Raw genomic sequence first — 114,623 nt, 5'->3', positions numbered from 1 at the left:
CGCCGCCGCCGCTCCCGTGCCGCACGAGAGGGTCTCGCCGCTGCCCCGCTCGTGCACGCGCATGCGGATGTGGCCGATGCCGTCGACCACCAGGGGGTCGGCCGGGACGACGAACTCGACGTTCGCGCCCTCGACGGGTGCGGGGTCGAGGACGGGGAGGTACGAGAGGTCGAGCGCGTCGAGCTCGTCGTCGGTCGCCAGCGCGACGACGACGTGCGGATTGCCGACGGACAGCGACAGACCGGGGCGGGCCGCATGCAGCTCTCGAGCCCGCACCGTCGGCGACTCGTCGGAGAGCGACCAGAGGCCGAGATCGACCTGGAAGCCCGTCATACTGCGCTGGACGTGGCGCACCCCCGCCCGCGTGCCGATCGCCAGGGTGCCGCCCGGCTCGAGCGTCGCGAGGCCGCGGTCGGTCAGGTAGCGGACGAAGACCCGGATGCCGTTGCCGCACATCTCGGCCGCACTGCCGTCGGCGTTGTGGTAATCCATGAACCACTCGGCGGCCGGGTCTTCGGCCAGGGCGTTCCGGCCGTCGGGGAGGTGCTCGGACCGGACCGCACGGATCACGCCATCGCCGCCCACGCCGAAGTGGCGATCGGTCAACGCCCGGATCGCCACGGGGTCGAGGGGGAACTCGCCGTCGGGGTCGGAGAACAGCACGAAGTCGTTGCCCGTGCCCTGGCCCTTGGTGAACTGGAGAGTGGTGGTCACGCGTCGAGTGTATCGAGGGCCGCCTCGACGCCCCCGGGGTCGCCGGACCGCACCCAGCGGACGTCGGCGTATCGACGGAACCAGCTCACCTGACGACGCGCGTAGCGGCGGGTCAGAGCCGCACTGGTCTCGATGGCGTCGGACTCCGTCAGTTCGCCGCGCAGCTGGGCGGCCGCCTGCGCGTAGCCGATCGCTCGACTCGCCGTGACGCCGCGCTCGAGACCGTGCGCGAGGAGACCGCGGACCTCGTCGACGAGGCCGTCGCCCCACATCCGCTCGACCCGGGCGTCGAGTCGCTCGACGAGGGCCTCTCGATCGTCGTGCACGCCGACGATGGCCGAGGGGCGCCAGCGGGCCGCCTCGTCGGGCAGGCGGGCCGAGAACGGCTCGCCGGTCAGCTCGCCGACCTCGAGGGCACGGACGAGACGGCGGATGTTCGTCGAGCCGATCTTCTGGGCGGCCAGCGGATCCCGGTCGCGCAGCAGGCGGAAGAGCGCACCCGGCCCCTGGGCCTCGCCGACGGCCTCGTAGCGCGCACGGATGGCCGGGTCGGTGCCCGGGAACCGGAGGTCGAACAGCACACTCGACACGTAGAGCCCCGAGCCGCCCACGAGCACCGCCACCGCACCCCGCCCCTGGACCTCGTCGATGACCGTCCGGGCGCGCCGCTGGTACCACTCGACGCTCGCCTCGTCGGTCACATCGAGCTCGTCCAGGAGGTGGTGCGGTATGCCGCGCCTCTCGGAGACCGACAGCTTCGCGGTTCCGATGTCCATGCCCCGGTAGAGCTGCATCGCGTCGGCGTTGACGATCTCCGCCGGGCGACCGCTCGACCGGAGCCGCTCGGCCAGGTCGAGGGACAGCGCGGACTTGCCGGTGCCCGTGGCACCGACCAGGGCGATCAGCATCTCTCGTCGACCCCGCGGACTCAGCGGAGACCGTCGGCGGCGTCGTAGATGGGCGTCGTCGACACGCGCAGGGTCGGCAGACCCAACGACACCCTCGGTGCCCCGGAGGCGCCGGTCGAGCCGGTCGCGGACGCCGGCACCCCGCACGAGTCGGCCTGGGCGCGGTCGTAGGCGTCGCCTGCCCGCGTGCGTCGCACGTCGAAGACGGAGCCGATCGACGACTCGGCGAGGAGATGGAAGGGAGCCGCCCCGGTCACGTCGACCGTCACGACATCGCCCGGTCGAGGCGCCTCGACTCCGTCGGGGACGTCGAGGTGGACGAGACGGCTGTCTTCGGCCCGACCGGACAGCCGGTGGGTCTCGGCGTCCTTCCGACCCTCGGTCGCCGAGATGAGCACTTCGACCCTTCGGCCGACGAGAGCGCGGTTCTCGTCGAAGGAGATCCGGTCTTGGAGGGCCGTCAGCCGCTCGTAGCGTTCTTGGACGATCTCTTTGGGGATCTGATCGGCCATCTCCCCCGCGGGCGTGCCGGGTCGGACGGAGTACTGGAAGGTGAAAGCCGAGGCGAAACGCGCCTCCTCGACCACTCGGAGCGTGTCGACGAAGTCGGCTTCGGTCTCACCCGGGAAGCCCACGATGATGTCCGTCGAGATCGCCGCGTCGGGCATCGCGGCCCGGACCCGGTCGATGATGCCCAGGAACTTCGCGCTGCGATAGCTGCGTCGCATCGATCGGAGGATCGCATCGGACCCCGACTGGAGGGGCATGTGCAGCTGCGGCATCACCGCAGGGGTCTCGGCCATGGCGTCGATGACGTCGTCGGTGAAGGCGGCCGGGTGCGGGCTGGTGAAACGGACGCGCTCGAGGCCGTCGATGGCGCCGACGGCACGGAGGAGCTTGCCGAAAGCGAGGCGGTCGCCGAACTCGACCCCGTAGGAGTTGACGTTCTGACCGAGCAGGGTCACCTCGATGGCGCCGTCGTCGACGAGGGAGCGGACCTCGGCGAGGATGTCGCCCGGGCGCCGATCGCGCTCTTTGCCGCGCAGCGTCGGCACGATGCAGAAGGTGCAGGTGTTGTTGCAGCCGACCGAGATGGAGACCCAGCCGGAGCTGACCGAGTCGCGCTTGGCCGGCAGGGTCGAGGGGAACACGTCGAGCGATTCGAGGATCTCGACCTGCGCCTCGTCGTTATGACGAGAACGCTCGAGGAGCGTCGGCAGCGCCCCGACGTTGTGGGTGCCGAAGACGACGTCGACCCAGGGCGCGCGCTCGAGGACGGCCTCTTTGTCTTTCTGCGCGAGGCATCCGCCCACGGCGATCTGCATGCCCTCCCGCCGCCGCTTGACGCCCGCCAGCCGCCCCAATGTGCCGTAGAGCTTGTTGTCGGCGTTCTCTCGGACGGCGCAGGTGTTGATGACGACGACATCCGCTTCACCGTCGACGGCCGGCTCGTAGCCGGCGGCCTCGAGGGATCCGCTCAGACGCTCGCTGTCGTGCACGTTCATCTGGCACCCGAACGTCCGCACCTCGTAGGTGCGACGCGCGGGAGCCGCGAGGCCGTCTGCTCGGGCTTCGGAGACCGGGGCGGGGAGAACCGTCGACATAGTCGGAGAGTCTACGGCCGCGGCCCCGGTCGACCGATCATCGGAAGCGGACGCCGCCCCGACCGCGAGGAAGAGCCTTCTCCACCGCCCGACGGATCGTCTCGGACCGATAGCCGCGGCGCATCAGGTACCCGTTCAGACGCCGCTCCGCGGTCGCCTGATCGAGCCCCTGCAACGACGTGGCGCGCTTCAGCGCCCACTCGTCGGCGCGTGACTGCTCGTCGTCGTCGTCGATCTCGGACATCGCCTGCTCGATGAGCTCGGGCGCGATGCCGCGACTGCGGAGCTCGCTCGTGACAGCGCCGCGACCGAGGCCCTTGCGCTCATGCTTGCTGCGCACCAGGTTCTCCGCGAGCTCCCGGTCGTTGAGCAGACCGACACCCTCGAGTCGTTCGACCTCGTCGCTGACGACCTGCTCGTCGAGGTCACGGGCTGCCAGAAGAGAGGCCATCTCAGCGGAGGAAACCCCTCGGCGCGCGAGGGCATGCATGCTGATGTTCTCGGCTCGGCTCCGCTGCGCGTCGAGCCCCTCGGGCTCTGGTTCGGGCTCGTCGTCTTCGTCGACCGGGTCGAGCGTGTCGACCGCTCTCGGCCCGGACCAGTGATCGGTGATCGCGGCCAGGGCGGCCGCAGTCGACCGGACAGCGTCAGACTCGGCCGGGACCGAAGCCGTCTTGCGCTTCGAAGCTCGAGCCGAGGCCGACTCGTGGCCCGACTGGGGCTCCGGCTCCGGCTCCGGCTCCGAACGGGCGCTTGCGAATCGGGAGACGTCGTCTACGCTGTGACTCGTCGACTCGGCGGCGACATCATCTGCGGTCGACTCATGGCCGACCTCGTCGTCACTCGGCGCCGCATCGGCCCACTCGTCTTGAGGAGCACTGCCGCCGGCAGCGGGCTTCGACGCCCCTCGGCGACCGAACAGCGGCGTGACCGGAGCCAAGTCGACCGTCGAGTCGCCGTCGCCGGACGTGGTCATGCGCCCTTCCGTGCGGCGATCTTGGTCTCGATCGATGCGACGGGTTCTTCGACGGCCTTGGCACCACCGACACCGAGCTTGGCGAGGATCTTGTGCTCGATCTCGTCGGCGATGGCCTTGTTGTTGAGGAGGAAGTTGCGCGAGTTCTCTTTGCCCTGGCCGAGCTGGTCGCCCTCGTAGGTGTACCAGGCGCCGGACTTGCGGACGATGCCGTGCTCGACGCCGAAGTCGATCAGGCTGCCCTCTCGGGAGATGCCGACACCGTAGAGGATGTCGAACTCGGCCTGCTTGAAGGGCGGCGCCATCTTGTTCTTGACGACCTTGACCCTTGTGCGGTTGCCGACTGCGTCGGTGCCGTCTTTGAGGGTCTCGATGCGGCGGATGTCGAGACGCACCGAGGCGTAGAACTTGAGGGCCTTACCACCGGCTGTCGTCTCGGGGCTACCGAAGAACACGCCGATCTTCTCGCGCAGCTGGTTGATGAAGATCATCGTGGTACCGGTCTGGCTCAGACCACCCGTCAGCTTGCGGAGCGCCTGAGACATGAGTCGCGCCTGGAGCCCGACGTGCGAATCGCCCATCTCGCCCTCGATCTCGGCCCGCGGCACCAGAGCCGCTACGGAGTCGATGACGATGAGGTCGATGGAGCCGGACCGGACGAGCATGTCGGCGATCTCGAGGGCCTGCTCACCCGTGTCGGGCTGCGAGACGAGGAGCGCGTCGATGTCGACGCCGAGCTTTCTCGCGTATTCGGGGTCGAGTGCGTGCTCGGCGTCGATGAAGGCCGCGATGCCGCCGTTGCGCTGCGCGTTGGCGATCGCGTGCAGGGTCAGCGTGGTCTTACCGGACGACTCGGGGCCATAGATCTCGACGATGCGGCCACGGGGGATGCCCCCGATTCCGAGCGCGACGTCGAGCGCGATCGAGCCGGTGGGGATGACGGCCACGGGAGCACGCTCGTCGCTGCCGAGACGCATGACCGCGCCTTTGCCGAACTGGCGGTCGATCTGGGCGAGTGCGGTCTCGAGGGCCTTCTCGCGGTTCTCTGCTGAGGGCATGATGTTCTCCTTCGTGGTGGTCGTCCGTGCGCCTGTAGGCTGTCGCGTCGCCGCCGACCGGTGGGACAAGGTCTTCGTCGCTACGACAAGGCTGGTGCCGCCGGTCACTCCGGCGGCGGGAACGTCGATACGAGAACGCTACGGACGACCACCGACATCGGAGTCGACGCCGGCCACCGAAGTGGAGTTCTCGGACCGATCAGGTCCTGGGGAGGACGCTATCACCGGTACGAACACATGTTCGACTTCCATGGCGCGGCGTGTCGAACATCCGCACGATCACGGGCAGACGGGCGGAGGTGCGACGTCGAGCCTCAACGACGAGGCGCGGGTAGACCGACACCATGCCGTCTCGACTCCGGTACGCCCTCGGCGTCGCAGAGCGCGAGCCAGACGTCTCTCGGCGGGACGCCCTGCACGAGAGCCTGCTCGGCGGTGAGCTCGCCCACGGCCGACATCACGAGATCGCGCATCAGGATGCGCCCGTACGCCTCGCCGAACTGGTCGACGACGGCTCGATGGAACTCGCTCTTGCGCATCAGTGGAGGGTACCTCTCTGTCGACGGGGCGGCGTGCTCAGCTGCGCCGCGCCTCCGGAGGGGCTCAGGAGACGACGAACGCCCCCGTCGGAGGACCGGGGGCGTTCGTGACGGGGTGGGGACTCAGCGCACCGCGAGATCGGTGTCGAACTCGGCGACGAGCTCGTCGGGGAGCGTGTCGGGGATGGGATTGAGACCCTCGATGACGGCCATGCGGTCGCCGACCTCGCGCATGATGACCGAGATGGGAGTCTCGAGCGCATCGGCGACGGAGGCGAGGATCTCGGAGCTGGCCTCTTTCTGACCGCGCTCGACCTCGCTGAGGTACCCGAGGGCCACGCTCGCCTTGCTCGCGACCTGACGAAGGGTGCGGCCCTTCTGCAGCCGGAAGTCGCGCAGGACGTCTCCGATTTCTTGACGAACCAGAACCATGGGACCCTCCTCCGAACGGACGCCCACCCTGACGGACTGTCGGGGGGTGGGATGGTGATACTAAAGCGCAGTTGGCTGTAACTGTAACCAGCGGGGACTGTGCGACCCTTGTGAACCTGCCAGATGTAACGAGACCGAAACGCGGTCTATTCCCTCGCGTCGACCAACCACGAGTGCAGAGCCGTGAGTGATTCGGAGACGGTGCCCCGTCGGATGGCCTCGCGGTCTCCCGTCAGGTCGAGGGCCACCACCCGCGTCTCGTCTCCCCAGGCGACACCGACGAAGACGACACCGGGATCGTGGCCGCCCTGCGGACCGGGGCCGGCGACACCGGTGGTCGCGAGGCCGATGTCGGTGGGGGTGCCGCCGGTCTCGACCACCCCGCGGACTCCCGCGGCCATGGCCTCGGCCACGTCGGGGTCGACGGGCCCGCGGTCGGCGAGCAGTCGGGCGTCGACGCCGAGCAGGGTGTGCTTCAACTCCGTCTGGTAGGCGACGACACCGCCGCGGACGACCGCGGATGCTCCGGGCACGGCGATCAGCTCGGCGATCAGCAGGCCGCCGGTGAGCGACTCGGCCACGCCGATCGTGAGCCGTCGACGGGTGAGCTCGGCGACGACGTCGCCGGCGAGCGTCATGACGGTCGACCGTGCTTCGCCGCCACCCTCAGGTAGTCGAGCCCGGAGACCAGGGTCGCCACGACCGCGGCCGTCATGAGGACTCCGTTGACCCAGTGCATGCCCGACCCGAGGAGGTTCCAGAGCGGGAAGAGCGCGAGGGTCACGGCGACGGCCTGCAGGACGGTCTTGAGCTTGCCGCCCCGGGACGCGGGGATGACCCGATCACGGATGACGGCGAATCGGAACACGGTGATGCCGATCTCGCGGACGAGGATGAGAGCCGTCACCCACCACGGGAGCTCGCCGACGATCGAGAGGGAGACGAGGGCCCCGCCGATGAGGACCTTGTCGGCGATCGGGTCGACGATCTTGCCGAAGTCGGTGACGAGGTCGAGACCCCGGGCGAGCATGCCGTCGAGGCTGTCGGTGAGGATGGCGACCACGAACAGCGCGGCCGCGGCGATGCGCAACGAGCCGTCGGCGCCATCGTCGATGAGGAGCCACGCCATGAACAGCGGCGCCATGAGGATGCGCACCACGGTGATGATGTTGGCGATGTTGGCTGTGCTCGCCGGGCCGGGGCCTCGGCGGGCCACCCGGCCTCGGAAGGGGAAGGTCGCGCCGCGGGGGGCGCCGTCGCTGCGGTCGCTGTCGGTCACGTCAGTCTCTCCCGGTGAGGTTCCAGGCGTCTTCCGACCCCTCGTCGTCGTCGACCTCGGCGTAACCCCGCGTCATCGCCTCGACGGGGTCGTCGTCGATGGCCGCCCCGGCTCCGCCTCGACCGGGCTGCGCCGGACCGGCATCGCCGCCGCCGCGGATCTTCGTCAGGACACCCGATAGCTGCTCGGTCGTCACGAGGACGTCGCGGGCCTTCGACCCCTCGGAAGGACCCACGATGTCGCGGGACTCCATGAGGTCCATCAGGCGCCCCGCCTTGGCGAAGCCCACCCGCAGCTTCCGCTGCAGCATCGAGGTCGATCCGAACTGCGTGCTGACCACCAGTTCGACGGCGGCGAGCAGCAGCTCGAGGTCGTCGCCGATGTCGCCGTCGATCTCCTTCTTCTCGACGACGGCCGCGACGTCCGGTCGGTAGTCGGGACGAGCCTGACGGGTCACGTGCGCGACGACCTGGGCGATCTCGCTCTCTTGCACCCAGGCGCCCTGGACACGCATCGCCTTGGAGGCGCCCATCGGGAGGAACAGACCGTCACCCTGGCCGATGAGCTTGTCGGCGCCGGGCTGGTCGAGGATGACGCGGGAGTCAGTGACGCTCGAGACGGCGAACGCGAACCGCGAGGGGACGTTGGCCTTGATCAGGCCCGTCACGACGTCGACCGACGGACGCTGGGTCGCGAGCACCAGGTGGATGCCGGAGGCGCGGGCCAGCTGGGTGATGCGCACGATGCTGTCTTCGACGTCGCGCGGCGCGACCATCATGAGGTCGGCCAGCTCGTCGACGACGACGAGGAGATAGGGGTAGGGCTTCAGCGTGCGAGCGCTGCCCGCAGGCAGCACGATCTCGTCGTTGACCACGGCGCGGTTGAAGTCGTCGATGTGCCTGAACCCGAAGCTGGCCAGGTCGTCGTAACGCATGTCCATCTCTTTGACGACCCACTGCAGCGCCTCGGCCGCCTTCTTCGGGTTCGTGATGATGGGGGTGATGAGATGCGGCACGCCGGCGTAGATCGAGAGCTCGACGCGCTTCGGGTCGATGAGCACCATGCGGACGTCGGCCGGCTTGGCGCGCATCAGCAGCGAGGTGATCATCGAGTTGACGAAGCTCGACTTGCCCGAGCCGGTGGCACCCGCGACCAGGAGGTGCGGCATCTTCGCGAGGTTCGCGACGACGTAACCGCCCTCGACGTCCTTGCCCACGCCGATGGTCATGGGGTGGGTGCTCTTGGCGGCGGCCGACGACCGGAGCACGTCGCCGAGGGCGACGATCTCCTTGTCGGTGTTCGGGATCTCCACCCCGATGGCGCTCTTGCCCGGGATGGGCGACAGGATGCGCACCTCGTTCGAGGCGACGGCGTACGCGAGGTTCTTGGTGAGCGCTGTCACTCGCTCGACCTTGACGCCGGGACCCAGTTCGATCTCGTAGCGGGTGACCGTGGGGCCGCGCTTCAGACCGGTCACCTTGGCGTCGACGTTGAACTGGTCGAGCACAGAGGTGATCGAGGCGACGATAGCGTCATTGGCCTCGCTGCGGGCCTTCGCGGGCTCGCCGACGGCGAGGGTCGTCACGGCCGGTAGACGATAGGGCACGTCGTCGGCGGACGGGTCGACGGACTCGAGCGACGGAGGCGCCGGCTCGTCGAGGTCGGGGGCGAGGAACGCGGAGGCGGCGTCGCTCTCGCCCTCGGCGGGGATGGCCTCGGGGACGGGGACGGGGAGCACGGTCGTCGCCGCGGTGGGCTCGGGGTGCAGGGGGATGTCGATGCCCTGGGCGCGGACGGCGTCTTCGGCCCGGTCGAGATCGGCCAGGAGGTCGGAGGAGAAGACGTCGGTCTCGGCCGTGGCGGGAGACGCCTGGGGAACGGGCGGTGCGGCCGGGGTCGTGTCGAGCTCTTCGAACGCCGGTCGGCGCTTCTTGCGGCGGCCGATCACCTCGGTCGGAGCGGTCGCGGCGGCGGGCCGGACGAGCGGGGTGTCGTACGCCGGGTCGTCTTCGCGCTGCCCGGGGTTGCGTCGCCACCAGGGCAACGACTCCGGCTCGCCGTCCGCGTCGGCGGACTCGGCGGCGGCCGCCGCCGCAGCCGCCCGGTCGTCGACGGTCTCGCCGAAGAGGTACGAGTAGAGCTCGCCGAGTCGACGACCGATGCGGTTCGGCGGCGTCTTGGTGATGATCAGGATCGAGAAGGCGAGCAGGACGACGACCAGCGGGACCGCCACCCACTCGGTGGCCAGGGCGACGAGCCAGGATGCGACGACCCAGCCGAGGACCCCTCCCCCGGTGGCGAGGGCCGGCATGCCGTCGGAGGCCTCGGGCTGACCGCCGAAGATGTGGCAGAGAGCGCTGATCGACACGAGCGACAGACCCAGCCCGATGCCGATGCGCGTGTTGTCGTGGACCGAGGAGGGATGCCGGAAGAGCCACCCCGCGAAGAGGATCATGATGACCGGCAGGGCGTAGGCCACCCGGCCGAAGAGACCGCCGAACGTGTACGCGTCGAAGCCGATCGCGAGGGGACTGGTCGGGTTCAGCCACTCGACGACACCCCCGGCGATCGCCAGGAGCACGAGGAAGAACGGCACGCCGTCTCGACGCTCGCTCTTGTCGAGCGTCTCGCGGCCCAGCAGCCGGAATGCGGCGCCGGTCATGTGCGCCAGCCCCATCCAGGCCGCCGCGAGCGGGTTCGGCCCCTCTCGGGCGGGCGCGGGCGCCGGCGTGGTGGGCAGCTTCTTGGTGGCCTTGGTCGCGTCACGCGCCGAGGACGCACGCGAGCCCGAGCGGGAGCGCGGGGTCGACTTCGTGGGCGTGGCCATGGGCTCCACGGTACCGCCCACCACCGACGCCGGTCGGATCCGGTCGCGTGTGTCCGGGTGCCCGACCGGGAGGCGACCTCAGACGGCGATGACGACCGGCACGATCATCGGTCGGCGCCGGTGCTTCGTGTTGACCCAGCGACCCACCGTCCGTCGCACGACCTGACTGAAGGCGTGGGTGTCGCGCACGCCGTTCTCAGCCGCCTCGGCGAGGGCCGCGACGATCTTCGGGGCGACGTCGTCGAAGACCCGGTCGTCTTCGGCGAACCCTCGCGACTGGATCTCGGGGCCGACGACGACCCGGCCGGTGGACGCGTCGATGGCGACGAAGACCGAGATGAAGCCCTCTTCGGACAGGATGCGTCGGTCTTTCAGATCGGCGTCGGTTATCTCGCCCACGGTCGAGCCGTCGACGTAGACGAAGCCCAGGTCGAGCTGCCCGACGACTCGGGCGATCCCGTCGCGGAGGTCGACGACGACGCCGTCCTGGCCGAGGATCGTGTTGCCGGGCGCCACACCCGTTCGTTGAGCCAGGGCGGCGTTGGCGTACAGGTGGCGGTGCTCCCCGTGCACGGGCAGGACGTTCTTCGGCCGGAGCACGTTGTAGCAGTACAGCAGCTCGCCCGCCGAGGCGTGCCCTGACACGTGCACCTTCGCGTTGCCCTTGTGGACGACCTTCGCCCCGAGCTTCGTCAGCCCGTCGATCACGCGGTACACCGCGTTCTCGTTGCCCGGGATGAGGCTCGACGCGAGGATGATCGTGTCGTCGGCGCCGATCTCGATCTGGTGCTCGAGGTTGGCCATGCGGGCCAGCACGGCCATCGGCTCGCCCTGCGATCCCGTGCTCATGTAGACGATGCGGTCGTCGGGCAGGTCTCGCGCCTTCTTCGCGTCGATCAGCACCCCGTCGGGCACCGTCAGGTACCCGAGGTCGGCCGCGATGCCCATGTTGCGGACCATCGACCGACCCATGAACGCGACCCGGCGACCGTTGGCGTGGGCCGCGTCGAGCACCTGCTGCACGCGGTGCACGTGACTGGAGAAGCTCGCCACGACCACGCGCCGGGGAGCCCGCCGGATGACGTCGTCGAGCACCGGTCCGATGTCGCGCTCGAGAGCGGTGAAACCGGGCACGTCGGCGTTCGTCGAGTCGGGGAGGAAGAGATCGACCCCCTCTTCGCCGAGCCGGGCGAAGGCGCGCAGGTCGGTGATCCGCCCGTCGAGGGGCAGCTGGTCCATCTTGAAGTCGCCGGTGTGCAGCACCAGACCGGCGGAGGTGCGGATGGCGACGGCGAGGGCGTCGGGGATCGAGTGGTTGACCGCCACGAACTCGAGCTCGAACGGCCCGAGCGTCTCGCGTCCGCCCTCGGCGACCGTGAGGGTGTACGGGCTGATGCGATGCTCCTTGAGCTTCGCCTCGATCAACGCGAGCGTCAGCTGCGAGCCGATCAGCGGGATGTCGGCCCGCAGCCGCAGAAGATACGGCACGGCGCCGATGTGGTCTTCGTGACCATGCGTCAGCACCACGGCCAGGATGTCGTCGAGCCGGTCGCGGATCGGCGCGAAGTCGGGGAGGATCAGATCGACGCCCGGCTGGTGCTCTTCGGGGAAGAGCACCCCGCAGTCGACCACGAGCAGCTTGCCGTCGATCTCGTAGACGGTCATGTTGCGACCGATCTCGCCCAGACCGCCCACCGGGATGACGCGGAGCGTGCCGTCTTCGAGCGGCGGCGGGGTCTGGATCGTGACGGGCATGAGGTCCTTCGGGAGTGGTGGGGCTCGAGCCCCGGGATGTCGCGGCGACCGAGGAGGCGCGGCTCAGCGGGTCGTGCCGTGCACCTTGGGCAGGGCGCCACCCGCCGCGGCGTTGCGATCGGGTCGGAACCGGCTGAGGTCGAGCCCCGGGATGGCGCCGACGTGCGCGAGCTCGTCTTCGATGAGGGCGGCCTCGCTGTCTTCGGGGCCGACGAGGGGCAGTCGGACGCGCGGGCTCGAGATGCGACCCAGCCCGTGCAGGATGTACTTGGCCGCGACCGTGCCGGGCACGTGCGTCATGACCGCGCGGACGAGCGGTTCGAGCATCTGGTGGGCCTGGGTCGCCGTGTGCAGGTCGCCAGCGTTGACCGCGTCGATGATGGTGCGGTACGGGGCCGCGGCGATGTTGGCCGTGACGCCGATGAGGCCCGAGGCGCCGATGGCCAGGTGCGGCAGCACGTTGGCGTCGTCGCCGGAGAAGTAGAGCAGGTCGGTCTGGTTCAGCACCCGGCTGACCTCGGAGAAGTCGCCCTTCGCGTCTTTGACCGCGACGATGTTCGGGTGCTTGGCCGCGCGGAGGATCGTCTCGTACTTGATCGGGATGCCGGTGCGACCGGGGATGTCGTAGAGGATGACGGGCAGGTCGGTCGCGTCGGCGATCATGCGGAAGTGCGTGAGCACACCGGCCTGCGTCGGCTTGTTGTAGTACGGGGTGACGATCATGACGCCGTCGGCGCCGGCCTTCTCGCTGGCCTTGTAGAGCTGGATCGCGTGGGCGGTCTCGTTCGACCCGCCGCCCGTGATGATCTTGGCGCGCCCAGCCGAGACGGACTTGCCGACCTCGACGAGACGGAGCTTCTCGGGGTCGGTCAGGGTGCTGGTCTCGCCCGTGGTGCCGGTGACCACGATGCCGTCCGCCCCGGCGGTGATGCAGTCGTCGATGTGCTTCTCGACGGCCGGCCAGTCGACCTCCCCGTCTGCGGTGAAGGGGGTGACGAGGGCCACGAGGACCTGACCGAAGGGGTTGATGATGTTCGACACGGAACCAGCGTACTTGCTCTCGTCGGCGGCGAGGCGGGGACGGGCCGGAGCGCCGTCCCCGCCTCTCGGCGCTCAGGGCGCGACGCGACCGTTCGTGCCGAACGCGGCGTACGTGAGCGGCATGAGCTCCGCCCAGATGTCTTCCATCTTCTCGGCGCACATCTCGATCTCGCGCTGAGGGAACGACGGGAAGTGCGTGCCCTCGCGCTTGGTCCGCAGGCTGAGGAAGTTCATCAGCGACCGCGCGTTGACCGTGACGTACATCGACGAGTAGATGTTCAGCGGCAGGACGATGCGGGCGACCTCGCGGGCGACCCCGGCGTCGAGCATGCGCTTGTACGAGGCGTACGCCTCGCGCGAGGTGCGCTCGGTCTCGGCGCGCACGAGCTCGCTCTGCTCGGGGGTGCCGGGCAGGAAGTCGTAGGCGCCGGGCTTGCCGACCTGCTGCAGGTTGCGCTGCGCGGAGGGGACGTAGAAGACCGGGTTCAGCTCGCGGTAGCGGCCGCTCTCTTCGTTATGTAGTCGTGAGGCGCCTCTCCCACTTCCGAGAGCGGTGCGACCTCTTAGTATAGCAGTTTTTACATGTTGCGCAACAATATCCGAGACCGTTAGGTTCGATGATCTACTGAGGCGGAGGCTGGGCATGCAACTAAGACACCCCAGAGCACGGCTGACTCCGGCCGGCCTCGCGACGCAGCTTCTCAACACACGAGAGTGCCGAAGTGTGCTCGAGCTTGATGACCTAGCTTCCTACCTAGGCCGTCGGGATACGAGGCAAGCGATCGACGGGATGCCTTTCGCCATCAATGGGGACGGCACCTACAACTCTGACCTCAACCTCTTTCTGCGCGGACTTCCTGACGGCATCACGTGGGAGGGAACGTCCACCGCAGGAGCAACCAGCTCTGAGAACAGCTGGAAGGCGATCGCGACAGACATCTACATGTTCCTCGACTGGTGCGAAGCCCTCGATCCTCCTGTCGAGATCCCTCGGATTACGTGGCGAGATCTGAAGATCTACAAAAACGCACGACTCGACCATCCGGCATCACGCATAAGTCCACGGACTTGGGCACGCCAGCACAGCAGCCTCAAGCGATTCTTCGACTATCTCGTTTTGGCGGGGCGGATAGCTCAGAATCCGCTGGCCCCTTCTGGCGAGGCGATTCTGAAGACGAAATCCAGCAGGAGGTCTCGTACTCGGTTCGTGACCCTAGCCGAGTACGACGACTGGATCGACGTAGGCGTTCTTGGACTTGAGACAGACGGACGGGAGCCTAAGTACCCGAGTCGCGTGCAGGCATACAGCGACCTCCTCTTACGAACAGGCATGCGCAAGACCGAGGCCGCCAGCCTGTTGGCCAAAGAGATCGAGAATGCCCAGGGGTTCACTCGTCATCCAGGGACCGTGGACAAATACGAGAAGGCCGACCTCACTCTTCCCACGAGCATCACGAAGGGAGCCGTTGAAAGGAACGTGCCCCTCTACTACGCCGCCATCCGGGACATCAGGGCTCTTTTGGACACGCGTGATCTAGCTACCGCCCGAGGGCTGGAGGAGCAGCCGGCACATGTGATTGACCGCTACCAAATTCTCGCCCTGGAAAATTGGACACTCTTCTCAGCTAAGGAGCGCCTGTCCTCCCTTCTGCGTTCGGCAAACGGAGGCCTGTCGTCGCCCCTTCTATTCGTACAGCCGAACGGGCTGCCTCTCCAGGTGGCCGCATGGGAATCCTCGATTTGGCGTGCAAACCAGAGGTGCCGGGAAAAAGGCTTGGCGGTATCAATCTCGGCTAGAACACTTCGGGCTACGTTCGCCGTGAACACGTTGTCTTTGCTCTTAGAGGGGACGCTGGACGAGGTAAAATCGCTTGTTGAGCGCGGAGCAACAATGCACTCGTCACGCTTGGCCAAACTAACCCTCGACCCAATTAATCGCTTACGCCTGCTACTGGGCCACGCAAACTACGCGACAACCATTGAGAACTACCTTCCTTACGTTGCGCAAGCGACCGAAGTTACAGACAGCGCCTTAAGACGCTGGCAGAGCACCCTCGGCCAGGAGGCTTCGAGGTGATGGCGCGCCTTATTCCGCACCGAACGAGAAGGCGAATTACACCAACCGCGAGAGCGCATGGGGCTAGAGAGCCGTCCGACCTGACGAGCTTCGAGAACGCTGGCTTTGTCTACCAACCGGAATTCGCGCCCCGAGCAATGCGGACGGCAGCCGGCCGCGCTCTCCTGCGCCGCCTCCACACACTTCAGCAGCAGAAGAGCCTGAGTCATTCATCGGTTTATGTCTACGGTCGGGCCATCGCAAACCTGCTCAGGGCGATCAGCCAGGATCAGCTCAACGTTGACCCGGATACGGAACTTAACATGCTTCCGGCAGACACCTTCAGGCGTGGACAAGCCCTTGCAGCAGCCTCCACGACAGGCGACCAAGCCGCAGCTCAACGCCTCTACTTTGACAAGATTAAAAACCTTCTCAAGCTTGACGAGCCTCTAGCGCCCGTCGACCTGCGACAAGTTCAGCTGTTTGAAACGGCCACCGGGTCATTGCTCGAGGGGCCTCTCATCAAGCGACCCGGTGGCGTCAGCGATGCCTACTCCGATGAGCAGGCGCATGCAATGGAAGTGCAATGCGAAGAAGAAATCAATGCTCTCCTTCGTTCGAGCAGTCAAGACATCTCAGACCGTTGTCGCGAACTGTTCGATCGTTGCCAGACCTACCCGCAACGGGTGGAAGACCTGTCAAACATGGACAAAAAGTTACTCCGCGGGGCGGGCCATTCGCTGCAGCAATTGCAGTCCGTGATTTACAGCACGCTGACGCAGCTAATTCCCTTTTTTGTCTTGATCGCGCTTCGCACTGGCCTGGAGCCAGAATGCATTTCCGGGCTGAGGAGAGACTGCTTGAGCAATCGAGCTGGCGGGAAGGTCACGGTCGAATACGTGAAGAACCGCTCCCCCGGTTCCGAGGTGAAGCGATTGCAGGTCGACGACAACGGGCACATGTCTGCTGGGTGGCTCCTACGGGAGGTTTTGAAACGCACAGAGGCAGCCCATAAGCATCTCCCAGTTGATTATTTGTGGATCGTCTACTCCCCCAAGGGGCCATCTCCTACGCAGAGGCCCTCCTCGAGCGACGGATTAGTTCGAGTTCCTCGATTTGGCAGCACTGGACCAACCAAGTACGACGCAGGCGCGAAGCTCGTGCTGAGGGCCACAGAACGATCGGGGATACCGATATTTGCCTTCGACACCCGTCGGCTACGAAAAACCGCCAAGCGGGCTTCATACCGCACCGTGGCTGGCGACATGGATGACTTCACTGTCAATCACAACGTACAGACCGCTGCCAAGTTCTACGCTGACCTGCCTTCAAACCTGCCCCTCCACGACGAGGCAATTTACCTCGGGCTCACGGCAGGCTACGAAGACGCGATTCGAGAGCCGACGGTCCTCACCGGTGATCCATCAGACCACTCGGTGGGCACACCACGACGGGGCACGCGCAAAATGCTCTGGACGAACGACTGTGCAGATTTTGAGAACTCCCCGTTCGGGGTGCCAGGCGAAGACTGCACGGCGATGAATGGACAATGCCTGACCTGCCCAAATGCCGTAGTGACCCGAGACCATCTGCCGAACATCCATCGCTTCGTCGACACTGCACGCGAGCAAGCAGGCGTGCTGCCGTATCGCGATTGGTCCCCAATTTTCGGTTTGGCCGTTGCGGTGGCCGAAGAAAAGATCTTCCCGCGCTTCTCCAAGCGAGAAGTCGCCGCAGCGAGACAGATAACGAACGCCGGGCAGGCGGCGATCTACCTGCCACCAACAGGAGCAACTGGAAGCGAGCTGACGTGATGACCGCGGTTGAAAAGACGAGCAGTTTCCACATGCTGTCCCATTCGGCCTTGTCTGATGCCGATCCTGTTATCAGATCTCGCGTCACGGGGCCTGAACCACAGAACCCTCCACGTGTCGGCGACGACATATGGAACCTGAGAGCGTACGTACAGCGGTCCAACGTGCAACCCACTCAATGCATCGCTGACTTCAACACCATTCCCGAGGGTGCCCTTCGCGTAGCCGCGAAGGCGTTCATACACGAGAAACTGAACCAGCCCCGCACATCCCGGAACGGACTACTGACGTCCCTCAGGCCGGCGGGCGTCCATCAGGAATTCCGCCGCGTACGCCTCTTCTTCGAACACCTTCAAGGTCGAGGCCATACGTCCCTGCAGATCTTCACCCAAGAAGATGTCGTCGCGTATGCAGTAGCTTTGGCTAAGCACTGCAAAGTGACCCGAGAATCACGCGGGGTGTTGATCTCGACCCAGGCCTGGAAGCTGGACATAGTTCGCTTGCTCGGCCAAAGTAAAACGCAGTGGCGTCCCGACGAATGGCCCAGCCCATGGCCAGGGCAAAGCGGGAGGGAAGTCATGGGCGCGCTGGTGGCCCGCAGTCGGCCCCGTGATCCAACAACCAAGAGAATTCCAAGAGAAATATTGGGACCACTCCTACAGCAAGCCATGCTGTACGTGGACGTCGCATCCCACGACATCGCCAAAGGCGCTGCTGAATGGGCCGCTTTAAAGGACACTCGCTCACGCAAAGGTTCTTCCTTGGCCAATTTCGAGGAATGGCTCTCGTGGCGCCAAGCCCGCGGACGCGGCCTCCCCGCGGCTTCAAACAGGTCACGCTCCCCCAGTGAGCCGGAACACCGAACTGGAGGGCCACTCAGCTCAGTCAACCTAAACCTCATCATCACCATGGCCGGGCTGCCGACTGGCTCTTTTCACAAGCGAATGCGGTTGAAAGAGCGCTTGGAACGCGCCATCAACGAGATGCCCCTTGAGCCGGGAGGCCTTGAGACTCAACCCTCGGTCGACCCTGCGACTGGATTACCGTGGGCGGAGGGTTTAGCTCCCTCTGACATGCTCCCTCTGCAAAAGCATCTAATGACGGCCTGCTACATCGTCACGGCGTACCTGTCGGGAATGCGTGACAGTGAAGTCCGATCAATTCGGCGTGACGCCGTCCGGAGGCATCGGTCGGGAACTGGCGCTGAGCGCTTAGTCATCAGCTCCACGGCGTTCAAGAACGAGGATGAAGAGGGGGCAGCAGCCGACTGGGTCGTGATTGAACCAGTTGCTCGCGCCATCGCGGTGTTGGAGCACCTGCACGACGGTGACCTACTCTTCGGTTGGTCGCCCATGGGCAGGGGCGCGACGCGTTTGGACGAGCCGATCATTGGCATAAACGACGCCCTAAACGAATTCGTCACGCACGTAAACCGCTTTACTCCGGGAGGACGGAAGCCCATCCCTGATTGGGATGACGGGCCGTGGCACCTGCAAACCCGGCAGTTTCGAAAAACGATGGCGTGGCACATAGCGAATCAGCCCTTCGGCATGATCGGTCTGCAACTTCAATACCGCCACCTGCGCATCGCCACGAGTCTTGGCTATGCAGGAACACCTGACTCGGGAGTCCCTACAGAGATCGCGAACGAGGAGTTCCTAAAACGGGAAGAAGATCTCCTCGACCGCTTCCGGCGACGTGTCGATTTGGGAGAGACATCGACTGGTCGAGGTGGACCAGCAATGGATCGACAGCTTGACAAGATCGCGTCATTGGCAGATAAAAGGGCGGCCGCTGCCGCGCTTGAGATCGAGGGTCCGACGATAGCTCGTGACGATGTCGTCCGGGCTCTACTACGCGACTCAGCACGTCTGCTATTCCCAGGGCCGCTAGCGGACTGTTCTTTCCGTCCGGAGATTGCGGTATGCCTGAGAGGTCAGCCAGAGAACAAGCGAGACAAGCCCATTCTCGCTCTCTGCAGACCGGAGGAGTGCACCAATGCCTCATTGAGCGTCGCTCACCGCCAGGCTTGGGCCGGCACCGCTGATCGAACCGCGCTGCTCCTGACCGTCAAGGGCCAAAGCGACGATCAGCGGGCGGTTCTCCGACTGCAGCAGAGTCGAGCACGCCGACTTGCTGATGGAGCTTAGGTGGTCAAGCCTGAGAATCATGAGGCCCTCATGTCGGTCCTTGAGTCTTACGTCCATCGTCGTCGAGACGACCCTGCTACCCGGCTTCCGCCCAAAATAGCCCTCGCCGCTGAAGTCGGCCTCAGCAGGGCAACCTACGGCAGGGACGAGGTCTTCAAGGAGGCATACGCGGAGGCGTCCCATCGAGGGAGTCGCCAATTAGAAAGCGCGACAGCTGAAGAACTAAGCCCGCACGCCGAGCTAAGTCAGTTAAGACAAGAGAGGACCAGGCTTCTCGATGAGATCAAGGTCCTGGCCGAGGTTGTTCAAGAGATGTGGCTGATCAACCGTACGTTGTCAGAAGAGGTCACGAGCGCAGCGGGGGCTCAGGACGCCGATGCTCTCGGCGGCCTCCCGCGCATCGGGCCTTCGGGTCGTGAGTAGCTAATCGTCACTGGACGAGGCATCGACCTCGTACAGATACGACACGAGCGAATCGAGGTGCAGATCGACGGCACCGGCGAGACGGAACCACGTCGAGAGGTGCCCCTCCCTTTCTCCGTTCTCGAGTCGTTGCACGGATCGAGTAGACACGCCCGAACGTTCGGCGACGGCCTCGAAGGACAAACCCAACTCCGTTCGTGTCCTCGGGTAGGCAATGCGCATCGCGGGGAAGTTTAGCGGGCGAGGGTGGCCGAGACCATGCCGGCGGCCGCCCCTGGTTGCGGCGGGAGAGCAGCCTCAACAGCGTGATCGCGTGGATGGTGCAGCACGAGCGCGAGCTATCGGCGCTGACGGGCCGGCTGCATCCCGAGCCGGACGGGTGGCCGTCATGAGGACGTGAGGCGCATGGGCATGAGCTGGTTCGACAGGCACGGTCCCAAGGCCGACGCCGTAGCCGTAGCCGTAGCCGTAGCCGTAGCCGCCGAGGTAGCCGTCCGACGCCCGCCGAAGCGATCGACCAAGATGGTGCGGTCTGTGTTTGGGTTTGCGGTCTTGTAAAGTTCCAGGCCTCCTATACGAATCTCCGACGCTGGGCATGAATTGTTCGCGGGTACGCGAAGACTGGCTTTCACACAGTTCCTCCTAGCGCGGACCGAGGCATCCAACTGCCTGCTTGAAGGCGCGCTGTTCCAGCTGCAGCGCTTCGCGTAGAGATAGGTCAAGCCCGGTAGCGATCAGTCTCTTAGCGTCGCGCAAGGCCGAGCGGGGTTTAGCCTCCAAGCGCTCGGCGCGCTCGAGAACCTCGTCGAGGACTCTCGATTCGCCGGCTATCCAATCGACGAGCAGGTCGATCGCGATCGCGCCTGGTCGCCCTGGCAGCACGGAGACCCCGAGAACTTCCGCCAAGACTTGGCCCATGGCGACGGTGGCCCCCGCATGCCTAAATTCTGGAGCAGGGATGACGTCGAAGCGCTCTCGTCCTACGTCACGTGCCAAATCTGCTCTCCCACTCTCAGCCACACCAAGAAATCTCGTGGGGAGCGGACAACGAAGCTCACGAGCCTTGCCGCCCGGCACATTGGTCGATCCTTGACTGCGCTGGACGGTGCCCCCCTGGGGGTGCTGGAACGGATCGTGACGACCGTAGACGCCTCAGTCCGTGTCGAGACGAGCACGCACACACTCACCGAGGCTGGGCACACCGCTGTTTTAGTCGTGCCCGTCGAGGCGCAGTAGGCCGCGGTGTCATGGGCGCAGATGGCCGACTGGATCGGAGACCGGTGGGAGCGGATCAACGACTAGGGGACCGCAGTGGGCGCCGTCGTAGCAGCGATCGTGGCAATGCTCGCCCTCGTTTCCGCGGCTAGCGAAAGCAAAGCCAGGAGCCAGCCACGGGTGACGGCCAAGTTCTGACCCGCGGCCGAGTCCGACGTCACCATGGACCTCGTGATCACGAACATAGGCAGCACCCCGCCCGAGACGTCATGGTCACCTTCGACCCTCCCCTCGACGTGCCCGAGGACGACAGCCGACTAGTCGCACCGTTCATCGTCCATCGCTACAGCAAGCCAATCCCGGTCCTCAACCCGCAGCAGTACCTCACCAACATCTGGTGGGCTGGCGAGACTGGGCCAAGCCATGAGCTGTGGACAGGGAACCCACCCCTGACGATGTGACTGTGACAGTCAGCTATCGAGGCGTCGGCCGGAAACGTCCTCGACCTCGTACCCGTCCGCGTAGAACAGGGGTCCTCCGGGACCCGCGGTCGCCCGATACAAAGACGAGCTTGGCTCTACCCGCTACTGGCTTGGCAAGCACCACAACGTTTCATCGGCCGCGTCCGCAAACCCAGCTGTTCTCCTCGGGGCCCTTGCGGGCCACACCAGTCGCATCCGTCTAAGACCTGGCGGAGTCATGCGGCCTGACGACGCCCCCTTTGTCATCGAAGAGCCGTTCGCGGCATCTAGAGCTACGAAGCACAGTGTCCCCCGTGAAGCAACACAACGAAGAAGTTCCACCTCACAAGTGAGGCAACGTCAGCCGTCGGACGACTGGGGGTACCTTCTTGTCATGCCCACGCTTCCTATCAATGCAGAGATCTTGACCTGGGCTATGCGGGATTTGGGAATCGGCGTAGAGCAAGTCGCATCGTCCCTTGGGCGTGAAACCTCCTTGGTCAACGAGTGGCTCGCTGGCTCGAAGAGACCATTCAAGGGTGACGTCGAAAAATTGGCATCCCTGCTCGGTAGGTCAACCCAGTTCTTCTTCCGGAGTGAGCCGCCGGCTTCTTCACCGGCCGGCGTCAAGTACAGAGCATCCGTTCTCGGCACGGCGTCCAATCCTGAGCAGGAGCTTCGAGTTGTCAGGCAAGCCCAGCATGCCCAGAAGCTAGTTCGTTTCTGGGCACAAGAACGAGGGCAAAGGGCACAACTGCCCGTTCCGGCAGATATCGTGAGCGCCGCCACCTTTGCGGTGGAAGCTAGGGCTTTTCATAATTGGGATGTCACAGAGCAAATATCAGCCTCGAGTAAGACGCAGGTTTTCAAAAAGCTGCGCCTTCGTCTCGAAACAGCCGGCCTTAGCGTCTTATTGACGCCCATGGGTGCCGACAATTGTCGGGGTTTTTCCTTGCCTGATCCCGTAGCTCCCCTCATAGCCATCAACTCTGACTACAAGCTCGCCAGCCTGCGCAGCTTCACCCTCCTTCACGAACTGGCTCACGTAGCTAAGGGAGTGTCGGCTGTCTGCCACGACCCGGTGGGTTCGGACGAGCGCTGGTGCGATCAGTTCGCGGCCGATTTCCTTCTCCCAGAGCCGAGCGTTCGTGCCTACTTCGAGAGAAAGAAGTGGTCGTTTATCCGACTGAACGACTTGGACAACATCAGGCTTATTTCTAACCGGTACGGCACGAGCTATCAGGCGGTGGCCCTTCGACTTCGCGGCTTGGGCCTGACGGAGCAGGCTGTGGTCGACGCAGTGTTCCGATACAGCGGCGAGGATGAGGGCAAGACGGGCTTCGCCCCGGGGGGCAAAAAGGTCTACGAGAAACGCTTTGATGAGTTCGGTAGCACCTATACCAGGGCCGTCCTGAATCTTCGTCAGTCCAACCAGATAACAGAAATAGAAAGCCGTAAGAGACTAAGGGTCACGAGCGGAAAAGATGTGGGCCTGCTCGCTCAGCACGCACGCGAGAACAGCTGATGGATATTTATATCCTCGACTCTTCGAGTCTCCTGGCGTTTGACGACCTGTGCCAGCCGGGTGGACAAAGAAATCATTTTTACAGTTCCCTAACGAGCCTGGCAATTTCAGGCTTAGTCATCTGCCCTCTGGGGGTCATCGCGGAGTGCTCCGACTTCGCCCAAGACTCGCCTGGCACGACCTGGGTTCGGGCAGCTCAGGGGCACTTCAGAGACGCCAGCGAGCAGTGGGACCACATGGGAGTCGCCATGGATTTGTGCCCCAGACTGAGCGATGAGGAGTCTTCCGAAGAACAGGCGAACGTCGCTGTGGTTGCTCTAGGCCTCTACCGAAAAGAGCAGGGCCAGCACGTGATTGTCGTGACAGACGACTGGGCCGACGGCCCCGCCACAGAGTGCTTGGGTACGTCTGCTCCAAAAGCTAACTTAGACACGATGACGGCAGCAGAGTTTGTTAGGGCCGTACTGGCTTTGCCGTGAGCAGCTCCTGCGCCAGGGGCGGGACGTAGTTCTTGAGCCAAGACGTCTGCACGTCCGTTCGAGCAATCAGCTGCTCCAGCATGACCAGTGAAAAGAGAAGGAGAGCCCTACCCGGCTCCATGATGGTCTTGCTTCGCCCGTTCGCAGTTGTCCGAGAAATGGGAAAAGTCCCGTTTGGGATGCTTATTTCATTCCCGATGTGACCACTGGGCGCCTGCTGCCATTCGTGGCTAAGTCGATTCCCATCCGCGTCTGTCTTGTGGAGGGGGACAAATCCCATGTTAAGCCTCTCTGGCTTTAACCCCCCGACCAGACCAGGGCTGAGGATACAAGCGAAATCAGGCCGAGTCGCTTCGGGTAAGCCGTTGAGCGCGTCGGCCTGAGTGGCAGCAGAGCCGCCTGCCTTATATCCGAAAAGGCCTACGGGTACAGGCCCGCTGTCGGAGCTCAGTTGCCGAATTGACGAGGCTTTCTCGCCAACGTCCTTGACCGCTTCGCCATTCACCGTTGTTTTGACTTCAATGGCGAGCAAGACCGTTTCAACGGGAAAAAGTAGTTGGGTGGACTGCGCCATCATCTGAGGCTGACGCGCGCTGTCAAAAATAATCAGATCGGTTTGCGCAGACCGATTTCCCATGCTGTCGAAGATGACTCCTGTCCCGACATCAACGGTGGAAGGCAGCAGCTTCGTGACCAAATTGGCGAGGGCTAGCTCGTTGGAGCGGCCCATCTCGCCGTTGTGTTGAACCAGGCGGCTGAAGACGGTTGCTTCTACTTGTAGCTGTCTGGCAACACCAGACCAGTACTCTTCCACCAAGCCATTAGTCATGCCTCGAGTTTTGCACGCATGAGCATGGGAGCGGCTTGTGGGTGCTGCTCGTCATGCTGGCTTTCGTCGCCGTGCTGGTGCTGGTGCTGGTGCTGTTCGTCTCCAAGCTGAGCTGACGCAACAGGTTAAGAGGCGCCCGGCAGGAAACTGATCGCCACGGACAGCAGGCTCGACACCATGAGTGTCGACCCTGCCACGGCTGGTCTCACGGTCTGCCCGAGGCCGAAGGGGATGCCGAAGAAGCCGCTCGGGATCGTCAGCAGCCAGAGAGCCTGGGTATCCCTTGCCTGGTGCCGGCCCGGATGAAGCCAAACTGCAACTCGATGCCAAGAATGCAGAGAGTAGCCTGGCCCACAGGGGTGATGGGGTGGTCGCGGACCGCTCCGCTTAGTTTGAGTGTCCCGCTATTGCTCGTGACCTCATGAAGAATATACCCCGGCGACGCGGTCGAGCTTGGTGACGTCCAGGGCATCGCAGGGCCGGCAGGCAGCCAGGCCACGAGGGGTTCTTACATGAGGCCGTGAGCTCGGACGCATCAGCCGGAAGCCTGCTGGCGATTTGGCGATATCTCGCCGCGGGCAGGCGTGGTTAAAATAAGTTTCTAATCGGCCACCATGCCGACCACTTTGAAGATCAGTCGTCCCGCGCGGTCGCTGGGGCCACCGACCTCGATCGCATTAGGACAGTACGGTTAGAAACATGGATGCAGAACCGCTGTCAGTCATCGAAGTTCATCCTCGACGGAAGGGCAGGTCCTGGTACGCGTTTCAGTCGTCTAGTCAGTTCGTCAAGCCTTGGTGGAGAGACGACGTTGAACCTGCCGCCGTGGAACACTGGCTTTCGGTACAGCGGGCAGGTGATGAAGTTGCCCGCTGCAAGTTCATCCTCTTCCCAGAAAAGCGCTCGAACCCGCTTCTAGGCGAAATGCCCCACGGCCAGCTTGATATTCTGGCTTTTGAGGTGGCATTAAGTCTCCGCGGACGCGGAATTGGTCGCGATACCCTCGTTGCGATTAGGGCTACATACCCCACGCCCAGATTGACGGCATTAAACGACGACGAAACATCACGTGGATTCTGGGATAGCGTCGGATGGATCCGGCACGAGTCACCACACCCGTTCTTACGCACCGTGCAAAGAGTGACCTATTCAGAATACTGATGGCACCCTGCCTGGAAGTAACGGCAGCACCACCGTGCTCTAACGGCGAATGAGCTAGCTCTAGCCATCAAGGGCTAGCACCGTAGATGCGGTAGCTTCAGGCTCAAGGCCTTCGATGAGCTCCAGCCCGGTGACGGTACAAGGAATCGTCAACCGGAGAAGGATTCGTCGAGGACCGCCTGGGTGGCCTTGCCGGTGTCTCCAAAGCGGTCCTCGCGAATCGCGGTGATCGGGGTGTCATACTCCAGCCAGGGGTTCGCGCCAATGAACCATGCACGGGCGACATGTTCACCCTCAGCCTCAGCCTCAGCCTCAGCCTCAGCCTCAGCCTCAGCCAGCATCGTCCACTGCTCGTAGGCGAACTGCAGGCGGCGCATGGCCGCGTTCTTCGGTGCTGGGCCATCGGCCTTCGCCCACCGGTAGGGCAGCTTCGCGTCTTTGCTCCCAGCAAGAGACGCGACGAGCGTGCCACCCAATGAGCCGTTCAAACGCCGGACGATCTCACGGACGTCGAGTTTGATCATCCGTGTGTGCGCTGTGGCGACGTGCGTCGCGTCCGTCATGATGACCCTCAATCTTGATGGCGTGATTCGCAAGCTACCACCTTCAAGCCACCACCTTTACACCAAAGCGCATGCGTCTTAGTCGTGTCCACAGACACCGTGGCACCACGAGCAGTCGTCGCAAGGTCGGATCTACGTAGAAATTCGCATCATGGGGAGGCGCAGCAAGAGTGACCCCAACCGCAACATGACCGCTAATGTACGTTATGTCAGATTAATTGCTTTCGGGTTAGCGGTTTGTTGCCCACAGTCCCATCCCTTGAGGGTCATAAGTTGCGCCACTGTCACCGGCGGCGCGTACTGTCGCGCTAGTTGAAGGCGTTCACGCGTCTTCATCGGCCGGTGTTTCTTGCACCCCTGCCCGTGAAGCTCTTGCGACAACATCGGCACGGAGGGGTACGTTGTCGGGCCAAACCGAGATGTGCCCCTCTTTCCCGTTGCACCCGGCAACTCCCCAACGGGCACTCGGTCGCATGTTGCGAGGTCGCCCTAAGCCAGGTCGACTCTCGTTCCCTGACATTTGGAACCGATTACAAACTGCCTTCGGGCGACCAGTAGGCCTGCGGAGCCTTCCAGTAAACCACTGATGTGCGGTTCCCGGCATGTGAGCGTGAGCTTCGTCCATGTCGGCTCCCGCTTGCGCCGCAGCAGTTTGGCCCGGGCGGGTGGCGCCGTCCCTACATCAACTCACAACGTCAGCCTTCGGGGTCATGTCCCCACTTCATGAGGCAGTACCGCCATGCTGTTTCCGAGATGTCCCCGGACGGTCACTGCTTGGAATGACGCGCGATATAACCAATGGTTTTGCGCATATGGGCATAGTCGGTGTCGGTGAGCTCGCCTTGCTTTGTATGCAGGATTCGGACGATGCGCCGGCCGCTGCGATGTCCAGTCGATTCCTGGCCCTCAGCCTTCTGCCCGACATCCTCGGATTCATCCGAGTCGAGCCACGTGTCGAGCTGTGCGGCCGTCATGTTGACGACGTCCTAGAACTCGTGCCGGGTATCTGAATTGCTGTCGGTGCCCATGGCGAGAACCCACCCCTCCCCTGCACATGCAAGGCGCCGGCATTCGTGAAGCCAAAGCGAACTGCTCTGAGAGGAGAACCTCCGAGGAGAGCCACTTGTCCCTCAATTTTTATCGCACACGCCATGCTTTTGAGGATAAATCATCTCTGCTACAGTGGTTGGAAGCCGTAATCGCCGAGACCCCGCATTACGGCCCTAAAACTAACCCCGTTGGGACAGCACCTCGTGCTGGCACCCTGGAGGGGGAGCGCCAGGATCAGAGCGCAGGACATACACCTGCGGGGCGCGCGGCCGCAAGGAGGAGCACTCTCGTTGCGGCCGTTTCTACGTCCAGTAGTCGGCGACGCTTCTGGCCCCTATGCTGGCTGCGCGGGGAGAAGCAGATCTGAACCCTGGTTCTCCCCGTCTCGAGCCTTGGTGTCATCGAATCTCTCGCGCACGTCGGCAAAGTCAGTGGTGTCCGATAGACCCGTGGGGATGACTACTTCCCGCTTCTTGATATCCGACGCATCTACGCCGAACCAGAAGCTGCGGCCTCGGCTAGCGGGCAGGAGATACTCAGCCGGTGGCCCCACGCCGTCGTCGTGCCCGTCGAATCGCATTGGAATATTCCTGAGCTGCACGGCGACGAGGCGAATGTCCGACGTTGGGTGCGCATCAAGACAGAAGCCCTCGTCCTTGGAACGAAAAAGAGTGTCCTGACGCGCCCGAACGGTCGCTCTGCGGACTTCATCGCCCCATCGTTGTCCAACGGCTGCGCGATGGCCTGCGTGTATTGCTACGTGCCGAGGCGGAAGGGCTACAGCAATCCCGTCACCGTGTTCACGAACATCGAGCAGATCACACGCCACGTGGCGAGGCACGTGCAAAAGCAGGGTCCAAAGCTGAATCCGAACCAATGCGACCCGGACGTGTGGGTTTACGACATTGGCGAGAACAGCGACTGTTCAGTGGACGCGACAATCAGCGACAACGTTCGAGACATGTGCGACCTTTTCCGGATGACACCCACGGCGAAAGCATCGTCTGCTACGAAATGGGTGAATCGCGATCTGCTGGACTGGGATCCACGAGGGCGCACTCGCATCAGGTTCTCGGTCATGCCGTCGGAGACTGCGAAGGTGACCGACCTGCGGACCAGTCCCATGTCTGAGCGCATCGCGGCCGTGAACGACTTTGTCGAAGCGGGCTTCGAAGTGCACCTGAACTTCTCCCCCGTCATCATGACCCCGTCCTGGATAAGTGACTGGTCTGCGTTACTGACGCAGATCGACGATGTCCTCTCCCCCGCAGCCAAGCAGCAGCTGGCGGCGGCGGTGATCTTCCTCACTCACAACGCTGCGCTGCACGAGGTCAATCTCGGATGGCATCCGAAGGGTGAGGATCTACTCTGGGAGCCCCGACTCCAAGAAGCCAAGACGTCACAGAACGGGGCCGAGAACATCCGCTACCGCCGCGACTTGAAAGCCACAGGCGTCGCAGCCCTCACGGAGCTTGTTGCACAGAAGATGCCCTACTGCCGCATCCGGTACGCCTTCTGATACCTGTTCGCCACATGACAGCGAAGAGGCCACCGACCCTGTCGGGTGTTTTACCCCGCAGCGGCTACCCCCGTGATGTCAGCAGCCAGGGAGCACCTCGGCCGTGTTGATTAGTCGGATGCAAACGTTTCTGCCCTACCGAGATTTCCACGACAGCGTCTCGGTGCTCGACGATCGCCGCCTGGGCAAGCAACGCGTGGAAACTCTCCAGGTCATGCGCGCTCTCACCGTTCCCGGCTACGGGTGGCAGCGCCACCCCGCGACGGCGATGTGGCGCGGTTACCGGCCTGCGCTCATGGCCTATCAGGCGGCGACGTGCGCAGCGTGGACCGAGCGCGGCTTTCAGGACAGCTGCTTGATCAAGACGCTAGCCACATTGGACCAAGCCCCACGAGATGCAGCCGCCTACCGGTCGAAGACCTACAGCATGCCCCCCTGGCTCGGTAGAGACGACATCCACCTGTCGCATCGCTCCAAGCTCTTGGCTAAGAACGCCGAGTTCTATAGAGACAAGTTTGGCGACGATCCGGATGACCTCGACTACGTCTGGCCCATCTCGACAGCCTCTAAGAGCTAGCCACCACGGTCGCGCAACGATGTACTTACTCGAAACACAGAGCCACAGAATTGCTATCGTTGTAATCTCCTCGAAGAGCCCGCTAGTGAGGATTCTTCCAAATGCGCCAGGCAATAGGGCGTGAAAAAGTAGCTATGCGTGCGTCGCGCAGCACCAAGGTAGAAAGAGGAACACGATGGCCCGGAAGACCTTCACACAGCTCGTCGATGACCTTGATGGAACACCTGTTCCCAACGGGGAAGGATCGACTGTTTCCTTCCAGCTAAACGGAATCACCTACGAAATCGATCTCAGCGACGCTCACGCGCAAGACCTCCATGACACGCTTGCGCCTTACATCGCATCTGGACGTCGAACCGGTCGTACAGCCCGCAGCGCTTCTTCTCGAACCAAGTCGACTTCGGCGGAGCTGCAGAAAATCCGCGAGTGGGCCAGGATCAATGGTCACGACGTCTCTGACCGAGGCCGTGTCTCCGCGGCTCTCCGCGACGCGTTCAACGCCGCCCATTAGCTACAAAAGGACTCACCCACAGTCAGAGCTGGCACTGTGATCTGCTGCACCATCCACCCTGACTGTCAGCCAGGAAAGGAAGCTGAGCCGTGACCGGCTACGGCATTTACGTACGCCCCACACGCGATGTCATACGAGTGTGGATCACGCGCCTTACCCTGAGCGAGGTCTTGACCGATCTCTACTCCAAAACCCCCTATGGGGCTCAACTCACCGGCATCGTCATCACGAAGCGGTGACGTAGGCCTCCCCCGCCCACATTCGGAGAACATTGCTGGTTCGCGAGATGTATGGCCGACCATATCGCGCTAGCGTTGCCGCGTATCAAGCCTGGAAGCCCTGGCGTGCGAGCCACGCACGCGTGATACTTAGGTGGATCGTAATGGCCGCTCGTTCTTCGGAAAGGCATAGGTCCAGCCCGTCAGAGATAAGCCCAGCCATGAGCGTCAGATGATTTCCTTCACCTGCACTTTTCTCGAGGGCGGCCTCTGGTCGCGTTGCTCGTTCTCGCATCAGCGACATTGCTCGAGTCAGCTCGTGGAACGCCTCCAGAACTTGCGACCTGGTGGGGCGTGCGCCGAAGGCGTCGAGGAGCTCCAGCGTCACTAGAGCGTCACTATCAGCGTTCACCATATGCCATCGTCCCACTCTTATTCTCTGCCTTCCGGAAGGCGCGTCCGTGATGCCATTCCGGGATCACAAACGATGGCGTGAGCCATGGGGATGCGGCAGCCTGTTGTGTCGCTTCTCCGCGGCGTCAGACTCGGGATGGAGCAAACGATGCTGCGACGACGGTGACGTCGTCCGGTCGGTCTTCTTCGCCGGCAAGAGTGACAATGCGTTGAACGATGACGGCCGGGTCATTCATCTCCGTCAGGATGACGTCTAAGTAGCGGAGGGCGTTGAGTTCGTCCTCGAAAAGGTCGAGCACGCCGTCACTGACGCAGACGAGGATGTCACCTGGCTGGGCTTGAACCGTCGCTGTGGTCCACAGTGTTCCGACCCCGACGGGGAGATCCGATGAGCGCAGGTGATCGATCGTGCCGTCTGCGCGGCGAATCATCGCCAGCCCGTGACCTGCATCAGCCCATCGGATCATGCCGGACGGATCGATGCGCGCATGGAAGCAGGTCGTGAACTGGACGTCAGGGCCGATGTCGCTTGTGGAAGTTCCGACCGAGGCTCGCTCGAAGGCAGCTGCCGGGTCGGGGTTGTCGATAGAGCTGCGAAGGACGGATCGGACGGCGGCGGCGATCATGCCGGCTCCTACGCCTTTGCCCATGACGTCTCCAACGGTCAGCGCAATACCGTCGGGGGTGCGATACCAGTCGTAGAAATCGCCTCCGACCGTGCGGGCCGGCACGCACGCCCCGTGCACCGCGAACGTGTCCGGCAAAATCGTCGAGTCCGGCGGCAACAGGGACTGCTGCACGGTCGCAGCGCGGCCAAGTTCGAGCTCGATGACACGCCTTTGTTCTTGTGACAGGTCGAGTTTTTCTCGTGCCTGCCGAGCGAGCTCATTAATGGCCAGACCGATCGTGCTGTAGATCGTGAGCGCGAACGCGAGTCGAACGAATTCGCTACGTTCGAGTCCGGAGGGGTCGAGGGCGAACGGTAATAGGAGCGTCACGGACGCACCAATCAGCAGCCACAGCACGCTGATTCGTCCGGGCCAGACCGCGATCCAGACGATCGCCAGCAGGATGATCGGCAAGAACAGCGACCGGTCGTCGCCGGTGCCGTAACGAAGGAGACCAACGGCGACGAAGTCTGCTGCTGGGATGACAATCTCCCACCGAAGAAGACTCGGCCTCCAGGACGCCACACCCGCGAAGCCGGCACCTAGCAACGCAAAGGCGACGCCTGTCCACATGGCCCACAGGTTGCTGACTATCAACCATGGGATGGCGGCGCTCAGCACTGCTGCCACAAACACGAGCACGAAGACGAAGCCTTGCTTCAGCAGCGGCAGGTGCCCTCGTGACGTGGTCGACATGATGCGACCCAGGAGGCCGGCGCCACCCCAGACGCTCGGCCGGAGTTCGTCACCGGCACCAGGAGCTGTCGCAGGGGTAGTCATCACACAAGGTTAGAGGCCTTTGCGACACGGCGACATGGAACTCCCTGTGCCAGTTCCGACCCCAAATGTTGGGGAGGAAAAGCTCAGACGAAGGCGGCCATCATGGACTTGATCCAGAAGCACCACACCTACCGGTGGCAGCGGCCCGATACTGAGCTGAGAGAATAGTGTCCGCATGAGGGACCGCGCGTAGGTCTAAATTGCGGTCTTAACAACCGCTGCCGCTGACAAGGGGCGTCGGCTGTGTCACCTCTTTCCAATAGACAGGATGCCGTTTTGCTGGACATAGCGACTGACCTGCGTGAAGACGCGAGCGTCGTACGACCAAAAGGTCGTATCACTCTCTCGACAGCGCCACAGCTGCGCGACACGATCGTGACGCAGCTCGGCAAGGGCGACCGCCTGATCGTCGTCGACCTCTCGGGCACCACCTTCGTCGACTCCTCCGGGCTCGGCGCCCTCGTGTCGTGCCTCAAGTCGGCCCGCCAGGCGGGTGGTGACCTCCGCCTCGTGGCCCCGACCGAGCAGGTGACGATGGTTCTGAAACTCACCAACCTCGACAGCCTCTTCGAGCCGCGCGCCTCCGTCGAGGAAGCCCTCCATGACTGAGAGCGACGGCGTCAGCGTCATCGACGTGGCCGCGGTGCCCGAGAGCATCGACCTGGTGCAGAACACCTTCGAGGCCTGGTGGTCCGCCCTCGGCATCGACTCGATGGAGGTGCGCTTCCCGTTCGAGACCGCCATCGTCGAGATCGCCGCGAACGTCATCGAGCACTCGATCCGCGCCGATACCGCCGAGGACTCCACAGTTGGCGAAGGCCGCCGTTTCACGCTCGAGCTCCGGGCGGAGGACGAGCGCCTGACGGCGGTCTTCAACGACAACGGCCTGCCCGCCGAGATCGACCTCAGCTCGGTGTCGATGGCCGACCTCGAGGACGAGGACGGGCGGGGCCTCGCGCTCGCGCTGCTCAGCCTCCAGAGCCTCGACTACTCCCACGAAGGAGGCCGGAACATCTGGACCCTCGTATGTCGGCGATGACCATCGCCCTATAACGAAGTCAAGTCGTCTCGCTCGTACGGTGTGAATTGGGACCTTGCTATTTCGGCCGACAGCATCACCTGGCATCGAGGCGCTCTCACTGTCTTACGTCTTTGGCTCGTTCATTACATCGCTTGCCAGGCTCGAGTAAGTCATTGTCACGTGTTTCAGAAGTGCGACGATGCGGTTGGACTCGCGGTCCGACAGGCTCGTGACCTGCCCGAGCGCTCCGAGCCTGCCGCCGCCGCTGGCCCGCCGGACGACATCGTGCAGCGCCGGCGTCAGGGCCAGGACCTGCCCGCGGCCGTCGTGCGGGGTCACCTGCCGCGTGACGTACCCCCGCGCCACCAGCCGCGTCACGATGATCGACGCCGCCGAGCTCGTCACGCCGAGGGTCGCGGCGAGGTCCTTGGGTCGGGCCTCGATCCCCTGCATCTCGAGTCGGGCGAGGTACTGCACCGCCACCAGCTCGTTCGCGCCGATGTCGACCTTGGCCCGGAGCCTGGCCTGGAACAGCGCGGCGGCGTCCTGCATCGCGTAGATCGCGGCGACCACCCTCCCCGACGAGGTGTCGGGCTCGAAGACGAAGTCGTCGTCGGGGAGGAGGGCGGGTGCTGCCGGTGCGTCGCTCATGAGGGACCTTTCGGATCAGTCCGCGAGCATCCGCCAGTCGTAACGGAACAATCGCAGACGTTAGAACAATTACATAGACGCGTTTAAGTTTTGACCTGGGCCCTATGGTGCAACTTGGATCCCAATTTTGGGATTTGGAGCTCTTTAAAATTGTCCGGCCTGGCGGATCTTTGGTGCCAATTCTTAGGGTCTCTTCCTCATTCGATTCAGTCGAGGTTCAGCAACGTGTGTTCGCGATGCCAGCCGTGCGAACCTGAGCTCGGAAGCGACCGAAGTGGGAGCGGCGGAGTTTTTTAGGAGCCGTTGAGGCGCGCGACGAGTGGTGCGAGGTGCTCCCGCCGGGAAGGTGAAGCGACGGCGTCGAGGCGGGCCGCCAGCCGCCGGGCCGCCTCGAGCACGATCGGATGCTCCTCCCCGTAGGTGAGGACCCCCTCGAAGACGGTGTCGACGAGTTCCTCAGGGGTCGGCCAGCGTGGTGCGACTCGAGAGACGCCCTCCTCGTCGAGGTAGGCGGTGATCGCGTGCCGCCTCCCCCACACCGGAACGAGTGCTGTCGCGGACAGGTCCAGCGCACTCACGGCGGTGTACGGGTCGTTCGTTCCGCTGGCGAGGCCCCGGACGGCGATCTCGACGAGTTGCTGTAGGGCGAAACCGACGTCCTGGTACGGCGTCCGCGCTGCGCCCTGGATCACCATCGCTCGGAGCCGTTCCAGCTCGTCCTCGGGCAGGCCCCCGCGACCGTCCCCATCTCGGAGTGCGACCGTCAGCAGACGGTCACCTTCGATGAGATGGTCGCCGGGCATGGCGACCATATCGATGATCTGGTCGTGCTCCCGAGCCCAGGAGACGAGCCGATCCCAATCGTTGGACTGCACGTACCCGTCGTGATCGGCGTCGACGCTGACACTGACGCCGGCACGAGAGCGGGATGCCGGAGCGATACTCGTCCCCTGATCGCTCTCCGGTCGGTACACCTGCGACGACCGCCGCGATGACCAGGACGATGCCTCCCACGGTCTCCTTACGGAGGATCTCCCCAAGACGGGTGGACTCCAAGGAGCTGTCCTCCGCGAAGAGGCCTGGAGCAACAGGACGGGCGGGCGAGTGGGACACGTTGTCGTCAGGCATGGTGCCCCTGTCTTACCAGACGGTGAAAAAGTCCCTGTTCGCCGAGGTGCCCTTTACACCCGTGCTCGACCGCTAGGCCTGCGAAAGTCTCATTCGGGTAACGCACCAAACTTCCATGGCGGTGGTGGCGAACCCTTGACATCCCCACCGGGAATCACAGAAAAGGACCTGATCATGAACGCATTCTCCCGCAAGAAGATCACCAAGGTCGGACTCGGCATCGTCGCCTCCGGCGCCCTCGTCTTCAGCCTCGCCGCGTGCTCGATGGACAGCAACAGCGGTTCCACCGAGTCCACGACCTCCGCCTCGGCCGAGCCCAGCGCCGAGGCCACCCCGGTCGCCTCGCTCGCCGACCTCTCCAACGGCGTCGACACCGAGGTCACCGTCGACGCGTCGTTCGTCGAGGCCCTCACCACGCTGGGTCTGACCCCGGCACCGGTCGGCACCGGCACCTTCGACGCCGACACCGGAACGTTCGCGTTCCCGATCACCGGCGGCAACGTCGACTACTACGACCCCGCCAGCGACGTGCGCCCCTACGTCCAGGGCGAGATCGACCACGACGGCTCGGGCCTGTCGCTGACCGCCGGTGACACCACCGTCGAGCTCACCGACTTCCGCATCGACCCGGGCGCCTCGAAGCTCTACGGCACCGTGTCCGCCAACGGTGAGGTCGTCGCCGAGGACGCCTACCTGTTCAACCTCTGGGGCGGCACCCTGAAGCCCCTCCAGATGGACGGCACCAACGCGGTCCTCGAGGGCACCACCGTGCACATCAGCCCCGACGCGGCCGCGCTGTTGAACCAGACCTTCAACACCGACGCCGTCCAGGACGAGATGCTCGTCGGCGTCGCGAAGATCACCGTCGCGACCGAGTAGTCACCGACTCCTCCCGCGACGACGCCGGCCCCGGCCCCCGACACCCCCGCACCACGGGGGCCGGGGCCCGCGTTCCCGGTGGGCTCTCCCTTGCACCCTGGTGCTGGGGAGGGTTCTCCGTCTCATCGTGAAAGGTTTGGGTTGAACCCGAGAGCGCGCCTCTTCATCAGAAAAAACAGAACACGCGCTCTTGTAAGGAACAGAACGGGCACTCTTGTCAGCACCCGAAGCGTCACAGCCGCCGCGGCTTCCCGTTCGACCGGCTGACCCACCCTTGCTGGTGACCAACAGACAGCTGCGATTTCCCATCAGCCTCAGCTACGACGGGCCCTCTTCATGGGTCATCACTGAACACCTCGGCGGCCAGAGAGTTGGACACGGGCGCCTGCGATACGACCAAGGCCAGTACGTCATCACGAGCACCTCCGGGACGACGACCTACGACCAATCCTGGCGAGCCGCAGTCGCCGAGCATCTTCGTCGCCGTTAGCCCCTAATCGCTACACCACACTGGAGTAATCCCTAGGTTTACGCATTGTCCTGGGCGCTTCGTCGTCCCCTCCACTTGATCACGGCTAACAAACGCCGATATGCGGCAGGCGGATCGTCCTCCTAAATGCCGTCTTGCCCCTTTCCCAAGTCCCGCGTATGGTCCGCAATTAGGTGCAGATCTTCACCTGTTGACCTTCCTGAACCGAGGCCGACAATGCAGGACTCACCTTGAGGGCGCTGTCCGGGACATTCGGGTGACCCGGACAGCGAGCCCACATGCAGGGTAACGACTCGCTGTCACTGACCATCAGTGACCGTGCATCAAGCCAAGGACGGTGGGCAACGTCCATATAACCTGCATCTCACTGTCAAGCGGGGAACGCCATGCACTATGAAAAGGGCCCGCAGTGCGGGCAACGAACAGTCGCAACGATCATGGTGGGTAACTGCGCCGAAAACACTGGCGGCGCCCTCGCCACCCGTCACCTGATCAGCCTTGGCCACCGCCACATCGGGCACATCAGCGGAGCGGCCGGATCTGCTGCAGCCCATCAGCGCCACCGTGGTTGGGCCGATGCCTGAGAAGCCGCCGGTCTGTCGTCTGTAAACGTCGTAACGGGGTCGCGGTCCGAGGACACCGGCTACGCCGCGGCCGTGACCCTCCTGGCGGACCAAGACCTCACGGCGCTGTTCATCTCCAACGACGCCATGGCCTTCGGAGCCTTGCACGCCGACGACGACCTAGGCCTCCGCATCCCCACCGACCTCAGCGTCGTCGGATTTGACGACACCCCAAATGCCCGACACCATCGACCTCCTCTGACCACAGTCCGGCAGGACTTCCAAAGCATCGGTACCAACGCCTTTTCCTCGACGCAGATGGGAGTGAGTCCGAGCTGTCTCTACCCGCGCCGGCTCTGCAAATTCGACGGCCAACCTCAACTCCATCGGCGCAGGCAGTTGCTTCAAGACTGTCTCAATACATGATCGGTCAGCGCCAGACGGCGAAAGCCAGTCACTCCCCCACAGTTCCGAAGCGCCGGCTGTCTCGATAGATCAGTCCGAAACTGATCTCGGTTAACGATTCCCTACCGGACAGCTGCTGAAAGGCGCTTCTGAAGAACGCTGCGAGACCTGCCCTGGGGCATTAGTCCGAGAAGCAGTTGCATTTTCTACGCCGACACGACGCCTCAGGCGAGCACCTACAATCGGCGTGATGAAACGGACGACGCCCCCGAGGATCCTTTGAAAAAGGGATACCTCAGGGGCGCCATCGTCAGATGAATCCAGCCGTCACGCGGTGCGGGCAGGGGCGTGTGCGACCGATTCGGTCTCCACAGCATCGAGCGCGTGGCCCTCGGTGTCGATCCGCGGTAGTACTCGCTGCAGCCAACGGGGCATCCACCAGGCGGCGCGACCGAGGAGAGCCAGCGTCGCGGGCACCAACACCATCCGCACTACGAATGCGTCAGCGACGACACCTACGGCCAAGCCCAGTGCGATGGACGCGACGAGCGATGACCCCGCCAGGGCGAAACCCCCGAACACGGCCGTCATGATCGCCGCTGCGGCGATGACGACCGGCGCCGAACGGCCGAACCCGTCAAGGATCGCCTCGCGCGGCGTGTATCCGCGCTCGTATGCCTCATGCATCCGCGAGACCAAGAAGACCTGGTAGTCCATCGCAAGGCCGAACAGGATTCCCGCGACGATGATCGGCAAGAAGCTCAGCAGAGGGTCGCCCTGCGGAGAAGGGAACACGGACTCCAGCCACCCGAGCTGGAACACTGCGACGGTCGCCCCGAGTCCCGCTGCCAGCGAGAGCAGATAACCGAGAGTCGCGATGAGCGGCACCAACAGAGACCGGAACAGCAGAACCAGCAGCACGAAAGACAGACCCACGATCAGGGCGACGTAGATGATCAGCGCTTTCGACAAGGCTGCGTCGGAGTCGATCCCGATGGCAGTTTCACCGGTGACCGACAGCGTGACCCCCGAGATGCCGTCAGCGTCGTCCCGGATGTCCGTGACCAGCTGCCTGGTCGAATCGTCGATCGGGCCGCTCTTCGGGATGACCTGCACGAGGGCCGCGGTGCCGTCAGCTGACGTGGCCGCTGGCACCACGAGCTGGACGTCATCGAGTCCCTGCAGTTCCTGGACCACCGTGTCGAGACGGTCCGACACAGTGGTCCCCTCGACCAGGACGACAAGAGGACTTTGAACACCACCGAACTCGTCCTCGACGATCGCGTAGGCTGCACGCTGGGAGGAGGCAGGATCCTCCCCACCAGGCACACTCAGAGTGGTCCGCATCTGGGCGGCGGGAATGGCGACCACCCCGAGGGCCACGACACCGACGATGATGCTCAGCACTCGACGTTTGGTCACGAGTGCCGCCCACCGGTCGACGAATGGAATTCTTTCCCGTGTCTCGACCACCGGCTTAGCTGTGCCGGCGAGTACGGCGCGCTGCTTCCTAGACAGCGCTCTGGTGCCCATGCCGCGCAAGAGTGCAGGCAGGAACGTTAGGGCCATCACGACTGCGACGGCGACTGCGAAGGCGGCGGCGATGCCCATCTCAGTGATGAACGGAATACCCACGACACTGAGACCGACGAGCGCGATGATGACCGTCGCACCGGCGAAGGTCACCGACGACCCGGCCGTACCTACCGCCCGGCCGATTGCGGTCATGACGTCTCGTCCGTCCATCAGCTCTGAACGGTAGCGCGCCAGGACGAATAGGCAGTAGTCGATTCCTACAGCGAGACCCAGCATCACGGCCAGGATCGGAGTGACCGTGCCGATGGGCATGAACGCGCCGACGGAGAAGATGCCGATCACCCCGACTCCCACCCCGACCAGGGCGCCCAGCATGTTGGCACCTGCAGCGATCAAGGACCCGAAGGTGAGGAACAGGACCAGGAACGCGACCAGTGCCCCCACGAGCTCGCTCGGGCCGAGGATCTCCGGGATCTCACTTGACAATGAGCCGCCGACCTCAGCGGTCAGGCCTGCGCCTCTGACAGTGTCCGCGACATGGTCCATGTCGGCCGCGGCCGCCTCTTCGGACTCCGTGTCGAGGTCAGTGAATCCGACTTCCACGACTGCCGTGGTGCCGTCCGCGGACACAAAAGGCGATGCCTGGTCGTAGGGGTCGGAAACCGTGTCGACGTGAGCCAGGGAAGCGATGTCAGCCCGTGCGTCATCGACGGCCGTCTTGCCTGTACCGTCGAGCAACGCGCCGTCCTGGCGCGACTGCACGACGAGCTGCAGAGTCCCTGAGTCGTCAGGGGCCTCTGCCTGGGGAAATTCCTCCTCGACGATGCTGAGGGCACGACTCGACTCCGTGCCCGGTACATCAAAACCGTTCGACGCTCCGGCCGGAGGCTTGACGAAACCCAGAACGGCAAAGGTGGCGAGCAGGAGCCCGACCAGCCCCCACACGATGAATACGAGTACACGATGTCTTGCGCTGAAGCGCCCGAGACGGGCGAGAAGCAGGGCCATGGAATCCTTCTGACTGACCGGATGACGACGATCATCACCGCTCGTTCAATCGTCGCCGCAGGCACCTGCAGTGTCGTCCTCGGGGTGGACCGACCCTCTGCCGCAGTCGTCGCAGCCGAGATGTACTGCATCGGCAGTACTCGCCTGCTGATACGGGGTGAACGAGGCAGCAGGTGAGACGTCGGCCCGGTCAGGACGCGGGCACGAGACCGGCCCGGTGCGCCAACGCTACGAGCTGGCCCCGGTCGCGGGCATCGAGCTTGGTCATCGACCGGTTCAGGTGGGTCTTGACCGTGTAGGGCGAGATCGACAAGGCACGCGCGATGGTGTCGTTGTCGTCGCCTGTCGAGGCTGCCACGACGACTTCCCTCTCGCGATCGGTGAGCAGAGCAACCCGATCCGCAAGGACAGGGTCAACAGGCGCACCCGATGAGATAGGAGCCGTCCCGAACGCACCCAGCAGGGCCCGCAGGGCAGCCTGCGGCAGAGCCACGTCGCCTGCGGCGACTGTGCGAACAGCTGCCAAGAGCTCGTCAGGGGACGCGCTCTTGCTCAAAAAACCGTCCGCACCCGCAGCGACCGCCCCGATCACCTCCCGGTCCCCGTCGAACGTGGTCACGACCAACACCCGCACGTCGACGAGGTCGGCGGCCGCCCGGATGCGGCGGGTCGCCTCGACGCCATCGAGCACCGGCATCCGCAGATCCATCACGACGACTCGAGGGGATAGAAGACGAGCCAGACGTACGGCCTCAGCGCCGTCGCTCGCCTCACCGACTACGTCAATATCGGCTTCATGGTCGAAGACGCCCCGAAGGCCCATGCGGATCAGTGACTGATCATCGACCAAGAGCAATCGGATCATGAGGCGTTCCCCTTGGTCACAACACGGGGAACGGTCGCGGTGAGTTGGAACTGGTGCTCGGTCATTTGGATCTCTAGCCGCCCTCCGACGGCATCGAGGCGTTCTCGCATGCCTACCAGACCGAAACCACCAGGAGTACGAACTTCCTCATCCACTTGGAACACCGGGCGGGCGTTGACAGCGGTGATGTCGACACGTGCGTCGTCAATGTGGACGATGACAGAAACAGCTCCCTCGCCGTGCTTACGGGCGTTTGTCAACGCCTCTTGGACGATGCGCGCCACGGTGGTCGCCGTCACGGGATCTAGGGCGGCTACGTCCTCGTCGGAAGGCAGCCGCGCATGCACTGTGGTTCCGAGCGCTCGAGCCGTCTCAATCAACCCTCGTGGAGTGAGTACCGTCAACGAGGCCCCCTCCGTGGTCGATTCATCACTGTCCGTGCGAAGAAGGCGCACGATCTGCTGCATCTCAGCAATGACTGTGCGACTTGCCGACTGCACTTCGGCGATGGAGCGGCGTCCGTCGTCGGGTCGGCCAGGCAAGGCGTGGGCTGCGGCGTTGGCATGGACGCTGATGACGGCCATGCTGTGCGCAACCGAATCATGAAGGTCCCGCGCGATACGAAGACGTTCATCGGCCACATGCCGCTCGATGTCGCTGTCCCGGGCGGCCACGACTGCCACGGCAGTTCGAGCGACTGCAGTGAGCTGGTCACGATGGGATCTGATGGTCAGCCCGGTCCCGACCACGGCGGCCGTCCAGGACAGATAAATGAGGGCTCCCGGGTCGAGCGCCCCCAGGCCTGATACCTCGATGGTGCCCACGTAAAGAACAAGACCGACCAGTATCCCCACGCTCAGAGCGGTTCGTCGACCACCGTGAATGCCAAGGTGCAGAACAACGACCTGTACGACGGTCCAGATGGGAACAGTAGCCGCCGGTTGGGCAAGGACTGTAGCGGCAACGATGACGACGATGACGCCCGCGAGTATCGGGAGCCGCCGCCGCATCACAAGCGCAGCTACCGCCACGACGAGAACACCGACTTCAAGCAGCGACGTCCCCTCCGTGCTCTGCCGTACGGCTTCTACGATCAATGCCACAGCCGCAACGAGATCGAGGAGCCATTCCCAGCCGGACCTTTGAAGTCGACGGGGAGAGCGGTCCGTCACCATTCGCATGCCATCAGCCTGCCATGGTGGCCCGCAGCGAATGGCCTGGGGACTCGAAATTAAAGAAGGCCGATGCGGAGGGACTGTTCCTCACGTTCGTGGGCGGGGCTCCTGCCCGCGTCGGACGGCGAAGCGAGCTCGATCTGCGCTAGGAACAGATTGCGTGTGGCTTGTTCCCGGTAGCCGGGCACATCGAGCACGCAAACCGGGCACCAGTGGCCGGCACGCAACACAAGCCGGGGGCTACCTGCGAATTCATGGCCGAATGCGCAGCGCCAGTCGAGCGGGGTCCCGATGGCGCCCGTAACCGGTTCGGTCGTCAACAGCTCTCCACCCCGGTGGGTGGCGACACCTCTGAGAAGATCTCGATCCCATCCGCTCTCCGCCACCGATTCGTCATATCCGTGATCGAACAAGATTTGCGTCCGGCTGGGACGTGACGGCCAGAAAGTGTCCCAGGAGCCGATCGACTTCCACTCTGCGAGCGAACCGAAGTACGCCTCGACGGCCTCGTGGTCGCGATCGCGCAGGTATGCCATGGTGCCACGATGCTTCAACGTCAGAGGTCGCATCACCATCTTTTTCACCACCCAGGCCGGGATCTTGCCGGCTAGGCGAAGTGCGGGTCTTGCTTCGACAGCCCTGCGGAGCGCCCTGTCGAAGTCGTCACCGCGGAAGGGTACAATCCTCTCGAGCTCATCCGAGTCGGTGTACCACTGCCCATGGAAGTTGCGTGTGGCGAACCAATTGCGCTCATACCAGCCACGGACGTCATCGACGCCGAGGGCTTGGGCCATGCGCGTCTGCAAATGCCAGTTCGTCAGCCGCCAGCCGTCTCCCCCGCCGATGTTGTAGATGCCTCCCCAGAACTCGTCCGAGACGTCCTCTTCCGACACGTTCACCATAAGTCGAGAGGCGTCTTCGACGGAAACCCATTCCATGACGCCACCGAGGGTGGAATGGGTGATGATCGGATCACGGATTTCGAGCATGCCGGGGTGGAAGATGCCGGTTTGGCGTAGCCATGCCCATCGGGGCAAGCCCGACTCGACGAGCTCCCTCTCGGCGATGATCTTGCTCTGGCCGTACTCGTCGTACTGCGACACGCGCAGAGGATCGCCGACCCGTCCCCAATGGGTCGGGGGATTTCGGTCGCCTGTCTCCGCCACCGTACCGATGCCCACCACGGCGATGCTGGAGGGGTCGGGCTGCGCATGGACGGCACGAATGATGTTACGGATGCTGCCGACGTTGACCTCGTGCGCCAGTTGGGGGTGGTCATCGGCGAAAGGCGAGACGACTGCGCCGATGTGCAGCACGACGTCGGCGCCCCGGACGCACTGCTCTACCGCAGAGTAGTCAGTCAGGTCACCGAAGACAACATCGAGGTTCTCCATGTCCTCGTAGCGTCGAATCACTGCCAGGTCCTTCGATGTGGGAAGCACCAGTGCGACGATTTCGAAGTCGTCGCCCCGGCTGCGAAAAGCCTCGAGCACGGCTCGTCCCCAGTTTCCGGCCGCCCCTGTCACGAAGACCCTCCGCCGCCGAGTCGCGTTCTCGATCGCACTCATGCAGCCTGCACCGTTCATATCGTTCGTCTCCTTGTCTCCTGAGTAGTTGATCGGCACGTCGCCGGCCCTTCAGCGAAGGTCAGCGCGTATCGGTGACGCTCATGGCCATGAGCTGTTCGAGTGCCTCGGGCGGGAAGGCGCTCCCGGTGAATGCCATGAACTGCTGCATGGGCATGGACTCGACCATTCTGAGCGCGTCGGGGTTGGCGAGGGCCTGTTCCTGCTGTTCGGGGGTCATGCCGGCGCTGAGCCCTTGCATCAGAGCGGGCCCAACGACTGGATGGCCGAACCAGTCGCCGACCGTCGACTCCATCGTGAGCGGCCGGCTGACGTCGTCACCGACAAGCGTGACCGATCGCTCGCGCACCACGGTCGAGGCGTCTACGCCGATCTGAATCGCGAACTCGCCGCCAGGCACGATCCATCGATCGACCTCGACGTCCCAGTATGCGAACGCACGACGGTCGAGCGACAGTTCAACGGTCCGTGTCTCTCCCACGGCCAACTCGATCTTCTCGAAGGCGCGCAGTTCGCGTCGCGGGCGACGCACCGGGCCCGCGTCCGCCGAGACGTAGAGCTGAACCACGTGCTTGCCTAACCGATCCCCCGTGTTCGCGACGGTGACCCGGGCGACCGCCTCGTCGTCTCCGATGGCCTCGACCTCGAGCCCGATGGTCTCGAACGTGCTGTATCCCAGACCGTGGCCGAATGGATACCGCACCGGCGCTTCAGCTGTCTCGTAGTGGCGGTAGCCGACCAGGACGCCTTCGCCGTACCGGGCATGCCCCTGTTCACCAGGGAACGTCGCCCAACTGGGGTTATCCTCAAGACGCAGCGGGATGCTCTCTGCTAGGTGGCCTGACGGGTTGACCACGCCAAACAACACGTCCGCGAGAGCTCCTCCAGCGGCCTGACCAAGCAACCAGCCCTCGAGGATCGCGTCGACATCGTCGTGCCAGCCCTCGAACGACACGACACCGCCGTTCGACAGCACGACCACCGTCTTCGGCGCCGCGACGGCGACCGCTCGAATGAGGGCGATCTGGTCGACCGACAGCGACAGGGTCTCCCGGTCGAAGCCCTCGGACTCCTCACGGTCGCTGAGCCCCGCGAACACGACGGCGACGTCGGAGCGGGCGGCGACCTTCACGGCGGCCGCTCGCAGCGACTCGGCCTCGTCGTCATCGACCAGGGAGAACCCGGGCGAGTGCTCGACGGCCGCGCCCTGTGCCGCCGCCAACTCGCGGATCACGTCGAGAGGCACGTCAACGCGCGTGGGGTTTATGTGCGAACTCCCCCCACCCTGGAATCGAGGCTCCGTGGCGAACGGTCCTATAACGGCGAGTGACTGCGCTCCGGCAAACGGAAGGGTCCCGCCCTCGTTTTTCAGCAGTACGACGGAGTCTGCCGCCAGGCGACGGGCGAGTGCGTGGTGTTCATCGACGTCGAACCGGCCCATGGAGTCACTTGGCAGCTCTGCCAGAGTGACGACACGGCGTACCGCCTCGTCGACCGCGCTTTCCGAGAGCCGGCCCTCGTGAACCGCGTCGACGATCTGCTGGTCTGTGGCACCGCCGCTCCCAGGCATCTCGAGATCCATTCCGGCGGCGACACCGGCGACTCGATCGCTGACCGCTCCCCAGTCCGACACCACTGCCCCCTCGAAGCCCCAATCGGATCGCAGAACCTCTGTAAGCAGCCAGGGGTCGTGTGAGGCATAGACGCCGTTAACCTTGTTGTAGGCGGCCATGACCGTCGCGGGACGTGCCTCCTTGACGACTCGTTCGAAAGCGGGCAGGTAGATCTCCCGCAACGTTCGCTCATCGACCTCGGCACTGATGCGCATCCGCTCGTGTTCCTGGTTATTGGCGGCGAAGTGCTTCACCGATGCCCCGGGCCCCATCTCTTGCAGAGCCGTTACGTGAGCTGCGCCCAGCACCCCCGACAGCAGCGGATCCTCGGAGTAATACTCGAAGTTTCGGCCGCAGAGCGGGGAACGCTTGATGTTGATGCCTGGACCCAGGACGACCGAGACACCGAAGGCCCGGGCCTCCCGACCGACTGCCGCGCCGACCTGCGCCGCGACGAGCCGGTCCCAGCTCGAACCCACCGCCACCGCGGGCGGGAAGCAGGTCGACGGGTCCGCGTCGTTGATGCCGAGGTGGTCAGCATCTCCCGACTGACGACGGATACCGTGCGGCCCATCGGTCAAGACGATCGAACGGATACCCGCCTCGTTGAGGGCCTTGGTGGACCAGAAGTCGCGCCCTGAGAGGAGAGAAGCCTTCTCCTCGAGGGTGAGGGTGCTGATGTCGATGGTCATGCGTGTGCTCCAGAAGGCGTTGTGGTCAGGCTGGCTTCGATCTCGGCACGGAATTCCGAGGAGGCGCCGGGAATGTAGTCGAGCATCATCGCGACGGACATGCCCGCGGCCTCGGGGGCATGTCCGTCGAGCGGAATGCCCGGGAAGTGGCGGGCAAAGGCCTCCGTGAACGACCGCCAGGTGGCGGGATGATCGGTTATCTGCTTGAGCGTGGAGTCGAGCCCGAACGTGCCCCCGGTCTCATCAACAGCCACCTCGTAGCGCCATAGGTGCGTGCCCGCCTCGATCCACACGGTAGAACCGTCGGGGTGCAGGGGCAACACCACTTCAGCCGTGGTGCCTTCCGGGATCGTGACTTCGACGTCGACGGTTCCGTTCGAGACGGACCATCTCACTGCGACGCGGCCGTAGACGGTGTCGTGTCGCACCGTCGCCGAGGTCAGGTCTCCGCCGGGCTGCGGGGCGATCCGCATCGAGCGGTAGCCCGCCTCGACAGCGTTTAGCCCGCCAATGGTGCGGTGCATCCAGTCGACCACGGCCCCGAGGGCGTAATGATTGAGCGAGGTCATACCCGAAGGGTTAAGGGTCCCGTCCGGTCGGATCGAGTCCCAACGCTCCCAGATCGTCGTGGCGCCCATCGTGACGGGGTAAAGGAAGGAGGGGCAGCTCGTCTCGAGCAGCAGCAGGTAGGCCTCGGCGAGGTGACCGGTCGATGACAGCGCATCGGTCACGAGCGGTGTGCCCGCGAACCCGGTCGAGATGCGGTATCCATTGCGCCCGACGATGCGGGCGAGCTGGTCACCGGCGTGCTCCTTCTGGTCATCGTCGAGAATGTCGAACGTGATGGCCAGGGCGTAGGCCGTCGCCGTCTCGTTGACCACGCGACCGGTCGCACTCACGTACTCGTCGAGAAATGCACTGCGCACCCGTCGGGCAAGGGCCTCGAACTCATCGACGTCGTCGGTCCGTCCGAGCAGCTCGGCGGTAAGGGCCATCTCCCGGGTCGTCCGGCAGAGATAAGCCGCGGCAACGAGGTGCGCGTCGGTCTTACCACCGGACGGGTTGTCATCGGGCGCGTCGGGATCGAGCCAATCTCCGTACTGGAATCCCCGGTCCCACAGCCCCGCCTCGCTCAACGATCCGGCGACCTGTCGAATGAATGCCGTCATGGAGCCGTATGCATCGGCAAGTATCTGTGCGTCGCCGTATTCACGGTAGAGGGTCCACGGCAAGCTCACCGCTACGTCGCTCCACAGCGCGGTCGGCGATGAGGGCGTCGAAAGTACGTCGGGCACGACCCAGGGCACAAAGCCCTTCTCGGCCTGCTCGGCGGCAAGATCAAGCAGCCACGACCCGAGCACACCCCGCACGTCGTATAGAAACGACGCTGTTGGGGCGAAGGCGTTAAGATCGCCCGTCCAGCCAAGTCGTTCGTCACGCTGTGGGCAGTCGGTGGGAACCCCGATGAAGTTGCCCCTCATCGACCAGACCGCGTTCGAGTGCAGCTTATTCAGCAGCGGGTTGGAGGTCTCGAACCACCCGGTGCGCTCCATGTGCGAGTGGACAACGATGGCTGTAAGCGAGTCGGTTTTCAGTTCACCCGGCCATCCTTCGACCTCGACATAGCGGAAGCCGTGGAAGGTGAAGCGGGGCTCCCAGATTTCCTCGCCCTCACCACTCAGGGTGTACTGGTCCGTTGCCGCCGCCGTCCGTACGGTCTCGAAGTCCGCCTCGCCCTCGATCATGACCTCAGAATGGCGAAGGGTGATGGTTGTCCCGGCCGCCCCAGTCACCCGCAGCCGCACCCAGCCCGAGACGTTCTGGCCGAAGTCGACGACGGTCTTACCGGAAGAGGTCTTCTTAGTCTCGACCGCGGCGATCTCCTCGATGCGGCGGATGGGAGGCGCGATGGGCTCGGTCAGCGCCTCGAGGGGCCAATCAAATGACTCGACTCCTCCCCAGGCGCCGTCGTCGAATCCGGCTCGATCCCAGCCCGACTGCTCGTCACGGGCGTCGAACGTCTCGCCGTCGTAGATGCCATTGACGCCGAGGCCGCCGGTACCCGCCGAGAAGGACTGGTCGCTGACGATGACCTCGGTCGATCCGTCTGCGTATGAAAGTTCGAGTTGCAGCCAGGCTGCCGACCTGTCCGAGTAGTGCTCGCGCTTATCCTCCCAACCGAGGCGCCCGAGGGCCCAGCCTTCGCCTAGGACCGCACCCAGAACGTTCCGACCCGCGGTGATCCCGTCGGTGACGTCGTGACTACTCACGACTAAACGGTGCCGGTACGAGGTCCAGCCGGGCACGAGGACCTCGTTGCCGACTACGGACCCGTTCAGGTGGGCCTCGATCAGGCCTATAGCGGTCACGTGGAGGGTGGCGGTGACGGGCTTCTCGTGGGTGTCGAATTCACGTCGCAGATACGTCGCCGGGGCACCCGCGCGACCGGCGTCAGAGGTGGGCGCGATGAAGCTGGCGGTCCAGGGTCGAAACATGTCGAGGTTCCTCAGGTCGTGGTGATGGCGGTGCTAGCGGACGCTGCGCACACGGAGGACAACGAGGCCGCCCAGTACGGTGAACGCGCCGGCGATGATATACAGCAAGGTGTAGTTCTTATCCCCGACCGCTGACGCACCTACGGCGAGGAAAACGGGAGCCAAGAAGGGCGCGACCGCCTGCGGGATCGAGACTGCGAAGCCGATGATGCCCATGAAGCGACCTGCTCCGTTTTGTTTGTCGGGCAGGACATCGAGGATCAAGGCCTGGTCGACCGCTGCGAAGGTCCCGATTCCGAGGGACGTCAGGAGCGAGCCGGCGTAGAGCAATGGCAAATCGGTCGACAGCGCCATAAGAATGGCCCCAAGGGCGAACACCGTCCCTCCACCCAGGATAAAGCTGCGGCGGCGGCGGAACCGGTCCGAGAGGAAGCCACCTCCGATGGCACCAGCCGTCGTGGCGAGGATGCCGAAGAGACCAAGGGTCGCGATGATGGGTGCCACCTCGGCGACGGTCACGCCGAGTCGCGAGGCGAAGAAAAACGCGGTGAAGGTTGTATTCAGAGTCAGACCGAAGTAAAAGAGGAAGCGTCCGAGCCACACCCACGAGAAATCGGGGTACATGCGGGGGTTGTAAAGATACTTGGCGAAGAGCGACTTCAGGGAGAGCCTGTCGCCGAAGACAGCCCCTCGGGTGTCGGCCTCCTTTGTCAGCGACACGAACAGCGACACGAAGATGACGCCGACAAGACCGGGAAGCAGAAACAGCAGCAGCGGGTTACCGGAGACGGCACCGGCAACGACGACGCCGAAGACCGGGGCGACCTGCGTGGCGAAACCCGTAAGGCCGGCGACTCGGCCCCGCTGACTTTCGGGCAGTTTGTCCGCCATAGAAGTCTGGAGGTTCTGCAGCACCTGGCCCCAACCCATCTGCGCGAGCACCCACCCGACGCCGAGCAGGACGACACTCGGCGCGAGCGCCATGACGAACAACGAGACTACGCCGACAATCATGCCGCCAATCATGAACGGGCGCCGCCGCCCGATGCGCGTCCGCGTGCGATCGCTGAACACCCCAAAGATGGGTGCCGTGATCATTACGGCGACGGCTCCCGCACCCGTAACGTACCCGAGGTATTCCTCACGTCCCGGAGCTAACTCGGACAGCCTGATCGAGATCGAGATGGCTAGCGGAGTGATGAAGGCGATGAACACACCGAACTGGCCAAGCACCATGAGCCAGACGTAGAGAGAACCTACCTTCGAATCGCTGTCGGACACGGGTGCGGTCGCGACTACCTCGCCGAGGGCTCCGGGGGCACCGGGTAGCGGATGAGACGCACTCGAGGAGGACGTGTCGGGGATCGGTCCGGCCATGAAGGACTCCATTGTCAAGTGGTTACCGAAGCAAAGCACTAGCGCGAGCTAGTTCAATGACTTTAGCCTTCTGGACTAGCGCGCGCAAGTGAATGCGGATCGGGGTGCAATTTTTTAAATCCACGGCTTTTGGGCAGGCCATAATCACTGGGGGCACCGACGATGGCAAGCAGAAGCCCAGACAAGCGAGTTGCGGCGGCCGATATTGCGCGAGATGTGGGGGTCTCACGTGCCACGGTAGGGTTCGTCCTCAATGACACTTCCGGCCAGACCATCTCATCAGCCACGAAGCAGAGGGTGCTTGAGCAGCTCGGCGACTCGGCTACCGCCCCCATCTGGCCGCCCAAGCCCTCGCGCGTGGGCAAAGCCGCATCGTGCTGTTGGTCCTTCCCGACTGGCCGGTCGAGTACAGCATGCGACGGCACATCGATGAAGCCTCACTAGCCCTCGACGAGGCGGGCTTCTCGTTGGTCACGATGACTCCCCACGCCGAAGGCAGGGCGCGACCCTTATGGGAAACTCTCCAAACCGATGTAGTGATGGGAATGGCCCCGTTTTCTAAGGACACATACAACGCCATCGTGGCGAGCGGCGTGGAAGCAGTCATCCCCCGACCTGAGGATCAAGTCCGCAGTACAGAGCCCTCATTCAGCCGGGGTCCTCGCCTGCAGGTCGAGCACCTAGTGAGCCGGGGGCACCGCCACCTCGTCTACGCGGCAACATCCGACCCTCGGCTCGCCGGACTTGCCTCGGCCCGTTTCGCCGTAGCAGCGAACGCTGCCCGCGATTTGGGCGTGGGCCACCTCGATCACGACACGATCGGCGACGGACACGACGGGGCACAAGTCGCTGCATGGTTGGCCGCGGGCGCGGTCGTTGCCTACAACGATGACATCGCCGCGCTGATCGCTCGGGCCGCGATTCGTTCCGGACTGACAGTGCCTGGCGATCTGGCAATTGTCGGCCACGACGACTCCCCACTGGCACGCGTCTTCGTGCCGTCTCTGACGTCCGTGCACATCGACGACGCGGGCCTCGGAAGGTACTTTGCCCGGCTCGCGCTCAGTGCCGTCAATGCCGCCGCTCCCCCTTTCTTCGAGCCCGCCTTGCAGGCGACCGTAATGGTCCGGGAGTCAAGTTAGGACGACATTCCTTACGTTTCCTGCAGGGTAGCTATAAATGTTATCGTAACCACAAGCCAGCAGACCCGTCCAGGCAACAGACCCTCCTCTTAGAAGGACTGCCATTGGTTTCGTCGACTCCTTGCCGTGAATTATCGCCTGGTCACCCGCGATGGCCCGAGGTCCAAGCTTGTTTTGGGACGCTTCCCATGCAGTAAGACCGTTTCCTATTGCGTTTCAAATAATAGCCACCGCGCTCCTCCGGACAGGAAAGCCAATCGCCACCGCTGCTTATGAACTGGCCCTAATTGCGACTAATGCGTCCACTACGATCACGTCGACCCGGATTAGTGACCCAAGGTCGCCACGCCAGAAAATACGGACCTAGCACGGACGAAAACAGGCAAGAAACACGTCGAAGACGACGTCATAAACTTGACAAAACCAGCAATTCTATTTAGTAAGGGTCATTCTTGCCTACATGATTCTTGTATCGTTGCGGTTTTCTCAAGGACAGTTGTTACGCTGAAATGTAATTTGATCACGTTCAGGGGCAGGAACCGCCCGCCATTCGCAAAATGTTAACTTGAGCCGAGCACTCGTTTCTGCCAAGAGACGTTGGCGGCACGTCTCCCCCGGGTCGCTGCGATTCGTAGCCAATCCGTGGCAAATTCAAGGACCAGGGGAATACTTTTTGGAAAGTGATGCCTGGGACAGATACGCCGCCGCTCTCTTATAGATCTCGTTCCATTGTTCAAGCCGCCAGATGCATTTTTCGCCTCTATTTAGCTCGCCGCAAGGTGCCTGGTTGATGTCTAGTTTAACGCCGTCCTCAACGTCGACAACACCCAGCCAACGCTGCCATGCACGACCTGGACATGCCAAGGTCCTAAATACGTGCGGGATTTTCGCCCTAGAGCTGCAGGTTAGAAGCGATAAAGCCCGTAGCTACTAAATACCGGCGGCAGAGAACATGTCATTGGATGAGTGACCGAATGTCTACCTAAGTAGAAATGGCCACTCGCTGCATTCCATTGCTAAACGTGGCCATCCTGCGATCGATGAGTTGACGGGTTCGTCACGCACTCTGCTTAATACTCTCCGTGCCATAAAGTCACCCGCGTCGATCAAGTGTCAGAATGATCATCGCCAGAGCTTCAACCGGATGACTTTGCCCAACAAGTACCACGCCGAATAACAGCCAAGCGCGGCAGCAAAACACCCAGCGACCACACTTTAGCCACTTTGACTAACGTCAGCAGCCTCTCCCGCTGAGCGTCTGCGTTTAAGCCCTAGACATGTCATGCGGCAGCGAGTCAGTGAGCTAAGGACAGCTAAGGACAGCTAATCGTTTCGCGACCAGATGTCGTCGCCTCGCAAAGTCGCGTCGGCGCCCCCGTCGCAGTAAATGACTTGGCCTGCCATATGGGTGTTCTCGGCGCTTGTGAGCCAGGCTAGGAGGGTGGCGATGGAATCGGCTGGCTGGTGGTAGTTGAGAGGCATTGGAACGGATCTGTCGACAAATGCGGCACCCTCCGGTGTCGCGAGCAGTTGAGATGTCATCGGGGTGATGACTGTTCCCGGGGCAACCGCGTTCAAAGGAATTCCTGCGCCTGCCCAAGCGTCAGTGATGGATTCGCGCCGAACCCAGCGCGCAATAGCGCGTTTCGACGACGGGTACACAATATAGCCGGCCTCGGGACCTCTTGCGACAAACTCTTCAGCAATTTGTAAAGCGCGGGCCTCGTCTCCTGCGAGAGCTGCTTCGACCATTTCGGGAGAATTTGACTGGAGGGACGCCATGGATGAAATGACGGCCGCGCGTGGCGCATCCGACCGGGAGAGGGCGGGGAGTAGTTCAGTGAGCAGCTCGGTCATGCCAAAATAATTGATCGAGATGGTTTTGGAAATTGGTGCAGCGATCCCGGCGCACGCGATGACTGCGTCGATCGTGCCGCCGGCGATCTCCACCGCTTGGGCTGCAGCCTCTGTACGCCCGACTGCAGTCGATAGGTCGGCCTCCACGTCCGCGTCGCGAAGATCGATGCCGATGACGGTCTCGCTTCGGGAGCGGAGAAGATTGCTGGTAGCCAGGCCGATGCCAGAGGCGGAACCGGTGATGACAATAGTTCGGGGCATTTCATTTCCTCCTGATAAATAATGAGCGCAGTCGTTGTGCTTTAGCGTTCTCGCGCAGAGCCCTGTGGAATGTGTTTCCCAGCCATCGGCACCGAGTGTTGTCCGGGGAGTTCGTCGACAATCTTCGTCATAACGCTTAGAAGAACACGGATATCTCTGTCGCCGACCCCGCTAAGCGCATTGCGGACCATTCCGAGGCCGAGGTCGACGAGACGATCATGGGCTTCAAATCCAGCCGTAGAGAGGACGATCAAGCTGCCGCGAGCGTCTTCATGGGCTGCGGTTCGCTCCACGAGCCCCGCCTCGATGAGCCGGGCGATCATCTTGCTCATGGTTGGTCGCGTTACTTGTACTGCGTCGGCGAGTTGCATCGGACGCGCGACGCCCCCGAGGCGCCCCAGCGTGTATAGGGTGCGTACATCGCCTTCGGGAATGACCACGCCGACATTGGCCGCGATCCGTCCCTGGGTGGAGATAGACGACCACGCCGTGACGAACGCGATCAGAGAAGCCAACACGTTGGACACATTGCCATCATCGCCACTCATGACTCCATCGTACCTCAGTAGTTGCCCGTGGCAACTGAAACTTGCATGCTCGCTACTCGACATCCTCAGAGACAGTACGACGCTCAGCGTGTAGGGAGATATTGGCATATCGTCGCTTCGATTTCAGTGAGAGCGCCCGCTCCAACTAGCGGTGACACAGTCAGGCTCTACTCTCCACGCGAGTAAAGAGCCGTCACCTTATGGAAGACGCGCCCCGAACTGATCTGCACGAAACGACGGACCTGACGCGGCGCCCTTTGCCCCCAGCTAGGTATCCCTGGGTTCAGATTGTTGTTGCAACACCAGCCTGACCTGAGTGTTGCAAATGAGGTCCAAATTGGAACACCGTGCCCTGGAGGCCCGATTCTGGCAGTTGTTGAGGAAGGGGCTCGAGCGGAGTGCGGCCTGTGACGTTGTTGACGGGATCGACGGCAAGAGTACCCATGGGTGAAAGCAGCTGCTAGGGCTACATCCCCCTAAACGAAGCACTTAATGCTAATTTTTATTAGCAATACCTGGCACACTAGAACACGAGTTAACCGTCGATGCCGTCGTGACCAGATCGCACACGGGCGGTGTGACGCAGCGACGTATTGCCGAATTGGCGGGCGTCAGCCAGGCTTGAGCACCAGCAGGTCGAGAAGCGCGTCGCCCACGGTCGTGGCGAATTCGCGGATCGAGTGAGCGGCGATGAGATCGAGAGGAGCGACGATCAGGAGGGGCCGGCAGGTTCAGCTCTGCGATCAGGTGGTTTCATGCGCGCTGGGCCCGCGCCGTGTCGCGAGCTCCGATCACGACTGTGGCACCACGACGCATGAGCGCCCGGGCGGTGACCAGGCCCAGCCCACTGGACCCGCCGATGACGACTGCCCGCCGACCGATGAGGTCCGGGGCGGAGGCGGGAGGATCGGACAGGCTGGTGCGAGTCGGGTGCGTCATCAGGGTCCTGCTCGGAGCGTAGAGTCTGACGTCAGCGTGAAGGTCAAGGCCCAGGGAGGGCACCATGCGCATCGGTGAGCTGAGCACGAGGAGCGGTGCGACTCCGCGCGCTCTACGGTACTACGAGGAGCAGGGCATCCTCAGCGCGAAGCGTCAGTCGAACGGTTACCGCGAATACGCCCTGAACGCGGTCGCGATGGTCGAGACGATTCACTCCCTCCTCGACATGGGCATACCCTCTTCAATGGTCAAAGACATCTTGCCCTGCACGGTCGGAAAACGATCCGAAGCGGCTTGCCCAGTTCTCCTGCGCCAGGTCGCCACCCTGCGAGATGACGTGCGGACGCACGCCCCGCGCCGCGCGCTTCGAGATGATCGATGCCTCCCTCACGGCGTACTTGACGGCCAACGCCTGACCCATTGCGAGCATGTCCGATGTGTGAACGAAGCCGAGGTCGTCCGGAGGCCAATCGTCTATCGGGACACAGGGTTGCAGCTCGCAGGAACACCCTTTTGGTAGTCGAACCACGCTGCCAATACCAGCAAGCCCAAAACGGTGATGGTCGCACCGATGAGAGCCACGGTTAACAATACGTGCACCCCTCGGACACTGAATGTCACGTCCGACACCGTACCCAACGCGGGCCCAGAGAAGGACACGGGTTCCGATATTGCGATGCCGAAGACGACGACATCCACAATGAATGGAGCCAAACCAGCACGTAAAACGAGACGGGGCATCGGGCCGGAGCCGTGTGTCACATCTGGACTCTAGCTGTGACCCAACCATGACGTTGGTGACAGTTTGAGCTGAAGACGGGAGGACTTCCTGGCTTAGTTGAGTTGTCCAGGTCACCGCCAGCCAGGAGGTCGCCGTATCCCACGTTCGCGCCCGTCTCACCGTTCACGGGAGGACCTTGCTCATCGAGCGGGTGGTCGGTGACGGCCGGCCCGTGTCGCATGTCGCCCGCGAGCTCGGCATCCCTTGTCAGTGCGCGCACTGGTGGGTGGGTGCGCCGCTACTGCGTCGAGGACGCGGCGGGGCTGGTCGATCGCTCCAGCCGTCCCCCCGGCATGAACCGATCCGGCCCGCGAGCAAGCCGTGCTCGAGGCTCGTGCCCGGCTCCGATTCGCCCCTGCGCAACCATCGGCTGCGACCGGTATGCCGGCTCGGACCATCAGCCGCATCTGGAACCGCCACCAGATCCCGAACCTGGTCTGGTGCGACCCCGTCACCGGGGGCCTCGTCCGGGCCTCCCGATCAACGACCAACCGTTACGAGCACCCTAATCCTGGTCATCTGGTCGACGTCGACGTGAAGACACTCGGCCGCATGCCTGACGGTGGTGGCTGGCGAGTCCACGTCCGCGCGGCGAACACCCGTGACCGCAAGACCCCGGTCGGGTTCGACTACGTCCGTGCCGCAGTCGATGACCACGCCCGCCTGGCCGACGCCGAGATCCACCCCGACGAGAAAGGCGCGACCGCAGCCGTGTTCCTGACCCGCGCAGCCGCCCTCTTCCAGACCGCCGTCACCGGCCTCGGGGCGAGGCAGAAATTCATCAAGCCCCACTGCCCCTGGCAGGACGGCAGAGTCGAACGGTTCAACCGGCCCCTCGCCACCGAGTGGGCCTACCGGGAACCCTTCACCAGCAATGCTGGTCGAGCAGCCGCGCTTGCACCCCGGCTCGAGCACTACGGCACTGAACGAGTCCACACCGGCCACGGCACGACTCCCGCAGCCCGAGTGTCACTAACCTGATGGCCCAGTACACCTAGAGCCGGGCAAAGTCGGTGACCAGCGGGCAGAGAAAGAGATCTCGGTCTGCGTGGCCGACGGAATTGAGGTGCTTGATTACGGTCCGATAGGACGAACCGATCGACACAGAGGTATATGGGACCTCCCAGCGAGCGCAATATTCCTTGACGATCGGTGCGGCACGGGCCAGGTGGGGCCGGGGCATATTGGGGAACAGATGGTGTTCCACCTGGTAGTTGAGTCCGCCGAACAGAGCCGTGGTCCCGCGCCCGGCGATGTTGCGTGAGGTGAGGACCTGCTTGTGGAAGAACGACAGCTTCATCTCGGCAGGCACCTGAGGCATGCCTTTGTGATTGGGGGCGAACGAGGCGCCCATGTACACGCCGAAAACCGCGAGCGTGAGGACGATGAAGCCGACAGCAGCCAACGGCGGCATTGATACGAAGACGAGGAGAGGAAGAGTTACTAGCCTCACACCGAGAAGTGTGATTTCAAGAGCGCGACCTGTGACGACATTCCGGCGGTTCAGAAGGTACTTGATTCCCTGGTACCGGAGGTTCACTCCCTCGAAAGTCAGGAGAGGAAAGAACAGGGTCCCTTGGTGGCGGAGGAACCACGAGTGAAGCCGCCCCTTGCCCGCGGCTCGTTCGGGGATAAAGACGATCGTGTCCGCGTCGATATCTGGGTCGAAGGTAATTCTGTTCGGGTTGGCGTGATGTCTGGTGTGCTTGTTCATCCACCACGAATACGAGATACCGACGAATAGAGTGGCCATCACCCGGCCGAAGATGTCATTTGCCCGCTTAGAGACGAACACTTGGCGGTGCGAGGCTTCGTGGCCGAGGAAGGCCATCTGAGTGAACAGCACCCCGAGCGTGACCGCAACGAGGACCTGTATCCAGGAGGATCCACTGAGCGCGAGGCCGATCAGCGCTGCGGAGAGAGCGAGGAGGAGCCCTGCGCTCAGACCCAGATAGAAGCCATAGCTTCGCTCGAGAAGCCCCTCGGCCTTGATGCTTCTCAGTACCGCACCGTAGTCGGCCCGCTGGGCGAGGTCATGGCCTCGCGCGGTACTGCGGAAGAGTGATTGTTGGGGTCTTGTCGTCAATTGGGACTCCACACGATTCGAGCATTGAATTCGTCGACGGATGTCGAGAATGGGTGAGGCTTCTGCGTCATCGTCTGCTCTGCGCTGGTACGACAACGCGCTGGTAGAGGATCACCAAGGAGGCGACAACGGGCACCGCGACGAGCGCTCCGATAATGCCCCCGAGGGCAGAACCCGCGAAGGCGGCGAGGATCACGAGCGAACCAGGCACGGAGACGGCACGCGACATGACACGAGGCGTGAGGAAGTACGCCTCGACTTGCGCATAGGCAAGCAGGATGAGGCCGATGACAAGGGCCAATACCGGCGACACGAACAGGGACGACACGGTGATAATCGCGAAGGACACCACGGTCCCCACAACCGGTATGAGTGCTCCGATGAATGCGACGAAACCGAGCAACACCGGCGCTGGGCCCTGAGCGATGCTCAAGAGCACGACGACGAAGATTCCGTTGAGCAGCGCCAATCCGAGTTGACCGGCGACGTACCGACCGACGCTGCCGAAGATCTCCTCGATCAGAGAGACAATACGCCCCCGCCTGCTAGCCGGCAGGGCGAGATAAAGAGTCTGCGTCATTCGGGGAAAGGTTCCCGCGAAGTAGAGTGTGAGCACGAATACGACGATTACCGCCGTGATTCCGCTGACGAACCCCTGCCCGACCGAAAGCAGTCCGCCCCCCAGGGTCAGCAGGGTGCCGGCATCGGTGAGGTGGCCGACTCCGTCCCTCAGCATCGATTCGATGTCGCCACCGCCGACGTAGGCGAGTGCATCCTGGACCCAGGCCTCGGAGAAGAACGCGTCGATCGCATCCGGAGCAGTTGCGATGAGCGCTGCGATCTGCTCCTCGAGGGCTGGCACGATCAGTGCGCCGATGCTCGCGGTCGCGATAAGAGCTGCCAGAACCAGGCCGAGCACCGCGAGACCACGTTTGACGCCCTTGTGGACCGCCCAGGTGAGGACTGGTTCGACCGCGAGAGCGAGGAAGAAGGCGATGCCGGCGTAAGCGAGCACCGTGCTGATCTTCCCGAGACCGACGAGTACTGCGAATCCGGCGCCGCCGCCCAGAACGACCAGGAATCCCCAGATGATCGGAGAGCGCGGCGAACCAGACACCGCCGTGCTGGAGTGATGAGAGTGTTTGGCCCGCGCTGCGCCCGACAGGGCGCCAACGAGGCGCGGCCGCGCCTTCAGCAGACGGGAAGGTGCTTTCGGCAAGCCCGACCTTCCATTCATTGGCTGAATCTTTTCGCTGCAAGTGTTGAATAAACAACTTGATAGCCTGAGTCGTCTGTGCAACGTGGCCGACGATGCGGTTCCGATTGGAGTGCTCGCCGACTGGGCCAGGTAGCGGCTGGCACGCGCTTATTGCCCTATTATTCGTCGGGCCGCGGCGCGCGCCTCGATGTAGGACGCCTCGAGTGGAGCGTGATCGCCAAGGCCTACACGAGTCGCCCAGTGGTCCATCGCCACCGCGAAGGTGGAAACCGCATGCTGGCTCACCAGACGCGCTTCCATCCAGCTCAGGTTGAGCTGAGTGTTCTGAAGCAGCAGCTCTGTGAACTTTAACGCCGCGCGAGCATCTGCGCTAGCTGCAGCTGTTGCGAACAAGTCGGGATGAGTGCTCACCAGCCTCCGTATTCGCAGCAATCGATCACGCGAGCCCTGGCGCGTGGTCTCGAACTCGGCGATCGTCTCCTGAATGGCTTCTTCGAGCGAGCTCAGCACCGCTCCGGACGGATTGGCGTTCTCCAGCCAGCCCATGACGGCGTCGGCGAACTCGAAATACGCCACGAGGGCCGCATCTTCTTTCGATGGGAAGTAGCGGAAGAACGTACGCGTCGAGACGCCCGCTTGCCGAGCGATCTCATCGATGGTCACGTGCTCGACTCCGCTTCGCTCGAACAGGCTCAATGCGGCCGAGCTGATCTCGAACTCGGTGTCGAGTCGGCGGCGGGAACGTAGGTCTGCAGTTGCTCCCGCGCGTTCGGCGCTGACATCGCCACCACGGTACCCATGATTCATCTCCACCATTTCCTCGAAAATCCCAACTCTTGGCAGAATTATACATGATGGCACAGCGTGCCAGTTAGTCTTGATTGGACATGGCGCCCGTCGAAGGAGAAATCACATGCAATTGCCGCCTACCGCAGTCCTCATGAGTTCCGGCGCGAGGGAGCGCCTGGCCGCCGGTCACGGTTGGGTGATCGCGCTTCTGGTCTCCAGTGCCTTTGTGGTTGTGCTGACCGAAACGATCATGGGAGTCGCGTTGCCGCGATTGATGAGCGACCTCGGCATCACGGCGGCCACCGGTCAGTGGTTGACCACTGCATACATGCTGACGATGGCGGTTATTATCCCGACCTCGGGATTCCTCATTCAGCGTTTCAGTACCCGTTCGGTCTATCTAGCGGCCATGCTCCTGTTCAGCGTCGGCACGCTGATCGGCGCCCTTGCTCCGGGATTCGAGTTGCTGTTGACAGCGCGTGTGATTCAGGCTGCCGGTACCGCTGTCATCATGCCGTTGCTGATGACGACTGTCACCGCCGTCGTTCCCGACTCGAGGCGGGGCACCATGATGGGGCTGGTTGCGGTCGTCGTGGCTACCGCTCCCGCTTTGGGCCCCGTGCTTTCGGGTGCCATCCTCGCCGCGTTCGACTGGCGCGTCCTGTTCTGGGCTCTGCTTCCCCTCTCCCTCGCCGCGCTGGCGGTTGGGGCCGTCAAGATGATCAACATCGGTGAGCGTCGCCGGGTGCCGATCGACGTCGTGTCGGCGGCTCTGTCTGCCGTCGGCTTCGGCGGAATCGTGCTCGGTCTCTCGTCGATAGCGGAGGACGCGGACCTGCGGATCATCGAACCGTGGCTGGGCCTTGTCGTCGGCGTGATCGGACTCGTTCTGTTCGGGCTCCGCCAGCGAGTGCTGCAGCGATCCGACAGGGCTCTGCTCGATCTCGGCATCTTCCGACACTCGGCCTTCGTGAGAGCGTTCGCCATGATGGGCGTCGTGGTCGTCGGTCAGTTCGGCATCGTCATCATTCTTCCGCTCTACCTTCAGACCGTGCTGGGCGAGGGCACCCTGACCACGGGGCTCGCCCTACTCCCCGGTGGTTTGGTGACCGCACTGGTCTCGATCATCGTCGGCGCCCTCTTCGATCGGATAGGCCCGCGTCGGATCCTTATTCCTGCAAGCATCGTCTTCAGCGTCGCGGCCTGGGGGATGGCGGCCCTCGGCTCGGATTCGCCGCTCGGACTAGTGATCGCCCTCCATGTCACGATGAGCGCCGGGCTGGGGGGCCTGTTTGCGCCGATTTTCGCCACCGCTCTTGGCTCCCTCCCCTCACGCCTCACCGCCCACGGTTCGGCTGCACTCAACACCATCAGTCAGGTGGGTGGAGCGATAGGCACGGCGCTGTTCATCACATTGCTGACCACTGCCAGCGCCAACGCGGTCTCCGAAGGGGTCGATGGGGTTGCCGCCATCATGCGCGGGGTTCACGCTGCACTGCTCGCGGGCGCGATCATTTCCGTGCTGGGCATAGTCACCACGCTGTTGATCCGTCCCCCCTCGAACCACCGAGAGTCGGGCGTGGCTTCCACGATCGCAGCAGAGGCCTTGTAGGTCCAGCGCGTGGGGTCAGGCAGCCGCTGATTCGAGCACGCGCGTTTGCCCCGAATCGTCTGGGACGGTACTCGAATCTAGTCGACGGGCCATAAAGACACCTCTAAACTACTTGAAGAAGTAAAGTACTTGCTTTCGAATTCGTCAAACATTAGGAGACAGTATGCAGCTCGCCGGCAAGGTTTTCGTCGTCACCGGAGCGGGAAGCGGGATGGGCAGACAGGTGGCACTCGAACTCATCAGGAGGGGCGCGCGAGTTGCTGCGGTCGATCTGAACACCGCTGGACTCGCAGAATCCGTCGGACTTGCCGAACGTGGCGACCGCATGTCGTCGCATGTCGTCAATGTGACCGATCGAGCCGCTGTCGCCACCCTGGTGGAAGAGATCCATGCACGGTACTCCGAGATCGACGGTGTGGTGAATATCGCAGGAATCATCCATCGTTTCGTGGAATTCGAAGAACTGTCGATCGACGAGACAGAGCGGATCATGAATGTGAACTTCTGGGGAACGGTCACCATGTGTCGAAACTTCTTGCCGCTGCTCAGGGAGCGGCGTGAGGCGAGTCTGGTGAACATGTCGAGTCTCTCCGCGCTAATTCCTTTCGCCGGGCAGACGTTCTACGGAGCGAGCAAAGGCGCGGTCAAACAGTTCAGCGAGGGCCTCTACGCCGAACTGATGGACTCGGGCATCGTCGTGTCGACGATCTACCCGGGAAACATTTCCACGAACCTGACCGGCAATTCAGGAGTCGCGATGATCGATCCCAAGGGGCAGAAGGTGAAGTCCACCACACCCGAGGCCGCAGGCCTCGAGATAGTCAACGGTATCGAGAAGGGTGCGTTCCGGATTCTCGTGGGCAGCGATGCGCGGCTCTTGGATCGACTGGTGCGCCTGTCCCCCCGGTGGGCGACCCGGATGGTGGCCAAGCAGATGAAGTCGGTGCTCTAGATGAACGACGCAATCGCCACACCGCTGGTACACGACCAGTTCGACGTCCTCGTGGTCGGGTTGGGCGGAGCCGGAGTGGCAGCAGCCATCGAAGCCGCCGATGCCGGCGCGCGCGTTCTGGTTGTCGACAGCGGTTACGGCGGCGGTGCGACGGCGCTGTCAGGTGGCATTGTGTACGCCGGTGGCGGCACCCCCTATCAGAAAGCTGCCGGCGCCGACGATGACCCGGAGAACATGTTCCGCTACCTGTCCTAAGAAGTGCGGGGCGCCGTTCGGGATGAGACGCTGCGCGCGTTCTGCGACGGCAGCGTGGAGATGATCGAATGGCTCGAGCAGCAGGGTGCCACCTTCCAGGCCTCCCTGGCACCGTTTAAGACTTCCTATCCCACCGATCGCCATTACCTCTACTACTCCGGCAACGAAAAGGCGTACCCCTACAAGGAGCATGCGCGACCGGCGCCGCGGGGACACCGTCAGATCGCCAAAGGACTCGACTCAGGCAAAGTATTCTTCTCCCACTTGAAATCGAGTGCGCTGCGCAAGGGCATCACTTATCTGCCCCACACGAAGGTCGATGAGCTCATCATCGAAGCAGGGAAGGTCGTGGGCGTCCGGTACCGCACAGCCTCACCGTCCCAGCTCGGCCGAAATCATGCGCGGCGCACTCTTATTGCGACGAAACTGGGCAACTGGGCGCCTGCGATCGGCGCTCGCCTCGCCGCGACACTCGATAAAGAGTGGCAAAGTGTCGCTCAGCCTGGCGAAGCACGCGCCAGCGGCGTGATTCTCGCCGGAGGGGGCTTCGTCCGGAACAAGGAATGGATGGATCAGTGGGCAGGTCCTTACCGCGACATCTCACCGCTAGGCACGTCCACCGATGACGGTGGATCCATTTCCCTCGGCATGTCCGCCGGTGGAACCACGTCTCATATCGACCGGATGACCGCGTGGAGGTTCATCACTCCGACCAGCGCGATGACCGAGGGCGTCATCGTCGACAGTACGGGAAAGCGGATCATCAATGAGGATCTGTACGGTGCGACGTTCGCCGACCACATGGTCCGCGACCACGATGCACGCGGCTACCTCGTTATGGACGCCAAGCAGTGGCGGAAGGCACGACGCCAGATTCGATCGCAGACGAACTCGTTCCAGCTCGCTCAGTTGGTGTACCTCTATACGATCGGCCACACTCGGGGGCATGACCTCACCTCCCTCGCGGCGAAGTTGAAACTCCCGACCGCGTCGCTGGAAACCACGGTCATGGAATACAACGCCGGAATCCTCACCCGAGAAGGCGACCGCGCACACAAAACGGCCAAGCTCTCGACGCCCCGGCTGAGCGGCCCCTTCTTCGCCACCGACATCTCGGTCAAGAATTCACCGTTCTACCCGGCCCCAGGCCTCACCCTGGGGGCCTGGACGTCGATGAGACCACGGGAAACGTGCTGACTGCGGCAGGGGAGTCGATCGAAGGACTCTTTGCCGCCGGTCGAAGCGCCGTCGGGATCTGTGCGATCGGCTACATCAGCGGGCTCTCCATTGCAGACTGCATCTTCTCAGGCCGACGTGCCGGCCGTTCTGCCGCGGGCTCGGGCGCCGTCGCCGGTTGACGCCGACCCGGCCCGTAGACTCTTCATATGCGGACGGACGGTGCTAGATGAAGCGAGCCACCGCGGCTGATGTGGCAAAGTTGCTGGGGCTTTCTCGTGCAACGGTAGGTTTCGTCCTCAACAACACTCCTGGCCAAAGCATTTCGCAAGCGACTCGGGAGCGGGTTCTCGCCGAGGCCGAGCGAATCGGCTATCGCCCCCACAGCGCAGCTCGGGCACTCGCGAGCGGGCGGAGCCACATCGTGCTCCTGATTGTGCCGGACTGGCCCATGGAGTTCAGTCTGCGTCGACACCTGGATGAGGTGTCGCTGGCGCTCGACGAGGCCGGATACTCACTCGTGACGACCACGCCCCATCCCACGGGGCAGTCGCGCCCACTGTGGGAGACGCTGTCACCCGACGTCGTGATCGGGCTCGTACCGTTCACCAGCGACCAGATCGTCGAGTTCAGGCGCGCGGGGATCGGACACATCATTCCCGAAGCACCCGAGGGTGCCCCCGATATGGTCGCCCGAATCGGTTTCACCGACGGCCCACGCCTTCAGGTGGAGTATCTCCTGAAAGCAGGCTGCGAACACCTGGCTTTCGGTGGCTCTCCCGATCCGCGCATCGCCTCGCTGGTCGCTGAGCGGCGATCTCTGGCAGCACAGACGTTGGGGCAACAGGATCCCGGCCGGTTCATGCCTTCATTCGACATCGACGAGCACACTGTTCGTGAGGTCGTGGCCGGTTGGGTCGATGAAGGCATCGACGGGATCGTCGCCTACAACGACGACATCGCCGGCCTCATCGTCGGACAGGCCATCCGGGCGAAGATCGATGTTCCTCACCGGATCCGCGTCATCGGTCACGACGACTCCCCCATCGCGCGTCTGATGGTTCCCTCCCTCACAACCATTCGTGTCGATACCGCCGGCCTCGGACGCTATCTCGCCGAACTCGTGCTGGGCACACTTTCCGGACGCGACTTCCCGCCCGTCAGCCCCGAGACACGGGCACATCTCGTCGTGCGCGAATCCGCCTGACGACATCTCGCCTCGCGCGGTTTCTAGTCGCGCATGCGCATCGATCCGTCTGTCAGTCGGCCACCCGGCACTGGAAGTGGTGGACGCCGCTGACGCTCTCGTGCTCGCTCCCATCCGGCAGGACAACGCTGCAGCTCGTCGACACCGGCACGTCGACACGAAGGGTGAACAGGTGATCCTCCAGGGTCCAGGACGACGAAGCCTGACCATACGGCGTCAGCACGCTGCCTTCGGCGGATGCTAGGCCACCCCCGGGCTTCGGAGCGACACGGAATCGGCGGTAGCCGCCCTCGATGGGTTCCAATCCGGCCACTCGACGATAGAGCCAGTCGCCGACGGCTCCGGCCGCGTAGTGGTTGAACGACACCATGCCACCACCGGAGTCCTCGTCGTCCTTGCCGCTGCTCAAGTCGGCCGTGTTGACCGTTCCATCGGGACGCAGGGCGTCCCAGCGTTCCCAGATCGTCGTGCCCCCGGATTCGACCATGTAGAGCCAGGACGGCATCGAGGTCTGCAGGAGGAGCCTGTACGCATCGTCGAGACGCCCACTGTCGGAGAGGGCGAACAGGATGTACGGGGTCCCTGTGAATCCCGTCGTGAGGTGGCCTCCGGCTTCATCGATGAGCCGAGCGAGGTTCGCCGCCATCGCGGTGGTTTCTGCACCGCTGGTCATTCCGAAGTGGAGTGGCAGGACGTATCCGGTCTGGAACTCGTCGTCGAGCGTGCCCGCTCCGTCTGTGAAGACTGTCCGGTAGGCGGAGACGATCTCGTCCCGCAGGCGTCGGTAGTACGTCGCGTCGGCGTGCTTTCCGAGCAGCTCGGCGATCTGCGCCACGATTCCGCAGGAATTTGCGAAGTACGCAGTCCCGATCCATTTGCCTTTGCTAAGCCACGAGCGAACGGATCCGGTCGGGGCGGCCCAGTCTCCGAAATGGAAGGGGAAGCGCCAGATTCGACGTCGATCCCGCCGGACAGAGAACACTCCGGACCACCACTTCGCCGCTTTCAAGAAGCGAGTCATCGTGTCGTACTGGCGGCGGAGCATCCCGAGATCCCCGCGCGCCAGGTATTCCGCCCAGGGTGCGAGCACGCACACGTCGCCCCAGCATGCGGTCGCCATGACGGGTACGGCGCCGCCCGGGTGCGGGACCACCATTGGGATGCCGCCTCCTCGACCCTGCTCGGCGGAGACGTCCTTCAGCCATTTGTCCAAGAAGCGGGACATGTCGAAGTTGTAGGAGGCGGTCGTTGCGAACACGGCGTAGTCGCCGGTCCACCCTTCCCGCTCGTCGCGTTGGGGGCAGTCGGTGGGGATGTCGACGAGATTGGAGCGTCCGCCCCACTGAATGGCGGACTGTAGACTGTTCAGGAGCGGGTTCGAGCAGGAGAACGATCCGGTTTCAGCAAAATCGCTGTGGAGTACGATTCCCGTCAGTTCAAGATGTGACGCATCGATGCCGCTCACCCCGACATAGCGGAAGCCCATATAGGTCAGCCGTGGTGAGTAGGTCTGTTCTCCATCGGTGCAGGTGTACGTTGCGGTGGCTTTCGCCGTTCGCAGGGACTTGACGAACAGCTCGCCGTCGACGAGCACCTCGGCGTGCCGGAAGGTCACGGTCTGCCCCCGTGTGCCGCGGATCTTCGCGCTGATGACTCCGGCAAAATTCTGTCCGAGGTCGTAGACGATCTCTCCACTCGGCGCCGTGGTGGAGGACACGGGCTGCAAAATCTGCTGGGCGCGCACGGGGAGTCCGTACTGGGCCACGATGTCGGGTTGCGACTTCGGCACCGTGAGGTCGGCTGCTTTCCACCGCTGATCGCCGGGCTCGAAGGTCGCATCGACGACCTCGCCGTCATACCATTCGGCCATCCGGATCGGGCCGTCCGTGCTGACCTCCCACTCCGGGCCCGTGGCGATCAGCTCGGTGGTTCCGTCCTCGTACTCGAGACGCAGCTCGAGGAGGAACGCCTGCCGATCGGCATAGATCTTGTTCTTGCGCTTGTAGGTGAACGAGCCGACGGCCCATCCCCCGGCGACGGTCGCGGTGATCGTGTTCGATGCCGTGATCTGATCGGTCACGTCGTAGCTCTGGTACTGGATGTGGTGTTCGTACGAGGTGAAGCCCGGAGCGAAGTAGTCGCGGCCGACCTTCGCTCCGTTGAGCTCGAGTTCGTAGACGCCGAGCGCTGTGGACTCGATCCAGGCTTGCCGGATCCCTGTCCGCGCAGGGAACGTCGTCCGGAATGCCATTGGGACGGGCGATTGCTTGGCGGGGGTGACGTAGGCGACGTCGGTGATCCATTGTCCGGTCCAGGCCGTCTCCAGCCGCCCGGTGCGGAACGAGGTCGTCGCCTCGGCCACGTCGCCGCTGGTTCCGGTCGCGGTGACGTGAACGTGGTACTCCGTGTGCGGTCGCAGCGGTCCGGTGTAGACGGTACCGATCTGGTCGTTCGTGGTCACCTGCCAGCCCCCGACCCGGATGGTCGCGGTGAGCAGCGCCTCGCCCGGAACCTCGGATGACAGCGCGAAAGCGATGCGGGGTGGCGCGTCGGTGATGCAGCCGGAGGTGAGGCCGTCGATGGAGAGTGAGGTGATTTTCATCAAGGTTCCGTTGCTCGAGTTGTTCGACGTCAGGGGCGACGACAGAAGGCGCGGATCGCGCGGATCGGATGGCCCGCTGCGAGGCTGGCGAGCCCCGCAGCGACGTTGTAGGGAAAAGCGCCCGAGGATGCCATGACCATGGCCCGAAGGGAGTTGAAGGGCATCATCCGCACCAGGAAGTGGGCGTTCTTGACCCGCGAATCCCGCTCGAGGCCGTCGGGCAGTGCGATGGCCTCACGATGCTCCCGGTTCACGCGAGACATCACGGCGGTGAGCATGATCCGACCGAGGACGGATCGTTTGGCATCGATCAGGCGGGTCTCCATACCGAGCGTGCGGCCCGACGCGGCTTCGGAGACAGGCTGTCCGAGAAGCCGCGGGAAGCTTGCCGGGATTGCCAGCGGCGGTCGGGCGTAGTCCGAATCGATGTCGCCCGAATACGGCGATCGCGAGGCGTGACCCTCCTGAACCGTCACGGTGCTCGCCAGTCGGATGTCCGTGGCCGACGCTGCGATCAGGATCTCGTAGTCACCGTCTTCGAGTACCCAGTCGTGGCGTGAGACGTCCCAGTACGACAGGTCGGCGAGATCGAACGTCAGGGTCGCCAGCGTGCTCGATCCGGCGCTGACGGCGACCCTGTTGAAGGCCCGCAACTCCTTGTCGGCCTTGAAGACCTTGCCACGATTGTTGCGCACGTAGAGCTGCACCACTTCGCTGCCATCGCGGTTGCCGGTGTTGACGATCTCGACCGTCGCCCGCATCTGGTCATCGATCCTTTCGACCTGGAGGTTGCGGTAGTCGAACGTGGTGTAACTCAGGCCGTGGCCAAATGGGTAGCGAACCGGGGTGCCGGCCGCGTCGTGGAAGCGGTACCCGACGTAAATGGATTCGTAGTACTGCGCGATCGCACTGCGGTCGAAATCGGCCGCAGAACTCGCTTCAGCTGCTGTACGAGTCCAGGTCTCGGTGAGTTTGCCGGAAGGATTCTGCTCTCCGAACAGCAGCTGAGCGACGGCCTCTCCCCCACTCATTCCGGGCAGGTACATGTCGAGGATCGCGGCGAGGTCATCGGCGAAGGGAAGTTCGACCGGAGCGCCGGCGAACAGCACCACCACCACCTTCGCACCGGTATCGATGAGTCCGCGCAGCAGTTCGGTCTGGTTGCCCCCCAGCTCCATGGACTCCCGGTCGAAGCCTTCACTTTCTTCGAGGTCGCTGAGCCCGCCGAAAAACAGAACCGTGTCCGCGGATTTCGCGGCCTCGATGGCTTCGCCTTCGAGGTCCGGATCACGCTCGGGATACATGCTCCGATAGCCTCGCGCGTAGGCATAGCCGATGTCTCGCGACTCGAAGGCCTCCTGCGGGGAGACGACAGTCGTGGGGTTGATCAAGGACGACCCGGCTCCCTGGAATCGCATCCGCTCGAACATCTCCCCGACGACGAGGAGCGAGCCCGACTCGGCCGACAGTGGCAGGATGCCGTCGTTGGCGAGGAGAACCGCTCCCTCGACTGCGATTCGGCGAGCGAGGTCAGCATGAGCCGCAGGATCAGGCTCGGGCGCCGCGGTTTTGGCGCCGGTCGAGCGTTCGATGAGGACGAGCATCCGCCGCACGGCCTCGTCGAGGGTCGCTTGCGTGATGCGACCGTCGCGTACCGCGGCGGTGATCTCCGATCTGTTGTGCGGGTTGTCACCGGGCATGTCGAGTTCGCAGCCGGCGTTGAGGCTGGCGACCCGATCGTGGGCCGCCCCCCAGTCGGTCATGACGACTCCATCAAAGCCCCACTCGTCGCGAAGGATCCCCGTGAGAAGCGACCCGTTGTCGGAGCTGAAGGTTCCGTTGATCGCGTTGTAGGCGCACATCACGGTGAACGGCTTGGCGAGCTTGACGACACGTTCGAACTGCCTCAGGTAGATCTCCCGGAGCGCCCGTTCGTCGACGAGGCTGTCCCCGACGAAGCGGTAGTTCTCGTTCGAGTTCGCGGCGAGGTGCTTCACCGAGGTGGCGACCCCCTCACCTTGAACCCCGTTCACGAACGCTGTCCCAAAGACTCCCGACACGAGCGGGTCTTCGGAGTAGTACTCGAAGTTGCGGCCGCAGAGTGGATTGCGTTTGATGTTGATTCCTGGCGCGAGAAGCACCTGAACATCGCGGTCGATGCTCTCACGCGCGATTGCCGCTCCCATGAGGCGGGCGTTCTCGGGATTCCAGGAGTTCGCCACGGTCGACGACGGGGGGAAAGCGGTGGAGGGCACGTTATCGGCCACCCCAAACGCACCAGTCGATTCCCTCACCCTCCGTACACCGTGCGGACCGTCGGTGAGATAGAGCGAGGGGATGCCCAGACGTTCGACGCGGTTGGTGTTCCAGAACGAGACGCCCTCGAGCAGCCGCACCTTCTCGTCCAGTGTCAGAGCTGCGACGAGATCATCGACTGCTGGCGTGGTGGTCTGCACATCCTCGGTCATCGGACACTCTTGACGAAGAACGAGGTGACTCCCGCGCCAAGCGCCAGGACCGCCCCGGCGAGGAACAGGGCCGTGTAATTGACCGAATCGATCGAATCGAGCGCCAAGAGCGCCGCGCCGGCAACGGGCGCGATCGCGGTCGAGAGGACGGCTGCGAGGTTGTAGATGGACATCCACCGTCCCGCCTGGTCGCGTTCGGGAATCAGATCGCTCGCCAGCGCCACATCGACTGATCCGAACATTCCCGCCGATCCCAGGATGAACAGAACGGCGGCGATGAACAGGCTGAAGCCGTCCGTGAAGGCCATGAGGGTCATACCCGTGGCCGCGAGCACTGCGGAGATCATGATGAAGATGCGACGCCGCTTAAACTTGTCGGACAAGATGCCTGACACCACTGCGAAGGTCATGGTGACGACGATTCCTATGCCTCCGACGAGCGCGAGATTTGCGCCAGCCTCTTCTGCTGTGAATCCGAGCCGGTCCAGCATGAAATACAGCTGGTAGGTGGAGAGAAAAGCGAGAGTGGTCTGCATCAACAGTTTGCCGACCCACACGAGCGAGAAATCCGGATACCGGAGGGGGTTGAACAGCAGCAGTCGGAAGGTGTGACCGATAGATGTCTGAGGGAGTTCGATGTCAGGCTCCCGTGTCATCACCATGAAGATGGTCCCGAACAGGGCCAGCGCGGCGACGGGCAGCAGGAACAGCACGAGGACGTTTCCAGTGAAAAGGCCACCAATCGAATAGCCGAGAACACCGGCGAGTTGCGTAGCGACTCCCACGATGGCACCGATAGCTCCTCGCTGCGCCTCGGGCACTCGCTCGGCGACGATCGGAAGGATGGCCGCGGTGTTGCATGCCGCGCCGAAACAGACCACGACCCAGCCGAAGATGACCATGGGGATCGAATCGGCCAGCGCGACCATCGTCGATCCGCCGCCCAATACCAGGAGCCCTCCGATGAGCCAGGGGCGTCTGCGTCCGATGGGTGTGCGGGTCCGGTCGCTCAAAACGCCCGCGACCGGTCCGGCGATCAGACCGACGATCGCCCCGGCTGTCGAGACGACGCCGAGGGTCACCACCTTAGAATCGGGTGCGAGCAGACCGATCTTGTACGGCAGGCTGAACAGAGCCGGCATCAGCACGGTCAGGTAGAGCCCGAAGTTCAACAGTCCGAAGAGGATGAGGAATCTCCTGCTCACTTTCTTCTCGGGCTGCGGAGCATCAGGGGCGAGGCTGAGAAGTGCCGCTACGGCCGGGACGGGTGGTTCTTCAACAGTCATGGGTGACTCCGTTGTCAGGGGCGAAGGACACGCCCGGGGTGAGGTGTGGGATCTCTCAGAGAGCCGGTACGAGCTGGGCCAAGAACTCATTTCTCGTCGCCTGAGCGGGGTAGCCTGCGACGTCCCGAACGCACGTGGGGCACCAGTGTCCGGCTGTGAGGATGAGACGGGGACTCCCGGAAAACTCATGGCCGAAGGCACACCTCCATGTCAGAGGCGTTGCGATGTCGCCGGGTGTCACACCCTCTGAGACGAGCGAACCGCCCCGGAACGACGCAACTTCGAGATAGTCCATTGCCGTCCATTCCGATGAGGGCTTCGACTCGTCGTAGCCGTGGTCCAACTGGTGGGGGTTCCGGTCCGGGCGCGGAGGCCAGAATGTCGACCAGTCGCCGATCGCGTCCCACTCTGCTCGGGAGCCGAAGAACGCGGAGATCCCGTTGTCGTCACCCGCGCGCACGTAGGCCATGGTTCCGCGGGGCTGGTAGGTGAGGGGCTTCATGACCAGGTTCTTCACCACCCAGCCCGGCACGCGTCCCGCTGACCGAACGGTGCGCGGAGCTGCGGCGATCGCGCGGGCCAGGGCAGCCTCGAAGGTGTCCTCGCGGAAGGGAACGAGTTCGTTCAACCGGTCGGAGTCGGTGTACCACTGACCGTGGAAGTTACGGGTGGCGAACCAGTGCCGGTTGTACCAGGCACGGACGTCCGAAACGCCTGTAGCGCCGGCAATGCCTGTCTGCAGTTCCCAGTTGGTGAGTCGCCAGCCCTCGCCGCCGCCGATGTTGTAGATGCCTCCCCAGAGTTCGTCCGGGACACCCGCTGAGCAAACCCCTACCGCCAGGCGTGAGGCGTCCTCGACAGACACCCACTCCATCACGCCGCCGAGGACGGAGTGGGTCATGATCGGATCGCGGATCTCGAGCATGCCGGGGTGGAAGATTCCTGTCTGGCGAAGCCACGCCCACTTTGGCAGACCCGCCTCGATGAGTTCTTTTTCCGCGATGATCTTGCTCTGCCCGTACTCGTCGAACTGCGACACGCGCAGCGGGTCACCGATGCGCCCCCAGTGGTGCGGTGGAGTGCGATCCCCCGTTTCCGCGACCGTACCTATGCCGACGACCGCGATCGCGGAAGGATCCGGCTGCATTTTGACGGCCCGAATGATGTTCCGGATGCTTCCGACATTGACCGAATGGGCCAGTTCCGGATGCTCGTCGGCGAACGGCGAGACGACGGCACCGACGTGAATGATCACGTCGCTCCCACGGACGCACCGTTCGACGGCGTCGTAATCGGTGAGGTCACCGAACACCACTGAGAGATTCTGCATGCTCTCAAACTCGCGGATGGCCGCGGTGTCCTTCGCGCTGGGCAACACCAACGCGGTCACCTCGTATTCGGGATGCTTCCCGAATTCTTTAAGAATCGATCGACCCCAGTTCCCTGCGGCACCTGTGAGAAAGACGCGCCTCGATTGAGAAGTGGCGGTGGATTCAGGCATGACGGACTCCATTGATCGCGTTCCACGGCCCGTGAACACTGCGCTAGCGCGGGCTAGTTGTCAGCGCGATGCTATATTTAACGACGAAGGTTAGCAAGTTCGAGATGGGATATCCGTGGCCAGTGAGACCGCGGACGTCTTGCGCAGACGGATCTTGGCTGGGCCCTGGAAGCCGTTCGCGTGGGTCGCGGGCCCGCAGGACCTCGAAGCACTGCTCGCGCAATCCCCCAAGCAGATCTGAGACCAAATCCGATGCATGCTCTAGCCGCCAGGACGCCGGAAAGGAAATAAACGCAAGGTGCCGCGGTCGCGCCGTCATCGGCTTCCGCGGGGCGTTCGCTGATCAGGACCATGTCGCGGATCTTCGACCACGACGCCCGCCTGGCCTCGCCCCGGTGCCGGCGGATCGCCCGCCCGGTGCGGAGGTGTTTATGCAGGTCAGCGCGCAGGTGCCCGCGGCCCTGGACGAACAGGGTTTGGTAGATCGTCTCGTGGGACACGTGCATCTCCGGCCGGTCAGGGAAGGACTTGACCAGGTCATCACGGATCTGCTCCGGGGACCAGTTCCGCACCAGCCGAAGCTCGACCTGCAGGGCAAGCTCGACCCGGTCCAGCTTCCGGGGCTTCGGGCGCCGCGCCCGTTCCCGGGATCGCTTCTGGGCGGCGTAGGGGCGGTAGGTGCCGCTCGCGGAGGCGTTCCTTCTCAGCTCCCGACTGACCGTCGAGGGCGACCTCCCGAGCGCTTCCGCGATCGCCCGGACGCCAGCACCACCCAGGCGCAGGTCAGCGATCTGGAGTCGTTCTTCCTGGCTGAGGCATCGGTCCGAGCGTGGCTTGTGCGCGAACGGATTCCGCCCGCCAGCTGCTTTCACCCATCGGTATCCCTGGCGTCGGTCCACACCAACAGCATCACAGGCCGCCGTCCACCCAAGACCCTGTCTCAACAACTCCCAGAACCGTGCTTCCAGGGAACGGTTTTCTAGTCTGGATCGCATTCGCAGCACTCCGAATCACGGTGGTGTTGCAACGACCAGCTAGAAATTAAGGTCCCTTATCGAGACGTGATGGCCGGGGAGCAACGACGCTCGCATGCGCCCAGAGATGACGGCTCAACGCGGCGGGCGCTTCCGTGCCGAACGGGGTGGTGCCGCCCGGAGGTGTTCACTCACGCGGCCGAGGATGCGGGCGAGGTGCTCGGCGTCGTCCTCCGCCACGGGGGCGAAGAGGAGACCCCGGACGGTCTCGATGTGTCCCGGGAAGACTGCCGCCAGGACATCACGACCGGCGCCCGTGATGGCGACCACCGTACTGCGCTCGTCGTCGGGCGACGGAGAGCGCGAGATCAGGCCGCGCTGCTCGAGCAGCTGCGCCTGGTAGGTCAATCCGCTGCGACTGTGGACCACCCCGTCCGCGAGATCAGTCATTCGCTGACGCCCCTCGGGGTCATCGCCCAGGCGCGCGAGGAGCTGGAACTGCACGTAGCTCAGCCCGCCCGCCTCCCGCAGCTGCTTCTCGACCGAGGGCCGGAGGAGCGCACTGACCTCGGTGAAGGCGAGGTAGGCGGCGAGCTGGGCCGGCGTGAGGGCGGGCGAGGGTTCGGTCATGTCCCGAGCCTACCTGTTGCTTCCAGTTCGAAGTACTAATACGTTTACAGTGTTGCTTCGAACTCGAAGCACATGACGAAGGAGATAATTATGAAGGCAGTGCGTTTCACCCAGACCGGCGGACCCGAGGTCCTTCAGCACGTTGAGGTCGAGCAGCCCGCCCCTGCGGCGGGTGAGGTGCTCATCCGGGTGGCAGCATCCGCCTACAACGCCGCCGACGCGGGCATGCGGGGCGGGTTCCTGCCCATCCCGGTCGCACTCCCCCATGTGCCCGGCTACGACGTCTCGGGGACGGTCGAGGTTCTCGGCGACGGAGTCGCCAGCCTGAGCGTTGGCGACGAGGTCGTCGGCTTCCTGCCGATGGAGCGGGACGGAGGCGCGGCGGAGTTCGTCATCGCCCCGGCCGACGCCCTCGTCACCGCCCCGACGAGCATCGCCCTGGTCGACGCGGCGGCCCTGCCGTCCGTTGCCCTGACGGCGTGGCAGGCACTCGTCGACGACGGTGGCCTGCAGGCCGGACAGCGCCTCCTCGTCGTTGGGGCGGGCGGGGTCGTCGGTAAGTACGCAATCCAGCTCGCCAAGCGCCTCGGCGCCCACGTCGTCGCGACCGCGAGCCCCCGCAGCGCCGACGCCGTCCGGACCGCCGGCGCCGACCAGGTCATCGACCACACCGAGACCGACGTCACCGGCGCCCTCGACGGGCAGGTCGACGTGCTGCTCAACCTGGCACCGCTTGACCCGGCGCAGTTCGAGGCCGACGTCGCCGCCGTCCGCGACGGCGGCGTCGTCGTCAGCACAACCGCCTTCATCGCCACGCCCGGCGACGAGTCGCGCGACGTCCGGGCCGCAACGGTGTTCGTACGGCCCAACCGCGACCGCCTCGAGCAACTCATCGCGCTGGTCGACGCCGGCGACCTCACAGTCGAGGTGACCAGGCGCATCTCCCTGGCCGACCTGCCCGCCCTGCACGCCGAGGCAGAAGCAGGCCGCATCGCCGGCAAGGTGATCGTGCTCCCCTGACAGCCACGAGGATGGGAAAGGCTATGGATTACCGGGCCTCATAGGCCCGGTAATCCATGCGTTTCTTGAACTCATTGTTCTTCTGAATTGGTCAGATCATCACCATCCACGTCCTCAGTGGCGCGCTGCTCGAAGTTCTTCCTCGAGACGCAGCCGTCGCCGGTTGAGCCGAGCCAGTCCCGGAAGACCCGTGGCCAATACCCACGCCTGGCGCCTCATGCTCGGAAGGTCTTGTTCTCGCAACTCGGCCGAGACCTCTCGTTGCGCAGCGGCGCCGCTGTTCTTGACAAGCATGCGAGCGCGCTGCATGTCGGGATTGTTGAGGGGATGCGCCGCGATCCGCGCCTGGACGCTGCGGTGCCGAGCGCGGAGCACGGCTACGGTCTTCATTCGCATGAGATTGCCTTCTCTGGGAAACATGGCCAGCTTCAATCGTACGAAGACCAGCGATCGGCAACCTCGACCAAGTGGTCGATATCCATCTGCGCCTGTGGGTTGCTGGCGACCGACGCGGCTGGCCTTTCGCGCGGCGTAGAAAGCGACCAAAGCCGTGACCGTTAGGGGACAGACCGTCTGCGGCCGCACCCCGAGATCGCCCTGACGACGATCCCCTACTGGGACATACGGGCCTCCCATCAGACACGATCGGGGCGCCCTTGGCCCTACGGTTCGTCAGCGTAGAGCGCTCATGCGAGACGGAATCACCTATCGACAACGGGCGGGCGTCCTACCCGGAGCCGGTCCGCAGCGACTGTCGCGCTCTCGACCATCCTTCTGAGGAAGACGGTCGACGTGGCGAGGTCCGAGGGGTCGGCTTCACGGAGGGCAGTGGAGATCTCCGTGACCGACGTCTCCGTGAACGCCCTCGCCCGCTCCTGCGCCGCGGGTGTCGGGCGGAGCGTGACGCGTCGACGGTCGGCGTGCTCGCGGCTGCGCTCGATCAGGCCCGCCGCCTCGAGCCTGTTGACGAGCACGGTCACCGACCCCGACGTCATGCCGATGCGCTGACCGAGACGGGCCGGCGACAGCGGATCGCCGTCGGACGCGGCCCACAGCACCTGCCCAAGCGCCTGCGCATCCGTCGTCGGCAGGTCCATCCACGTCGCCATGTGCTGGTTCAGCTCGGCGAAGGCCACGGCCCAGCCGCGCAGCACTTCCATCACCTCGATCTCGGGAGCCCGCCAGGAAGCCTCGAACACGTCGGTCATCATTCTCCTTCACTGTGCAGTAGCTTTACTGTAAAGCTCAACCTGACCGAGGAGAACCATGAAGAACCGCACTGCCGTCATCTCAGGAGCCAGCATCGCAGGCTTGTCCACGGCGTGGTGGCTGCGACGGACGGGGTGGGACGTCACCGTGATCGAGCGGGCCCCCGCCTTCCGCGATGGCGGCCAGAACGTCGATGTCCGAGGAGCGGCGCGCGATGTCCTCCGTGAGATGCACCTGTTCGACGCCGTGGCGGCACGGAACACCACGGAGACCGGCACGGTCCTGGTCGACGCTCGAGGCGTCGTCACGGCCGAGCTGCCCTCCGACGGGAGCGGCGGAGCGACCGCCGAGCTCGAGATCCTCCGGGGCGACCTGGCGCGCACCCTCCTCGACCACCTGCCCGACGACGTCGAGTTCGTCTACAGCGACACGATCGCGCGCGTCGACGACGAGGTCAACGGCGTCACGATCACCACCGCGGGCGGGCGGCGCCTTCACGCCGACCTGCTGGTGGTTGCGGAAGGGGTCCGGTCGAGGACGAGGGCCCTGGTCTTCGACGAGAGCGAGGTCGAGGAGCGGGACCTCGGCGTGACGATGGTGTTCGGCACCATCCCGCGCCTCGACCGGGACGACGACCGGTGGCGGTGGCACACCGCTGTCCGAGGCCGCCAGATCCACCTCCGCCCCGACCCCTACGGCACCATCCGGGCGATCCTGGCCTACTCGCCGGGCGACGACGTCCTCGGCACGACCCGCGACGAGACGCTGGAGCTCGTGCGGGCGCGCTACGCCGACGCCGGGTGGGAGGCCCCGCGGATCCTGGACGCCCTCGCGACGTCGCCCGACGTCTACGTCGACCAGCTCCAGCAGGTCCGCACGACGACCTGGCACCGCGGGCACGTGGTGATGGCCGGCGACGCGGCGTGGTGCGTCACGCCCATGGGAGGAGGGGGCGCCTCCCTGGCCCTCCTCGCCGGGCGCGTCCTCGCGGCCGAGCTCGCAAGCACCGACGACCACGGCGCGGCCCTCGCCGCGTACGACGCCTGGATGCGCCCGCTCGTCGACGACGTCCAGGACCTGCCCCGCGGCCTCACGGCGTTCGCCTACCCCCAGACCCGTGCCGGACTCGCCCTCCGCAGGGTCGTCGACAAGGTCATGACGTCGCGAGCGTTCCGGCCCGTGACAGCGAAGCTCACCGCGGTCGCCGAGACCAACCGCACCCTGCCGCCCCTCACCGCGCGGTGAAAAGGGCCACCACCGCCATCGATCGGAGGTTAAGTGGGCCCGCGCCCGGCAGCGGATCCCCTATCGGGAATCGTCACCGCTCTGCATCGAGCCGTCCTGCTCGAGTCGCGATCGAAGAACTCTGATCGTGAGGACGAGGGCGTATGCGCCCAACGCCAAGACGATGACCACCAGGAACGAGGTCAGGATCGAGAGACCGGCGGTGAGCCCGGCAAGCTGACTGAGCTGAGACATCATCAATCAAGGCTAACCATCCGAAACTACGGTGCCGGTCGAGGATGGCCTAACGAGACAGGGCAGGCATACCGCTACGTTCATCACCATGAACCCTGCGGATACCGTTTCCCCGGCTCTACGCGCGGGCCTTCGTTGGGCAGCACTGGCAGGTTCGGTGGTCCTCGTCGGCGCCACCATCGTCGCCGTTCAGTCGAAGAGTTGCGGCCGCGGGGTCCACACCTCCGAAGCAGCCCTGAGGGCGTTGATCTCGGCCTCCAGGGACGCGTCGGACACTCATGACGTCTGCCGCTACGTGACACCGGGATTCGAATACACGATGTCTGACGTCCGCACCATCGCGAACACCATCGGGACGATCGACCCCGCCGACGTCACCGTCACAACGACCGACCAACTCGGCACCTTGGTGTTCTTGACCACTTCCACCCCAGACGGAAGTGCCTCGCTCGACATCACTGCCACAGACAACGAGGGCAAACGAGCGACGATCGATCTCGGTTCTTACCCGGACCCCGACGACCAGTAGCCGATCGGCTATCGGGCACTTTTCGGGGAGATCTAGCTCGTGCTGGGGATGCGCCACGGTGTCTTGCTTCCTAGTCTGATGGCATGCAAGGAGCAGCTGTCACGGGTGGTCGAGCCGCCAGGTGCGGACTCATCCTGATGGCCATGACGGCGGCGTCCGTGATCGCGGCGAGGTCGACGGGGCACGGCGAGGTCAGTTTCGTGCTGCTCCTGCTCGAGCTCGATCTTCTGTGGATGACGTTGCTCGTGACCGGGCTCATCCTCCGCCGCCGGAGTGAACCCGTCCGGGCTGGCTGGCAGCGGATCGCTCGAGCGCTCCCGCCTGCTCCCGTCGCGCGTGCCATCGGACACGAGGTCGCGGCGCTTCGAGCACTGGCGTGGGTGGTGCAGCGACGACCTCCGACAGTTCCGGTCGGCGCGCTGCCTGTGCCTGCGAAGAGCGGGACGGCGGTTCTCCCGGCGGCCTTCGTCGTGGCGAGCGGCGTCGAGATCACCGTGCTCCATCTCGTTCTCCCGTACCCGGCTCTCGCCACAGCGCTGACGGCGCTGAGTGTCTACGGTGTCGTCTTGTTACTCGGTTTCGTGGCGGTCAGGTGGCAGCACCCGCATTACCTGACCGAGACCGACCTCGTCATCCGCACTGGCCGCCACGGGGTCGCGACGGTGCCCCGCAAGGACATCGCCTCGGCCCGCGTGCATCGTGACGGGACGACGACGACGCCGGCAGTCGAGGGGACGACCGCGCGCATAGCGACCCTCGCCGGATGCAACATCGCGGTCACCCTCAGCGCACCGGCCTCGGTTCGCCTGAACGCCTCGCCCCGCTCCACGGCCCACCGTGTGACGGAGCTGCGTTTCGCAGCCGACGACACGGCAACGGTGATCGACGGCCTTCGACGAGATCACGACCGCTGACCGGTCAGCGATCCCCTATCGGGCAGGGCACACGTCGCCTCTCCGTCCGTCCGGCAGCCGACCGTCTAACGGGCACCTGGTCTGCCGGCTTCCAAGAACCGCGGACCGCCTTAGACCCCGTTTCAAACCGGTCGCCGTTTCTGGCCGGCAGATCCGACCGCCGCGCGAGTCCACCCGAAATCGATCGTTTCTGCGTCCTGGTTTGCCTCCCTTGCGAGGCTTGAGTCGGGCCACATCAGTGAGCCCTTCACACCAGTGGTCATCTCCTAGCTGGACTTGTCAATGGGACGATTACTCCCCGCACGCCTGTCTGCGCGGCGTCGAGCATGACGGATGCGACACTCGCTCGGCTGATGGAGGCGGGGAAGAGCCGAGGAGGAACTTGGCCCAGGAGAACCGCGCGGGGGGACGCACTGTCCGGGCGGTTACTCAGCGGGCCGGCGTGGACCACCGTCCCCCCGGCGTCGAGGACAAGGGCGTCGGCGCGGACCTTATCCTCGATCTCCGCGCGCAGCACGACCCGGAGCAGGCTCCGGGTGACCGGCCCGGCGGAGGCGGCCGAGGGGCCGGTACCGAAAGCGCCCAGCCAGACCATCCGCTCGGGTCGCGCGGCAATGACCGCGCGGGCACCGGCGCTGAGCACGCCACCCTGTTCCCCGCCGACCACGCCGAGGCCCGAGACCACGATCGTGCTGTCGCGCAACGCCTCGGCGATGCTGTCCGGGTCGGTGACGTCTCCCGCTCGTCGCAGTAACCGTTCTCCGTCGGGGACGTCGATGCGTTCGGGGCGGCGAGCGACGGCCACCACGGTGTGCCCGCGGTCCAGGGCCTGACGGACGAGCTGGAGACCGGTCGCGCCCGAGGCACCAAGTACGGTGATCCGCAACGGTGCGACGTTCGGGGTCGTGCTCATCGCAGCGCCCCCAGGATTGCCAGAGCGGCAGCGTGCACGCCGGGGGCAGCGGCCACGTAGCCCTCGCTGGTGATGCTCCAGGGTTCGCCGTCCACGTCGCTCACCACGGCTCCGGCCTCGATGGCGATGAGGACCGGGGCGATGTGGGAGCGCAGGTTCTCGAACTGCCAGTGCACGTCGGCGCGACCGGCCGCGACGTGGGTCATGTGCTGACCTACCGGGATCGACTGACGCACCGTCAGGGCGCTGCGCATCATGGCCGCCATGGCCCGTCCGCGCAGGTCAGCGTGGGCGGGATCACTGCTGGGACGGGCCTGACCGGTACCGGTCAGCGCAAGGGCGAGGTCGGTCTTGCTCGAGACACTCAGCCGGGCTCCGTTGAGAAAGGCGCCGGTGCCGACGATCGCGGTGAACGTCTCCGAGACGGCCGGTGAGTGCAGCGCCGCAAGGACCACACGGCCCTCGCGGACCAGGCTGACGCCGATGTTCCAGTCCGGGGTTCCCTGGATCGCGTTGAGGTTGCCCCCGACCGGGTCCACGACCCACCAGTCCCCGGCCGGCATCGGACCTTCACCGTGTTCGTCGGCGGTCCATTGTGATCCGGGCAACGCGGCAAGCAGCGCGGGGCGCAGGCTCGCGGTGACGGCGTCGTCGTTGGCGGCAAGCGCCGCGGTCAGTTCGGGTGCGGTGGTGAAGCGCCGTTCGGGGCGCGTGATGCCTGTGGCGGCGGCCGCCATGGCGGTGGTGAGGGTGTGAAGGAGTTCTTCGTTTGTGGGCATGGCTCTACCGTGGCTGGCATCCTGGATGAAGTCCAGTGCAACCTTGTTACTGTTAGATTTACCGGCATGCACTTGGATCTCAATTTGCTGACGGTGCTCGAGGCGCTCGTTGAGGAAGGCAGCGTGGCCGGGGCAGCCGCGCGGCTACGGCTCTCTTCCCCAGCGGTGAGCCGCAGCCTCGGCCGGATACGCCGCCTCACCGGCGATGAGATCCTCGTGCGCACCGGTCGGACGATGACACGGACCCCCTACGCCCTCGCGGTGCGTGATGACGTCGGAGAGCTCCTGCGTCAGGCGGGTCAGCTGCTTGCCCCGAGCGGGTCGCTCGATCTCGCCACCCTGGAGCGAGTCTTCACCCTGCGCGCTCACGACGCGCTGACCGCGGCGATCGCCCCCGCCCTGGTGAGCGACGTGCTCAAGCGCGCGCCGGGGGTGCGACTGCGCTTCCTGACCGAGACCCCTCAGAGCACCGACGACTTGCGACACGCAGTGGTGGACCTCGAACTCGGATCCAGCGTGCCCACCGCCCCGGAGCTGCGTCACGACGTGCTCGGCCGCGACCCCCTGCTGGTGGTGCTGCGACGGGGGCATCCCGCCGCCACCCGGTTGAACGTACCTGTTTACGCCGCTCTGCCGCACGTCGTGGTCTCCCGGCGCGGACGCCTTGCCGACCCGGTCGATGATGCTCTCGCCGAGCACGGCACCCAACGCCTCGTGGTGGTCAGCGTGGGCACCATCGCCGCCGCCGCGCAGATCGTTGCCGGCACCGACGCCGTGCTGACTGCTCCCGGCGGAATGATCGACTCGGCCACCGCGGCATTCGACCTCGTCACCACCCCGGTTCCCTTGAACTTGCCGTCCCCGCAGGTGGTCAGCGTCTGGCACCAGCGCTCGGACTCCGATGCGGCGCACGCGTGGTTGCGAAAACGTGTCCGGATCGCGGTGGAAGCTCTACTGAACGACGTCGTGCTGATACCCAGCAACGCTGCGGCGTCGTCGTAGGTATGGGCCTTGACGAGTTCAGCCACCGCGGTAGCCGAAGAGCACCAGGAAAAGGGACGGGCAGCGCTCCACGGGCGCCCTCGATCGGTCAGCGATCACCGGCGGAGACTAGCCACTCCCCCGCAGCTACGGGGTGCCGGCTGTCTCGATAGGTCAGTCCGAATCTGATCTCGATGAACGATCCCCTACCGGGACGCAGCCTGATAGCTGGAACCCATCGCATAGGGTCGCGTGCATGACGGAGATGAAACGGCGTAGCGTCCTCGAAAGAATCGTTGGGAAACCTCTCCCGTGGCTTGCGTGGGTGTGGGCTGCTCTGGCCTTGATTTGGATCGTCCTGGCCATCGTCGAGCCGTCCCGATTGCGTACGTTCATGGCGATCACCTGGTCGATTCTCGCCATCGTGCAACTTGGCGCCGCCTACCACGCCCGCAGGAAAGAGCGGAAACAAGATCCAACACCCGAGGCCGACACCACAGCCCACTGACCCCGTCTAAGTGCGCGATCGTCTATCGGGCACCCTTCAGGCGCGACTAAGCACCCGGCGACCTCGTGTTTCCTGACGCTTGCTCGACGGTGACGATGTAGCCGTAGCGAACTTCTTCGTCTCCCTCGTCAAAGATGCTCGAGTAAGACCGCCACCCCGAGCTCTTGATGTCGCTACTTTGCAAGGGGCTTCGCGGCGAAATGGTGCTGCTAGTCCACGAAGCTGAGGTGTCCACCACCTCATGCAGACCAGCCGCACCACGAACAGGAACGATGCCCTCGGCTGACCGCATCTGACGACAGCGAACGCTCTGGATCGCAGCCACCTGTCCCCGCACACGGCGAGACGCTTGCACGACCCCGTCGCCGTACGTGTCGTACTGCCACTCAACGGCGAGACGATCCCCGAGCAGCCGAGTCACCCAGGCCGTATCGGCCGGATACACCGTCCAGTCCACGATGGCACCCGACTCGACAAGGAGGTGGTCTTCTGCGATCTGCCAATCAGTGAGCCACACGAGCATGACGCGATCCTCGCACCCCACAAGCGACAGGCCCACCAATCGAGCACGTGTGGCAAGTGCTCGTTCATCTGGCCCGGCTACCGATGGTCTATCGAGACAGGCCTGACATACCGCTACGTTCATCCCATGGACTCTGCGGACACCGTTGCCTCGCCTCGACGCACGGGCCTTCGTTGGGCAGCACTGGGAGGTTCGGTCGTCCTCATCGGCACCACCATCGTCGCCGTTCAGTCGATGAGTTGCGGCCGCGGGGTCCACACTTCCGAAGCGGCCTTGAGGGCGTTGATCTCGGCCTCCAGGGACGCGTCGGACACACGTGACGTCTGCCGCTACGTGACGCCGGGATTCGAGTACACGATGTCTGACGTCCACACCATCGCGAACGCCTTCGCGACGGTCGACCCCGCCAATGTCATTGTCACAACGACCGACCAACTCGGCACCTTGGTGTTCTTGACCGCTTCCACCCCAGACGGAAGTGCCTCGCTCGACATCACTGCCACAGACAACGAGGGCAAACGAGCGACGATCGATCTCGGTTCTTACCCGGACCCTGACGACCAGTAGCCGATCGACTATCGGGCGGACACTCCTAGAAAGCGAAGGCTTGACCGCACACGAGGCAATGAACGGGAGCTTGGGTCTCATCTGGGACCTTGATCGGCTCCCAGGCGTGACAAGGGGACGCGAGAATAATCATGTCGTCCGGCTCCACCATGGGATCAGGTTCCGCAGGCTTGTCAAAACTCCCCTTCTTCGTGACCTTGACGTGCTTGCTGTTGAGCCCACGAAAGGCTTTCGACAGCTCATCGTCCATAAGTTGCATCGCGGCAGGCATGGCCATGCCCCTGGTGTATTCGACTTGCTCAGTCGTCCACCACTGGTCAAGCCCAGCAGGCTGGCCACAGAACGGGCAGTAGTAAGCAGACGCCGAAGGCTGATGTTCAGCATCCTCATTTGCGGGCCCGTCGTGCCATTTGAACTGCTTCAAGCAGTTGGGGCATTCCCTGCGCATGAAGCCGTCGTTATCCAGAGGTATTGAAATCGAAATATTCACTAGTCCCCACTTACAAATTCGTCTTGCTCGATTGGAACTCCGTCAGCCGTTCGGGCACGCAGTTTGACGGTGAAGTAGGAGCGCTGAACCTGACTGAAGGACGCGGGCAGGCGCTGAAGGACTCGAACTGACTTGCCGACGGGCAACTCGGGAACTGGCAGCTCATCCGACGTTCGAAGAGTGTCGTCGTCCTCCGAAGCGGCGGCCGTCAGGTCGTAGACCGAGCCGGGACCCTGATTAGTGACGATGACATCAGCAAACTTATTTCCGCCTCGTTCAAACAAGCGAGCCGACAGTCGCGGCAGCCCGGAAGTCTCAGAAGAAGGCAACTTGCGCCCTAGCGGTAGCCCGTTTCCAGGCGGACCAGGCGGGGTTAGATCACCCGCCTCGTGCCAATCAGTGCCCTGCATCCGAACGTCGCACCCTGCCGTCAGAAGACGGTTCGCGAGGTCCTGCCTCTTAGCTACTGAGTTGTCGAGCCGCACGCTGTGGCGGCCATGAATGTCGCTGAAAACCTTGACCTGTCCGAGCTCGACGATGAGCGTCCGATCTGGGTTTCGTCCCATGGCCATGCCAGCCTCGTAAAGCACGTTCGGTCGCGGTTGCATCTGCGGGGCCGTCTCCGGGTCCCCTGGGTAGGTCAGCGATTCGTGAAGGTGCGCCACATCGTCGGGTGTTTGAAGCACGATTACGGCCTGCGCTCGTTCGAACGCTGCATCTAGGACGTCTCCGATGTAAGGGGAAGCGCTTCCGGTCATGGCCAAAGCTTCAGACCATTCGATGGGGAGCAGACCGATGGCCCGAAGGTACTCAAAAAGCCCTTTTCTCGCAGCCTCGTTCCTCCCGTGGATTACGAAGACACTGCGAGGGTCAACACCGCTGGTGATCATGCCTCAAGAATACGCAGACATCTTCCACATAGTGATTTAGCGCCAAATCCAGTAGCCCAATTGAGCCCAGGCAACCGCTGGAACCCACTCAGGCGTAGGTCACTCCGCGCGCTGGATGGCTCGATAGACCGTTGACCGTGCGACGCCGAAAAGCTCGGCGATCTCGCTCGTCGTGTGGGCGCCGGTGCGGTGCAGCTGCACCAGGTGCTTCTCCTGAGACGTGGTGAGCTTGGGCTTGCGGCCGCGGAGCTTGCCGGCAGCCTTCGCGATCGCCATCCCTTCACGGGTGCGGGCACGGATGAGGTCGGCCTCGAACTCGGCCACCATCCCGAGGACGTTGAACAGCAGCCGGCCGACGGGATCGGTGGGGTCGTAGACCGCTCCCCCAAGGTTAAGCGCGACGCCCTTCTTCGTTAGCTCGTCCGCGATGTCGGTCGCATCCCGGAGTGAACGCGCTAGGCGATCCAGCTTCGTGACGACTAAAACGTCGCCGGCACGGCACGCAGCGAGGGCCTCGCGGAGGCCCGGCCGTGCTCGAGTCGTGCCCGAGAGGCCGTGGTCGACATACACGTGTTGATCGTCGACACCGAGTGCTGCAAGACCGTCGCGTTGTGCTGCTAGATCTTGTCCCGAGGTTGAGACGCGGGCGTATCCGATGAGCATTCGACGACTGTAGCGTTTAGAACCCCATTACCGGGCATTTTTGCGGGACAGGCATACGCGAATCCGCAGGCCAAACGCTACTTGACCTCAGTGAGCCCAGGACAGCTCGAGCAGGTGTCCCGATGAACGACCGCCTAACGGGCGCCCGGCCTACAGGATTCCAGAAACCTCAATCTCACGTCGAACCTATTGGTTCACAGAATCAGCTGGTACGACCGCCACCTAAAGGCGCATTCTCTTGCCCGCGTCTGCATCTGAACTGCACGCTGCAACAACAGTCCAGGTTGGAGATCCATACATTGATCCGTTGTAGGTTGCCTCGCGACCGACAGCTACAGACAGGTCCTGAACGATGACCGTGGCCGAAGAAGGTGGGACATGTGCCAGATCAGACCAAGGTTGACCGATGTAAGTTGCGAGAGAAACGGGTCCAGCACTTGGTAGGCGGGTGTTTTCTTCATTTGTCTCAGTCGCATCTTTTCCCGTCGTGCAATCACTCATTATTGCAACAAGCTAACACCCAAGAGCCGTCGAACGTGGAATACGCATATTCGTCACCAGCAGAAATTTGGTGTAAAAGGGAAAGTTGTACTACTTAGACAACCAAATAGTCTCTCCCGGACTGAATCCAGCCAAAACTGTGTGCCCGGTTTGGGTCGCGACTGGTACCCCCGAAGCGGTGAGATATCCGCTAACAGAAAGATGAACAGCATCAAAATCAGTAGCAATAGTCTTCCAATTTGGAATAACCCAAGGACCATCCAGGACAAACCGCTCTCTATACATGGCGTCTCTGGTTCTCGTGGCGCTTAGGGCATATTTCTCCACTAAATAAGACCAGCTTGACAAGTCGCTGATAGAATAAACTCTGCTACCCAGAGAAACATCGACATTTGAGTGGTCTAGAACATCTGACGTGGTTGCATCCTCTCGAAATATCGCACCTCCAGCAGCTGCAATCTGCTTTTCCGAGTACGTCGAAATTAGCCGTGCCTCAATGGGCACAGACCACCAGCTACCAGCAGAGCTACGTGGCGGTCGCCCCCCTAGCCCCCATGATGTTCGAGCCGTCTCCGCTGCAACCATTCCGTTGTGCCATGACTCGAGTGCATCCACGACGTGTTGTCTAGCGGAAGGGTCGACCGAGTCGCGGAAGCGGGGCTCGACTTGCGTCTCTCTGTCAAACCTCATGATCCACGAGTAGTCACGGAAGACCCCTGCTATTGCCTTGTAAGCGTGTCCGGTGCTTTCAATTAATCCTTCGATAGGGGCGGACGAATCAGCCTGGCCCCAGTAGGTAGCTGAGTCAACGGCACGCTCAAGCTCGCCTAAGAACGATGTTATTCCCCAATCCTTTTCAGCTCGATGATGACGACGCAAATCCTGGGACGCGCCCACCAGCAGCTTTCTACCTTGTGGACTCACTAACAGATCTTTTTGTGACGGAATACCTTCAACCACGGTGCACCAACCTAAGCACGGCAGAGCGAGTTAGTGACGCGTGAATAGTTCAGCGCCCAGTAGACCGTACCCTTGTAGACAATACGACCTTTATTAACTGCATAGTATCTTGAGTTTGTGTAGCTCTTGCACGGAATGTTAACATTTTTTTGCACAAAGACTAGGTTACCGGATCGTCTAAACTCTTTTACACGATCGGGACTATCCGATGCTTCTTCCGTGTCACCAACACGAATCGCCCAACCAATGACATTTTTCCGATATGTCGTCGTGCGGGTCGACGCATGCGTAATGGGGCTGTCACACTGCGTCACAGGCTTGTTACCGAGTACTTTTCCACCGCCGGACGTGCGCCGATGGACGTCGGGCGATATGAGATCGCACGGTCCAAATCGAATTGCTACTACCGCATTGTCTGGGGTCTCAACGTCTGGGTCGCGGTCTACATACTGAGCGTCCTCCGTCCAGTATGGGTCCATTGGGTCTTCTTCGGCACTGGCCGATGCAGTAAAGCGAGAGAGAGGAGACATCACGGAAATCATATTAGAAGATCCACCAGACACGCCACGTAGAGCCACGCGCCACGCGTAATCCGCGCCATCCTTAAGCGTTCCCGATTTGACTATTAGTGCATCCTTGGACCAAGGCGTTACCAGAATCGGCGCACCCGCCTCTTCTCCGACTTTCCAGATCGTTACCTGTCGCTGCACACTGGCATCGAGAACATCGTTATCCGAAACTGCGACGTCAAGCGCCGGCTCGGGCGACGCAATGCTTCCATTCTCTGGGTACATCAGCACGTCCTTGGAGGCCCAGTCTCCTATTCCGAATTGGAATACTGCCAGGCCGCTGGAGCGCACACCACTACTCGTTGAGGAGGCTGAAATGGAGTGTGAACCGCCCCTGGTTGGCACTGCAATACTTACCGAAGAAGTGTTTTCAACGAGAGGCAAAAAATCGATATAACCATCTACCTCGACGCGTAAAGAATCATTCGATCCCGCGGCCGCCGGAGCAATAATGTTGCAAGTTATATCGTCCTCGGGGATGGATGTAGTCCAACTGCCATTCGCATAGGGTGCTGGGCATGAAATGGTGGGAGCGGAGGCGCCTACATACCAGCCCTGAAGATCAAGGATGAAGTGGATGGGGTTTGCCCCGTTGTTCTTGATCCGGATCTTGCCGTTGGCGCCGATCTGGGCGATGACGGTGTTGGACCGGATGTTGCTCGGAACGTAGTTGATCGACGTCGTAGCCGGCGCAGCCGTGCCGTCGGGCCAGACGACCGCAGACCCGCCGGTACTGGAGCCGTTGATCGCGCTGAGGGTCATGGCGACGGCGGTGAGGCCGGAGCCGGATGCCGGGATGCCTTTTACGCCGGCGACGGGGATGCTGACTTCCGCGCCGCCCTGGACGACGCTGTAGGGGCTGACGCGTGTGTCGGCGATGCGCGCAGCTGCGGGAGTGAAGACGGCTCCGCCCTCGCTCTTGGTGAAGTAGCCCTGGATGTCGACGATGACGTCGATGGCTCCCCCGGTGCCGGTCGTCGCGGTGATGGTCAGCTTGCCTGCCGCGCTCAGTCCGACCTGCGCGCCGATCGAGGTCGCAAGGCCCCGGGCGTCGCCGGGGTAGTTCAGCGAGTTCGACGGTTTCGTCGAGCCGGCGGCATATGGGGTGATGAAGCCGGAAGTGGTGGTCTGGTTCACGACGATGAAGTTCGCCGCGACAGCCGTCGCACCGGCCGGGACACCGTTCTGCCCGGTGATCTGGGCCGTGATGCTCTGCCCGTTCCCGAGCGATGCCGCGGGGGCACCGACACCGCTTCGGGTGTCGAGGACGCGCTTGCCCGGGACGGGCACGAACCCGCCGGCTGCGGTGCCGTTCTCGCTCGAGGTGTAGTAGCCCTGGACGTCGATGATGAGGCGGTTGGCCTGCTCGGTCATGAGCTGGATGGTGCCATCGTCGGCCACGGCGAGGATGCCGGTGTTAGAGAAGTTCTGGTCGTTGATCCCGCCGTAGTTCAGCAGCAGCGACGCCTGCGTCGACGAATCCGGCCGACCCTGCAGGTTCCCGTTAGTCGACGGGTTCACCACCGTGGCCATCACCGACACAGCAGCAATACCGTCAGCGGGGAGGCCCGCCTGGCCGGCGACCTTGATCGTCCGCCACTGCTTCGCCGGCATAACCGTGTTGTAACCGCCGGTCCCATTACCGGTATCGAGAATTCGGGCCGTCGCGGGAACAAACAGTCCCCCATCACCGGTATCCGACAACGCGCTCGCACTCGGGACCACGAAGAATGACGCCACCAACGCCAGAGCTATAGCAATACCGACTGCAGCCGCTCGCATTCGCGACCGCCCCACCAACACCATCGAGCGCATGAGCCCCTCCAGACGGACTCCTCCCTGGAGTACCGCGGCTGAGCATAGGGAGCACGCAAACGACCTGAACCAAACGGACGCGTTCGGTTACGGAGTCGTTATTGGTACGGGGTACATGACCGAATCTCACCTGCCTATGAAGAACCTGTGAAGCCTCATGCTGGTCCCACAGGGCTAGGGTACAGACCGGTTTTTTCGACATCGGCGTGTCGCTAGAAGCAGACCCGCGAATACTGGCCCTCGTTGTGGTCACGACCACGGCATGCAATGCGACCGAAGCCCGATTCACAAAACCGTGTCTTATCGGCACCCCCGAGGGCTATTTCGGTATTGCCTTGCAAGTGAGGTGATTTCAAGATGTGGCTGGCATCTGGTTCCGACATAGTGGTCATGAAGATGCGTGAACTCGCGCTATTGACCGCAACGAAAAGGATGAATTATGGCTCAGAAGACTCTTGTTCAGCTCATCGATGACCTCGACGGAACCCCCATCGCCGACGGAGAAGGCCGCACCGTTACGTTCTCTCTGAACGGGGCCTCTTACGAGATCGACCTCTCGGATGCCCACGCCGACGAACTCGCCACCGTGCTTGCCCCCTACATCGATGGCGGCCGGCGCGTCGGCCGAAGCAGCACCCGGGCAGCGGGTGGCACGAAGTCGGACCCGGCCGAGCTGCAGAAGATGCGCGAATGGGCGCGCGCGAACGGCCACGACGTCTCCGACCGAGGCCGCGTGTCGGGCACCATCCGCGACGCCTACAACGTCGCGCACTAAAACCACGCCAACATCTCCCTGATGAAGGAACGAGAGCGCATCAACGTCCCCGCACGCGCTCACCATCTTGAAGACAACGGAGCGGTGCCCTTGATCGCAACGTCATGACTGCATATGGCATCTACCTCGATCGAGCCGGACACATCACCCGCCTCCATGCCAGCCGGCACACTCTTCAACTACTGCTGGCGGACCTGTACGCCTTCACCCCCGATGGCTCTCGGCTCTCCGGCGTCGTCATCACCAGTCGGTGAGACCCGGCTACCTGCCCGATTCCGCGACTGCCCGCAGCCTTACAGCCCGGCACGTTGCATCACGATTCGACGATCACGGCCTTGTCGCCGGTCATGACCACCGGCGGGCCGCCGCCGGGAGACAGCGCATTCGAGAGCTGCGCGGGTAGCGGGCTGACACTCCCGGTGCATACGGTATTACCGCGGAACAGGCCAGGTAGGGGCGGTACCGATGCCAGCCCCAGCCGGGCCCGGGCCGCGGCGGCCTAAGTGTCGTCGCGGCCCGACCTCACTCCTCCGCCAGGCTTCCGCCAATATGACGCGCCAGCGCTCGGTACAGGGTCGTTCGGTCGATCTGCAGGTCCCGCGCGATCTTCGCCTTCGGCACCCCCGACCCAATCAACCTGAGCGCATCGTCGAGCTGCTCGGCAGTGAGTTTCTGCGACCGCCCCTTGTACTTACCCGCCGCCTGGGCCAACCGGATGCCCTCCCGCTGACGCTCTCGAATCAGGGTCCGCTCAAACTCCGCGAACGCCCCCAGCAAGTTCAGCATCAGCCGGCCGATCGCGTCCTCAGTGTCCCGACTGTAGGTCTGCTGCTCCTTCACGAACGCCACCGATGCACCCTTGCCCGTGATCTCGTCCACGATCTCTCGCAGGTCCGTCAGGGACCGAGCGAGCCGGTCCATCGAGGCGACCTTGACGACGTCGCCTTCTCGGACATAACGGATGCACTCCAGCAACGCGACCCGATCTGTCCGAGATCCACCGGACACCTTCTCTTCGAACACCCGGTCGACGTCACCGATGGCCTCGAGCTGCCGACCGAGGTTCTGATCCACCGAGCTCACCCGGACATACGCCACCGTCTGCGTCTTGTGCTGCACCATCCCTAGACCATGACACACACCTGTAGCGAAAACCCCAGAACACGCCCTAACGCCACGCGAGCCGCGCACCCTGTTAGCTGTGGTACTGGGGTATACCCCAAAGAGGCATAGCCCCTAGGATGTGTCTGTTCTGGGGAGAAATGAAGTGAATGCCGTGCGCAGTGTCATCCAGCCAAGAGGCGCCTCCGTCGGCGCCACGGCAGGGACGTGAGCAGAGCAGCTCCGATGATGGCTGTACCGAACCAGCCGACAATGGCCCCCGGGATCGGGACCACAAGACTGGCCCCGAGCAGGACAGACAGGACCCCGAGCACGTAGGCAGCCCCGGCCTTGAGGTGCCGCAGCCGGGCCAACCCCTTGGTGCTGTCGATGCGGGACGTCAGGCGCGCGAGGTACACCGCGCCGATACCCACCCCGATCATCGCCACCACGGCCTGTTCGACGTACGCCAGCCCCGTATCCGTCGACGACAGCGTGTAGACACCATCGAGGATCTCGAAGAGCATGAACACCGTCAGCCCGCGCTGGAAGACCACGGTGGCGGCGTAGACGTGCAGTCGCCAGGCAGCGTCGCCCCTGACAGCGAGCCGTCCGACGGCGCGCACGACAAGGTAGGTCAAGACGCCAACTGCCCCCGCAATACCGACTGTGACTCGGTCCTCAGAAGGCGCGACTGCGGTCATCAGCGCCGCCGCAGCCACCGCGGACCCCAGCGCCAGCATCCGCGGCCTCGTCACCCGGGCAGCCCACGCCTCGAGGCGTCCGAGCCAAGGATGCGGACGAGGTGCCCGGTCGACGTTGAACAGGTACTCGGTGAAAACGAGCCAGATGAAAGCGGCACCGAACGCGGCAAGCCCGGGCCGCGCGGCCCCGAGATGCTCCGCAAACAGCGCTGGCTGGACGAGGGCTTCCGTCGCCGCGGCGGCCGGGGACTCGGCCTCGCTGACGGCGACCGCAGCCGGCGGCAGCAGTAGACGCATGACGAGCACGCCCGCCACGAGGCCGACCGAAAGAAAAAGTCGGCGGGCTGGAGAGTGCAGGCGGGCCGCAATACCGGCCATGGGTACAGACGAGTCGGCGCTCATGGCGATCTCGAGTACGACGAGAGCGACGAGTGCGAAGGCGGCGGCCGGCGAAACCAACCACCAGACCAGCAGGACGGCGACGACGGTTAGTGCAAGCGGCAGGGCGAGCGAATTGCGGACGAGGAGGCGCATACGGGCCTTCCGGTTCGAGGTCGGAGGCGCATCCTCGAGCCCGGCCACCCAGTCGAGCAGGGCCACGTGCAAAGCAGCTGAACTTGCGATGTCGAGAATCACACACGAGGGAATGGCGGTCCAACGGTCCGACCCCTGGCAAGCCAAGGGACGCCGAGAAGCGTCCCGACGAAAGACCGGCTAACGGGCGGTGTCAGTAGTCGTTGGAAACACAAGTGCGGACTTGCCGGCTTGAATGCACCGCCTTTTAATTGGTGGCCGTTCGCTGTAAGTGCATTGCAATGCGCCGGGCAAGTGGGTCGGCTCGCTCATGGTCCGACGCCGTAATCGTGACGATGGCCGCACCGGAGAAGATGACGAGCTGTCCGTATGCGCCGTGGAGCCGCCACATGTTCCCCGGTCCATCCCAGCCCGCGAACGCGTACCGCTGGTAGCCCGGCGATTCTCCGGCCTTGACCCAGTCGGAGTGCAGGGCACGGGGCCACTTCGGGTCGAGGATCTGTTCGCCGTCCCAGCGGCCGTTGTCTCGGACGAGCCATCCGATTCGTGCCAGCTCCTCTGTCCGCAGTGCGAGGCCGCTTCCGGCGACGACGAAGCCGAGCGGGCAGCGCTCCCATGTGGCTCCGCGGATGCCGAGAGGGTGCAGCAGCCGTTTGTTGACGTAGTCGCCGACATCACCCACCACGGTCGCGAGTGCCCTCATGGCCGTGTAGGTGCTGGCGTTCGAGTACTGGAACGCCCTCGCAGAGGAAGGGCGGCGCAGGAACTCGAGGGCGAGGTCGGGCCAGTCCGTCATGAGCGTCGGGGTCCACGGGAAGTCGACGCCGCTGCTCATCGTGATGAGGTGGCGGAGGGTGACGGTCTCGGTGCCTGCCCCCGGCACGAGGTCAGGGAACAGGGACGCCGCCGGAGCGTCGAGCCAGAGGAGACCATCGTCCTCTGCGCATCCCAAGGCGAGTGCGCAGACGCCCTTGACGGCGGAATGGATGTCGGTCCGGACGTCGGCGACCCACCGGTGCTCTGCGGCGTCGTTCCCGATGAGCACGTGCAACCCGTGGGCGACGAAGCCCATCGCCTCGATGTCCCGGACGATGAGGTCGCGAAGGCTTTCGGCGTGCGTCACAGGTCAAGTCTGCATCCTCGGACCGGGTCGGGTGCCTAGGATTTCCCCGTGCAGACCGAGGACACCCGCGGGACGTGGCCGCGCGAGCGGGACACTGTGGTGTTCACGTCGGACCTCGACGCGGCCCCACCCGCACCGCCCTTCGCCATCCGGGCCGGCAGCGTGAAGGCCCGGTCACCGTGGGAGTTCGCTCCGCATGCCCACACCGTCCACGAGTTGGTGTGGGTGCGTGAGGGCACGATGACGGTCAGGGTCGACGGCATGGTGCTGACCGTCCCGGACGGATACGGGGTCTGGATTCCGGCTGGCCGGACACATGCCGGTAGGACGACCGCCGGAGCGGAGCTGTGCGACGCCACGTTCGCACCCGACCGTTCTGGGGTGCAGATCCTCGAGCCATGTGTCGTCGAGGTCACAACGTTGCTCGGCGCGCTCCTGACGCGACTCGAAGAGGCCTTGCTTGGAATGGAGGAACGGCTCCGCCTCGAGGCCGTCGTCTTCGACAACGTCGTCCCCGCCCCGCCGAGGTTCGCCCTTCCGGTGCCAAGCACCCTCCGCATCGCGCCGATCGTCGAGGCCCTGCTCGAGAACCCAACTAATGCCGCCTCCCTCGACGACTGGGCGGCGGCACTCGGCCTGAGCACCCGGACCCTGTCACGGATCTTTCGGGCCGAGACGGGCTTGTCGTTCTTCCAGTGGCGACAAGCTCTCCGCATCCATCACTCCGTCACCCTCCTTGCCAGCGGGCTCGCCGTTCAGGACGTCGCTGACGTCATGGGTCACGCCGATGCCAGCAGTTTCATCGCCTCCTTCAAGCGCGTGACGGGGACCACTCCAGGCGCCTACGCCCTCGCCCACGCCCACGCCCACGCCACACCCTGTGTCCAGAACGACGCATCAGATGGCCCCGGAGCCTGATTGCCGACATGCGAAGGTGCCCGTATCTTGTAAGGAAAGGCTGCCCTTACCAACACGCAGCCGACATCCCTTGAGAACGAGCTGCCCGGCATCATGCACCCCTCCCCCACCGAAGGCCCCTTCACGAGCCTCGACGCGACCGACGTCGTGCTCGGCTTCGGTGGGGACCGCGTCGTCGACGGCGTCTCGCTCATTCTCCGCCCCGGCTCCGTCACCGCCCTCGTCGGTCCAAACGGATCCGGGAAGTCGACGCTCCTGCGGGCCCTGGCACGCCTCCACATCCCGAACAGCGGGATGGTGCTCCTTGACGGCCGTCCGGTCTCGACGCTTCACCCCCGCGAGTTCGCACGTCACGTGACGCTCTTCGCCCAGTCCCGGACGGCGCCGGCAGGGCTCAGCGTCCGCGAGGTCGTCGAATTTGGCAGGCACCCCCACCGGCACCGGTTCGCGGGCCTCAGCTCGACCGACCGCGACGTCGTCACGCAGGCCATGTCCGAGACGGGCCTTTTGCCCATGGCGGACCGAGCCGCCGGGCAGCTGAGCGGAGGCGAGCTGCAGAGAGTCTGGCTGGCGACGTGCCTCGCTCAACAGACCGGAACGATACTTCTCGACGAGCCGACCAACCACCTCGACCTGCGCTACCAGATGGAAACCCTCGACCTTATCCGCGACCTGGTCGAGATCCGCGGCGCAGCCGTAGGCGTCGTCTTGCACGACCTCGACCACGCAGCACGCATCGCCGACCATCTGGTTCTGCTGCACCAAGGCCGGGTCATCTCCGAAGGACCACCACAGGCCGTCCTCACCGCCGCGCACATCCAGATGGCGTACGGCGTGCAGGTCGAGGTGACGGTCGACGCTCGCACCGGCCGCCTCCGCATCGACCCCGAAACCAGGCACCCACCCCGGGTGATGACACACGACCCCGATCCCCTCTGGAAGGACCCCACCACATGACCCGCTCTCGCCTCCTCACGGCCGCTGCCGTGGCCGGCATCGCCGCCCTGACCCTCACCGGGTGCGGCACAACGACCGTCGACACGGCCTCATCGACCGTCGCCGTCGACTCTGAGGACTGCCGCGTCGACGAAACGACGACCGCGACAGGTCCCGTCTCCGTCACCGACAGCCTGGGACGTACCGTCGACCTCGACGCTCCGGCCGAGCGGGTCGTCGTCCTCGAATGGCAGCAGACCGAGGACCTCCTCACCCTGTGCGTCGCCCCCGTCGGCGCGGCGTCGACGACGGACTACGCCACGTACGTCAGCGCCGAGACGCTGCCGTCCAGCACGGTCGACGTCGGAGAGCGCGGCGAACCTGACCTCGACACCCTCTACGGCCTCGACCCAGATCTCATCATCCTCGAGTCCTACGGCGACGATGACGCCCTCCTTCGTCAGCTCGAAGAACGAGACGTCCCCGTCCTCGCCACGATCGGCGCGGACGCCTCGGGACAGCTCGAGAACATGAAGGAAGTGTTCTCTCTCATCGCTGAGGCCACCGGCAGGACCGAACGAGCCGACCAGATTCTTGCTGACTTCGACGACCACCTCGCAGAGGCCAAGAAGGCGGTGGCAGACGCCGACCTGCAGACAACGGACTTCGTCTTCTTCGACGGCTGGGTCGAGAGCGGCAACGTCGTCATCCGCCCCTACGGGCAGGGTGCGCTCTTTACTGAGCTCGGCGAAGACCTGGGCCTGACGGGCGCCTGGACCGACGAGATCGACCAGTCCTACGGCAGCGGCGGGGTCGACCCGTCCTACGGTCTCGCACAGACCGACCTCGAGGGACTCACCGCGGTCGGTAACGCCAACCTCGTGTACTCCAACGACGGCACGGCCGAGAGCTACGTCACCGAGCTTGCCAAGAGCCCGATCTGGGCCGCCCTGCCCGCAGTGCAGCAGGGCCGGGCTGTGGAGTTCGCCCCCGGCGTCTGGGGAGCAGGCGGGCCTCGCTCGAACGAGCAGGCCATCGACGCCTTCGTGGACGTCATCACCAGCCTGTGACACATCCCCGCCCCGATGCCGAACGCCGCCCTGTCCCCGGGGCGGCGTTCGCCAGTGCGCGGCTCGGCTCGTCAGCCAACAACAGAGCGGCGCTCGGCGGTGCCGGGCTGCTCGTCATGCTCGCGGCCGCGGTGCTCGTCGTCGGGTCGTGGCACCTCACGCAGGGAACCTCAGGGATCGGTCCCGCAGAGCTGTTGCGGGCCCTCCGCGGGGGCGAAATCACTGCGGGCGGAGTGCCCCTGCGCGACATCGTCCTCGGTTCCCGCGTTCCCCGGTTACTCGCCGGGATCGCCGTCGGCATCGCCCTTGGCGTTGCGGGATCGCTGCTGCAGAGCGTGACCCGCAATCAGCTGGCGTCGCCGGACACTCTCGCCGTCACCGCAGGGGCCTACTTCGCCCTCACCGCTGTCGCTGCCTTTGGCCTGGCCGTCCCGTTCTGGGCCTCCAGCACAGTCGCATTCGTCGGTGGACTTCTGGCTGCAGGCGTTGTTCTCACCCTCACCGGCACTGCGGCGAGGTCGGCCAGCACCCGACTGATCCTGGCGGGCTCCGCCATCGCCATGGCCCTCGACGCCGGCACTGCGATGCTTCTCATCCTGTTCCGCGAGAACACCACGGGTCTTTTTGCCTGGGGCAGTGGCTCCCTCGGGCAGCTGAACGTTGACGCCTCCCTCCGGGCCGCTCCACTCATCGGAGTTGTCGTCCTCGGAAGCCTCCTGCTCGCGAGACGCCTCGACGTGCTGGGGCTCGGCGAGGACACCGCGCAGAGCCTCGGCGTGCCGGTGCGCGGCACCCGGACCATGGCGGTCATCGGCGCCGTCATCCTGACCGCGACGTCCGTCACCCTCGCCGGTCCCATCGCGTTTGTGGGCCTCGGCGCCCCCGTTCTTGCGCGGCTGATGGCCCAACGCATCCGCGCTCTCCAACTTCACGCGTTCTTCATCCCCGCGTCCGGCCTGCTTGGTGCGCTGCTCATCCTCCTCGCCGACGCAGGGCTGCGCGCCATCCTGGGCGCCGAGGGCGCCACCGCCATCCCGACGGGCATCCCGACCGCCCTGCTTGGCGGCATCGTCATCATCGTCCTGGCGCTCCGCCTACGAGACGCGGGCGCCTCACAAGGCCCCGCCCCAACACGTTCCGCACAACTCAGGACGACCCGGAAATTCCTGACAGTCGGCGCGGCCGCTCTGCTACTGCTCCTCACGGCCACCGTCGTCGCCCTCCTGCTCGGCAGCTTGCCCCTTCGTCTCGGCGACCTCGTCCTCTGGCTCCAACAAGCCGCTCCCGACCTCGTCGCGCGCGCGCTCGACGAACGAGCTGCCCGTATCGCTGCCGCGGTCCTCGCCGGTGCCGCGCTCGCCCTGTCCGGAACCGCTGTGCAGGGAACCGTCCGCAACCCCCTCGCCGAGCCAGGGCTGCTCGGCATCACCGCCGGGGCAGGGCTCGGAGCGGTCGTGGTGGTCACGTCCGGTGTCGGCGGCCGGCCCTTGCTCGTGGTGTGCGCCGTCATCGCGGGATTGGCAACCTTCGCCCTCATCGCACTGCTGGCCTGGCGAGGCGGGCTGCTACCCGATCGCTTCGTGCTGGTCGGCATCGGCACCGGTTACGCCCTCAGCTCCGTGACAACGTTCCTCCTCCTCAGCTCCGACCCATGGCAGACACCCCGCATCCTGACCTGGCTCTCGGGAACCACCTATGGACGGTCCTTGCCCGACGTCGTTCCGGTAGCCGTGGGCCTAGTCATAGCCGTGCCCCTGCTGCTCGGGCTGCGACGCCACCTCGATCTGCTTGCAGTCGACGAGGACACCCCCCGCATCCTCGGGGTCCGTCTGGGCCCCACCCGGCTGGGCGTCCTCGTACTCGCTGCAGCCCTTGCCGCGCTGTCCGTCGTGGCCGTCGGCACGATCGGGTTTGTTGGACTGGTCGCGCCGCACCTCGCCCGCACCCTTGTCGGCTCCCGACACAGCCGGGTCCTTCCCGTGTCGATGATCCTTGGCGCGCTGCTCGTGCTCATCGCCGACACCCTTGGCCGAACCATCATCGCTCCGTCACAGTTACCCGCCGGCCTCATGATCGCCCTGGTCGGAGCGCCATATCTTGTCTGGCTTCTCCGCCACACGCGTGACTGACCCAACGCCACCTTGTCCTCCTTGCTCATTGGCGCCCCGGTAGACCACCGTCTATCGGGCGGCTCGACTCATCTCTCTAGCAAAGCTGTAACTCTTAAAGCGCCTAGGAACATCTGCTGCTCCTGCTCGTTCCAGACGGCTTCGGGGAACGGGCGGCGGGCGGCGCCCAGACGTTCGACACGACGGGGTTGGCGTCGCATTCGGTCCACGGACCCGCCAGGCTGTCGGCGTAGACGAACGAGATGCCCCCGGGGTTCTCGTGCGGTGCGTAGTAGAGGTACCACTCACCGAGAGGGTCGGCCAGGTGCTCTCCGGCGTGGAACACGCTCGGGAAGATGAACTCGCCGGTCGGTGCGTAGTCGAGGTCGTCGGCCACGGTCACCTCGCCCCCGTATCCGAAGTGCGGCAGCCCGACCTCTGCCGCCGCCTGTCCCGGGACCAGCCCGCCCACGCCGAGGGCCAGGGCGGCCACCACGGCCGCCGCCCGCGCCACCCGCCGGCCCGTAGGGAGTGTCTGCCGCGTCGCGGATCGGTTCGCCATCACGTTCTCAGTCGACATGTCGTTCCTCTCCGGCGACGACGCGACAGCATCGTCGCTGTCATCGGTCGACGTCACCGATCGTTTGCTAATGCGTATTAGCAACACCTGTCACACTAGACGCATGAGCCAGCACCTGTCGAGGCCGTCGTGACGAACCCGCGTGCGGGCCGCATGACGCAGCGGCGCATCGCCGAACTCGCGGGCGTCAGCCAGGCCGTCGTGTCGCTGGTCCTCAACGGCAAGGCCGACGAGGCCAGCCGCATCCCGGCCGAGACCAGCGCCCGAGTCATGAAGGTCATCCGCGACACGCAGTACACGGTCGATCCCGCGGCTCGGCGGTTGGCGGGTGCCGGCAACGAGATCATCGGCGTCTTCACCTACGAGCCCGCCTTCCCGACCGAGGCACAGGACTTCTACACACCCCTGCTGGCCGGCATCGAGGCCGAGGCCGAGGCGCTGGGGTGCGACCTCCTGATGTTCACGAGTGCGCCGGTCCACGAGGGTCGACGCGTCCTCCTGCACCAGAACAACCGCCTCCGCCTCTCGGACGGCTGCCTGCTGCTCGGCCTGGCGATGGAGGCCGGCGAACTTGAGCGGCTCGTCGACGACGGGTTCCCGTTCGTCGCCGTCGGCCGACGGGACGTGCCGGGCGTGCCCTACGTCGGACTCGACTACGTCACGCCCACGGCTGACCTCGTCCGTCAGGCGGCCGACGTGGGCCACCGTCACCTGGCCTACCTGCACCTCGACTCCCCCGGCGAGTCCGTGCTCGACCGGCAGCGCGGAGTCCGCGAGGGCGCCGCCGCCGCGGGCGTCCGAGCCGAGCTGCGGGCCGTGACCACGACCGAGCTGACCCATGATCTCGTGGCCGAGCTCGTCCGAGACGGCACGACGGGCCTGGTCGTCGAGTCCGCCGAGCACGCCGAGACGCTCTGGCAGGTGGCGACGCACCTCGGGCTCGAGGTGCCGCGGGACCTGTCGATGATCGTCTTGTCGGAGCACCCGCGCCCCCGGCCCGAGATGCCGGACTTCACCCGACTGCGTCCGTTGCGGTCTCGGCTCGGTGCGCGGTCCCTCCAGCTGCTCGCGCGCCTTCTGCACGATCCCGACCTGCCCGACGACGAGCGACGCGTCCTGATCGACTGCGAGACGGTCGCCGGCGAGACCCTGGGTCCGCCGGCGACCTGAGGCCGCGCCGACACGCTCGGTGCACCGGGCGACCCCGCACCTCCGAGACCCGAATTCAGAGGTACATGAGGGCCGAAACGACAATCCCGCCAATCGCCACCGGCCAAACGTAAGGCAGAGTGCGGACCATCACCTGTTGCGGCTTGACTCCCGAGTACTGCGCTGCCCACACGGTCTGCGTGCTCGTGGGGTCCGCGATACCGAAGACCTGGTTGTACGAGGCCATGAGCCCGAGCACGGCGAGCGGCGAGTAGAAGCCGATCGCGGTCAGCGCCCCCGCGATGCCCGCGCCGAGACCGTAGATGTTCAGGGGTCCGCGATAGAGGCAAAGCGGCACGAGGACCGAGAACACGATCACGTAGAGCCAGATATTCGTCGGTGCGAGCGCCTCGACGATTGGGCTCAGCGCACCGACCGCACCGGGCAGCGAGACCGCCGCGAGCAGCATGCCGATGGCGATGAAGAGTGTGATTGGAGGCGCGGCGACGGCGAACCCGTCGTACAGCGACCTGAGGAGGCGCGTGCTCATGTCGCGAGGACGCGTCGTCGTCACGAGGGCGTACAGGATGCCGGCCAGCAGCGACGGGATGATCGGCACCTCGAGCACGAGGGCGAGCACGATCGGCACCAGCGGCGTGACGAGCGACCACCACGGGGCGTCGCCGAGGCGGGCGCGACGCGAGGGTCGGCGGGCCGCCTTCCCCGTCGGTTCGTCGTCGCGACGCTGCGACATCGAGGCAAATGACCAGGCGTGCACGGTTCCCCGGCGGCGCGTCTCGATCAACACGAAGGCCACGGCCGCGACGAGAGCGAAGGGGAACAGCACGATCATGAACGACCGCACCTCGGGGATGGTCAGCCCGAGCGCCGTCGAGAAGAACTGCCAGACGGGAAGCTCGAACGGCACGCCCACGCCGATGCCCATCAGGATCGTGCCGGCCGCGGTCACCTTGGGGACCCCGACGGCGACCATGGCGGGGATGCCGATGACGCCGGCGAGCAGTGCCGCCGGGGCGGAGCCGGTGACCGATCCGACGAGCGCCGAGATGACGAGCACTCCGAGCGCCACGACAACGGGACGGTCACCGGCGAACTCGACCGTCTTGCGCACGAGGGTGTCGGCAATGGCCGTCTCGCGCATGAGCGACCCGAGCCACGATCCGAGCAGGATCGCGATCATGGTCGCCGCGAGTCGCACCGCCCCCTCTTGGACGACCGTCTGCAGGACGCTGCCCTCGGCACCCGACGCGGGAGCCCCGGGCGCGCCCATGAGCGGTGCGCCCGAGACGAGCGCGATGGCGACGGCGAGCAAGACGAGAGCGAACGCGGTCGGCAGCTTGCCACTGAGGATGAGGGCGACACCGGCCGCCATGATGAGGATGATCGCGATGCCCATGTCAGGACTCCTTGACGGGTCGGCGCACCTGGTCGAGGGCCGAAGCGGCCGCCGCGGTGACGAGGAGGGGGGATCGACCGAGGCCGAGGGTGGCTCGGGCGAAGGAGTGGGCGGCGAGTTCGTCCGCGCCCGCAATGTGCGCCCAACGGTGCCAGCGGCCGAGCGAGAACGCGGCCTCGCCGACGGCGATCCGTAGCTCCCGGGCGTGCGAGTGACTGATGAGGTCGTGCGCCCGCTCGTGCTCGATCGCGGCGTTGCGAACTGAGCCGGGTTCGAACCAACCCCGCCAGTCCAGCCGGTCGACGAGGTCCTCGCAGAATTCGACGCTGTCGAGGTAGAGGTCGATCGTGCGCGTGCGGTGGGTGAACCGGGCGACGGCGGGGTCACCCGAGACCAGACCGTCCCGGTGCTCGACGACGGTCATCCCACGGGTGGCGTGGGGCGCACCGGGCCCGTCGGCGTCCACGTCGGGGTCGACGGCGTCCACGTCGGGGTCGACGGCGTGGGCCAAGGGCCCCGGGACGCGGGCGCGGCCCGCCAGGTCGCGGCCGAACTCTTGCGCCCGTGCGCTGATCCGGCGGAGCGCGTCGGTCGACCGCGCCTGGTTGGTCGGCGTCCCGCGGAGCAGGACGACGCCGAGCTCGACGTCCGTCGTGGTGGCGAGCGCCCGGAGCGGTTCGAGGTCGAGACGCCTCCCTGACGTGCGGTTCACGAGCGGGCCTCGAGGACGGCGACGAGGTCCTGGTCGGAGGGCTTGCCCTGCATCTCGGTACGAGCCAGCGAGACCAGTGCACCCTCGTCGAGCACGCCCGAGAGGTCGGAGAGGGTGGGGCCGATCAGCAGGTGCACCGCGGGGGCCCGTGATCCTCCGTCGCCGTAACTCGTAAGCTGCGAGATCATCCGCGGCACCAGTTCACCACCGGTCGCGACGGTGCCCTGCTCGACGTGCGCGTCGGGCGACGCCAGCCGCACGACGCCGTCGCGGTCGACGACCCGCACGGCGCGGCGAGGCCGCCGCAGGAACGATCGGGCCGGTGGGGCCCCGTAGACCACGTGGCTCGGCGTCTCGGCCAGCACGTCGAGGCGTTCGACGTCCACCCTCAGGCTCTCGGCGGCGAGGCGGTCGAGGTCGGCGCGCTGGAGGGTGTGGGTGCGGTCCTGGGTGCGGAGTTCGGTGGCGCCCGTCGCGATGGCGCGGACGGTGTTCGACTGCGGGTCGACCGTGACGTCGACCGTGACCCCCGCTGGCGCCGCCCCCTGAGCGATCACCGCCTCCTCCGCTTCTCGTCGGACGCCGAGGATCTGCTCATCCGTGGCCCCGGGGATGACGCGTTCGACCTGCTCGCGGACGAGCGCGAGGGCGACGCCGATCGGGCTGATGACCTCACCGTGACGCGCGATGCTCCAGTCGTGACCGGACTGCTCGCCGGCGAATGGGGTGACCGACGCCGCGCCTCCTCCCCCTCCGACCAGACGGACTCCGGTCTCGGCGAGCCGGTAGTCCTTGACAAGTTCGGCGACGACCGCGAGCACGGGTTCTGTGCCCTTGCTCAGCACCTGACGCGCGGCGTCGTCGACCGTCGTGTCGAGCGCGGTGGCGAGGGGCTCCATCGCGAGGCGGGCGGTCTCACGCGAGGAGTGCGCGTACTCCGTGTCGGGTACGAGGCCGAGGGCGTTGGCGGCGCAGGTCATGGTGAGGGCGAAGCGGCCCGCCGATGACTCGAGCGCGACGTAGTCGGCCGGGTCGCCCTCGAGCGGCGAGATCGAGACCAGGGCGGCGCCGGCCAGGTCGGCGGCGTCGGCGAAGCAGGCATAGGGCAGCCCCGCAATGTGAGCACTGCGCGGCCCGACGGCCGTCACCTGGGCGACCGAGCCCGACGTCCTCACCCGCAGCATCGAGCCACCGCCGACGCCGACGGTGCGGACGTCGAGGGCAGTCAGGAACGTCGAGCTGCCACCGAACCGCGTGTGCTGCACGGCGACCTTGCCGCGCCGGATCACCGAGACGTCGGTCGAGGTGCCACCGGTCTCGAGGAAGACGCCGTCGCTGATGTGTTCTTGCATGAGCGCTCCGGCGACGCCCGCGGCGGGCCCCGAGAGGACCGTGAGCAAGGGACGGCGTCGCATCTCATCGAGGGACATGACTCCGCCGTCGCAGCGCATCACCATCAGGGGCGCGGTGATGCCGGCGGCGTCGATACTCGACTGGACGAGGTCCGCGGTCGCGAACATCTTCGGCAGGATGACGGCGTTGAGCACGGCGGTGCGAGTCCTCTTGCTGAGGCCGTAGAGCGACGAGATGTCGTGGGTGGCGGTGACGAAGAAGCCGCGAGCCCGGGCCCGCTCGGCGACGTGGGTCTCGCCCGACTCGTCGTCGACGCTGAAGGGCTCCGAGACGACGACGGAGCGGATGCCCCGGCCGTCGAGCTCCTCCAGGAGGTGGTCGATCGCGGCGTCGTCGTCGGCCCGGCGGAGGTGACGGAACTCGAGGGGCAGCGTGATGCCCTCGGCCAGCTCGATCTTGCTGAGGGAGGCGAGCCGTTTGACGAAGAACCCCGAGGCGCCCGTGCCGATGCCGATCAGTCCCACCGGCGCCACGTCACCCTCGAGCAGGGCGTTCGTGGCCTGGGTCGTGCCGTGGGCCAGGAACACAACGTCGTCGGGGGAACGGCCGATGTTGCTCAGCAGCCGGTGCAAGCCCTGGATGATGCCCGCGGCGACGCCGTCGGGATGGTCGTGGCTCGTCGGGGTCTTCGTCTGACCGATGAGGTCGAGGGTCACCGCGTCCACGGCGACGGCGTCGGTGAACGTCCCCCCGACGTCGATGCCGATGCGGACGGGCGCGGTGGGTGGGGTCTCGGATCGCGGGGTCTCGGGTCGTTCGTTCACGTCGTCGTGATCTCTCTCGTCGGTGAGGGGTGCGGGGTCTGGTAGTCAGTAGGCCTGGACGGCCGGCCACCGTCGCTCGACGCCCTCGGCGTCCAGTCGGCGGGCGAAGGCCGCGAAGCGATCAGGATCGGCCTGGACCTCGCGAGGCAGGACGCCGGTGGCGAGCGCCTCGACGACGAGGGCGCCAGCGACCTCTCCGACGTTCCACTCGACCGGGTGCAGGCGGAAGCAACCGTTGCTGACATGGGTTGTGCCCAGGTTCTTGCCGGCCGGCAACAGGTTCGTCACGCGCACCGGGATGAGGGCGCCGAGCGGGATCTCGAAAGGCACGCTGGGCACGTCGACGTAGTTGTCACCGCCGGTGGAGGGGTGCAGGTCGAGCCGGTAGCTGCCGACGCCGACGGAGTCGCGACGGTGGACCCGGCCGGTCTCGCCGAGCACCTCGGCCGAGACGTCGTGCTCGGTCACCGTGGTGACGGCCTTGATGCGCCGCGACTCGCGGACGTAGGGCGCGAGGGCCAGGCCGTCGGTCGACCCCGTGACATCGCCCCGCAGGCGGAGACCAGGGAAGCCCTGGCCGCCGTCCTCCCTGGGCGCCTCGGTCTGCAGCCAGTAGAGCAGCGAGAGGGACAACTGTCGGGCCTCGTACACGGCCCGCTCGGCCACCTCGGGGCCGGCACCGACGTAGGGCTGGAGCCAGTAGTCGTTGAGCGGCCAGTTGACAAGGCAGATGTCGGAGTCGAAGGCACCGTCGGTGAAGAGCTTGCGGGCCAGGATGCGCCGGAAGCCCCACAGCTCCCTGTCTCCGGCGTCGGCGCTCTGGTCGGCACTGATCGCGAGCGGGTCGGCGTCGGGGTTCGGGACGAAGGTGCGGGGGTGGGCCTCGAGCGACCGCGGGTCGGGCGCCATGAAGGCGAGCAGAGGGCCCGGCCAGAAGTCGGGCCGGTACGAACGCCAGAAGTCGTACATCTCGGGCCGCTCGATGGTGTGCACCTCGCCCTCGTGGTGCGAGACGGCGAAGCAGAACGTGATGCCCTGCTGGTTCAGAGGGTCTCCCTCGGCCGGGGCGTGCGGTTCGCCGTGCTCGGCGGACGACTCGGCACCGGTCACGTGCTCGACGCCGGCGAGCTCGAGCAGCTCACCGGTCTCGGTCGCGTCGAGGACGAACGAGGCGCGGATCTTGACCTCGCGCCCGTCGCGCCCCATGGCGGTGACCGACTCGCAGCGGTCTCCCTCGGAGCTGGCCGCCACCGGTCGGTGCTCGGTCAACACGGTAAGCAGGCCGGCGCTGCGGTACGGCGCGAGCATCTCGTCGATGACGGCGACCGCGACGCGGGGCTCGTGGCAGAGCTTGCTGACACGGCCCGCCCCCGGGTTGAGCTCCCGCCAAGCGGCAGCCTCCGGGCGCAGTGGGTAGACACGGCGGTAGTGGTCGCGGATGCCGTCGCGCAACGCACGATAGGCCGCCGTCACACCGAACTGCTCGACCCACGGGTGCTCGTCTGGCGGGACCGCCTGTGACGTCAGCTGACCGCCGAGCCAGATGGTCTCCTCGGTGAGGACGGCGCGTCGACCTGATCGGCAGACGGCCAGGGCGGCAGCGACGCCACCCAGACCTCCTCCGACGATCAGGACATCGGTGTCGAGTTCGACTCGTGCGCTCGTGGTCACGCAGGGCTCCTTTGGCTTGCTGTCCGAATTCACGCTAATGCGTATTAGCTAGATCAGTATGGGCCTTGTTTTGCCCGAGGCGCAAGTAAATCGACCTCGTCAGAAGTCATGCCGCGAGACTTTTCCGCTTGACTGAACGCGCTATACCGCAGAGTCCACCCCTGACGGCCACACAGACAAAGGTCGCCGAGTCAAGCTGTGACGCCGAAGCCGCCACACCACGGCGAACACATGGCCCGCTCGACGTTGAACATCGACGACGCCCCCCCACTTCAGGATCGCCGCTGTGGCAGCTTCCCTTCAAGGACTCGGGCGACGTCACCGATCGCTTCGAGCTGCAGCCGAGGTCACCCGGAGATACGCAGCAACCCATGTTTGTGCTGCATCACCCTTAGACCTCGATACACATATGTTGTGAAAATTTCAAAAACGGACCCTAACTCCGCGCCCGCTCCGCGCCCGCTCCGCTCCGGAGTGCCCGTAGCACCGTCCGGAACATGTCTCGGTGAAGGACCGGCTATCGGGCAGCACCCAGAGCACCCGCAGGGATCATCGCCTGTACCTCAGCGCATGGCCCCCATCCGTTACCCCTGTTCAATATTGAGGTTATGTCTTGTTCGGCGGGCGTGTTCGGGTATAGCGTCCCCAGCAGTTGGCCCCGATTTACTCGGTAATGGCACCAGACGATGGCGCCTGTCGGTCTAGCCCTGATCCCGACGTCAGGCATCGCTTAGATCACATCAGACCCGTCTGGTTGGGTACCGATCAGCGGACATCTCTTCAAACGGTGACGACGGAGGAGATGTTCGCTCCACAGGTCTCGCAGGCGAGCCTTCTGGAACGACGACCGACGGAGACGTCCCATGATCGACACGACCCAGCACGTCCACCCTCAGTGCCCGCCGGCGACGTCGTGACCGCAGCCGAGGTCGACGCCTGGTTCGACGACCTCGACCACCCGATGAAGGATGCGGCGCTGACGCTGCGGCACGGCCTCGCGACGGTCTCCCCCGACGTCAACGAGAACATCAAGTGGAAGGCGCCGAACTTCGCCCTGCGTGACGACTTCGCGACCATGAATCTGCGCCGACCGGCGGCCGTCCAGGTGATCCTGCACACCGGAGCGCGCCCCAAACCCGACCACCCCGAGATCCTCCTCGACGACCCGTCTGGCCTGCTGCGTCGCGCCGACCGCAATCGCTGGGTCGCGACGTTCACCAGCGCCGACCACGTGCGCGACGCACTTCCCGCGTTCATGGTGATCGCCGCCTCCTGGGTGCACCAGCTCGAGTAGCCGAGCCCCGAGTGCTTCTCTCACGCCGCTGTCTGAGGCCCATCGCTTGACGGCGTGAGGATGGAGGGTCAGAGTCGGCCTGCACGCCGTTTCAGACCACCTCGGCCGACAGGCCTTCTCGCACGCACCTCGAGGCGCAGCATCCCTGGCCCCACGACAGCACAGTCAGCGACGACACCTGCACCAGAACGACGGCGTCGAGCGAGTGCTGAGCTGAGACGAGTGCTGGGGGCACATCCGCCGCCGTCGCAGAGGCCGCATCGCCTGGGGCTACAGGCCCAGCATCGACATCACACCGACGAGCTACCTCGCCGACGGGCAGACCATCTACATCCCGACCGACCTGAGCACCCGGACGGTCATGACGGGCACCTCACCGTGGGTCGCGTTCGAGATCGACGGTCTCGGCGAGGATGCGCGGTGGAGCGTCCTCATCAAGGGGCACACCCATCCGGTGGTCTCGCAAGCAGACGATGACGTGATCGACTCCCTCCGCAGCCACCCCGTGCGACGCGGACCCACTGTGCGGTTCGTGCGACTCGATCCGACCGAGGTGACCGGCTGGGTCACGTTCCCCGACCTCTAGCCCGTCGGAGCGTCGCTCGGCACCGCCCGCCACGGACCGACGATGCCGGGAGGCGCTTCTGCGGCTCACGCCCCTTGACCGCGCAAGCGGATGGGACGACCATCGCGGGCATGAGCCTCTACATAAGCTGCCCAGTCGCGAACGTCGCCGCCTCCACCGCCTTCTACACGGTTCTCGGCTGGAGCCTCGACAGTCGGATGTCGCGTGACGACGTCTCGTGCTTCGCCATCGGTGCCGATCAGTACCTGATGCTCGGCAGCCGCGAGATGTACGCCAGCGTGGGCGGCACGGAAGAGCTCATCGGGGGCCCCGAGACCCCCTCGAAGGTGACGCTCTCGTTCGACCTCGGAAGCAAGGACGCGGTCGATGAGCTCATCGATCGCGCCGGCGCTGCGGGCGCTCGGATCGGCGACACCGACGACTACCCCTTCATGTATCAACGCCAGTTCGACGACCCCGACGGCTATCACTACTCGCCTTTCTGGATGAAACCGGCCGTCGAGCTGCAGTGACCCCTGCACCGGTGCCGGCGACGGATGACGTCGTGACCGGCGACGTGACCAAGGAAGGTCGGAGCCGGCCCGCACGCAGAGGCGGGCATCTACCACCAAGCGGGCGAGTGCCGGCCGAGGTCGGTCGTGATGTACGTGAACGCGAGTCCGGCTCGGCCGACGCGGATGGGCGAGGCTGCGATGACCGCCTGCCCGGAGGCCATCTCGAGTGGCGACCCGGGGAGGTCCTCGGGAGGATCCGCGCTGATCGTCCTCTCACCCGTCGCGGGAAGCGCCTGCAGGTGCGAGGCCGTCCTCGCCAGGGAGAGCCTCCAGGACGACCCGAGTCGTCTGGTGCTGCGGTCGGCGATGCCAGCGAGAGCTGCGGCTGCGGCGAGATAGCCCGTCGCCCAATCGAGGGCTTGGACGGGAAGAGATGCAGGTCGTCCGGCGCCGGTCGCGATCATGCCCGTGTGCGCGATGCCGGTCGCTCCTCGTTCGGCGCCCAGCGCGTGACGCCGTCCCACCGGCTTCCCGGGGTGAGACCGATGAGGTCCTCGGCATCGACGCTGCGTCCAGCGTCTGACGTCCGCCACTCCTCGGAGGTCTGCAAAGCGGCGGCTACTCCCCCGGACGCCACCACGGCGTCCTCGAGCTCCCGAGCGTCCCGTGACCGAATCGCGTGGGCAACCTCGGCCGCGTCAGCCTCGATCGGCGCTCCGAGCGTCGCAAGCAGAGCCGTTCGATGACGAGGCGCGTTCGCGTGCGTGCGGATCCATGACCCGTCCCGGGTGACGAACGCACCAGACAGCGGATCCCACGGGGACGGCGCACTCCAGCCGACCGGAACCAGATGCAGCCCGAACCACGCATCCGCCAGGGTGCGGTCCACAGCAGCCGATCCGCCAGCCGCGAGTCCGGCGACACGGACCACCCGACCGAGTGCGCCCGCGAGCAGCGACATGGACGCCGTGGCCAGCTCAGAGACCGCCAGCGGCGATGTCACGAAGCCCGTGCCGGAGAGCTCCGAATCGTCCTCCAGGCCCAGCACGCGTCGGGCTGCGTCCATTCTCTCGTGGGGATCCACCTCCGACATGTCCCGAGAGTACCGGTGGACGAGTCGGCAGCAAGCCCCTCCGACACGCCGACCCGACGACCGATCCCGTCCGTCGCCGAAGATGGGCTTGCGCAGCCCTCCCCCGGACCTGAGCCGTCTTGCATCCCTACGGTTGCGAGACGTCTCGCCGGCCTCAAACTTTGAGCAATCGCCGGCCCGAGATCTCGGGGCACAGTGAGTCTCATAACCATGTTTCGCAACCGTGGTGGAGAATCGGTGTCATGAAGGTTGGTTGCGAGACACAAATGGTCCTGCGATGAGGTTGATCGGCTACGCCCGGGTCTCGACCCGTCAGCAGGACACCGATCGGCAAGAACAAGATCTGCTCGCGGCGGGGGTCCGGCGGGATGACCTGTACGTCGACCAGGGCGTGTCCGGTGCGCGCGCATCACGACCGTCGTTCGACCGCGCTCTCGCCGCTCTCCACGGAGAAGACACGCTCGTCGTGACGACCCTCGACCGCCTAGGCCGTTCCACGATCGACATGCTCGGCTTCGCAGCGCAGCTCCGAGACCGCGGCGCCGGCCTCCGCGTCTTAAATCTCGGCGGCGGCGACGTCGACACCTCCACCCCAATGGGGTCAATGGTGTTCTCCGTCATGGCAGCTCTCGCGCAGATGGAACTCGAGATCAAACGCGAACGCGTCCGCGACTCCGTCTCGAAGAGGCGCCAAACGGGTAGTGATCTCGGCGGACGACGTCCTATGTTCACCGACAGCCAGATCCGTTCAGCGATCCGGCTTCTCGACGCTGGCCATCCGCCATCGCAGGTTGCTCGCGATTTCGGCATGTCCCGCGCAACTCGTTACCGGCGCATCGCCACACTGGACTCATAAGCGAAGCACTCGTAAGCCTGCGGAAAGCTCGTTGGTTCATGCAGCTGCCGCAGCACCGAAACAGAGGAACTCCATGGCCCGTAAGACCGTTATCCAGCTGACCGACGACATTGATGGCACACCCATTGCTGATGGAGCCGGACGTACCGTCACCTTCGCCCTTGATGGCATCGCCTACGAGACTGACCTCGGCGACGCACACCTCGCAGGACTCCACGAAGCGCTCACGCGTTACACCACCGCCGGCCGCCGCACAGGACGCAAGAGCAACGGCGCTGCAGCAGCCACCAAAACGAACAAGGCCGAGCTCACGAAGATCCGCGAGTGGGCCCGCCAGAACGGCCACAAAGTTTCCGACCGCGGACGTGTCTCGAGCACCATCCGTGATGCGTACGACGCCGCCAACTAATACGTCAACCACCAAGCTCTCGGTCACGACTCCTACTCACGCTCAGCCCAGTATCGCCAATGTTCGCTAGATGGAGCACAGAGCATCCACCGGGGGTGTCGTTAGTTCGATCGCGACGTACACGTCGTCGCCGTTGCGAACTTGTGCGGCCGCGCAAACGATCGGCGAGGCGGCCTTCCGTCCCTGCGCCCGCGCTATGAACGTTGCTGAGGTCGTCGGGGCATCGAGGTCCTGATCGTCCCCGTGCGGATGAGCCGCGACGCCGACATAGCCGCGCATGTCCGGACGGTCTGACGCGGAGGGTGCGGTCGTCATCAACGCGTCGGGCCAATAGCGATGCGCCCTAAGTCGGTGCATGACATCGAGCCGAAGAGCCTGTGGCTGTCCGATCTGTTGGGGCATCCCATACCTCGACACGCGAGGAACGGCACGTCTTGTCGGTAGGTCGCCCTGTTGCCTCTACGGAGCAGAATTGGAGGAGAGCAGATAGCCTTGAGAATCAGGACGCGGCGGTGGTTAGAGGGCTCGAGTAGTCGGCGCAGATCGCTGATTATCGACGGTTAGGTGTGGCTTGCTAGGTTGCCACGTCCCGGAGGGGGAAAGCATGGCAGACGATTACCCGCTAGAGGAACTTAGCCATCGGGCTTTCGAGCAGTTGACCGTTGCGTTGGCGCTGGAGGTGCTCGGCGCGGGTGTGGAGGCGTTTGGTTCTGGGCCAGATGGCGGCCGAGAAGCGACCTTTAGAGGCCGTGTTGATTGGTCCAAGACAGTTTTAGATGATCAAGGTGCCTGGGACGGGTACGTCGTGATTCAGGCGAAGCAAGCGGAACACCCCTCACAAGTCCCGGCAGCTAACCTGCGCTGGTTGAGAGACCAAATCGATGATGAACTCGATTCCTGGATGTCCGACTCCAGTAAACGCTCGCCATTCCCGCGGTACTTGATTTTCGTTACGAACGTCCGCCTGTCCAGCGTGCCTCGTGCGGGCGTGGACGCGATCAACGATCACGTCCGCCGGCGACTGGACGCAGCGTGGGCAGGCGACGACCGAAACACGCTGAGGAGACGTGGCCTCCAGGACTGGCGCATCTGGCACCGCGACCAGCTTAACGCTCTACTCACCCTTCATTCGAGTATTCGACAAGCTTTCAAGGGCCTCCTGACCGTCGGCGACCTATTGGCGAGACTTGGGGAGATCTCTGGTCTGCTCGACCCGGAAGTCTTCGCGCCTGTGCTCGGCGCACATGCGACGCGCACGCTGACGAGTGAGCGATGGGTCAGCTTCCGCGAGGCGGGAGGCTCTACTCGCGAATCAGTCGAGAACGTCTTTGTCGATCTCAAAGTCATCCCGTCGAGACGTCAAGAAGATGCCAATCGCGACGCCCCGCCCATTTCCGTGGTTGCAGAAGTACTTAGCCGTTCCGACATGGTTCTTAAACCCTCAATGCTCCCCACGTCACAACGTCATTTCGTTGTGACCGGCCAAGCAGGGAGCGGCAAAAGCACTGTGACGCGGTTTCTGACCCAGGCGTTCCGAGTCGCCTTCGCCCAAGAGGAGGCACTTACTCAAACGGAGCAAGAAGTTGTTGACGGCACAACGAGAGCGTTCGACCGAATGAAGGTAGCCCCGCCCCGGGGCCGGCGCTGGCCGATCCGGGTGGACCTTGCTGAGTTCGCTGACGCCGTCGGCCCAGACGGAGTCGTCGATCTTCTTCGGTGGCTCAGCATCCGTGTCAGCGACCGTGCGGGCCTGGATATTAAGCCCCACACTCTGACGCGGTGGCTGGCGCGTTGGCCTTGCGTAGTCATCTTTGACGGCCTCGACGAGGTGACAGCGCCAGAAGTTCGTCCTAGGGTTCTCGACGAGATCAAGCAGTTCGTCGAAGAATCGGAAAGGGACGATGCCGACCTTCTCGTTATCGTCACGACGCGACCTACTGGTTACACCGAACAGCTCATGCCCACCCACTTCCAGCAGCTTGACCTGGCCCACCTCGATGCGGCGGAGGCAGCCGTGTACGGGCGGCTAGTGACCATGCGGCGCCTATCGGATGACCTCGATCGACGTGACCAGTTGGTGCGATCGTTTAAGAAGCAGATCCGGGTTCCCGCCATGCTCCGTCTCATGAAAACTCCACTGCAAGTTCTAATCATGACGATCATCTTGGAGCGAGCAGGGGTGCTCCCTGCTGACAGGTACCAGTTGTTCTCTCAATACTTCGACACTGTCTATGAACGCGAGTCCGCGAAGAACACGAACCTCTCCACGTTGCTCACGCAGCAGAAAGCCCTGATCGTTTTTGTGCACGAAGCTGCCGGGCGCGTTCTGCAGATTCAGAGCGAGCATTCGGGGGATGCCCGCGGCATGCTGCCGCTAGCCGACTTGAGAGACCTTGTAGAACGACGACTCGAAGACTTGGGACACGATGCCGGGCTGGCCCGCGCAAGAATCGCCGACCAGGTGATGCAGGCCACAACCGAGCGACTTGTGCTTCTCGTCCCCGTCGAAGACGAAAGTGTCGCGTTTGAGATCCGCAGCCTGCAAGAACTAATGGCTGCACGCGCCCTGGTCAAGACGACGGACGCGAAACTACGCGAACGGCTCATCGCCATTGCGCCTAGCCCGCATTGGAGGAACACCTGGGTATTCGTCGCGGGAGCAATGTTTGCCGATGGGCCCGACCATCGCCGCGACCTCGTCGTGGATGTCGTTGAGTCCCTCGACCGCAGCACAACGTGGGCCGGGTGGCTGTCTCCAATCAGCCCCGAGATCGCCGCTATTTTGCTCGACGACGGGCTGGCGATTCCCACTCCCAACCTCCATCGACGACTAGTCGGCGTCGCCTTGCGGGCTATCGAAGGCGCCGTTCCAGTCGATCTTCGCGCTGTCGCCTCGGGCTTGGCGGCTTCCGCCGCCATTGACCCTAGCTTCCACATGCGCATACGGAACGCCCTAAAGTTGGCCCTGGACGGCTCGCCGAGGGCAGCAGTGACAGCCGTATATTTGCTTGTACATTCTAGGCTCGCTGACGGCCTACCTACAGGTAAGCTACGAGCTGTCGAACCAGGCGACGATGCAGGAACGGAAACCCGCTCGATTGGGCAAGCCCTTCGCGAGCAATTGACAGCAATGCCCGATACGGCCAATGCAACGTCAGTGTTAGCGCCCGTCTTGAATGAAGTAGATGACGTGTTCGTTCCAGCGTACGGTAGCCGAGAAATCGGCATACTTGGCTTACCACGTTCGGTGCCGTGGGATGGGGAGTTCGTCAGAACAGTCACCGATCCCGATAACGGCGAAATGTTGGAACTGCTCGTCGGAGCACTCGGCCCTAAGCACTGGCGCGCTGCGCATGGCCTCGCGATAGTTTACGCGGCAGCCGCTTCGCGACGCCCCGTTGGAAGCGACTTTCCCGAATTAGCGCCATAAAATCTGAGTAGACAACGCGCATCAGGCTAGAGGTCCTTCCCCGTGAGGGGAATAGTGGGCAAGTTTTCTGCCACCCGCGAGGCCGGCATGCAGGGCCATCGTCGGCAGTCCCGTGACTCGAATCCCTGAACGCTCGCATCTATAAATCTATAGGTCGGTCCTGGTCCGCCCTCCGCGACCATGGCTTGCGAAGGCCCTTAAAGCGAGTCCGTCTCAACTCTTGGAGGAGGGCTGAGGTTCAGCATGCCCTTGAGGCAGAAACTGCATCGGTCTCTTGCTGGGTAGCTGGCAGAAGGCTCAGTCATTCCAGCCAGCGCCATGTGAGATCGGCAAGGTTGAGGACTCCTGTGTTGCCGGCCATGGTGTCTCGCGGAAGGGCGTAAACGCGTCGGCCGTCCTCAAGACGGCCCTCTGCCCGCTTGTGCATGTGGCCGTGAAAGAGCAATGTCGGACGGACGTCGTTCCAGAGAGCGGTAGTTATTGCGCGGCTCCGTCGCGACGCCGCAAGGCCTCTCGCTGTAAACGCTTGCTCAATGGGTTGGGCAATGATGCGGTCGATCTCAGTTGTGCCGCCATCGACTGCCTCATGCGTCAGCATGACGTCGGTTGTGCCGCCCTGGGCAGCCACACGAGCCTCATCCCGCGTCGCTTCCTCTTGCGGCCACCAGTCCATGCCCCGTACGCGACCCTCCTGATCGACAGACGCGGCCCCGCCGAAGGAGAGGAACTGTCGATCGCCGATTACAAAGCGGTAACCGCGGGGCAGGAAGGCAATATTCTCTGCGCCCGGAACGAGGTACGGATGATGGGGATGTTTTTCAAAACGTGGACCAAGCTGGCCCCAGTGATCGTGATTGCCGG

General features: G+C 64.3%; 97 protein-coding genes and 6 pseudogenes (2 of these 103 only partly in view). 44 read left to right on the top strand and 59 right to left on the bottom strand.

Annotation, left to right across the window (positions count from 1 at the left end; all coding sequences use genetic code 11):
• From dapF to thyX, 13 genes are all read right to left on the bottom strand, one after another.
• Positions 1 to 714, bottom strand: the 5' portion of a protein-coding gene (gene dapF, locus ACZ6JE_RS02735) for a diaminopimelate epimerase (protein WP_320478771.1). The gene continues 165 nt to the left of window position 1, outside the view; the window shows 714 of its 879 coding nt (coding positions 1-714); it begins with the start codon at positions 712 to 714; its stop codon lies beyond the left edge, outside the window.
• Positions 711 to 1,622 carry a tRNA (adenosine(37)-N6)-dimethylallyltransferase MiaA gene (miaA, locus tag ACZ6JE_RS02730; RefSeq protein ID WP_464318156.1) on the bottom strand — a complete coding sequence of 304 codons (912 nt, stop codon included), beginning with the start codon at positions 1,620 to 1,622 and terminating at the stop codon, positions 711 to 713. The genes dapF and miaA overlap by 4 nt, the downstream gene beginning before the upstream one ends.
• Positions 1,623 to 1,642: 20 nt before the next feature.
• Entirely contained in the window at positions 1,643 to 3,226 is a 1,584-nt protein-coding gene (gene miaB, locus ACZ6JE_RS02725; RefSeq protein WP_464318155.1) for a tRNA (N6-isopentenyl adenosine(37)-C2)-methylthiotransferase MiaB, read from the bottom strand.
• Between the two features lie 37 nt (positions 3,227 to 3,263).
• Positions 3,264 to 4,202 (bottom strand): regulatory protein RecX, encoded by a 939-nt coding sequence (locus ACZ6JE_RS02720; protein ID WP_464318154.1) that lies wholly within the window; start codon positions 4,200 to 4,202, stop codon positions 3,264 to 3,266.
• Positions 4,199 to 5,260 carry a recombinase RecA gene (recA, locus tag ACZ6JE_RS02715; RefSeq protein WP_192060137.1) on the bottom strand — a complete coding sequence of 354 codons (1,062 nt, stop codon included), beginning with the start codon at positions 5,258 to 5,260 and terminating at the stop codon, positions 4,199 to 4,201. Before recA ends, ACZ6JE_RS02720 begins: the two co-directional genes overlap by 4 nt.
• A 314-nt stretch (positions 5,261 to 5,574) precedes the next feature.
• Positions 5,575 to 5,799, bottom strand: coding sequence for a DUF3046 domain-containing protein (locus ACZ6JE_RS02710; RefSeq protein WP_243213773.1), 225 nt, complete (start codon positions 5,797 to 5,799; stop codon positions 5,575 to 5,577).
• A 123-nt stretch (positions 5,800 to 5,922) separates the two neighbouring features.
• On the bottom strand, positions 5,923 to 6,231 hold the full coding sequence (locus ACZ6JE_RS02705; protein WP_192060135.1) for a helix-turn-helix domain-containing protein: 309 nt from the start codon (positions 6,229 to 6,231) through the stop codon (positions 5,923 to 5,925).
• Positions 6,232 to 6,377: 146 nt separating this feature from the next.
• Positions 6,378 to 6,869: a CinA family protein gene (locus ACZ6JE_RS02700; protein ID WP_320478767.1), complete on the bottom strand. Its 492-nt coding sequence runs from the start codon at positions 6,867 to 6,869 to the stop codon at positions 6,378 to 6,380.
• Complete coding sequence (gene pgsA / locus ACZ6JE_RS02695; protein WP_464318153.1) at positions 6,866 to 7,510, bottom strand: CDP-diacylglycerol--glycerol-3-phosphate 3-phosphatidyltransferase; 645 nt, start codon at positions 7,508 to 7,510, stop codon at positions 6,866 to 6,868. Before pgsA ends, ACZ6JE_RS02700 begins: the two co-directional genes overlap by 4 nt.
• A gap of 1 nt (position 7,511) precedes the next feature.
• Positions 7,512 to 10,337 (bottom strand): FtsK/SpoIIIE family DNA translocase, encoded by a 2,826-nt coding sequence (locus tag ACZ6JE_RS02690; RefSeq protein ID WP_464318152.1) that lies wholly within the window; start codon positions 10,335 to 10,337, stop codon positions 7,512 to 7,514.
• Between the two features lie 78 nt (positions 10,338 to 10,415).
• The gene (locus ACZ6JE_RS02685; protein WP_192060132.1) at positions 10,416 to 12,092 is read right to left on the bottom strand and encodes a ribonuclease J; all 1,677 of its coding nucleotides are present in this window, start codon (positions 12,090 to 12,092) and stop codon (positions 10,416 to 10,418) included.
• A 63-nt stretch (positions 12,093 to 12,155) separates the two neighbouring features.
• The gene (gene dapA / locus ACZ6JE_RS02680; RefSeq protein ID WP_320478763.1) at positions 12,156 to 13,133 is read right to left on the bottom strand and encodes a 4-hydroxy-tetrahydrodipicolinate synthase; all 978 of its coding nucleotides are present in this window, start codon (positions 13,131 to 13,133) and stop codon (positions 12,156 to 12,158) included.
• Between the two features lie 72 nt (positions 13,134 to 13,205).
• The gene (gene thyX / locus ACZ6JE_RS02675; protein WP_464318151.1) at positions 13,206 to 13,778 is read right to left on the bottom strand and encodes an FAD-dependent thymidylate synthase; all 573 of its coding nucleotides are present in this window, start codon (positions 13,776 to 13,778) and stop codon (positions 13,206 to 13,208) included.
• 79 nt (positions 13,779 to 13,857) lie between these two features.
• On the opposite strand from thyX, the gene ACZ6JE_RS02670 reads away from it, so the two are divergent.
• The 4 genes from ACZ6JE_RS02670 to ACZ6JE_RS02655 are packed head-to-tail and all read left to right on the top strand — an operon-like array spanning position 13,858 to position 19,576.
• Positions 13,858 to 15,210 (top strand): tyrosine-type recombinase/integrase, encoded by a 1,353-nt coding sequence (locus ACZ6JE_RS02670; protein WP_464318150.1) that lies wholly within the window; start codon positions 13,858 to 13,860, stop codon positions 15,208 to 15,210.
• On the top strand, positions 15,207 to 17,003 hold the full coding sequence (locus ACZ6JE_RS02665) for a hypothetical protein (RefSeq protein WP_464318149.1): 1,797 nt from the start codon (positions 15,207 to 15,209) through the stop codon (positions 17,001 to 17,003). Before ACZ6JE_RS02670 ends, ACZ6JE_RS02665 begins: the two co-directional genes overlap by 4 nt.
• Positions 17,000 to 19,153 carry a site-specific integrase gene (locus ACZ6JE_RS02660; protein ID WP_464318148.1) on the top strand — a complete coding sequence of 718 codons (2,154 nt, stop codon included), beginning with the start codon at positions 17,000 to 17,002 and terminating at the stop codon, positions 19,151 to 19,153. The genes ACZ6JE_RS02665 and ACZ6JE_RS02660 overlap by 4 nt, the downstream gene beginning before the upstream one ends.
• The gene (locus ACZ6JE_RS02655; RefSeq protein WP_464318147.1) at positions 19,154 to 19,576 is read left to right on the top strand and encodes a hypothetical protein; all 423 of its coding nucleotides are present in this window, start codon (positions 19,154 to 19,156) and stop codon (positions 19,574 to 19,576) included. It abuts the gene before it with no gap.
• Here ACZ6JE_RS02655 and ACZ6JE_RS02650 read toward each other — a convergent pair whose 3' ends face one another.
• Positions 19,577 to 19,798 (bottom strand): helix-turn-helix transcriptional regulator, encoded by a 222-nt coding sequence (locus ACZ6JE_RS02650; protein ID WP_464318146.1) that lies wholly within the window; start codon positions 19,796 to 19,798, stop codon positions 19,577 to 19,579.
• Between the two features lie 1,262 nt (positions 19,799 to 21,060).
• On the opposite strand from ACZ6JE_RS02650, the gene ACZ6JE_RS02645 reads away from it, so the two are divergent.
• From ACZ6JE_RS02645 to ACZ6JE_RS02630, 4 genes and pseudogenes are all read left to right on the top strand, one after another.
• Positions 21,061 to 21,252, top strand: coding sequence for a hypothetical protein (locus ACZ6JE_RS02645; protein WP_464318145.1), 192 nt, complete (start codon positions 21,061 to 21,063; stop codon positions 21,250 to 21,252).
• Between the two features lie 97 nt (positions 21,253 to 21,349).
• Positions 21,350 to 21,520, top strand: a pseudogene (locus tag ACZ6JE_RS02640) (LLM class flavin-dependent oxidoreductase); the annotation flags it as partial.
• Positions 21,521 to 21,646: 126 nt separating this feature from the next.
• On the top strand, positions 21,647 to 22,777 hold the full coding sequence (locus ACZ6JE_RS02635; protein ID WP_464318144.1) for an ImmA/IrrE family metallo-endopeptidase: 1,131 nt from the start codon (positions 21,647 to 21,649) through the stop codon (positions 22,775 to 22,777).
• Positions 22,777 to 23,256 carry a hypothetical protein gene (locus ACZ6JE_RS02630; protein ID WP_464318143.1) on the top strand — a complete coding sequence of 160 codons (480 nt, stop codon included), beginning with the start codon at positions 22,777 to 22,779 and terminating at the stop codon, positions 23,254 to 23,256. The genes ACZ6JE_RS02635 and ACZ6JE_RS02630 overlap by 1 nt, the downstream gene beginning before the upstream one ends.
• Here the strand turns inward: ACZ6JE_RS02630 and ACZ6JE_RS02625 are convergent.
• A complete protein-coding gene (locus ACZ6JE_RS02625; RefSeq protein ID WP_464318142.1) occupies positions 23,231 to 24,085 on the bottom strand; it encodes a DUF6602 domain-containing protein in 855 nt (284 codons plus the stop codon). The two genes, ACZ6JE_RS02630 and ACZ6JE_RS02625, sit on opposite strands and share 26 nt — an antisense overlap.
• 699 nt (positions 24,086 to 24,784) lie before the next feature.
• Here ACZ6JE_RS02625 and ACZ6JE_RS02620 point away from each other — a divergent pair.
• Positions 24,785 to 25,246, top strand: coding sequence for a hypothetical protein (locus ACZ6JE_RS02620; RefSeq protein WP_464318141.1), 462 nt, complete (start codon positions 24,785 to 24,787; stop codon positions 25,244 to 25,246).
• Positions 25,247 to 25,395: 149 nt separating this feature from the next.
• On the opposite strand, the gene ACZ6JE_RS02615 is transcribed toward ACZ6JE_RS02620, so the two are convergent.
• Both ACZ6JE_RS02615 and ACZ6JE_RS02610 read right to left on the bottom strand, forming a co-directional pair.
• The gene (locus ACZ6JE_RS02615; protein WP_464318140.1) at positions 25,396 to 25,809 is read right to left on the bottom strand and encodes a hypothetical protein; all 414 of its coding nucleotides are present in this window, start codon (positions 25,807 to 25,809) and stop codon (positions 25,396 to 25,398) included.
• A gap of 767 nt (positions 25,810 to 26,576) precedes the next feature.
• Positions 26,577 to 26,783 (bottom strand): DUF3140 domain-containing protein, encoded by a 207-nt coding sequence (locus ACZ6JE_RS02610; RefSeq protein WP_464318139.1) that lies wholly within the window; start codon positions 26,781 to 26,783, stop codon positions 26,577 to 26,579.
• Positions 26,784 to 27,337: 554 nt separating this feature from the next.
• Between ACZ6JE_RS02610 and ACZ6JE_RS02605 the strand changes: the two genes are divergently transcribed.
• The 3 genes from ACZ6JE_RS02605 (at position 27,338) to ACZ6JE_RS02595 (ending at position 29,466) form a co-directional block, all read left to right on the top strand.
• Positions 27,338 to 28,378 carry a spore photoproduct lyase family protein gene (locus ACZ6JE_RS02605; RefSeq protein WP_464318179.1) on the top strand — a complete coding sequence of 347 codons (1,041 nt, stop codon included), beginning with the start codon at positions 27,338 to 27,340 and terminating at the stop codon, positions 28,376 to 28,378.
• Positions 28,379 to 28,496: 118 nt separating this feature from the next.
• Positions 28,497 to 28,955, top strand: coding sequence for an MSMEG_6728 family protein (locus ACZ6JE_RS02600; RefSeq protein ID WP_464318138.1), 459 nt, complete (start codon positions 28,497 to 28,499; stop codon positions 28,953 to 28,955).
• A 175-nt stretch (positions 28,956 to 29,130) separates the two neighbouring features.
• Entirely contained in the window at positions 29,131 to 29,466 is a 336-nt protein-coding gene (locus ACZ6JE_RS02595; RefSeq protein WP_464318137.1) for a histone-like nucleoid-structuring protein Lsr2, read from the top strand.
• A 757-nt stretch (positions 29,467 to 30,223) separates the two neighbouring features.
• Here the strand turns inward: ACZ6JE_RS02595 and ACZ6JE_RS02590 are convergent.
• Positions 30,224 to 31,462, bottom strand: coding sequence for a PP2C family protein-serine/threonine phosphatase (locus ACZ6JE_RS02590; protein WP_464318136.1), 1,239 nt, complete (start codon positions 31,460 to 31,462; stop codon positions 30,224 to 30,226).
• 327 nt (positions 31,463 to 31,789) lie between these two features.
• Here ACZ6JE_RS02590 and ACZ6JE_RS02585 point away from each other — a divergent pair, with 327 nt between their 5' ends.
• Both ACZ6JE_RS02585 and ACZ6JE_RS02580 read left to right on the top strand, forming a co-directional pair.
• Positions 31,790 to 32,155 (top strand): STAS domain-containing protein, encoded by a 366-nt coding sequence (locus ACZ6JE_RS02585; protein WP_464318135.1) that lies wholly within the window; start codon positions 31,790 to 31,792, stop codon positions 32,153 to 32,155.
• Positions 32,148 to 32,585 carry an ATP-binding protein gene (locus tag ACZ6JE_RS02580; protein ID WP_464318134.1) on the top strand — a complete coding sequence of 146 codons (438 nt, stop codon included), beginning with the start codon at positions 32,148 to 32,150 and terminating at the stop codon, positions 32,583 to 32,585. The genes ACZ6JE_RS02585 and ACZ6JE_RS02580 overlap by 8 nt, the downstream gene beginning before the upstream one ends.
• A gap of 105 nt (positions 32,586 to 32,690) precedes the next feature.
• Here ACZ6JE_RS02580 and ACZ6JE_RS02575 read toward each other — a convergent pair whose 3' ends face one another.
• Both ACZ6JE_RS02575 and ACZ6JE_RS02570 read right to left on the bottom strand, forming a co-directional pair.
• Complete coding sequence (locus ACZ6JE_RS02575) at positions 32,691 to 33,218, bottom strand: MarR family winged helix-turn-helix transcriptional regulator (protein ID WP_464318133.1); 528 nt, start codon at positions 33,216 to 33,218, stop codon at positions 32,691 to 32,693.
• Between the two features lie 293 nt (positions 33,219 to 33,511).
• A complete protein-coding gene (locus ACZ6JE_RS02570; protein ID WP_464318132.1) occupies positions 33,512 to 34,192 on the bottom strand; it encodes a DUF2254 family protein in 681 nt (226 codons plus the stop codon).
• 328 nt (positions 34,193 to 34,520) lie between these two features.
• Here ACZ6JE_RS02570 and ACZ6JE_RS02565 point away from each other — a divergent pair, with 328 nt between their 5' ends.
• Together ACZ6JE_RS02565 and ACZ6JE_RS02560 are read left to right on the top strand one after the other, a co-directional pair.
• On the top strand, positions 34,521 to 35,225 hold the full coding sequence (locus ACZ6JE_RS02565; protein ID WP_146857137.1) for a hypothetical protein: 705 nt from the start codon (positions 34,521 to 34,523) through the stop codon (positions 35,223 to 35,225).
• Positions 35,226 to 36,311: 1,086 nt separating this feature from the next.
• Positions 36,312 to 36,704 carry a substrate-binding domain-containing protein gene (locus ACZ6JE_RS02560; protein WP_464318178.1) on the top strand — a complete coding sequence of 131 codons (393 nt, stop codon included), beginning with the start codon at positions 36,312 to 36,314 and terminating at the stop codon, positions 36,702 to 36,704.
• A 306-nt stretch (positions 36,705 to 37,010) separates the two neighbouring features.
• Here ACZ6JE_RS02560 and ACZ6JE_RS02555 read toward each other — a convergent pair whose 3' ends face one another.
• The 7 genes from ACZ6JE_RS02555 to ACZ6JE_RS02525 all read right to left on the bottom strand — a co-directional run bounded on the left by ACZ6JE_RS02555 (position 37,011) and on the right by ACZ6JE_RS02525 (position 48,934).
• Positions 37,011 to 39,227 (bottom strand): MMPL family transporter, encoded by a 2,217-nt coding sequence (locus ACZ6JE_RS02555; RefSeq protein WP_464318131.1) that lies wholly within the window; start codon positions 39,225 to 39,227, stop codon positions 37,011 to 37,013.
• A gap of 190 nt (positions 39,228 to 39,417) precedes the next feature.
• On the bottom strand, positions 39,418 to 40,092 hold the full coding sequence (locus ACZ6JE_RS02550; RefSeq protein WP_464318130.1) for a response regulator: 675 nt from the start codon (positions 40,090 to 40,092) through the stop codon (positions 39,418 to 39,420).
• Positions 40,089 to 41,195: a sensor histidine kinase gene (locus tag ACZ6JE_RS02545; RefSeq protein WP_464318129.1), complete on the bottom strand. Its 1,107-nt coding sequence runs from the start codon at positions 41,193 to 41,195 to the stop codon at positions 40,089 to 40,091. The genes ACZ6JE_RS02550 and ACZ6JE_RS02545 overlap by 4 nt, the downstream gene beginning before the upstream one ends.
• 128 nt (positions 41,196 to 41,323) lie before the next feature.
• On the bottom strand, positions 41,324 to 42,892 hold the full coding sequence (locus ACZ6JE_RS02540) for an NAD-dependent epimerase/dehydratase family protein (RefSeq protein WP_464318128.1): 1,569 nt from the start codon (positions 42,890 to 42,892) through the stop codon (positions 41,324 to 41,326).
• Between the two features lie 22 nt (positions 42,893 to 42,914).
• Complete coding sequence (locus ACZ6JE_RS02535; protein WP_464318127.1) at positions 42,915 to 45,158, bottom strand: glycoside hydrolase family 3 C-terminal domain-containing protein; 2,244 nt, start codon at positions 45,156 to 45,158, stop codon at positions 42,915 to 42,917.
• Positions 45,155 to 47,653: a family 78 glycoside hydrolase catalytic domain gene (locus ACZ6JE_RS02530; protein WP_464318126.1), complete on the bottom strand. Its 2,499-nt coding sequence runs from the start codon at positions 47,651 to 47,653 to the stop codon at positions 45,155 to 45,157. The genes ACZ6JE_RS02535 and ACZ6JE_RS02530 overlap by 4 nt, the downstream gene beginning before the upstream one ends.
• A gap of 33 nt (positions 47,654 to 47,686) precedes the next feature.
• On the bottom strand, positions 47,687 to 48,934 hold the full coding sequence (locus ACZ6JE_RS02525; RefSeq protein ID WP_464318125.1) for an MFS transporter: 1,248 nt from the start codon (positions 48,932 to 48,934) through the stop codon (positions 47,687 to 47,689).
• Between the two features lie 258 nt (positions 48,935 to 49,192).
• Between ACZ6JE_RS02525 and ACZ6JE_RS02520 the strand changes: the two genes are divergently transcribed.
• Complete coding sequence (locus ACZ6JE_RS02520) at positions 49,193 to 49,474, top strand: LacI family DNA-binding transcriptional regulator (RefSeq protein ID WP_464318124.1); 282 nt, start codon at positions 49,193 to 49,195, stop codon at positions 49,472 to 49,474.
• Complete coding sequence (locus tag ACZ6JE_RS02515; protein WP_464318123.1) at positions 49,405 to 50,172, top strand: substrate-binding domain-containing protein; 768 nt, start codon at positions 49,405 to 49,407, stop codon at positions 50,170 to 50,172. The genes ACZ6JE_RS02520 and ACZ6JE_RS02515 overlap by 70 nt, the downstream gene beginning before the upstream one ends.
• Before the next feature lie 1,323 nt (positions 50,173 to 51,495).
• Here ACZ6JE_RS02515 and ACZ6JE_RS02510 read toward each other — a convergent pair.
• Both ACZ6JE_RS02510 and ACZ6JE_RS02505 read right to left on the bottom strand, forming a co-directional pair.
• Entirely contained in the window at positions 51,496 to 52,290 is a 795-nt protein-coding gene (locus ACZ6JE_RS02510; protein ID WP_464318122.1) for an SDR family NAD(P)-dependent oxidoreductase, read from the bottom strand.
• A 41-nt stretch (positions 52,291 to 52,331) separates the two neighbouring features.
• Complete coding sequence (locus ACZ6JE_RS02505; RefSeq protein WP_464318121.1) at positions 52,332 to 52,838, bottom strand: MarR family winged helix-turn-helix transcriptional regulator; 507 nt, start codon at positions 52,836 to 52,838, stop codon at positions 52,332 to 52,334.
• 1,003 nt (positions 52,839 to 53,841) lie between these two features.
• Here ACZ6JE_RS02505 and ACZ6JE_RS02500 point away from each other — a divergent pair.
• Positions 53,842 to 53,979 (top strand): annotated as a pseudogene (locus ACZ6JE_RS02500) (MerR family DNA-binding transcriptional regulator); the annotation flags it as partial.
• 39 nt (positions 53,980 to 54,018) lie between these two features.
• Here ACZ6JE_RS02500 and ACZ6JE_RS02495 read toward each other — a convergent pair.
• Complete coding sequence (locus ACZ6JE_RS02495; RefSeq protein ID WP_464318180.1) at positions 54,019 to 54,207, bottom strand: hypothetical protein; 189 nt, start codon at positions 54,205 to 54,207, stop codon at positions 54,019 to 54,021.
• 487 nt (positions 54,208 to 54,694) lie between these two features.
• On the opposite strand from ACZ6JE_RS02495, the pseudogene ACZ6JE_RS02490 reads away from it, so the two are divergent.
• Positions 54,695 to 55,539 (top strand): annotated as a pseudogene (locus tag ACZ6JE_RS02490) (integrase core domain-containing protein).
• 13 nt (positions 55,540 to 55,552) lie between these two features.
• Here the strand turns inward: ACZ6JE_RS02490 and ACZ6JE_RS02485 are convergent.
• From ACZ6JE_RS02485 to ACZ6JE_RS02475, 3 genes are all read right to left on the bottom strand, one after another.
• Positions 55,553 to 56,644, bottom strand: a complete 1,092-nt coding sequence (locus ACZ6JE_RS02485; RefSeq protein ID WP_464318120.1) for a fatty acid desaturase family protein — start codon at positions 56,642 to 56,644, stop codon at positions 55,553 to 55,555.
• A 67-nt stretch (positions 56,645 to 56,711) separates the two neighbouring features.
• Entirely contained in the window at positions 56,712 to 57,863 is a 1,152-nt protein-coding gene (locus tag ACZ6JE_RS02480; protein WP_464318119.1) for an AI-2E family transporter, read from the bottom strand.
• A gap of 147 nt (positions 57,864 to 58,010) precedes the next feature.
• Positions 58,011 to 58,679: a TetR family transcriptional regulator gene (locus ACZ6JE_RS02475; protein WP_464318118.1), complete on the bottom strand. Its 669-nt coding sequence runs from the start codon at positions 58,677 to 58,679 to the stop codon at positions 58,011 to 58,013.
• A gap of 97 nt (positions 58,680 to 58,776) precedes the next feature.
• Here ACZ6JE_RS02475 and ACZ6JE_RS02470 point away from each other — a divergent pair, with 97 nt between their 5' ends.
• The 4 genes and pseudogenes from ACZ6JE_RS02470 (at position 58,777) to ACZ6JE_RS02455 (ending at position 63,854) form a co-directional block, all read left to right on the top strand.
• Complete coding sequence (locus tag ACZ6JE_RS02470) at positions 58,777 to 60,264, top strand: DHA2 family efflux MFS transporter permease subunit (RefSeq protein ID WP_464318117.1); 1,488 nt, start codon at positions 58,777 to 58,779, stop codon at positions 60,262 to 60,264.
• Positions 60,265 to 60,427: 163 nt separating this feature from the next.
• Positions 60,428 to 61,216, top strand: coding sequence for an SDR family NAD(P)-dependent oxidoreductase (locus ACZ6JE_RS02465; RefSeq protein ID WP_464318116.1), 789 nt, complete (start codon positions 60,428 to 60,430; stop codon positions 61,214 to 61,216).
• Positions 61,217 to 62,668 (top strand): annotated as a pseudogene (locus ACZ6JE_RS02460) (FAD-binding protein). It begins immediately after the preceding gene.
• A 208-nt stretch (positions 62,669 to 62,876) separates the two neighbouring features.
• Positions 62,877 to 63,854, top strand: a complete 978-nt coding sequence (locus ACZ6JE_RS02455; RefSeq protein WP_464318115.1) for a LacI family DNA-binding transcriptional regulator — start codon at positions 62,877 to 62,879, stop codon at positions 63,852 to 63,854.
• A gap of 52 nt (positions 63,855 to 63,906) precedes the next feature.
• Here the strand turns inward: ACZ6JE_RS02455 and ACZ6JE_RS02450 are convergent, their stop codons facing one another.
• The 6 genes and pseudogenes from ACZ6JE_RS02450 to ACZ6JE_RS02425 all read right to left on the bottom strand — a co-directional run bounded on the left by ACZ6JE_RS02450 (position 63,907) and on the right by ACZ6JE_RS02425 (position 73,315).
• Complete coding sequence (locus ACZ6JE_RS02450) at positions 63,907 to 66,456, bottom strand: family 78 glycoside hydrolase catalytic domain (protein ID WP_464318177.1); 2,550 nt, start codon at positions 66,454 to 66,456, stop codon at positions 63,907 to 63,909.
• A 29-nt stretch (positions 66,457 to 66,485) separates the two neighbouring features.
• Positions 66,486 to 68,924, bottom strand: a complete 2,439-nt coding sequence (locus tag ACZ6JE_RS02445) for a glycoside hydrolase family 3 C-terminal domain-containing protein (protein WP_464318114.1) — start codon at positions 68,922 to 68,924, stop codon at positions 66,486 to 66,488.
• Positions 68,921 to 70,210: an MFS transporter gene (locus ACZ6JE_RS02440; RefSeq protein WP_464318113.1), complete on the bottom strand. Its 1,290-nt coding sequence runs from the start codon at positions 70,208 to 70,210 to the stop codon at positions 68,921 to 68,923. Before ACZ6JE_RS02440 ends, ACZ6JE_RS02445 begins: the two co-directional genes overlap by 4 nt.
• Positions 70,211 to 70,265: 55 nt before the next feature.
• Positions 70,266 to 71,711 carry an NAD-dependent epimerase/dehydratase family protein gene (locus ACZ6JE_RS02435; RefSeq protein WP_464318112.1) on the bottom strand — a complete coding sequence of 482 codons (1,446 nt, stop codon included), beginning with the start codon at positions 71,709 to 71,711 and terminating at the stop codon, positions 70,266 to 70,268.
• A gap of 248 nt (positions 71,712 to 71,959) precedes the next feature.
• Positions 71,960 to 72,706, bottom strand: a pseudogene (locus tag ACZ6JE_RS02430) (transposase); the annotation flags it as partial.
• Positions 72,707 to 72,820: 114 nt separating this feature from the next.
• A complete protein-coding gene (locus ACZ6JE_RS02425) occupies positions 72,821 to 73,315 on the bottom strand; it encodes a MarR family winged helix-turn-helix transcriptional regulator (RefSeq protein WP_464318111.1) in 495 nt (164 codons plus the stop codon).
• 90 nt (positions 73,316 to 73,405) lie between these two features.
• Here ACZ6JE_RS02425 and ACZ6JE_RS02420 point away from each other — a divergent pair, with 90 nt between their 5' ends.
• Positions 73,406 to 74,335, top strand: a complete 930-nt coding sequence (locus ACZ6JE_RS02420) for an NADP-dependent oxidoreductase (protein WP_464318110.1) — start codon at positions 73,406 to 73,408, stop codon at positions 74,333 to 74,335.
• Positions 74,336 to 74,566: 231 nt separating this feature from the next.
• Complete coding sequence (locus ACZ6JE_RS02415; protein WP_464318109.1) at positions 74,567 to 74,896, top strand: hypothetical protein; 330 nt, start codon at positions 74,567 to 74,569, stop codon at positions 74,894 to 74,896.
• Between the two features lie 140 nt (positions 74,897 to 75,036).
• Here the strand turns inward: ACZ6JE_RS02415 and ACZ6JE_RS02410 are convergent, their stop codons facing one another.
• Positions 75,037 to 75,543, bottom strand: coding sequence for a MarR family winged helix-turn-helix transcriptional regulator (locus tag ACZ6JE_RS02410; RefSeq protein WP_464318108.1), 507 nt, complete (start codon positions 75,541 to 75,543; stop codon positions 75,037 to 75,039).
• Positions 75,544 to 75,601: 58 nt separating this feature from the next.
• Here ACZ6JE_RS02410 and ACZ6JE_RS02405 point away from each other — a divergent pair, with 58 nt between their 5' ends.
• Entirely contained in the window at positions 75,602 to 76,789 is a 1,188-nt protein-coding gene (locus tag ACZ6JE_RS02405) for an FAD-dependent monooxygenase (RefSeq protein WP_464318107.1), read from the top strand.
• Positions 76,790 to 76,849: 60 nt separating this feature from the next.
• Here the strand turns inward: ACZ6JE_RS02405 and ACZ6JE_RS02400 are convergent, their stop codons facing one another.
• Positions 76,850 to 77,026, bottom strand: coding sequence for a hypothetical protein (locus ACZ6JE_RS02400; protein WP_167627354.1), 177 nt, complete (start codon positions 77,024 to 77,026; stop codon positions 76,850 to 76,852).
• Between the two features lie 85 nt (positions 77,027 to 77,111).
• On the opposite strand from ACZ6JE_RS02400, the gene ACZ6JE_RS02395 reads away from it, so the two are divergent.
• Complete coding sequence (locus ACZ6JE_RS02395; RefSeq protein ID WP_464318106.1) at positions 77,112 to 77,552, top strand: hypothetical protein; 441 nt, start codon at positions 77,112 to 77,114, stop codon at positions 77,550 to 77,552.
• Between the two features lie 83 nt (positions 77,553 to 77,635).
• Positions 77,636 to 78,466, top strand: a complete 831-nt coding sequence (locus ACZ6JE_RS02390; RefSeq protein ID WP_464318105.1) for a hypothetical protein — start codon at positions 77,636 to 77,638, stop codon at positions 78,464 to 78,466.
• A gap of 259 nt (positions 78,467 to 78,725) precedes the next feature.
• Here the strand turns inward: ACZ6JE_RS02390 and ACZ6JE_RS02385 are convergent, their stop codons facing one another.
• Together ACZ6JE_RS02385 and ACZ6JE_RS02380 are read right to left on the bottom strand one after the other, a co-directional pair.
• Positions 78,726 to 79,379: an NAD(P)-dependent oxidoreductase gene (locus ACZ6JE_RS02385; RefSeq protein ID WP_464318104.1), complete on the bottom strand. Its 654-nt coding sequence runs from the start codon at positions 79,377 to 79,379 to the stop codon at positions 78,726 to 78,728.
• Complete coding sequence (locus ACZ6JE_RS02380) at positions 79,376 to 80,158, bottom strand: inositol monophosphatase family protein (RefSeq protein ID WP_464318103.1); 783 nt, start codon at positions 80,156 to 80,158, stop codon at positions 79,376 to 79,378. The genes ACZ6JE_RS02385 and ACZ6JE_RS02380 overlap by 4 nt, the downstream gene beginning before the upstream one ends.
• A gap of 66 nt (positions 80,159 to 80,224) precedes the next feature.
• Here ACZ6JE_RS02380 and ACZ6JE_RS02375 point away from each other — a divergent pair, with 66 nt between their 5' ends.
• Together ACZ6JE_RS02375 and ACZ6JE_RS02370 are read left to right on the top strand one after the other, a co-directional pair.
• Positions 80,225 to 81,160: a LysR family transcriptional regulator gene (locus ACZ6JE_RS02375; protein WP_464318102.1), complete on the top strand. Its 936-nt coding sequence runs from the start codon at positions 80,225 to 80,227 to the stop codon at positions 81,158 to 81,160.
• Positions 81,161 to 81,395: 235 nt separating this feature from the next.
• Positions 81,396 to 81,647, top strand: coding sequence for a hypothetical protein (locus tag ACZ6JE_RS02370; RefSeq protein WP_464318101.1), 252 nt, complete (start codon positions 81,396 to 81,398; stop codon positions 81,645 to 81,647).
• 46 nt (positions 81,648 to 81,693) lie between these two features.
• On the opposite strand, the gene ACZ6JE_RS02365 is transcribed toward ACZ6JE_RS02370, so the two are convergent.
• Positions 81,694 to 82,170: a DUF6578 domain-containing protein gene (locus ACZ6JE_RS02365; protein WP_464318100.1), complete on the bottom strand. Its 477-nt coding sequence runs from the start codon at positions 82,168 to 82,170 to the stop codon at positions 81,694 to 81,696.
• 126 nt (positions 82,171 to 82,296) lie between these two features.
• Between ACZ6JE_RS02365 and ACZ6JE_RS02360 the strand changes: the two genes are divergently transcribed.
• Positions 82,297 to 82,737 carry a hypothetical protein gene (locus ACZ6JE_RS02360; RefSeq protein WP_464318099.1) on the top strand — a complete coding sequence of 147 codons (441 nt, stop codon included), beginning with the start codon at positions 82,297 to 82,299 and terminating at the stop codon, positions 82,735 to 82,737.
• A 25-nt stretch (positions 82,738 to 82,762) separates the two neighbouring features.
• Here the strand turns inward: ACZ6JE_RS02360 and ACZ6JE_RS02355 are convergent, their stop codons facing one another.
• The 4 genes from ACZ6JE_RS02355 to ACZ6JE_RS02340 form a co-directional block, all read right to left on the bottom strand.
• Positions 82,763 to 83,227 carry a hypothetical protein gene (locus tag ACZ6JE_RS02355; RefSeq protein ID WP_464318098.1) on the bottom strand — a complete coding sequence of 155 codons (465 nt, stop codon included), beginning with the start codon at positions 83,225 to 83,227 and terminating at the stop codon, positions 82,763 to 82,765.
• Entirely contained in the window at positions 83,227 to 84,117 is an 891-nt protein-coding gene (locus tag ACZ6JE_RS02350; protein ID WP_464318097.1) for a TIR domain-containing protein, read from the bottom strand. The genes ACZ6JE_RS02355 and ACZ6JE_RS02350 overlap by 1 nt, the downstream gene beginning before the upstream one ends.
• Positions 84,118 to 84,216: 99 nt before the next feature.
• Positions 84,217 to 84,780 (bottom strand): recombinase family protein, encoded by a 564-nt coding sequence (locus ACZ6JE_RS02345; RefSeq protein ID WP_464318096.1) that lies wholly within the window; start codon positions 84,778 to 84,780, stop codon positions 84,217 to 84,219.
• Positions 84,781 to 86,252: 1,472 nt separating this feature from the next.
• Positions 86,253 to 88,550 (bottom strand): hypothetical protein, encoded by a 2,298-nt coding sequence (locus tag ACZ6JE_RS02340; protein ID WP_464318095.1) that lies wholly within the window; start codon positions 88,548 to 88,550, stop codon positions 86,253 to 86,255.
• 514 nt (positions 88,551 to 89,064) lie between these two features.
• Here ACZ6JE_RS02340 and ACZ6JE_RS02335 point away from each other — a divergent pair.
• A complete protein-coding gene (locus ACZ6JE_RS02335; protein ID WP_464318094.1) occupies positions 89,065 to 89,400 on the top strand; it encodes a histone-like nucleoid-structuring protein Lsr2 in 336 nt (111 codons plus the stop codon).
• 522 nt (positions 89,401 to 89,922) lie between these two features.
• Here the strand turns inward: ACZ6JE_RS02335 and ACZ6JE_RS02330 are convergent.
• The 3 genes from ACZ6JE_RS02330 to ACZ6JE_RS02320 all read right to left on the bottom strand — a co-directional run bounded on the left by ACZ6JE_RS02330 (position 89,923) and on the right by ACZ6JE_RS02320 (position 92,862).
• Complete coding sequence (locus ACZ6JE_RS02330) at positions 89,923 to 90,522, bottom strand: recombinase family protein (RefSeq protein WP_464318093.1); 600 nt, start codon at positions 90,520 to 90,522, stop codon at positions 89,923 to 89,925.
• 164 nt (positions 90,523 to 90,686) lie between these two features.
• Entirely contained in the window at positions 90,687 to 91,805 is a 1,119-nt protein-coding gene (locus ACZ6JE_RS02325) for a DUF475 domain-containing protein (protein ID WP_464318092.1), read from the bottom strand.
• 181 nt (positions 91,806 to 91,986) lie between these two features.
• Positions 91,987 to 92,862 (bottom strand): serine hydrolase domain-containing protein, encoded by an 876-nt coding sequence (locus ACZ6JE_RS02320; RefSeq protein ID WP_464318091.1) that lies wholly within the window; start codon positions 92,860 to 92,862, stop codon positions 91,987 to 91,989.
• 48 nt (positions 92,863 to 92,910) lie between these two features.
• On the opposite strand from ACZ6JE_RS02320, the gene ACZ6JE_RS02315 reads away from it, so the two are divergent.
• The 4 genes from ACZ6JE_RS02315 to ACZ6JE_RS02300 all read left to right on the top strand — a co-directional run bounded on the left by ACZ6JE_RS02315 (position 92,911) and on the right by ACZ6JE_RS02300 (position 97,915).
• Entirely contained in the window at positions 92,911 to 93,780 is an 870-nt protein-coding gene (locus tag ACZ6JE_RS02315; protein WP_464318090.1) for a helix-turn-helix domain-containing protein, read from the top strand.
• Positions 93,781 to 93,873: 93 nt separating this feature from the next.
• Positions 93,874 to 94,737 (top strand): ABC transporter ATP-binding protein, encoded by an 864-nt coding sequence (locus ACZ6JE_RS02310; protein ID WP_464318089.1) that lies wholly within the window; start codon positions 93,874 to 93,876, stop codon positions 94,735 to 94,737.
• Entirely contained in the window at positions 94,734 to 95,786 is a 1,053-nt protein-coding gene (locus tag ACZ6JE_RS02305; RefSeq protein ID WP_464318088.1) for an iron-siderophore ABC transporter substrate-binding protein, read from the top strand. Before ACZ6JE_RS02310 ends, ACZ6JE_RS02305 begins: the two co-directional genes overlap by 4 nt.
• The gene (locus ACZ6JE_RS02300) at positions 95,783 to 97,915 is read left to right on the top strand and encodes an iron ABC transporter permease (protein WP_464318087.1); all 2,133 of its coding nucleotides are present in this window, start codon (positions 95,783 to 95,785) and stop codon (positions 97,913 to 97,915) included. The genes ACZ6JE_RS02305 and ACZ6JE_RS02300 overlap by 4 nt, the downstream gene beginning before the upstream one ends.
• A gap of 103 nt (positions 97,916 to 98,018) precedes the next feature.
• Here ACZ6JE_RS02300 and ACZ6JE_RS02295 read toward each other — a convergent pair whose 3' ends face one another.
• Positions 98,019 to 98,474 (bottom strand): hypothetical protein, encoded by a 456-nt coding sequence (locus ACZ6JE_RS02295; RefSeq protein WP_464318086.1) that lies wholly within the window; start codon positions 98,472 to 98,474, stop codon positions 98,019 to 98,021.
• Between the two features lie 129 nt (positions 98,475 to 98,603).
• On the opposite strand from ACZ6JE_RS02295, the gene ACZ6JE_RS02290 reads away from it, so the two are divergent.
• A complete protein-coding gene (locus ACZ6JE_RS02290; RefSeq protein ID WP_464318085.1) occupies positions 98,604 to 99,644 on the top strand; it encodes a LacI family DNA-binding transcriptional regulator in 1,041 nt (346 codons plus the stop codon).
• A 55-nt stretch (positions 99,645 to 99,699) separates the two neighbouring features.
• Here ACZ6JE_RS02290 and ACZ6JE_RS02285 read toward each other — a convergent pair whose 3' ends face one another.
• From ACZ6JE_RS02285 to ACZ6JE_RS02270, 4 genes are read right to left on the bottom strand one after another with little or no spacing between them, the layout of a single operon-like run.
• Entirely contained in the window at positions 99,700 to 101,040 is a 1,341-nt protein-coding gene (locus ACZ6JE_RS02285; protein WP_464318084.1) for a hypothetical protein, read from the bottom strand.
• A 1-nt stretch (position 101,041) separates the two neighbouring features.
• Positions 101,042 to 101,752, bottom strand: coding sequence for a hypothetical protein (locus ACZ6JE_RS02280; RefSeq protein ID WP_464318083.1), 711 nt, complete (start codon positions 101,750 to 101,752; stop codon positions 101,042 to 101,044).
• Positions 101,749 to 103,929, bottom strand: a complete 2,181-nt coding sequence (locus tag ACZ6JE_RS02275) for a hydantoinase/oxoprolinase family protein (RefSeq protein ID WP_464318082.1) — start codon at positions 103,927 to 103,929, stop codon at positions 101,749 to 101,751. The genes ACZ6JE_RS02280 and ACZ6JE_RS02275 overlap by 4 nt, the downstream gene beginning before the upstream one ends.
• 45 nt (positions 103,930 to 103,974) lie before the next feature.
• Positions 103,975 to 105,600, bottom strand: a complete 1,626-nt coding sequence (locus ACZ6JE_RS02270; protein WP_464318081.1) for an FAD-dependent oxidoreductase — start codon at positions 105,598 to 105,600, stop codon at positions 103,975 to 103,977.
• A 913-nt stretch (positions 105,601 to 106,513) separates the two neighbouring features.
• Here ACZ6JE_RS02270 and ACZ6JE_RS02265 point away from each other — a divergent pair.
• From ACZ6JE_RS02265 to ACZ6JE_RS02255, 3 genes and pseudogenes are all read left to right on the top strand, one after another.
• Positions 106,514 to 106,894 (top strand): DUF1801 domain-containing protein, encoded by a 381-nt coding sequence (locus ACZ6JE_RS02265; protein ID WP_464318080.1) that lies wholly within the window; start codon positions 106,514 to 106,516, stop codon positions 106,892 to 106,894.
• Between the two features lie 229 nt (positions 106,895 to 107,123).
• Positions 107,124 to 107,480, top strand: a pseudogene (locus tag ACZ6JE_RS02260) (pyridoxamine 5'-phosphate oxidase family protein); the annotation flags it as partial.
• Positions 107,481 to 107,590: 110 nt separating this feature from the next.
• Complete coding sequence (locus ACZ6JE_RS02255; RefSeq protein WP_464318079.1) at positions 107,591 to 107,992, top strand: VOC family protein; 402 nt, start codon at positions 107,591 to 107,593, stop codon at positions 107,990 to 107,992.
• Between the two features lie 442 nt (positions 107,993 to 108,434).
• On the opposite strand, the gene ACZ6JE_RS02250 is transcribed toward ACZ6JE_RS02255, so the two are convergent.
• Positions 108,435 to 109,067, bottom strand: coding sequence for a hypothetical protein (locus ACZ6JE_RS02250; RefSeq protein ID WP_464318078.1), 633 nt, complete (start codon positions 109,065 to 109,067; stop codon positions 108,435 to 108,437).
• A 277-nt stretch (positions 109,068 to 109,344) separates the two neighbouring features.
• On the opposite strand from ACZ6JE_RS02250, the gene ACZ6JE_RS02245 reads away from it, so the two are divergent.
• Together ACZ6JE_RS02245 and ACZ6JE_RS02240 are read left to right on the top strand one after the other, a co-directional pair.
• Positions 109,345 to 109,923: a recombinase family protein gene (locus ACZ6JE_RS02245; RefSeq protein WP_464318077.1), complete on the top strand. Its 579-nt coding sequence runs from the start codon at positions 109,345 to 109,347 to the stop codon at positions 109,921 to 109,923.
• Between the two features lie 73 nt (positions 109,924 to 109,996).
• On the top strand, positions 109,997 to 110,332 hold the full coding sequence (locus tag ACZ6JE_RS02240) for a histone-like nucleoid-structuring protein Lsr2 (protein ID WP_464318076.1): 336 nt from the start codon (positions 109,997 to 109,999) through the stop codon (positions 110,330 to 110,332).
• 66 nt (positions 110,333 to 110,398) lie between these two features.
• Here the strand turns inward: ACZ6JE_RS02240 and ACZ6JE_RS02235 are convergent, their stop codons facing one another.
• Positions 110,399 to 110,611, bottom strand: coding sequence for a hypothetical protein (locus ACZ6JE_RS02235; RefSeq protein ID WP_464318075.1), 213 nt, complete (start codon positions 110,609 to 110,611; stop codon positions 110,399 to 110,401).
• Positions 110,612 to 110,936: 325 nt separating this feature from the next.
• On the opposite strand from ACZ6JE_RS02235, the gene ACZ6JE_RS02230 reads away from it, so the two are divergent.
• Entirely contained in the window at positions 110,937 to 113,762 is a 2,826-nt protein-coding gene (locus tag ACZ6JE_RS02230) for an NACHT domain-containing protein (protein WP_464318074.1), read from the top strand.
• Between the two features lie 301 nt (positions 113,763 to 114,063).
• On the opposite strand, the gene ACZ6JE_RS02225 is transcribed toward ACZ6JE_RS02230, so the two are convergent.
• On the bottom strand, positions 114,064 to 114,623 hold the 3' portion of the coding sequence (locus tag ACZ6JE_RS02225) for a metallophosphoesterase family protein (RefSeq protein WP_464318073.1). It continues 280 nt past the right edge of the window; only the last 560 of its 840 coding nucleotides appear in the window; the start codon falls outside the window, past its right edge — the gene reads right to left on this strand; the stop codon is at positions 114,064 to 114,066.

This window comes from Frigoribacterium sp. AC759 (genome assembly GCF_979256015.1).
Note: the sequence above shows the minus strand (reverse complement) of the source record. Positions and strands in the feature narration are given on the sequence as shown.

What these genes read in the sequence shown, in the direction of transcription:
- miaA (WP_464318156.1), bottom strand. Translation starts at nt 1,622, where the DNA reads ATGCTGATCGCCCTGGTCGGTGCCACGGGCACCGGCAAGTCCGCGCTG.
- miaB (WP_464318155.1), bottom strand. Translation starts at nt 3,226, where the DNA reads ATGTCGACGGTTCTCCCCGCCCCGGTCTCCGAAGCCCGAGCAGACGGC.
- ACZ6JE_RS02720 (WP_464318154.1), bottom strand. Translation starts at nt 4,202, where the DNA reads ATGACCACGTCCGGCGACGGCGACTCGACGGTCGACTTGGCTCCGGTC.
- recA (WP_192060137.1), bottom strand. Translation starts at nt 5,260, where the DNA reads ATGCCCTCAGCAGAGAACCGCGAGAAGGCCCTCGAGACCGCACTCGCC.
- ACZ6JE_RS02710 (WP_243213773.1), bottom strand. Translation starts at nt 5,799, where the DNA reads ATGCGCAAGAGCGAGTTCCATCGAGCCGTCGTCGACCAGTTCGGCGAG.
- ACZ6JE_RS02705 (WP_192060135.1), bottom strand. Translation starts at nt 6,231, where the DNA reads ATGGTTCTGGTTCGTCAAGAAATCGGAGACGTCCTGCGCGACTTCCGG.
- ACZ6JE_RS02700 (WP_320478767.1), bottom strand. Translation starts at nt 6,869, where the DNA reads ATGACGCTCGCCGGCGACGTCGTCGCCGAGCTCACCCGTCGACGGCTC.
- ACZ6JE_RS02690 (WP_464318152.1), bottom strand. Translation starts at nt 10,337, where the DNA reads ATGGCCACGCCCACGAAGTCGACCCCGCGCTCCCGCTCGGGCTCGCGT.
- ACZ6JE_RS02685 (WP_192060132.1), bottom strand. Translation starts at nt 12,092, where the DNA reads ATGCCCGTCACGATCCAGACCCCGCCGCCGCTCGAAGACGGCACGCTC.
- thyX (WP_464318151.1), bottom strand. Translation starts at nt 13,778, where the DNA reads ATGCCCAGCCTCCGCCTCAGTAGATCATCGAACCTAACGGTCTCGGAT.
- ACZ6JE_RS02650 (WP_464318146.1), bottom strand. Translation starts at nt 19,798, where the DNA reads ATGCGCATTGCCTACCCGAGGACACGAACGGAGTTGGGTTTGTCCTTC.
- ACZ6JE_RS02645 (WP_464318145.1), top strand. Translation starts at nt 21,061, where the DNA reads ATGGTCACCTTCGACCCTCCCCTCGACGTGCCCGAGGACGACAGCCGA.
- ACZ6JE_RS02635 (WP_464318144.1), top strand. Translation starts at nt 21,647, where the DNA reads ATGCCCACGCTTCCTATCAATGCAGAGATCTTGACCTGGGCTATGCGG.
- ACZ6JE_RS02630 (WP_464318143.1), top strand. Translation starts at nt 22,777, where the DNA reads ATGGATATTTATATCCTCGACTCTTCGAGTCTCCTGGCGTTTGACGAC.
- ACZ6JE_RS02625 (WP_464318142.1), bottom strand. Translation starts at nt 24,085, where the DNA reads ATGACTAATGGCTTGGTGGAAGAGTACTGGTCTGGTGTTGCCAGACAG.
- ACZ6JE_RS02620 (WP_464318141.1), top strand. Translation starts at nt 24,785, where the DNA reads ATGGATGCAGAACCGCTGTCAGTCATCGAAGTTCATCCTCGACGGAAG.
- ACZ6JE_RS02615 (WP_464318140.1), bottom strand. Translation starts at nt 25,809, where the DNA reads ATGACGGACGCGACGCACGTCGCCACAGCGCACACACGGATGATCAAA.
- ACZ6JE_RS02610 (WP_464318139.1), bottom strand. Translation starts at nt 26,783, where the DNA reads ATGACGGCCGCACAGCTCGACACGTGGCTCGACTCGGATGAATCCGAG.
- ACZ6JE_RS02600 (WP_464318138.1), top strand. Translation starts at nt 28,497, where the DNA reads ATGCAAACGTTTCTGCCCTACCGAGATTTCCACGACAGCGTCTCGGTG.
- ACZ6JE_RS02595 (WP_464318137.1), top strand. Translation starts at nt 29,131, where the DNA reads ATGGCCCGGAAGACCTTCACACAGCTCGTCGATGACCTTGATGGAACA.
- ACZ6JE_RS02590 (WP_464318136.1), bottom strand. Translation starts at nt 31,462, where the DNA reads ATGTCGACCACGTCACGAGGGCACCTGCCGCTGCTGAAGCAAGGCTTC.
- ACZ6JE_RS02580 (WP_464318134.1), top strand. Translation starts at nt 32,148, where the DNA reads ATGACTGAGAGCGACGGCGTCAGCGTCATCGACGTGGCCGCGGTGCCC.
- ACZ6JE_RS02575 (WP_464318133.1), bottom strand. Translation starts at nt 33,218, where the DNA reads ATGAGCGACGCACCGGCAGCACCCGCCCTCCTCCCCGACGACGACTTC.
- ACZ6JE_RS02565 (WP_146857137.1), top strand. Translation starts at nt 34,521, where the DNA reads ATGAACGCATTCTCCCGCAAGAAGATCACCAAGGTCGGACTCGGCATC.
- ACZ6JE_RS02555 (WP_464318131.1), bottom strand. Translation starts at nt 39,227, where the DNA reads ATGGCCCTGCTTCTCGCCCGTCTCGGGCGCTTCAGCGCAAGACATCGT.
- ACZ6JE_RS02550 (WP_464318130.1), bottom strand. Translation starts at nt 40,092, where the DNA reads ATGATCCGATTGCTCTTGGTCGATGATCAGTCACTGATCCGCATGGGC.
- ACZ6JE_RS02535 (WP_464318127.1), bottom strand. Translation starts at nt 45,158, where the DNA reads ATGACCATCGACATCAGCACCCTCACCCTCGAGGAGAAGGCTTCTCTC.
- ACZ6JE_RS02530 (WP_464318126.1), bottom strand. Translation starts at nt 47,653, where the DNA reads ATGTTTCGACCCTGGACCGCCAGCTTCATCGCGCCCACCTCTGACGCC.
- ACZ6JE_RS02520 (WP_464318124.1), top strand. Translation starts at nt 49,193, where the DNA reads ATGGCAAGCAGAAGCCCAGACAAGCGAGTTGCGGCGGCCGATATTGCG.
- ACZ6JE_RS02510 (WP_464318122.1), bottom strand. Translation starts at nt 52,290, where the DNA reads ATGCCCCGAACTATTGTCATCACCGGTTCCGCCTCTGGCATCGGCCTG.
- ACZ6JE_RS02505 (WP_464318121.1), bottom strand. Translation starts at nt 52,838, where the DNA reads ATGAGTGGCGATGATGGCAATGTGTCCAACGTGTTGGCTTCTCTGATC.
- ACZ6JE_RS02495 (WP_464318180.1), bottom strand. Translation starts at nt 54,207, where the DNA reads ATGCTCGCAATGGGTCAGGCGTTGGCCGTCAAGTACGCCGTGAGGGAG.
- ACZ6JE_RS02475 (WP_464318118.1), bottom strand. Translation starts at nt 58,679, where the DNA reads ATGGTGGAGATGAATCATGGGTACCGTGGTGGCGATGTCAGCGCCGAA.
- ACZ6JE_RS02470 (WP_464318117.1), top strand. Translation starts at nt 58,777, where the DNA reads ATGCAATTGCCGCCTACCGCAGTCCTCATGAGTTCCGGCGCGAGGGAG.
- ACZ6JE_RS02465 (WP_464318116.1), top strand. Translation starts at nt 60,428, where the DNA reads ATGCAGCTCGCCGGCAAGGTTTTCGTCGTCACCGGAGCGGGAAGCGGG.
- ACZ6JE_RS02455 (WP_464318115.1), top strand. Translation starts at nt 62,877, where the DNA reads ATGAAGCGAGCCACCGCGGCTGATGTGGCAAAGTTGCTGGGGCTTTCT.
- ACZ6JE_RS02450 (WP_464318177.1), bottom strand. Translation starts at nt 66,456, where the DNA reads ATGAAAATCACCTCACTCTCCATCGACGGCCTCACCTCCGGCTGCATC.
- ACZ6JE_RS02445 (WP_464318114.1), bottom strand. Translation starts at nt 68,924, where the DNA reads ATGACCGAGGATGTGCAGACCACCACGCCAGCAGTCGATGATCTCGTC.
- ACZ6JE_RS02440 (WP_464318113.1), bottom strand. Translation starts at nt 70,210, where the DNA reads ATGACTGTTGAAGAACCACCCGTCCCGGCCGTAGCGGCACTTCTCAGC.
- ACZ6JE_RS02435 (WP_464318112.1), bottom strand. Translation starts at nt 71,711, where the DNA reads ATGCCTGAATCCACCGCCACTTCTCAATCGAGGCGCGTCTTTCTCACA.
- ACZ6JE_RS02425 (WP_464318111.1), bottom strand. Translation starts at nt 73,315, where the DNA reads ATGACCGAACCCTCGCCCGCCCTCACGCCGGCCCAGCTCGCCGCCTAC.
- ACZ6JE_RS02420 (WP_464318110.1), top strand. Translation starts at nt 73,406, where the DNA reads ATGAAGGCAGTGCGTTTCACCCAGACCGGCGGACCCGAGGTCCTTCAG.
- ACZ6JE_RS02410 (WP_464318108.1), bottom strand. Translation starts at nt 75,543, where the DNA reads ATGACCGACGTGTTCGAGGCTTCCTGGCGGGCTCCCGAGATCGAGGTG.
- ACZ6JE_RS02405 (WP_464318107.1), top strand. Translation starts at nt 75,602, where the DNA reads ATGAAGAACCGCACTGCCGTCATCTCAGGAGCCAGCATCGCAGGCTTG.
- ACZ6JE_RS02400 (WP_167627354.1), bottom strand. Translation starts at nt 77,026, where the DNA reads ATGATGTCTCAGCTCAGTCAGCTTGCCGGGCTCACCGCCGGTCTCTCG.
- ACZ6JE_RS02395 (WP_464318106.1), top strand. Translation starts at nt 77,112, where the DNA reads ATGAACCCTGCGGATACCGTTTCCCCGGCTCTACGCGCGGGCCTTCGT.
- ACZ6JE_RS02390 (WP_464318105.1), top strand. Translation starts at nt 77,636, where the DNA reads ATGCAAGGAGCAGCTGTCACGGGTGGTCGAGCCGCCAGGTGCGGACTC.
- ACZ6JE_RS02385 (WP_464318104.1), bottom strand. Translation starts at nt 79,379, where the DNA reads ATGAGCACGACCCCGAACGTCGCACCGTTGCGGATCACCGTACTTGGT.
- ACZ6JE_RS02380 (WP_464318103.1), bottom strand. Translation starts at nt 80,158, where the DNA reads ATGCCCACAAACGAAGAACTCCTTCACACCCTCACCACCGCCATGGCG.
- ACZ6JE_RS02375 (WP_464318102.1), top strand. Translation starts at nt 80,225, where the DNA reads ATGCACTTGGATCTCAATTTGCTGACGGTGCTCGAGGCGCTCGTTGAG.
- ACZ6JE_RS02370 (WP_464318101.1), top strand. Translation starts at nt 81,396, where the DNA reads ATGACGGAGATGAAACGGCGTAGCGTCCTCGAAAGAATCGTTGGGAAA.
- ACZ6JE_RS02365 (WP_464318100.1), bottom strand. Translation starts at nt 82,170, where the DNA reads ATGCTCGTGTGGCTCACTGATTGGCAGATCGCAGAAGACCACCTCCTT.
- ACZ6JE_RS02360 (WP_464318099.1), top strand. Translation starts at nt 82,297, where the DNA reads ATGGACTCTGCGGACACCGTTGCCTCGCCTCGACGCACGGGCCTTCGT.
- ACZ6JE_RS02350 (WP_464318097.1), bottom strand. Translation starts at nt 84,117, where the DNA reads ATGATCACCAGCGGTGTTGACCCTCGCAGTGTCTTCGTAATCCACGGG.
- ACZ6JE_RS02345 (WP_464318096.1), bottom strand. Translation starts at nt 84,780, where the DNA reads ATGCTCATCGGATACGCCCGCGTCTCAACCTCGGGACAAGATCTAGCA.
- ACZ6JE_RS02335 (WP_464318094.1), top strand. Translation starts at nt 89,065, where the DNA reads ATGGCTCAGAAGACTCTTGTTCAGCTCATCGATGACCTCGACGGAACC.
- ACZ6JE_RS02330 (WP_464318093.1), bottom strand. Translation starts at nt 90,522, where the DNA reads ATGGTGCAGCACAAGACGCAGACGGTGGCGTATGTCCGGGTGAGCTCG.
- ACZ6JE_RS02310 (WP_464318089.1), top strand. Translation starts at nt 93,874, where the DNA reads ATGCACCCCTCCCCCACCGAAGGCCCCTTCACGAGCCTCGACGCGACC.
- ACZ6JE_RS02305 (WP_464318088.1), top strand. Translation starts at nt 94,734, where the DNA reads ATGACCCGCTCTCGCCTCCTCACGGCCGCTGCCGTGGCCGGCATCGCC.
- ACZ6JE_RS02295 (WP_464318086.1), bottom strand. Translation starts at nt 98,474, where the DNA reads ATGTCGACTGAGAACGTGATGGCGAACCGATCCGCGACGCGGCAGACA.
- ACZ6JE_RS02285 (WP_464318084.1), bottom strand. Translation starts at nt 101,040, where the DNA reads ATGGGCATCGCGATCATCCTCATCATGGCGGCCGGTGTCGCCCTCATC.
- ACZ6JE_RS02255 (WP_464318079.1), top strand. Translation starts at nt 107,591, where the DNA reads ATGAGCCTCTACATAAGCTGCCCAGTCGCGAACGTCGCCGCCTCCACC.
- ACZ6JE_RS02250 (WP_464318078.1), bottom strand. Translation starts at nt 109,067, where the DNA reads ATGTCGGAGGTGGATCCCCACGAGAGAATGGACGCAGCCCGACGCGTG.
- ACZ6JE_RS02245 (WP_464318077.1), top strand. Translation starts at nt 109,345, where the DNA reads ATGAGGTTGATCGGCTACGCCCGGGTCTCGACCCGTCAGCAGGACACC.
- ACZ6JE_RS02240 (WP_464318076.1), top strand. Translation starts at nt 109,997, where the DNA reads ATGGCCCGTAAGACCGTTATCCAGCTGACCGACGACATTGATGGCACA.
- ACZ6JE_RS02235 (WP_464318075.1), bottom strand. Translation starts at nt 110,611, where the DNA reads ATGCGCGGCTATGTCGGCGTCGCGGCTCATCCGCACGGGGACGATCAG.
- ACZ6JE_RS02230 (WP_464318074.1), top strand. Translation starts at nt 110,937, where the DNA reads ATGGCAGACGATTACCCGCTAGAGGAACTTAGCCATCGGGCTTTCGAG.